General features: G+C 59.6%; 119 protein-coding genes (2 of these 119 only partly in view). 38 read left to right on the top strand and 81 right to left on the bottom strand.

The window, feature by feature from the left end; all coding sequences use genetic code 11:
* The 3 genes from cysK to VIN96_RS01540 form a co-directional block, all read left to right on the top strand.
* Positions 1–583: the 3' portion of a cysteine synthase A gene (gene cysK / locus VIN96_RS01550; protein ID WP_331893655.1), read on the top strand. It extends 389 nt beyond the left edge of the window; 583 of the gene's 972 nt are visible here — the last part of the coding sequence; the start codon falls outside the window, past its left edge; the stop codon is at positions 581–583.
* Between the two features lie 234 nt (positions 584–817).
* Positions 818–1,642, top strand: coding sequence for a molybdopterin-synthase adenylyltransferase MoeB (moeB, locus tag VIN96_RS01545; protein WP_331893723.1), 825 nt, complete (start codon positions 818–820; stop codon positions 1,640–1,642).
* Positions 1,635–2,087, top strand: a complete 453-nt coding sequence (locus VIN96_RS01540) for a DsrE/DsrF/DrsH-like family protein (RefSeq protein ID WP_331893654.1) — start codon at positions 1,635–1,637, stop codon at positions 2,085–2,087. The genes moeB and VIN96_RS01540 overlap by 8 nt, the downstream gene beginning before the upstream one ends.
* A 100-nt stretch (positions 2,088–2,187) precedes the next feature.
* Here VIN96_RS01540 and VIN96_RS01535 read toward each other — a convergent pair whose 3' ends face one another.
* Positions 2,188–3,174 carry a D-glycerate dehydrogenase gene (locus tag VIN96_RS01535; protein WP_331893653.1) on the bottom strand — a complete coding sequence of 329 codons (987 nt, stop codon included), beginning with the start codon at positions 3,172–3,174 and terminating at the stop codon, positions 2,188–2,190.
* Positions 3,175–3,496: 322 nt separating this feature from the next.
* Here VIN96_RS01535 and VIN96_RS01530 point away from each other — a divergent pair, with 322 nt between their 5' ends.
* The 3 genes from VIN96_RS01530 (at position 3,497) to VIN96_RS01520 (ending at position 5,438) form a co-directional block, all read left to right on the top strand.
* The gene (locus VIN96_RS01530) at positions 3,497–4,072 is read left to right on the top strand and encodes a TetR/AcrR family transcriptional regulator (protein WP_331893652.1); all 576 of its coding nucleotides are present in this window, start codon (positions 3,497–3,499) and stop codon (positions 4,070–4,072) included.
* A gap of 91 nt (positions 4,073–4,163) precedes the next feature.
* Positions 4,164–4,787 (top strand): nitroreductase family protein, encoded by a 624-nt coding sequence (locus VIN96_RS01525; RefSeq protein WP_331893651.1) that lies wholly within the window; start codon positions 4,164–4,166, stop codon positions 4,785–4,787.
* A 153-nt stretch (positions 4,788–4,940) separates the two neighbouring features.
* Positions 4,941–5,438: an SH3 domain-containing protein gene (locus VIN96_RS01520; RefSeq protein WP_331893650.1), complete on the top strand. Its 498-nt coding sequence runs from the start codon at positions 4,941–4,943 to the stop codon at positions 5,436–5,438.
* A gap of 485 nt (positions 5,439–5,923) precedes the next feature.
* Here the strand turns inward: VIN96_RS01520 and VIN96_RS01515 are convergent, their stop codons facing one another.
* The 23 genes from VIN96_RS01515 to VIN96_RS01405 all read right to left on the bottom strand — a co-directional run bounded on the left by VIN96_RS01515 (position 5,924) and on the right by VIN96_RS01405 (position 29,841).
* Complete coding sequence (locus VIN96_RS01515) at positions 5,924–6,517, bottom strand: DUF3501 family protein (protein WP_331893649.1); 594 nt, start codon at positions 6,515–6,517, stop codon at positions 5,924–5,926.
* Positions 6,518–6,537: 20 nt separating this feature from the next.
* Complete coding sequence (locus tag VIN96_RS01510; protein WP_331893648.1) at positions 6,538–7,881, bottom strand: (Fe-S)-binding protein; 1,344 nt, start codon at positions 7,879–7,881, stop codon at positions 6,538–6,540.
* Between the two features lie 111 nt (positions 7,882–7,992).
* Complete coding sequence (locus tag VIN96_RS01505) at positions 7,993–8,409, bottom strand: rubrerythrin family protein (protein ID WP_331893647.1); 417 nt, start codon at positions 8,407–8,409, stop codon at positions 7,993–7,995.
* 157 nt (positions 8,410–8,566) lie between these two features.
* A complete protein-coding gene (gene irrA / locus VIN96_RS01500) occupies positions 8,567–8,974 on the bottom strand; it encodes an iron response transcriptional regulator IrrA (protein ID WP_331893646.1) in 408 nt (135 codons plus the stop codon).
* A 209-nt stretch (positions 8,975–9,183) separates the two neighbouring features.
* Complete coding sequence (locus VIN96_RS01495; RefSeq protein WP_414675582.1) at positions 9,184–10,581, bottom strand: NAD(P)H-dependent flavin oxidoreductase; 1,398 nt, start codon at positions 10,579–10,581, stop codon at positions 9,184–9,186.
* A 171-nt stretch (positions 10,582–10,752) separates the two neighbouring features.
* Positions 10,753–12,882: a polyribonucleotide nucleotidyltransferase gene (pnp, locus tag VIN96_RS01490; RefSeq protein ID WP_331893645.1), complete on the bottom strand. Its 2,130-nt coding sequence runs from the start codon at positions 12,880–12,882 to the stop codon at positions 10,753–10,755.
* Positions 12,883–13,060: 178 nt separating this feature from the next.
* A complete protein-coding gene (rpsO, locus tag VIN96_RS01485) occupies positions 13,061–13,330 on the bottom strand; it encodes a 30S ribosomal protein S15 (protein ID WP_331893644.1) in 270 nt (89 codons plus the stop codon).
* 15 nt (positions 13,331–13,345) lie between these two features.
* Entirely contained in the window at positions 13,346–14,284 is a 939-nt protein-coding gene (gene truB / locus VIN96_RS01480) for a tRNA pseudouridine(55) synthase TruB (protein ID WP_331893643.1), read from the bottom strand.
* Entirely contained in the window at positions 14,284–14,739 is a 456-nt protein-coding gene (gene rbfA, locus VIN96_RS01475) for a 30S ribosome-binding factor RbfA (RefSeq protein WP_331893642.1), read from the bottom strand. The genes truB and rbfA overlap by 1 nt, the downstream gene beginning before the upstream one ends.
* A 42-nt stretch (positions 14,740–14,781) precedes the next feature.
* On the bottom strand, positions 14,782–17,394 hold the full coding sequence (gene infB / locus VIN96_RS01470; protein WP_331893641.1) for a translation initiation factor IF-2: 2,613 nt from the start codon (positions 17,392–17,394) through the stop codon (positions 14,782–14,784).
* Between the two features lie 39 nt (positions 17,395–17,433).
* Positions 17,434–18,048: an RNA-binding protein gene (locus VIN96_RS01465; protein ID WP_331893640.1), complete on the bottom strand. Its 615-nt coding sequence runs from the start codon at positions 18,046–18,048 to the stop codon at positions 17,434–17,436.
* Between the two features lie 11 nt (positions 18,049–18,059).
* Positions 18,060–19,631 (bottom strand): transcription termination factor NusA, encoded by a 1,572-nt coding sequence (gene nusA / locus VIN96_RS01460; RefSeq protein WP_331893639.1) that lies wholly within the window; start codon positions 19,629–19,631, stop codon positions 18,060–18,062.
* Positions 19,628–20,155, bottom strand: coding sequence for a ribosome maturation factor RimP (gene rimP / locus VIN96_RS01455; RefSeq protein WP_331893638.1), 528 nt, complete (start codon positions 20,153–20,155; stop codon positions 19,628–19,630). The genes nusA and rimP overlap by 4 nt, the downstream gene beginning before the upstream one ends.
* A 118-nt stretch (positions 20,156–20,273) precedes the next feature.
* On the bottom strand, positions 20,274–20,972 hold the full coding sequence (gene trmB, locus VIN96_RS01450) for a tRNA (guanosine(46)-N7)-methyltransferase TrmB (RefSeq protein WP_331893637.1): 699 nt from the start codon (positions 20,970–20,972) through the stop codon (positions 20,274–20,276).
* Between the two features lie 14 nt (positions 20,973–20,986).
* Entirely contained in the window at positions 20,987–22,180 is a 1,194-nt protein-coding gene (gene metK / locus VIN96_RS01445; protein WP_331893636.1) for a methionine adenosyltransferase, read from the bottom strand.
* A gap of 253 nt (positions 22,181–22,433) precedes the next feature.
* The gene (locus VIN96_RS01440) at positions 22,434–22,901 is read right to left on the bottom strand and encodes a helix-turn-helix transcriptional regulator (protein WP_331893635.1); all 468 of its coding nucleotides are present in this window, start codon (positions 22,899–22,901) and stop codon (positions 22,434–22,436) included.
* Positions 22,902–23,071: 170 nt separating this feature from the next.
* Positions 23,072–24,673, bottom strand: coding sequence for an apolipoprotein N-acyltransferase (lnt, locus tag VIN96_RS01435; protein WP_331893721.1), 1,602 nt, complete (start codon positions 24,671–24,673; stop codon positions 23,072–23,074).
* Between the two features lie 12 nt (positions 24,674–24,685).
* Positions 24,686–25,702 (bottom strand): hemolysin family protein, encoded by a 1,017-nt coding sequence (locus tag VIN96_RS01430; RefSeq protein ID WP_331893634.1) that lies wholly within the window; start codon positions 25,700–25,702, stop codon positions 24,686–24,688.
* 29 nt (positions 25,703–25,731) lie between these two features.
* The gene (gene ybeY, locus VIN96_RS01425; RefSeq protein WP_331893633.1) at positions 25,732–26,244 is read right to left on the bottom strand and encodes an rRNA maturation RNase YbeY; all 513 of its coding nucleotides are present in this window, start codon (positions 26,242–26,244) and stop codon (positions 25,732–25,734) included.
* Between the two features lie 3 nt (positions 26,245–26,247).
* Positions 26,248–27,327: a PhoH family protein gene (locus tag VIN96_RS01420; protein ID WP_331893632.1), complete on the bottom strand. Its 1,080-nt coding sequence runs from the start codon at positions 27,325–27,327 to the stop codon at positions 26,248–26,250.
* Complete coding sequence (miaB, locus tag VIN96_RS01415) at positions 27,324–28,679, bottom strand: tRNA (N6-isopentenyl adenosine(37)-C2)-methylthiotransferase MiaB (protein WP_331893631.1); 1,356 nt, start codon at positions 28,677–28,679, stop codon at positions 27,324–27,326. Before miaB ends, VIN96_RS01420 begins: the two co-directional genes overlap by 4 nt.
* Positions 28,680–28,783: 104 nt before the next feature.
* Positions 28,784–29,257: a Fur family transcriptional regulator gene (locus tag VIN96_RS01410; protein ID WP_331893630.1), complete on the bottom strand. Its 474-nt coding sequence runs from the start codon at positions 29,255–29,257 to the stop codon at positions 28,784–28,786.
* Positions 29,258–29,412: 155 nt separating this feature from the next.
* The gene (locus VIN96_RS01405; protein WP_331893629.1) at positions 29,413–29,841 is read right to left on the bottom strand and encodes a MucR family transcriptional regulator; all 429 of its coding nucleotides are present in this window, start codon (positions 29,839–29,841) and stop codon (positions 29,413–29,415) included.
* Between the two features lie 127 nt (positions 29,842–29,968).
* Between VIN96_RS01405 and VIN96_RS01400 the strand changes: the two genes are divergently transcribed.
* Entirely contained in the window at positions 29,969–30,241 is a 273-nt protein-coding gene (locus tag VIN96_RS01400) for a sulfurtransferase TusA family protein (protein WP_331893628.1), read from the top strand.
* 4 nt (positions 30,242–30,245) lie between these two features.
* Here VIN96_RS01400 and VIN96_RS01395 read toward each other — a convergent pair whose 3' ends face one another.
* Complete coding sequence (locus VIN96_RS01395) at positions 30,246–30,716, bottom strand: GNAT family N-acetyltransferase (RefSeq protein ID WP_331893627.1); 471 nt, start codon at positions 30,714–30,716, stop codon at positions 30,246–30,248.
* A gap of 4 nt (positions 30,717–30,720) precedes the next feature.
* The gene (gene tsaB, locus VIN96_RS01390) at positions 30,721–31,431 is read right to left on the bottom strand and encodes a tRNA (adenosine(37)-N6)-threonylcarbamoyltransferase complex dimerization subunit type 1 TsaB (protein WP_331893626.1); all 711 of its coding nucleotides are present in this window, start codon (positions 31,429–31,431) and stop codon (positions 30,721–30,723) included.
* 76 nt (positions 31,432–31,507) lie between these two features.
* On the opposite strand from tsaB, the gene ddpX reads away from it, so the two are divergent.
* Entirely contained in the window at positions 31,508–32,068 is a 561-nt protein-coding gene (gene ddpX, locus VIN96_RS01385; protein ID WP_331893625.1) for a D-alanyl-D-alanine dipeptidase, read from the top strand.
* Here the strand turns inward: ddpX and VIN96_RS01380 are convergent.
* Complete coding sequence (locus tag VIN96_RS01380) at positions 32,065–32,766, bottom strand: SDR family NAD(P)-dependent oxidoreductase (protein WP_331893624.1); 702 nt, start codon at positions 32,764–32,766, stop codon at positions 32,065–32,067. The genes ddpX and VIN96_RS01380 overlap by 4 nt on opposite strands.
* Positions 32,767–32,872: 106 nt before the next feature.
* Here VIN96_RS01380 and VIN96_RS01375 point away from each other — a divergent pair, with 106 nt between their 5' ends.
* Entirely contained in the window at positions 32,873–33,940 is a 1,068-nt protein-coding gene (locus VIN96_RS01375) for a polysaccharide deacetylase family protein (RefSeq protein ID WP_331893623.1), read from the top strand.
* 84 nt (positions 33,941–34,024) lie between these two features.
* Here VIN96_RS01375 and VIN96_RS01370 read toward each other — a convergent pair whose 3' ends face one another.
* The 4 genes from VIN96_RS01370 to murJ form a co-directional block, all read right to left on the bottom strand.
* On the bottom strand, positions 34,025–35,044 hold the full coding sequence (locus VIN96_RS01370; RefSeq protein ID WP_331893622.1) for a glucosaminidase domain-containing protein: 1,020 nt from the start codon (positions 35,042–35,044) through the stop codon (positions 34,025–34,027).
* Between the two features lie 359 nt (positions 35,045–35,403).
* A complete protein-coding gene (locus VIN96_RS01365) occupies positions 35,404–35,952 on the bottom strand; it encodes a NifU family protein (protein WP_331893621.1) in 549 nt (182 codons plus the stop codon).
* Between the two features lie 108 nt (positions 35,953–36,060).
* Positions 36,061–37,062, bottom strand: coding sequence for a tryptophan--tRNA ligase (gene trpS / locus VIN96_RS01360; protein WP_331893620.1), 1,002 nt, complete (start codon positions 37,060–37,062; stop codon positions 36,061–36,063).
* 97 nt (positions 37,063–37,159) lie between these two features.
* The gene (gene murJ, locus VIN96_RS01355) at positions 37,160–38,776 is read right to left on the bottom strand and encodes a murein biosynthesis integral membrane protein MurJ (protein ID WP_331893619.1); all 1,617 of its coding nucleotides are present in this window, start codon (positions 38,774–38,776) and stop codon (positions 37,160–37,162) included.
* 136 nt (positions 38,777–38,912) lie between these two features.
* Between murJ and VIN96_RS01350 the strand changes: the two genes are divergently transcribed.
* Positions 38,913–40,028 carry an NAD(P)/FAD-dependent oxidoreductase gene (locus VIN96_RS01350; RefSeq protein ID WP_331893618.1) on the top strand — a complete coding sequence of 372 codons (1,116 nt, stop codon included), beginning with the start codon at positions 38,913–38,915 and terminating at the stop codon, positions 40,026–40,028.
* Positions 40,029–40,032: 4 nt separating this feature from the next.
* On the opposite strand, the gene VIN96_RS01345 is transcribed toward VIN96_RS01350, so the two are convergent.
* Positions 40,033–40,422, bottom strand: coding sequence for a response regulator (locus VIN96_RS01345; RefSeq protein ID WP_331893617.1), 390 nt, complete (start codon positions 40,420–40,422; stop codon positions 40,033–40,035).
* Positions 40,423–40,552: 130 nt separating this feature from the next.
* A complete protein-coding gene (locus tag VIN96_RS01340) occupies positions 40,553–43,321 on the bottom strand; it encodes a [protein-PII] uridylyltransferase (RefSeq protein WP_331893616.1) in 2,769 nt (922 codons plus the stop codon).
* Between the two features lie 168 nt (positions 43,322–43,489).
* Between VIN96_RS01340 and VIN96_RS01335 the strand changes: the two genes are divergently transcribed.
* Positions 43,490–45,013 (top strand): hypothetical protein, encoded by a 1,524-nt coding sequence (locus tag VIN96_RS01335; protein ID WP_331893615.1) that lies wholly within the window; start codon positions 43,490–43,492, stop codon positions 45,011–45,013.
* Positions 45,014–45,667: a glutathione S-transferase gene (locus VIN96_RS01330; protein ID WP_331893614.1), complete on the top strand. Its 654-nt coding sequence runs from the start codon at positions 45,014–45,016 to the stop codon at positions 45,665–45,667.
* Here the strand turns inward: VIN96_RS01330 and VIN96_RS01325 are convergent.
* Positions 45,664–46,248: a TetR/AcrR family transcriptional regulator gene (locus VIN96_RS01325; protein WP_331893613.1), complete on the bottom strand. Its 585-nt coding sequence runs from the start codon at positions 46,246–46,248 to the stop codon at positions 45,664–45,666. The two genes, VIN96_RS01330 and VIN96_RS01325, sit on opposite strands and share 4 nt — an antisense overlap.
* A gap of 84 nt (positions 46,249–46,332) precedes the next feature.
* Here VIN96_RS01325 and VIN96_RS01320 point away from each other — a divergent pair, with 84 nt between their 5' ends.
* Positions 46,333–46,644, top strand: a complete 312-nt coding sequence (locus tag VIN96_RS01320) for a DUF2834 domain-containing protein (RefSeq protein ID WP_331893612.1) — start codon at positions 46,333–46,335, stop codon at positions 46,642–46,644.
* Here VIN96_RS01320 and VIN96_RS01315 read toward each other — a convergent pair.
* Both VIN96_RS01315 and mutS read right to left on the bottom strand, forming a co-directional pair.
* Positions 46,641–47,129, bottom strand: a complete 489-nt coding sequence (locus VIN96_RS01315) for an isoprenylcysteine carboxylmethyltransferase family protein (protein ID WP_331893611.1) — start codon at positions 47,127–47,129, stop codon at positions 46,641–46,643. The two genes, VIN96_RS01320 and VIN96_RS01315, sit on opposite strands and share 4 nt — an antisense overlap.
* A gap of 13 nt (positions 47,130–47,142) precedes the next feature.
* Positions 47,143–49,806, bottom strand: coding sequence for a DNA mismatch repair protein MutS (gene mutS, locus VIN96_RS01310; RefSeq protein WP_331893610.1), 2,664 nt, complete (start codon positions 49,804–49,806; stop codon positions 47,143–47,145).
* 183 nt (positions 49,807–49,989) lie between these two features.
* Here mutS and VIN96_RS01305 point away from each other — a divergent pair, with 183 nt between their 5' ends.
* The 5 genes from VIN96_RS01305 (at position 49,990) to VIN96_RS01285 (ending at position 55,936) form a co-directional block, all read left to right on the top strand.
* Positions 49,990–50,481, top strand: coding sequence for a hypothetical protein (locus tag VIN96_RS01305; RefSeq protein WP_331893609.1), 492 nt, complete (start codon positions 49,990–49,992; stop codon positions 50,479–50,481).
* A gap of 42 nt (positions 50,482–50,523) precedes the next feature.
* Positions 50,524–52,791 (top strand): NADP-dependent malic enzyme, encoded by a 2,268-nt coding sequence (locus VIN96_RS01300; RefSeq protein WP_331893608.1) that lies wholly within the window; start codon positions 50,524–50,526, stop codon positions 52,789–52,791.
* Between the two features lie 61 nt (positions 52,792–52,852).
* Complete coding sequence (locus VIN96_RS01295; RefSeq protein WP_331893607.1) at positions 52,853–53,542, top strand: hypothetical protein; 690 nt, start codon at positions 52,853–52,855, stop codon at positions 53,540–53,542.
* A 131-nt stretch (positions 53,543–53,673) separates the two neighbouring features.
* A complete protein-coding gene (locus VIN96_RS01290) occupies positions 53,674–54,219 on the top strand; it encodes a pyridoxamine 5'-phosphate oxidase family protein (RefSeq protein WP_331893606.1) in 546 nt (181 codons plus the stop codon).
* Positions 54,220–54,343: 124 nt separating this feature from the next.
* Positions 54,344–55,936 carry an inorganic phosphate transporter gene (locus VIN96_RS01285; protein ID WP_331893605.1) on the top strand — a complete coding sequence of 531 codons (1,593 nt, stop codon included), beginning with the start codon at positions 54,344–54,346 and terminating at the stop codon, positions 55,934–55,936.
* 28 nt (positions 55,937–55,964) lie between these two features.
* Here VIN96_RS01285 and VIN96_RS01280 read toward each other — a convergent pair whose 3' ends face one another.
* From VIN96_RS01280 to VIN96_RS01225, 12 genes are all read right to left on the bottom strand, one after another.
* The gene (locus VIN96_RS01280) at positions 55,965–56,912 is read right to left on the bottom strand and encodes a hypothetical protein (RefSeq protein WP_331893604.1); all 948 of its coding nucleotides are present in this window, start codon (positions 56,910–56,912) and stop codon (positions 55,965–55,967) included.
* Positions 56,913–56,950: 38 nt separating this feature from the next.
* A complete protein-coding gene (locus VIN96_RS01275; RefSeq protein ID WP_331893603.1) occupies positions 56,951–57,484 on the bottom strand; it encodes an O-acetyl-ADP-ribose deacetylase in 534 nt (177 codons plus the stop codon).
* 74 nt (positions 57,485–57,558) lie between these two features.
* On the bottom strand, positions 57,559–58,089 hold the full coding sequence (gene ppa, locus VIN96_RS01270) for an inorganic diphosphatase (protein ID WP_331893602.1): 531 nt from the start codon (positions 58,087–58,089) through the stop codon (positions 57,559–57,561).
* Between the two features lie 126 nt (positions 58,090–58,215).
* A complete protein-coding gene (locus VIN96_RS01265) occupies positions 58,216–59,571 on the bottom strand; it encodes an AmpG family muropeptide MFS transporter (protein WP_331893601.1) in 1,356 nt (451 codons plus the stop codon).
* 75 nt (positions 59,572–59,646) lie between these two features.
* Entirely contained in the window at positions 59,647–61,167 is a 1,521-nt protein-coding gene (locus tag VIN96_RS01260) for a sensor histidine kinase (RefSeq protein ID WP_331893600.1), read from the bottom strand.
* An 80-nt stretch (positions 61,168–61,247) separates the two neighbouring features.
* Entirely contained in the window at positions 61,248–62,711 is a 1,464-nt protein-coding gene (locus VIN96_RS01255; protein WP_331893599.1) for a hypothetical protein, read from the bottom strand.
* Entirely contained in the window at positions 62,708–63,289 is a 582-nt protein-coding gene (locus VIN96_RS01250) for a hypothetical protein (protein ID WP_331893598.1), read from the bottom strand. The genes VIN96_RS01255 and VIN96_RS01250 overlap by 4 nt, the downstream gene beginning before the upstream one ends.
* 4 nt (positions 63,290–63,293) lie before the next feature.
* Positions 63,294–64,595, bottom strand: coding sequence for a 2Fe-2S iron-sulfur cluster-binding protein (locus tag VIN96_RS01245; RefSeq protein ID WP_331893597.1), 1,302 nt, complete (start codon positions 64,593–64,595; stop codon positions 63,294–63,296).
* Between the two features lie 91 nt (positions 64,596–64,686).
* On the bottom strand, positions 64,687–65,448 hold the full coding sequence (locus VIN96_RS01240; RefSeq protein WP_331893596.1) for an ABC transporter permease: 762 nt from the start codon (positions 65,446–65,448) through the stop codon (positions 64,687–64,689).
* Positions 65,445–66,377, bottom strand: a complete 933-nt coding sequence (locus tag VIN96_RS01235) for an ABC transporter ATP-binding protein (protein WP_331893595.1) — start codon at positions 66,375–66,377, stop codon at positions 65,445–65,447. Before VIN96_RS01235 ends, VIN96_RS01240 begins: the two co-directional genes overlap by 4 nt.
* Before the next feature lie 129 nt (positions 66,378–66,506).
* Positions 66,507–68,327 carry a translational GTPase TypA gene (typA, locus tag VIN96_RS01230; protein ID WP_331893594.1) on the bottom strand — a complete coding sequence of 607 codons (1,821 nt, stop codon included), beginning with the start codon at positions 68,325–68,327 and terminating at the stop codon, positions 66,507–66,509.
* Positions 68,328–68,351: 24 nt separating this feature from the next.
* A complete protein-coding gene (locus VIN96_RS01225) occupies positions 68,352–69,362 on the bottom strand; it encodes an adenosine kinase (RefSeq protein WP_331893593.1) in 1,011 nt (336 codons plus the stop codon).
* 240 nt (positions 69,363–69,602) lie between these two features.
* Between VIN96_RS01225 and VIN96_RS01220 the strand changes: the two genes are divergently transcribed.
* Both VIN96_RS01220 and VIN96_RS01215 read left to right on the top strand, forming a co-directional pair.
* Positions 69,603–70,364 carry an EI24 domain-containing protein gene (locus VIN96_RS01220; RefSeq protein WP_331893592.1) on the top strand — a complete coding sequence of 254 codons (762 nt, stop codon included), beginning with the start codon at positions 69,603–69,605 and terminating at the stop codon, positions 70,362–70,364.
* 10 nt (positions 70,365–70,374) lie between these two features.
* Positions 70,375–70,788: a hypothetical protein gene (locus VIN96_RS01215; protein WP_331893591.1), complete on the top strand. Its 414-nt coding sequence runs from the start codon at positions 70,375–70,377 to the stop codon at positions 70,786–70,788.
* Between the two features lies 1 nt (position 70,789).
* Here the strand turns inward: VIN96_RS01215 and nth are convergent, their stop codons facing one another.
* Positions 70,790–71,422 (bottom strand): endonuclease III, encoded by a 633-nt coding sequence (gene nth, locus VIN96_RS01210; RefSeq protein ID WP_331893590.1) that lies wholly within the window; start codon positions 71,420–71,422, stop codon positions 70,790–70,792.
* A 116-nt stretch (positions 71,423–71,538) separates the two neighbouring features.
* Between nth and VIN96_RS01205 the strand changes: the two genes are divergently transcribed.
* Positions 71,539–72,051: a DUF2244 domain-containing protein gene (locus VIN96_RS01205; protein WP_331893589.1), complete on the top strand. Its 513-nt coding sequence runs from the start codon at positions 71,539–71,541 to the stop codon at positions 72,049–72,051.
* 2 nt (positions 72,052–72,053) lie between these two features.
* Here the strand turns inward: VIN96_RS01205 and dapB are convergent, their stop codons facing one another.
* Positions 72,054–72,851, bottom strand: coding sequence for a 4-hydroxy-tetrahydrodipicolinate reductase (gene dapB, locus VIN96_RS01200; RefSeq protein WP_331893588.1), 798 nt, complete (start codon positions 72,849–72,851; stop codon positions 72,054–72,056).
* 172 nt (positions 72,852–73,023) lie between these two features.
* On the opposite strand from dapB, the gene VIN96_RS01195 reads away from it, so the two are divergent.
* The gene (locus VIN96_RS01195; RefSeq protein ID WP_331893587.1) at positions 73,024–73,659 is read left to right on the top strand and encodes a hypothetical protein; all 636 of its coding nucleotides are present in this window, start codon (positions 73,024–73,026) and stop codon (positions 73,657–73,659) included.
* Between the two features lie 193 nt (positions 73,660–73,852).
* On the opposite strand, the gene dnaJ is transcribed toward VIN96_RS01195, so the two are convergent.
* The 4 genes from dnaJ to hrcA all read right to left on the bottom strand — a co-directional run bounded on the left by dnaJ (position 73,853) and on the right by hrcA (position 79,199).
* On the bottom strand, positions 73,853–75,016 hold the full coding sequence (dnaJ, locus tag VIN96_RS01190) for a molecular chaperone DnaJ (RefSeq protein ID WP_331893586.1): 1,164 nt from the start codon (positions 75,014–75,016) through the stop codon (positions 73,853–73,855).
* A 143-nt stretch (positions 75,017–75,159) separates the two neighbouring features.
* Complete coding sequence (dnaK, locus tag VIN96_RS01185; RefSeq protein WP_331893585.1) at positions 75,160–77,088, bottom strand: molecular chaperone DnaK; 1,929 nt, start codon at positions 77,086–77,088, stop codon at positions 75,160–75,162.
* Positions 77,089–77,297: 209 nt separating this feature from the next.
* The gene (locus tag VIN96_RS01180; RefSeq protein WP_331893584.1) at positions 77,298–78,047 is read right to left on the bottom strand and encodes a nucleotide exchange factor GrpE; all 750 of its coding nucleotides are present in this window, start codon (positions 78,045–78,047) and stop codon (positions 77,298–77,300) included.
* Between the two features lie 105 nt (positions 78,048–78,152).
* Entirely contained in the window at positions 78,153–79,199 is a 1,047-nt protein-coding gene (gene hrcA / locus VIN96_RS01175; protein ID WP_331893583.1) for a heat-inducible transcriptional repressor HrcA, read from the bottom strand.
* A 149-nt stretch (positions 79,200–79,348) separates the two neighbouring features.
* On the opposite strand from hrcA, the gene rph reads away from it, so the two are divergent.
* Both rph and rdgB read left to right on the top strand, forming a co-directional pair.
* On the top strand, positions 79,349–80,068 hold the full coding sequence (rph, locus tag VIN96_RS01170) for a ribonuclease PH (RefSeq protein ID WP_331893582.1): 720 nt from the start codon (positions 79,349–79,351) through the stop codon (positions 80,066–80,068).
* Positions 80,069–80,074: 6 nt separating this feature from the next.
* The gene (gene rdgB / locus VIN96_RS01165) at positions 80,075–80,695 is read left to right on the top strand and encodes an RdgB/HAM1 family non-canonical purine NTP pyrophosphatase (protein WP_331893581.1); all 621 of its coding nucleotides are present in this window, start codon (positions 80,075–80,077) and stop codon (positions 80,693–80,695) included.
* An 11-nt stretch (positions 80,696–80,706) separates the two neighbouring features.
* Here the strand turns inward: rdgB and VIN96_RS01160 are convergent, their stop codons facing one another.
* On the bottom strand, positions 80,707–81,228 hold the full coding sequence (locus VIN96_RS01160; RefSeq protein ID WP_331893580.1) for a hypothetical protein: 522 nt from the start codon (positions 81,226–81,228) through the stop codon (positions 80,707–80,709).
* 100 nt (positions 81,229–81,328) lie between these two features.
* Between VIN96_RS01160 and hemW the strand changes: the two genes are divergently transcribed.
* Positions 81,329–82,552, top strand: a complete 1,224-nt coding sequence (gene hemW, locus VIN96_RS01155) for a radical SAM family heme chaperone HemW (protein ID WP_331893579.1) — start codon at positions 81,329–81,331, stop codon at positions 82,550–82,552.
* Positions 82,553–82,580: 28 nt separating this feature from the next.
* On the opposite strand, the gene VIN96_RS01150 is transcribed toward hemW, so the two are convergent.
* Entirely contained in the window at positions 82,581–84,062 is a 1,482-nt protein-coding gene (locus tag VIN96_RS01150) for a penicillin-binding protein activator (RefSeq protein WP_331893578.1), read from the bottom strand.
* 103 nt (positions 84,063–84,165) lie between these two features.
* Here VIN96_RS01150 and VIN96_RS01145 point away from each other — a divergent pair, with 103 nt between their 5' ends.
* The 4 genes from VIN96_RS01145 (at position 84,166) to gshB (ending at position 87,104) form a co-directional block, all read left to right on the top strand.
* On the top strand, positions 84,166–84,564 hold the full coding sequence (locus VIN96_RS01145; RefSeq protein WP_331893577.1) for a YraN family protein: 399 nt from the start codon (positions 84,166–84,168) through the stop codon (positions 84,562–84,564).
* A gap of 74 nt (positions 84,565–84,638) precedes the next feature.
* Positions 84,639–85,277, top strand: coding sequence for a BON domain-containing protein (locus VIN96_RS01140; protein ID WP_331893576.1), 639 nt, complete (start codon positions 84,639–84,641; stop codon positions 85,275–85,277).
* A 3-nt stretch (positions 85,278–85,280) separates the two neighbouring features.
* A complete protein-coding gene (locus tag VIN96_RS01135; RefSeq protein WP_331893575.1) occupies positions 85,281–86,135 on the top strand; it encodes a tetratricopeptide repeat protein in 855 nt (284 codons plus the stop codon).
* A gap of 24 nt (positions 86,136–86,159) precedes the next feature.
* On the top strand, positions 86,160–87,104 hold the full coding sequence (gene gshB / locus VIN96_RS01130; RefSeq protein WP_331893574.1) for a glutathione synthase: 945 nt from the start codon (positions 86,160–86,162) through the stop codon (positions 87,102–87,104).
* On the opposite strand, the gene VIN96_RS01125 is transcribed toward gshB, so the two are convergent.
* Complete coding sequence (locus VIN96_RS01125; RefSeq protein ID WP_331893573.1) at positions 87,101–87,460, bottom strand: hypothetical protein; 360 nt, start codon at positions 87,458–87,460, stop codon at positions 87,101–87,103. The genes gshB and VIN96_RS01125 overlap by 4 nt on opposite strands.
* 82 nt (positions 87,461–87,542) lie before the next feature.
* On the opposite strand from VIN96_RS01125, the gene VIN96_RS01120 reads away from it, so the two are divergent.
* The 5 genes from VIN96_RS01120 to VIN96_RS01100 all read left to right on the top strand — a co-directional run bounded on the left by VIN96_RS01120 (position 87,543) and on the right by VIN96_RS01100 (position 91,869).
* Positions 87,543–88,154, top strand: coding sequence for a LysE family translocator (locus tag VIN96_RS01120; protein ID WP_331893572.1), 612 nt, complete (start codon positions 87,543–87,545; stop codon positions 88,152–88,154).
* A 167-nt stretch (positions 88,155–88,321) separates the two neighbouring features.
* Positions 88,322–89,584: a SulP family inorganic anion transporter gene (locus VIN96_RS01115; RefSeq protein WP_331893571.1), complete on the top strand. Its 1,263-nt coding sequence runs from the start codon at positions 88,322–88,324 to the stop codon at positions 89,582–89,584.
* Positions 89,585–89,658: 74 nt separating this feature from the next.
* Positions 89,659–91,203, top strand: a complete 1,545-nt coding sequence (locus tag VIN96_RS01110) for a YifB family Mg chelatase-like AAA ATPase (protein WP_331893570.1) — start codon at positions 89,659–89,661, stop codon at positions 91,201–91,203.
* Between the two features lie 161 nt (positions 91,204–91,364).
* Positions 91,365–91,562 carry a hypothetical protein gene (locus tag VIN96_RS01105; RefSeq protein ID WP_331893569.1) on the top strand — a complete coding sequence of 66 codons (198 nt, stop codon included), beginning with the start codon at positions 91,365–91,367 and terminating at the stop codon, positions 91,560–91,562.
* Positions 91,563–91,683: 121 nt separating this feature from the next.
* The gene (locus VIN96_RS01100; protein ID WP_331893568.1) at positions 91,684–91,869 is read left to right on the top strand and encodes a hypothetical protein; all 186 of its coding nucleotides are present in this window, start codon (positions 91,684–91,686) and stop codon (positions 91,867–91,869) included.
* A 7-nt stretch (positions 91,870–91,876) separates the two neighbouring features.
* Here VIN96_RS01100 and VIN96_RS01095 read toward each other — a convergent pair whose 3' ends face one another.
* The 8 genes from VIN96_RS01095 to hisB are packed head-to-tail and all read right to left on the bottom strand — an operon-like array spanning position 91,877 to position 96,032.
* A complete protein-coding gene (locus VIN96_RS01095; RefSeq protein ID WP_331893567.1) occupies positions 91,877–92,119 on the bottom strand; it encodes a GDCCVxC domain-containing (seleno)protein in 243 nt (80 codons plus the stop codon).
* A 3-nt stretch (positions 92,120–92,122) separates the two neighbouring features.
* Complete coding sequence (locus VIN96_RS01090; protein WP_331893566.1) at positions 92,123–92,482, bottom strand: histidine triad nucleotide-binding protein; 360 nt, start codon at positions 92,480–92,482, stop codon at positions 92,123–92,125.
* A gap of 12 nt (positions 92,483–92,494) precedes the next feature.
* On the bottom strand, positions 92,495–92,821 hold the full coding sequence (locus VIN96_RS01085; RefSeq protein ID WP_331893565.1) for a phosphoribosyl-ATP diphosphatase: 327 nt from the start codon (positions 92,819–92,821) through the stop codon (positions 92,495–92,497).
* Positions 92,818–93,603: an imidazole glycerol phosphate synthase subunit HisF gene (hisF, locus tag VIN96_RS01080; RefSeq protein WP_331893564.1), complete on the bottom strand. Its 786-nt coding sequence runs from the start codon at positions 93,601–93,603 to the stop codon at positions 92,818–92,820. The genes VIN96_RS01085 and hisF overlap by 4 nt, the downstream gene beginning before the upstream one ends.
* A gap of 5 nt (positions 93,604–93,608) precedes the next feature.
* Positions 93,609–94,343, bottom strand: a complete 735-nt coding sequence (hisA, locus tag VIN96_RS01075; RefSeq protein ID WP_331893563.1) for a 1-(5-phosphoribosyl)-5-[(5-phosphoribosylamino)methylideneamino]imidazole-4-carboxamide isomerase — start codon at positions 94,341–94,343, stop codon at positions 93,609–93,611.
* 38 nt (positions 94,344–94,381) lie between these two features.
* Positions 94,382–95,023: an imidazole glycerol phosphate synthase subunit HisH gene (gene hisH / locus VIN96_RS01070; protein ID WP_331893562.1), complete on the bottom strand. Its 642-nt coding sequence runs from the start codon at positions 95,021–95,023 to the stop codon at positions 94,382–94,384.
* Positions 95,020–95,412, bottom strand: coding sequence for a DUF2628 domain-containing protein (locus tag VIN96_RS01065; protein WP_331893561.1), 393 nt, complete (start codon positions 95,410–95,412; stop codon positions 95,020–95,022). The genes hisH and VIN96_RS01065 overlap by 4 nt, the downstream gene beginning before the upstream one ends.
* 20 nt (positions 95,413–95,432) lie before the next feature.
* The gene (gene hisB, locus VIN96_RS01060; RefSeq protein ID WP_331893560.1) at positions 95,433–96,032 is read right to left on the bottom strand and encodes an imidazoleglycerol-phosphate dehydratase HisB; all 600 of its coding nucleotides are present in this window, start codon (positions 96,030–96,032) and stop codon (positions 95,433–95,435) included.
* A gap of 184 nt (positions 96,033–96,216) precedes the next feature.
* On the opposite strand from hisB, the gene hslV reads away from it, so the two are divergent.
* Both hslV and hslU read left to right on the top strand, forming a co-directional pair.
* On the top strand, positions 96,217–96,765 hold the full coding sequence (gene hslV / locus VIN96_RS01055; protein WP_331893559.1) for an ATP-dependent protease subunit HslV: 549 nt from the start codon (positions 96,217–96,219) through the stop codon (positions 96,763–96,765).
* A gap of 14 nt (positions 96,766–96,779) precedes the next feature.
* On the top strand, positions 96,780–98,090 hold the full coding sequence (gene hslU, locus VIN96_RS01050; protein WP_331893558.1) for an ATP-dependent protease ATPase subunit HslU: 1,311 nt from the start codon (positions 96,780–96,782) through the stop codon (positions 98,088–98,090).
* A gap of 5 nt (positions 98,091–98,095) precedes the next feature.
* Here the strand turns inward: hslU and VIN96_RS01045 are convergent, their stop codons facing one another.
* The 10 genes from VIN96_RS01045 to VIN96_RS01000 form a co-directional block, all read right to left on the bottom strand.
* Complete coding sequence (locus tag VIN96_RS01045; protein ID WP_331893557.1) at positions 98,096–99,052, bottom strand: class I SAM-dependent methyltransferase; 957 nt, start codon at positions 99,050–99,052, stop codon at positions 98,096–98,098.
* Positions 99,053–99,145: 93 nt separating this feature from the next.
* Positions 99,146–99,583 carry a bacteriohemerythrin gene (locus VIN96_RS01040; RefSeq protein WP_331893556.1) on the bottom strand — a complete coding sequence of 146 codons (438 nt, stop codon included), beginning with the start codon at positions 99,581–99,583 and terminating at the stop codon, positions 99,146–99,148.
* A 79-nt stretch (positions 99,584–99,662) separates the two neighbouring features.
* Positions 99,663–100,046, bottom strand: coding sequence for a helix-turn-helix domain-containing protein (locus VIN96_RS01035; RefSeq protein ID WP_331893555.1), 384 nt, complete (start codon positions 100,044–100,046; stop codon positions 99,663–99,665).
* A 62-nt stretch (positions 100,047–100,108) separates the two neighbouring features.
* Entirely contained in the window at positions 100,109–100,444 is a 336-nt protein-coding gene (locus VIN96_RS01030) for a multidrug efflux SMR transporter (RefSeq protein WP_331893554.1), read from the bottom strand.
* Positions 100,445–100,500: 56 nt separating this feature from the next.
* On the bottom strand, positions 100,501–101,067 hold the full coding sequence (locus VIN96_RS01025; RefSeq protein ID WP_331893553.1) for a Smr/MutS family protein: 567 nt from the start codon (positions 101,065–101,067) through the stop codon (positions 100,501–100,503).
* On the bottom strand, positions 101,051–101,728 hold the full coding sequence (locus VIN96_RS01020; protein ID WP_331893552.1) for a LutC/YkgG family protein: 678 nt from the start codon (positions 101,726–101,728) through the stop codon (positions 101,051–101,053). The genes VIN96_RS01025 and VIN96_RS01020 overlap by 17 nt, the downstream gene beginning before the upstream one ends.
* Positions 101,725–103,161: a lactate utilization protein B gene (locus tag VIN96_RS01015; protein ID WP_331893551.1), complete on the bottom strand. Its 1,437-nt coding sequence runs from the start codon at positions 103,159–103,161 to the stop codon at positions 101,725–101,727. Before VIN96_RS01015 ends, VIN96_RS01020 begins: the two co-directional genes overlap by 4 nt.
* A complete protein-coding gene (locus tag VIN96_RS01010) occupies positions 103,158–103,901 on the bottom strand; it encodes a (Fe-S)-binding protein (protein WP_414675580.1) in 744 nt (247 codons plus the stop codon). Before VIN96_RS01010 ends, VIN96_RS01015 begins: the two co-directional genes overlap by 4 nt.
* Positions 103,902–103,990: 89 nt before the next feature.
* Positions 103,991–105,163, bottom strand: coding sequence for a murein transglycosylase A (locus VIN96_RS01005; protein ID WP_331893549.1), 1,173 nt, complete (start codon positions 105,161–105,163; stop codon positions 103,991–103,993).
* Between the two features lie 74 nt (positions 105,164–105,237).
* Positions 105,238–105,951, bottom strand: a complete 714-nt coding sequence (locus VIN96_RS01000; protein ID WP_331893548.1) for a Tim44/TimA family putative adaptor protein — start codon at positions 105,949–105,951, stop codon at positions 105,238–105,240.
* Positions 105,952–106,126: 175 nt separating this feature from the next.
* Here VIN96_RS01000 and VIN96_RS00995 point away from each other — a divergent pair, with 175 nt between their 5' ends.
* Entirely contained in the window at positions 106,127–106,639 is a 513-nt protein-coding gene (locus tag VIN96_RS00995; RefSeq protein ID WP_331893547.1) for an FxsA family protein, read from the top strand.
* Between the two features lie 141 nt (positions 106,640–106,780).
* Positions 106,781–107,302 (top strand): protein-export chaperone SecB, encoded by a 522-nt coding sequence (secB, locus tag VIN96_RS00990; protein WP_331893546.1) that lies wholly within the window; start codon positions 106,781–106,783, stop codon positions 107,300–107,302.
* A gap of 58 nt (positions 107,303–107,360) precedes the next feature.
* On the opposite strand, the gene dnaQ is transcribed toward secB, so the two are convergent.
* From dnaQ to VIN96_RS00960, 6 genes are all read right to left on the bottom strand, one after another.
* Positions 107,361–108,038, bottom strand: a complete 678-nt coding sequence (gene dnaQ / locus VIN96_RS00985) for a DNA polymerase III subunit epsilon (protein ID WP_331893545.1) — start codon at positions 108,036–108,038, stop codon at positions 107,361–107,363.
* Positions 108,039–108,070: 32 nt separating this feature from the next.
* A complete protein-coding gene (gene coaE, locus VIN96_RS00980) occupies positions 108,071–108,697 on the bottom strand; it encodes a dephospho-CoA kinase (RefSeq protein WP_331893544.1) in 627 nt (208 codons plus the stop codon).
* Positions 108,698–108,700: 3 nt separating this feature from the next.
* Positions 108,701–109,570 carry a shikimate dehydrogenase gene (locus tag VIN96_RS00975; protein WP_331893543.1) on the bottom strand — a complete coding sequence of 290 codons (870 nt, stop codon included), beginning with the start codon at positions 109,568–109,570 and terminating at the stop codon, positions 108,701–108,703.
* 69 nt (positions 109,571–109,639) lie between these two features.
* Positions 109,640–109,999, bottom strand: coding sequence for a CZB domain-containing protein (locus tag VIN96_RS00970; RefSeq protein ID WP_331893542.1), 360 nt, complete (start codon positions 109,997–109,999; stop codon positions 109,640–109,642).
* A 115-nt stretch (positions 110,000–110,114) separates the two neighbouring features.
* Positions 110,115–110,708 carry a nucleoside triphosphate pyrophosphatase gene (locus VIN96_RS00965; protein ID WP_331893720.1) on the bottom strand — a complete coding sequence of 198 codons (594 nt, stop codon included), beginning with the start codon at positions 110,706–110,708 and terminating at the stop codon, positions 110,115–110,117.
* Positions 110,695–110,917, bottom strand: partial view of a pyruvate, water dikinase regulatory protein gene (locus VIN96_RS00960; protein WP_331893541.1) — the end only. Its footprint extends 596 nt past the window's final position; only the last 223 of its 819 coding nucleotides appear in the window; its start codon lies off the right edge, out of view — the gene reads right to left on this strand; it ends in the stop codon at positions 110,695–110,697. Before VIN96_RS00960 ends, VIN96_RS00965 begins: the two co-directional genes overlap by 14 nt.

Here is a 110,917-nt window from a genome sequence, read left to right as displayed (position 1 = left end):
GGCTGCGCAAGGCATGCAAGGCGCCATCGACCGAGCCGAGGAATTGGCGAAAACCAAAGGCTATTTGATGCTCCAGCAGTTCACCAATCCTTCCAATCCGGCCGTCCACCGCGAAACCACGGCCATGGAAATTTGGCAAGATACCGATGGCAAGGTCGATCTCGTGATCAGTGGTGTCGGCACCGGTGGCACGCTCAGTGGTATCGGCGAGGCGTTGAAAAAGCTCAATCCCAAAATCAAAATGATCGCGGTCGAACCCGAAGACAGCGCCGTGCTGTCGGGTGGCGTTCCCGGCCCGCATAAAATTCAAGGCATCGGTGCGGGTTTCGTGCCCAAAGTCTTGGATGTCGACCTCATCGACGAGGTGGTGCAGATCGGCAACGAAACGGCGTTCGCCACCGCACGAAAGGCCGCACGCATCGAAGGTTTGCCTGTCGGGATTTCATCCGGTGCGGCATTGGCGACGGCCATTGAATTGGGGCAACGCCCCGAGATGGAGAATAAGGTTATCGTCGTTATTCTACCTTCGTTTGCGGAACGCTATCTTTCGACGCCCCTTTTTGAAGGATTAGGCCAGGACTGATCGATTTCTTCGGCCTTACCAGATGTGTCGCTCGATCCTTATCCACAAATTATTTTTTCGTTGTTTTTAATAAGCATTTATCAAGGAGCTTAATTAATGCTGCAAAAACAATTGGTTAATTATCATTTGTGATCATCTTGCGCTCGTCAATCCTTTGGCATCCGAGTTGAGATATTATTTTTTCATCTCATATCGTCTCAATTTCTGAACCACATCGGAACGCCGTCAATGGTCTTGGACTTTACCGAACAGCAAATTCAACGATACGCACGCCACATCCTGTTGCCACAGGTTGGCGGCCACGGTCAAAGCACTTTGCTTAATTCCAAAGTTCTCGTTGTTGGTGCGGGTGGCTTGGGATCGCCGATTTTGATGTATCTGGCCGCGGCCGGTGTCGGCACCCTGGGCATCGTTGACGATGATTCGGTCGATCTTTCCAATTTACAACGCCAAATCGTGCACACGACGGAACGCATCGGCGTCGCCAAGGTCGATAGCGCCGCCACGGCGCTGCGCGCCATCAATCCCGACATCAATCTGGTACTGCATAAAGAACGTCTGAGCCTGGACAATGTCGAATCGCTCCTGAACGATTACGACCTCGTGACCGATGGGTCGGATAATTTCGCCACCCGTTTTTTAATCAACGACGCCGCCTACTTCGCCAAAAAACCGTTGGTCAGCGGTGCGATTTTACGGTTCGACGGTCAAGTGGCGACGTTCAAGAATTTCCCCGGCGGGCATGAGGATGGGCCTTGTTATCGCTGCATTTTCCGCGAACCGCCGCCCCCGGGCCAAATCCCCAGTTGTTCCGAAGCGGGAGTTTTGGGCGCGTTGTGCGGCACCATCGGATCCTTGCAAGCGACGGAGGTCCTCAAGGAACTGCTCGGCATCGGCGAAAGCCTATCCGGGTCATTGTTGATCTATGACGCCCTTGCGAGCCAATTTCGCACCATCAAGGTAAAGCGCGATCCCGGCTGTCCCCTGTGCGGCGATCATCCAACCATTACCGACCTCTCCATCCATGCCGCACCACAGGTCGACCCTTGCCATGGCTGAAGTTTTGAACCCCGAACGACCCGAAAAGTTGTCCATTGTGGTATTTTCCGGCGATTTCGACAAGGTCCACTATGCATTGGTGATGGCGTCCGCCGCCGCCGCCATCGACACCCCGGTGACTCTTTTTTTCACTATGGAAGGGGCACGCGCGCTGATGCGCCCGGGCGTCGACAATGTAGCGGCCTGGTCCACCCAACCCACCAGCAGCGGCTTAGAAACCGGTGCCGACATGAACGATACGTTCGTGGAACGCGGCGTTGCCGATTTTGAGACCCTGCTCAGCGCCTGCCGTGAGCTCGGCGTGCGCTTCATGGTGTGTGAAATGGGCCTCAAAGCGCTCGATCTCAAGCGTGGCGAGCTGCGCCCCGACATCACCATCGAGATCGGTGGCGTGGTGACTTTCCTAAACGATGCCCACAAAGACGGTGCAATCATTTTTATTTAGATCTCTTTGATATATCTATTTTATCACTTCTGATCACATATAACTCATTGAAAAACGGCGCATCTTTAAGAGACGCGCCGTTTCGTTTAAATTGTTGCGTTTAAATATCAAACAAAACCCGGTCCGGCGGCGAGTGCCCATCGGCAAAAGTTTTAATGTTGATGAGCACCTTTTCACCCATGTCTATGCGGCCTTCACAGGTCGCCGAACCCATATGCGGCAGCAGGGTAACGTTGTTCAAATCGAGGAACTTGGGATTGATGGCCGGCTCGTTTTCGTAGACATCGAGGCCCGCGCCCGCGATCTCGCCTGCCTTGAGCATGCGGATCAAGGCATTTTCATCGATGATTTCACCGCGTGCGGTGTTGACGATAAAGGCGTGCGATTGCATCAGTTTCAGGCGGCGGGCCGACAACAGGTGATAAGTCGCGGGTGTGTGCGGGCAGTTCACCGAAATGATGTCCATGCGTGCCAGCATTTGGTCGAGGCTTTCCCAGTAGGTCGCCTCCAACTCGCGTTCCACATCTTTGTGCACGCGATTGCGGTTGTGATAGTGGATCGACAAGCCGAATCCCTTGGCGCGTTTGGCCACGGCACGGCCGATACGGCCCATGCCGACGATCCCCAGACGCTTGCCGTGAATGCGATGGCCCAGCATCCAAGTCGGCGACCAGCCGGACCAGCGTCCTTCACGCAAAGCGCGTTCACCTTCGACCAAACGGCGCGGCACGGCCAATAGCAGCGACATGGTCATATCCGCGGTGTCTTCGGTCAAGACATCCGGGGTGTTGGTGACCAAAATCCCGCGCTGACGGGCGGTGGCCAGATCGATGTGATCGACCCCGGTACCGTAGTTGGCGACCAACCGAAATTGTTCGCCCGCCTGGGCCAAAACCCCGGCATCGATATTGTCGGTCACGGTCGGCACCAGTACGTCGCAGTGTTTCACGGCTTCCGCCAACTGCGTTTGCGTCATCGGCACATCGTCCAGATTCAATTGAACGTCGAACAACTCCATCATGCGGGTTTCGACGGGATCGGGAAGTTTGCGCGTGACGACGACTTTGGGCTTATTGGAAGTGTTCATGAAGGCCCGCCCCTATCAGGGTTCTTTCATCTCTACCTGGGGAATGGCGTCTCCTCCCAGAAACGCCGGTCATTATTTGGGTATCAGCAATGTCCATGGCTGTCCAGAACCAACACACCTCGAACTCTATCTTAACCGCCAATTCGATTCAATTCGTACCAGCCGTCGCATACGCACATGAGATTCCCAGACCGCTCATTCACGTCTGTGACGCTTCAAACGTCTATCACCGCTCCGTCACCAATCTGGCGCGCAATGAAGGACTTGACCATAAGCCTACCTTGAGGTAGGTTTGCCTACTTTTAAGTCGACAGGCACAGTCATGACCCAAACGACCGATACCAGAACGCAGATCTTGGATATTGCCGAACGCTTACTGCAACAGCGCGGTTTCAATGCCTTCAGCTACCAAGATATTGCCAATGAATTGGGCATTCGCAAAGCCAGTTTGCATTATCATTTTCCCAGCAAAGCCGATTTAGGCACGGCCCTTGCCGAACGCCATGCCAACCGTGCCCTGGATGCCCTGCAAGGCGTCGATCAGCTCAACCTCAATGCCTGGCAGCAGCTCGATGCTTTCTTTAAGCCCTTTATAGATCTAGCAAAAAGCTGCGATTTGATGTGTGTGGGTGGTGTCATGGCCTCGGAGTATTCGACTTTACCCACCCCCATGCAGCACCGTATGGACGAATTTTTTGCCATTTTACACACGTGGCTGACGCGGGTTTTGCGCCAAGGCCGGGCATCCGGGCAGCTCTATTTCGGCGCCGAGCCATCGGTTAAGGCCGACGCCATCATTGCCACGCTTGAAGGCGCCATATTGATTGCAAAAACCCGCAAAAACGCCGATTTTATCGACCCTCTCATCGACGACATCAAGGCATCCCTGGGCGGCTGATTTCCGTCGCCCAATCATGACGACGGGCTCCGGCCCGTTTTCTTTTCACTAACATACCTACCTACTGATAGGTAATAATTGGAGACCTAACATGAACGCTCTATCCGTTTCGACCGCCATTCACAACCGCACCGCCATTCGCACATTTGACCCGAGCTTCATCATGTCTGGTGACGACAAACGCCGTCTGCTGTCATTGGCCATGCAAGCGCCGAGTGCGTGGAATATCCAACATTGGCGCTTCGTGTTGGTCGAAGACCCTGCCCAACGCGCAGCGCTGCAAGCGGCGGCGGGCAATCAAGCGCAATTTACAGACAGCGCCATGCTGGTGGCCATCGTCGTCGATCTCGAAGCCTGGAAACGCAATCCGGCGCGCTATTTCGATGCCGTGGGCGAAGACATCGCCGAGGTTTTGGCCGCAAAGGTGATCGATTTTTATACCGATCGCGACTGGCTGGCGCGCGACGACGCCATGCGTTCGTGTGGTTTGGCGGCACAAACCTTGATGCTGGCCGCCACCGAAATGGGCCTTGCGACGTGCCCGATGGATTTGTTCGAGCCCGAGACGGTGCAAGACCTGCTCAATTTGCCCTCGGGCCATGTCACGGCCATGTTCGTCGCCATCGGCAAAGCCAAAGCGGACCAAGACGCACCCCGCATGGGACGTTTGCCCTATGATGAAGTCGTGGTGATCGACCGCTTCCCGAACGCCTAAGCTCCGCACATTGCTCCCGCCCATGGCATGTCGAACTTCGTCCGTGATTTATGACTGTACGCTAGGGCATTGACCGCGTGGGCGGGGGCTCTTCTAATAGGGACGATTCGCTTCGATTGATTCGTTCTCGAATATCGCCGGGAGTTCTGCTGGATGATGCGTTATCTGTCGCTTGCCCTCATTATTGCCACCGTATTCGGCGCCAGTGTTGCATTGGCCCAAGTTTCCGGGTCGGGACTGCCCCTGCCGCGGTTCGTATCGTTGCGCGCCGGCGAGGTCAATCTGCGCACCGGTCCCGGTGTGCAATATCCGGTCGAATGGGTGTACCGGAAATCCGGCCTGCCGTTGGAAGTGATTGCCGAATACAAGACGTGGCGCAAAGTCCGCGATTGGGAAGGCAGCCAAGGCTGGGTGCATCAGACCATGCTGTCGTCCAAACGCGGCTTCATCGTCACCGGCGGCACCCGCGACATCCGCGCTAAAGCCGAACCGCAATCGCACACCGTTGCCCGGGTGCAAACCGGCGTTTCGGGGCAACTCATCGCCTGCCCCGGTCAAACCGAGTTCTGTCGGGTCGAAGTCGAGGGTTTTGAGGGCTGGCTGAATCGCGCAGATTTCTGGGGAATTCTTAAGGGAGAGGCGTTTGAATAAAATTTATTTATGATTTTTATTCAGCCATAAATATTGACATTATTTATCTGAAATATAATGCGAAATTGTATTCGTGCAGCCTGACAGCCACTTTTGGGCATATACCCGCACCACGACCTGCGTAACACATCCAAAATTTTTAACCTCAGCACCCATCAATATCTACCTGGATCGCCCATCGGCTACAGGCCGTTGTTAATGTTTACGGCTTTTCGGCCCTGACTATTTCTCAACCGATACGAATTTCTGCATCTGTAGACGAACTCGGGATATCCCCCTCTTTCAATTCATTTCACCCACAATAACAATAGGTTGACGCCTTAACCTTGCTGAGCTGTTGAACTGCATACCCCACGCCCGGCCTGTTTAGCGGCTCATTTCGACGACGAAAGTTAATGCGCCTGGTTCTATGCGTCGCAAACGAAAACCGGGGCCGCACAGCCGCCCCGGTTTCAAAAACGCTTAAAAGGTGCGTTGGGTGCAGATCAGTCCAGATCGGCCGCCAAAGCTGCGCGTACGGCATCGGGAAGTTTCGCCATGTGGCCGTAGGCCGGGTGATCGATAGCGAGCACAACCTCGCAACCCGGCTGCTTCATCAAGTCCGCCTGGGCATCCGTAAAGCTGAAATGCAGGAACTGGATCGAAGACGCCTTGCCGTCGGCGGTGGTGCGATCGATGTCGTCTTCGGGCACCGCCATGATTTTTTGACCGCCCACCGAAAGGCTGACGGTTTCTTCGACGCCACCAAGACCCGCCAGGAACCGCGCGCGGCGATCGGGTTCGTCGATTTCGAACATCAACGTGCAGGTCAATTCCCGGCCTTTGGGAATCAGCGGATTGTAGGCGCTGAGTTCGTCTTCGATTTGCGCGTCGCCGCCTTGCTCGATGTAGAGCATTTCGTGGACTTGGTGCCACATGGTGTCGAAGCTTTCGAAATACGCCGTGGCATCGGGGCCGATGTGAACGCGGCGGTTCTTTTTCAGTTCCGTCATGGCCTTGCGCCGTTCGAGGCGAACCTTGGCGTATTCGGCCATAGGCATGATGTCGGCGCGCGTGATTTCGTGTGTTTCACGAGGCATCGGGGGGTATCTCCTTCGACTTACAATCCGTAGGCGCGGGCAATCAACTGCACCGGGTGGCGCAACGCTTTGCCGGGGCCTTCGACTTTCTTGTCCTTGCGTTCCAGGCCCTGAACGATCTGATCGCGGGCCAAGGGACATTCCGACACCACATAGGCGCTGTCGGCCTTGGCGGCATCGCGAAACACCGGGCCGCCGACCTTCATGCCGACTTCGAAAAATTCCTTGGTCACACCCCACGATCCGCCATGGCCGGAGCAGCGCTCGATAACCGTGGTCTGCGTTTCGGGGATCAATTTCAGCAGCTCTTGCGCCTTGCGGCCCATGTTTTGGGCGCGGGCATGGCAGGCGATATGCGCGGTGATGCCGCCCGAAAGAGGCTTGAGCCCATCGGCCAAGCCTTCTTTTTCGGCAATATCGACAACGTATTGGGTAGCGTCATAGGTCGCGGTACTGAGCGCTTTGACGTTTTCGTCGTCAGGCTCGATCAGCGGCCATTCGAATTTCAGCATCAACGCGCAACTGGCCACCGGAACCACGATGTCAAAACCGTCGTCGACATAGGGCTTGAGCGTTTTGGCGATGGTTTTTGCCTTGTTGGCGACGCTGGCCATGTCGCCTTGTTCCAATTGCGGCATGCCGCAACATTCCGGATAGACGATTTCGGCGGCGATGCCGTTTTTCGCCAGCACCGCGCGGGTGTCCATGACGATGTCGGGGTCGTTGTATTCGCCGAAGCAAGACGCGTAGATCACCGCCTTGCGCTTGCCGTGCGCCGGTGCGCTCGCGTTAACCTCGATCGGTTCCGCCTTGGCGCGATCCGAACACTTTTTCTTAGCGAAGGTCGGCAGTTCGGCATCTTTGTGCACGTCATGGGTCATTTCCATGATCGAGCGCGTCAGCCCGTTTTCACGCCGCGAGGCCCAGTTGGCGAGGCCTGAGAATTTCACACCCAGCGGACCGTTGCTGTCCATTTTGGTCAGCTTGTCTTGCTTTTTGTTGGTTTTGCCCTGCTTGAACTGCAGCGCGCGGGCACGCAGCATCAGATGCGGGAAATCGAGGTCCCATTCATGGGGCGGCACGTATGGGCATTTGGTCATGAAGCACAAATCGCACAGCGTGCAGGCATCGACGACTTTCCAGTAATCAGCCTTGGCGACGCCGTCGACTTCGCCGGTCGGCGATTCGTCGACCAGGTCGAACAAGCGCGGAAAGCTGTCGCACAGATTGAAACAACGACGACAGCCGTGGCACAGGTCAAACACCCGCTCCAATTCAGCGAAGATCTTGTCTTCGTTGTAAAAATCTTCGTCCCGCCATTTGAGCGGATGACGCGTCGGCGCGTCCAAACTGCCTTCACTCATGTCCCCACCTCGCTGCTGTTCAATCGCTAAAACACATATCTAAAAAAACAACGCGGGAGGCTTTATCGACAAAGCCCCCCGCGCCGTTCATGTCATTCAACCGGGAGGAAATTAATCCAGGTTGTCGAGCGCCTTTTGGAAGCGGCCCGCGTGAGACTTTTCGGCTTTCGCCAGGGTTTCGAACCAATCGGCGATTTCGTCGAAGCCTTCTTCGCGTGCGGTCTTGGCCATGCCCGGGTACATGTCGGTGTACTCGTGGGTTTCGCCAGCGACCGAAGCCTTCAGGTTGTCAGCGGTGCCGCCGATGGGCAGACCCGTTGCGGGATCGCCGGTTTCTTCAAGAAATTCCAGGTGGCCGTGGGCGTGACCGGTTTCGCCTTCGGCGGTGGAACGGAACACGGTGGCGACGTCGTTGTAACCTTCGATGTCGGCCTTTTGTGCGAAATACAGGTAACGACGGTTGGCCTGGGATTCACCGGCGAACGCGTCTTTGAGGTTTTGTTCGGTTTTGCTGTCTTTCAAGCCCATAGTGGCCTCCTCTGATCAGATGAATGCAAAAAAAGATAACGACGGACGGCTGAATACTGCGCCGCTCGGTGACAAACTATAGCCCCTTGAAACGCAGGGTCAACCAAAAGATGGAGTTCTTCTAAAAAGAACTCCATCACATTGATTTTATTACTAATTAATTTTCTGTCAGGCGAATGACGACGTCAATTCCGGAAATTTTCGTGCCTTCGGGCGCGTTCGGCATCGCCGCCAGCTGCAATTGGCCGCCGGGAATGTCTTGCAGATGGCCTGTGCCTTCATGGAAGAAGTGGCCATGCTCATGCGTGGTGGTGTCGAAGTATGAGCGAGTCGGGTCGACCACGATTTCGCGCAGCAAACCGGCCTCGGTGAACTGGTGCAAGGTGTTGTAAACCGTCGCCAGCGAGACTTTGATGGTCGCGTCCTGGGCCTCGGCATGGAGCATTTCCGCCGTCACGTGACGCGCGCCGTTTTCAAACAACAACCGCGCCAGTGCCAAACGTTGGCGGGTTGGGCGCAATCCTGCGGTGCGAAGCTGATCAAGAACTTGTGCGTAAGGTCTCATGGTGACTCCCATTACATCTGCCTCATACTGCTCGAACCGATCAGCCCCCGTCCTTGACATGGATCAAGTAGAGCCGAGGTCCACCAACCTCTTATGAGGTTGTTTCAGTTTAGACTTATTGCAGTCAGTTAAGCATAACTTGATTTCACACGCAAAAACAAAAGACAGTAATTTTTGTGTGGTTATTTAGCGCCTGATTAATCCCTCGATCAATCGCCCGTGAGGATACGGTCCACCAGCTGCTTAACGGTCGGAATGAAGCCATTTGCGTAAAACGGGTCTTGCGCAAATTTGTAAGCGTTGTGACCCGCGAACATCAGGCTTTGGTCCAGATCGCCGCCATGCGCCGCGCGCTGCAGCGCCTTTTGAATGCAGAACGAGCGCGGGTCGGCGCGCTTGCCGTTGGTGCCCTCTTCGTTGTCGGCCCAGTTGGAAAACCGGCACTGCGACAGACAGCACATGCATTCGGCCTGACTTTGCAGGATTTGCTTGGATTTTTCCGGGGTGACGAACACCATGGTGTCGTCCGGGGTCTTCATCGCTTCGGATTGACCGGCATCGATCCACGCTTGGGCGCGGGGCAAATCTTCGGCTTTGACGTAGTGAATGCGTCCGCGCGGACCCAACGGAAGCTCGGCCGTGAACGGCGCTTCCGGTTTGGTGCGGTATTCGATTTGGCGTTCGGAACGTCCGACCAGATCGTCGAGGAACGGGTTGCGAATCGCCGACGAATAAAAGCCCGTGGGGCTGAAGCGGTTGAGGTAGACGTCGCCTTCCTTGAGGTTCAGCAACCGGTCTTTCCACGCCTGCATGATGGGGCTTTCCTGAGTCAGCAGCGGACGGGTGCCGAACTGAAATGCCACCGGACCGAGCTCTTCATTGTCGATCCAGTCTTCCCAGTCGCGCAGATACCACACCCCACCGGCCATGACGATCGGCACATGGTTGAGGCCGTAGCCGTTCATCACCTTGCGCAGTTCGAGACAGCGGCCATAGGGATCTTGCGGTTCGTTGGGATCTTCGACGTTGCTCAGCCCGTTATGACCGCCGGCCAACCACGGATCTTCGTAAACCACGCCGCCCAAAAGGTCTGCGTAATTTTTGTAAGAGCGCCTCCAGAGGGCGTTGAACGCACGCGCCGAAGACACGATCGGATAATAATTGATGCCGTACTGAGCGGCGATTTCGGCAACCTTGTAAGGCATACCCGCACCGCAGGTGATGCCGTGCACCAATTCCCCCACTTCGCTGAGGACGCCGTGCAAAATCGGCACCGTGCCGCCCGCTTCCCACAGCACGTTCATGTGGATACGGCCCTCGCCACCGGAAACATCGCGGGCGATTTTCGCCTGTTCGATGCCGCCGCGAATGGCGTAAGCCTTCAATTCTTCAAACCGCTCGGAGCGTGTCTTGCCGTGATAAACCTGCGGAATGTACGTGCCGTCTTCGGCGTAACTGTCCGGGTTCACACACGAAAACGTGCCGATGCCGCCGGCCTTGGCCCATGCGCCTGCAGTGGTTCCGTTGGATACGGCAACGCCTTTGCCGCCTTCCACCAAGGGCAGTACGTCCTTGCCGGACATTTTATAGGAATTGAGCGTTTTCACGGAACCTCCGGATCAATGGCTCCAATCCATATTGGGGCCACAGCATAAGCATACATGAATGTGTCACAAAAATTAGTCACTTGTGAGACATATCATACAACAAACGTAGCGAAAAAGAATCGGGGCGGACACCTCAAAACGATGAGGGCCGCCCCGAATCTTGGAATGGAGTTAGTCGGCCTTCTTTTCCGGCGCGATTTCTTCGCCGGTTTCCTGGTCGACCACCTTCATGGACAGTTTCACTTTGCCGCGATCGTCGATGCCGATCAACTTGACCTTCACGTCCTGGCCTTCCTTGACGATGTCGCCGACTTTTTCGACGCGGTAGTTCGCCAATTCGGAAATATGCACCAGACCGTCGCGCGGACCCATGAAGTTCACGAATGCGCCGAAGTCCATGATCTTGACCACTTTACCGGTGTAGATCATGCCGACTTCCGGCTCGGCAACGATGCCTTTGATCCAATCGATGGCTTGTTGCATGGCACTCGCGTCCACGGCGGCAACCTTGACGGTGCCGTCGTCGTCCAGATCGACCTTGGCGCCGGTGGTTTCGCAGATTTCGCGAATCACCTTGCCGCCCGCGCCGATAACGTCGCGGATTTTGTCTTTGTTGATCTTGAACGTTTCGATGCGCGGTGCCGTCGCAGCGACGGTTTCACGACCGTGATCGATGGTATGACCCATTTCGCCGAGGATGTGCAAACGACCGGCTTTCGCCTGTTCCAGTGCCGTTTCCATGATCTCCGACGTGATCGACGTGATCTTGATGTCCATCTGCAGCGACGTGATGCCCTGATCGGTACCGGCAACCTTGAAGTCCATGTCGCCGAGGTGATCTTCATCACCCAAGATGTCCGACAGAACCGCAACGCCGGCGTCTTCCTTGATCAGACCCATGGCGATACCCGCAACCGGGCGCTTCAGCGGAACGCCCGCGTCCATCAGCGCCAAAGAGGTCGAGCACACCGTGGCCATCGACGAAGAGCCGTTGGATTCGGTGATTTCCGACACCACGCGAATGGTGTAGGGGAAGTCTTCCTTGCTCGGCATCACCGGGTGGATGGCGCGCCAGGCCAACTTGCCGTGACCGATTTCGCGACGGCCCGTGGCGCCGAAGCGACCGGCTTCGCCGACCGAGTACGGCGGGAAGTTGTAGTGCAGCATGAAGTGCGAACGATAAGATCCTTCGAGTGCATCGATGATCTGCTCATCCGAACCGGTGCCCAGCGTGGCAACGCCGATCGACTGGGTTTCGCCGCGGGTGAACAGCGCCGAACCGTGTGCACGCGGCAGAACGCCGACTTCTGTGACGATCGGACGAACGGTCTTGGTGTCGCGACCGTCGATACGCACGCCGGTTTCCAGGATCGACATACGCACGATGTTCTTTTCCAACGATTTGAACGCATCGGCCAGAACCGAGTCCAAAAGATCGGCGTCGAACTCGCCTTTGATCACGGCGGTGGCGGCATCCTTGGCGGCTGCCACGGCGGCTTGACGTTCCAGCTTGTCGGAAATCTTGTACGCATCGCGCAGACCGGCTTCGGCCAATTCCTTGACCTTGGCTTTGACGTCGTCGACGCCGGCAGGCGCCGGGGCCAGAGCCATCGGTTCTTTGGCGCAATGTTCGGCCAGTTCGATGATCGCGTCGATCACCGGCTGGAAAGCCTGGTGGCCGAAGCTCACCGCGCCCAGCATCACTTCTTCGCTGAGTTCGTTGGCTTCCGATTCGACCATCAGCACGCCTTCCTTGGTACCCGCGACCACCAGGTCGAGGTCGGAATTGGGCATCTCGTCGAGGTGCGGGTTGAGCACGAACTCACCGTTGATGCGGCCGACGCGCGCGCCGCCGATCGGACCCATGAAGGGCGCGCCGGAAATGCACAGAGCGGCCGAGGTGCCGACCATGGAGACGATATCGGGATCGTTTTCCATATCGTGCTGAACCACGGTGCAGATGACCTGAACTTCGTTTTTGAAGCCTTTGGCGAACAGCGGGCGGATCGGACGGTCGATCAAACGCGAGGTCAGCGTTTCTTTTTCCGACGGACGGCCTTCACGCTTGAAGAAGCCGCCCGGAATGCGACCGGCGGCATAGGTTTTTTCTTGGTAGTGAACCGAGAGGGGGAAGAAGTCGATACCCGGACGCTCGGAGTCCATGGCCACCACGGTGCACAGCACTTTGGTTTCGCCATAGGTCGCCATCACGGCGCCGGAGGCCTGACGCGCAATCTTACCGGTTTCGAAAACCAGCGTGCGGCCGCCCCATTCGAGTTCTTTCCTAAATTCCTTGAACATACTTAACTTTCCTTCAAATCAATCGGCAGGCCCTAGTTTCTTGCCCGCCAACAGTTCCTGCCTTAACCCCGCCCGGCCATCCGGCACGGGGCTCGTCTTTTTGTCCTGAGGTGGAGATCAATGGACGGACAAAAAGACCAACGGCCAGCCCCCGTTTCGAGGACTGGCCGTATGCACCTTAGCGGCGCAGGCCGAGGCGCTTGATCAGGCTCTCGTAGCGCGCTTGGTCCTTCTTCTTGGTGTAGTCCAGAAGACGGCGGCGCTGACCGACCATGATCAGCAGCCCGCGGCGCGAGTGGTGATCTTTTTTGTGAGTCTTCAGGTGTTCGGTCAAATTGACAATCCGTTCGGTGAGAACGGCGACCTGCACCTCGGGGGAACCGGTATCGTCCGGCTTGGTTGCGTATTCTTTGATGAGCTCTTGTTTGCGCTCTGCAGTAATCGACATCGTGTACTCCTGTGTTTAGAGATTGAGAACACGGATCGGGCGGATATCTCCACCTTCGATCCTGGCCAGAGCAAGCGGCGTATCCCCGTTCATGACAACGACCGTTTCCCCTTGGGACACCTTCACATCGGGTGTGCGATTGAGAACGGTCAGCGCCGGAACGGACATGCCATGCCGCATGTTTCCAGCCTCGGCTTCCGTCAAGGCCAGCGCCGGGATGTCGTCCAGCGCGGTCATAATCGGAAGCACGGCTTCTTCGAGGCGCGCACTATGCCCCAGAGACTCCAACGAATCCAGCGAAATCGCCCTATTTTCGCGAAATGGACCGACGCGCGTCCGGCGCAAATCGGCGACGTAGCCGACGGTCCCCAAACGCACCGCCAAATCGCGTGCTAACGACCTGATATACGTACCTTTTCCGCAATCCACATCGATCACGGCGAGATCCGGTTCAGGCATCTCGACCAGACACACCCGATCGATGTGCACGGTGCGCGGTTTCATCTCGATCTCTTGATCGCCGGGTTCTTGCTGGCGAGCCAGCTTATAGGCGCGCTGACCGTCGATCTTGATCGCGGAATAGACCGGCGGGATTTGTTCGATGTCACCTTCGAATTCGGACAGAACCGCTTCGATTTCGGCGGCCGTGGGCCGTTTGGCGGAGGTTTCGATCACCTCGCCCTCGGCGTCGTCGGTGCTGCGCGCTTCGCCGAAGCGCACCCAGCAGCGATAGGTCTTGGCGCCATCCATGACGAACGACATGGTTTTGGTCGCTTCGCCCACCGCGATCGGCAATATCCCGCTGGCGAGCGGGTCGAGCGTACCGCCATGACCGGCTTTTTGCGCGTTGAGCAGAAACCGCACCTTGCCCACGGCTTGAGACGAGCTGAGACCTTTGGCTTTGTCCAAAACGACCCAACCGTGAACCGGCTGGCCCTTACGTTTACGCGCCATCAGGCGGTCTCGTCGCTTTCGCCGTCGAATTCAATATCGGCGTCGTCATCGCGATGCAGGTCGCGCGCAACCTCGGGACTGTGCAGCAATTGGTCGATGTGACCGGCAAAATCGAACGAGGTGTCGTGTTCGAAATGCAGTTGCGGGGCGAATTTCAAGTTCACCTTGCGCACCACTTCGTGACGCAGGAATTTGCGCGCCCGGCCCAACGCGTCGATGACGGTTTTCACCGCTTCGGCGTCGCCGCCGCCCAAGGGCGTGACGAAACAGGTGGCGTTCTTCAAATCCGGGCTGACGCGCACTTCGGTCACCGTCACCGGCGTGGTCGCCAGCGCCGGATCGCGCAGTTCGCCGCGTTCCAAAATCCACGCCAGCGCATGGCGCAGTTCCTCGCCCACGCGCAATTGGCGTTGGCTCGGCCCTTTTGCCGAATGATGGTGGCCGTGACGAGTCATAGCATATGCCCTAAACAGAATGCGTGCGGCGAGGGTCCAACCCTACTCTTCGAGCTGGCGCGCCACTTCGATCACATCGAAGCACTCGATCACATCGCCTTCCTTGATGTCGTCGTAATTGGCGAACGACATGCCGCATTCGGTGCCTTCCTTGACTTCCTTAACGTCGTCCTTGAAGCGCTTGAGCTGGCTCAGCTCGCCTTCGTGGATGACCACGTCGTCGCGCAGCAGGCGAACCTTGGCGCCGCGCTTGACCATGCCGTCGGTGACCATGCAACCGGCGACCTTGCCGACCTTGGAAACCGAGAACACTTCGCGCACCTGCGCGTAGCCGAGGAATTCTTCTTTCAACGTCGGCGCCAGCATGCCCGACAGCGCGTTGCGCATGTCGTCGATGGCGTCGTAGATGATCGAATAATAGCGGATGTCGACGCCGTCGCGCTTGGCCAGATCGCGGGCCTGAGCGTTGGCGCGGACGTTGAAGCCGATGATGAAGCCGCCCGAAGCGCGGGCCAAGATCACGTCGGATTCGTTGATGCCGCCGACTGCGCCGTGCAGCACCTGCGCCTTGACTTCGTCGGTGCCCATTTTGTTGAGCGCGGCGGAAATCGCTTCCAAAGAACCGTGCACGTCGGCTTTGACCACCACCGGCAGGGTTTGAGCTTCGCCTTCCTTGATCTTCTCGAACATCTGTTCGAGCGTGCCGCGGCTGGCCGCAGCGGACCGCAGATCGCGCTTTTTGCGCTGACGATATTCTGTGACTTCACGCGCGCGCGCTTCGTCGTCGACCACGACGACTTCATCACCCGCGTCGGGCGTGCCGCTGAGGCCGAGAATTTCCACCGGCATGCCGGGGTAGGCTTCTTCGATCTGATTGCCGTGATCGTCGATCAGGGCACGCACGCGGCCCCATTCGGAACCGGCGACGAAGATGTCGCCACGACGCAAGGTGCCACGCTGAACCAGGGCGGTCGCGACCGAGCCGCGGCCCTGTTCCATCTTGGCTTCGACGATGACGCCTTCGGCGGCGCGGTTCGGATTGGCCTTGAGGTCGAGAATTTCGGCCTGCAGCAAGATCGCTTCTTCAAGTTTGTCCAAGCCGGTGCGGGCCTTGGCGGACACGTCCACCGCCAGCACTTCGCCGCCCATTTCTTCGACCACGATTTCGTGCTGCAGCAATTCGGTGCGCACCTTGGTCGGGTTGGCGTCGGGCTTGTCGCATTTGTTGATGGCGACGATGATCGGCACTTCCGCGGCCTTGGCGTGGTGAATGGCTTCGATGGTTTGCGGCATGACGCTGTCGTCGGCGGCCACAACCAACACCACGATGTCGGTAACCTTGGCGCCGCGCGCACGCATGTCGGTGAACGCCGCGTGACCCGGGGTGTCGACGAAGGTGATCTTTGCGCCACTTTCCAGGCTGACCTGATACGCGCCGATGTGCTGGGTGATACCACCCGCTTCGCCGCCCGCCACATCAGTGGTGCGCAGCGCATCGAGCAGCGAGGTCTTGCCGTGATCGACGTGACCCATAACGGTCACCACCGGCGGACGCCGCACCAGGTCGGCCTCGTTATCGTCACCGCCGCTGAGACCGGTTTCCACATCCGCATCGGACACGCGTTGCAGATTGTGGCCGAATTCCGAAACGATCAGTTCCGCGGTATCAGCGTCAATGATCTGGTTGATGGTCGCCATCACGCCCATCTTCATCAATTCGCGGATCACATCCACGCCACGCTCGGCCATACGGTTGGCGAGTTCCTGCACGGAAATGGTTTCCGGCACCACCACGTCACGGACGATTTTCTTGTTCTGCGCGCGCGCCTGCTGTTGTTGCAGACGTTCTTTTTCGCGCTTGCGCTTCACCGACGCGAGCGAACGCTGACGTTCTTCGCTGCCGCCACCGGACAGCGCCGACGAAATGGTCAGCTTGCCGGAACGGCGGCGCTCTTCGCCGCCACGGCCACGGGTCGGCGCGGCAACCTTGCCATCGCCACCGTCGCCCTTGGGCTTTTTGATTTTCTTTTTCTTGACGTCGTCCTTTGCGGCGACCGGCGCTTCGGTCGGATCGATTTGCGGCCGCGATTTCGCCGGTGCGGGCGCAGGCGCAGCAGGCCGAGGTTCGGGCTGCACTTCGAGCGGCGCCTCGGCGGTCTCTTCCGGTCCGCGCGCGGCGGCTTCGGCGGCTTGACGTTCCGCTTCCTCGGCGGCGCGCTTGGCGGCTTCGGCTTCCTCGCGCTTGCGCTTTTCGGCCTCTTCAGCGGCGCGCTTGGCTTCTTCGGCGGCGCGGATTTTCGAACCTTCCAAAGCCTTGACGCGGGCTTGGCGCTCGCTTTCGGTCAGGTTGTCGTCATGAACAACCGGCGCGGCGGGAGCCTGCGGCGCAGTCGGCGCGGCGGGAGCAGCGGGCGTTTCCGCCACTGCCGGGGCAGCCTGTCCTTCACGCACCTGGGCCATCTTGCCGCTGGCGTCTTGAGCATAGGTCCGCTTTCTCTTCACCTCGACCGCAACCATTTTGGAACGGCCGTGCGAGAAGTTCTGCTTCACCGTACCGGCGTCAACAGTCTTCTTCAGCTCCAGCTTGCCGGGACGTTTCAAGGTCAGCGGCTTTTTTCCGGTGTCGTTCGTATCGGCGTCGTTTGAATCGCTCATATCACTCCGTTTTCGAGCTTAGCTCGAATTGGTCGGCTCTCAATCCAGTGTGCCGCCCGGGTTCACGTTACCCGCAAGCGGCTGGTCCAAAACACCCGCCAACCGGCCGGCGTCTCGCAAAAATGCTTCCGCCATCTTGCCCGGCGCGATCAGCGCGTGCACCGCGTTGTCGCGGCCGATGGCGAGGCCGATCTCTTCGGCCGTAAACAGCGCCACCACCGGAACGTCCGGGGCCAGGCGCGTAATCTTTTCCCGGCCATCCTCGCCGCCATCGGCGGCTTCGATGAGAAGGCCCGGTTTGTGCGCCTTTAAACTGGCGCGGACATTGTCAAAGCCTTGCACCAAATCGCCGGAACGACGGGCAAGACCGAGACGACTGAGGCAGCGGCTCTTGAGCAACCGCGTCACGTCGTCGATCAGCGTGTCGGGCACCTTGGCCCTGGCTTTAGCCGCACGCGCAAATGCGCCTTTGGCTGCGGCCGTTTTTAACATATCCAGCCGCGCGGACAACCATAATCCCCGCCCCGGCAGCTTACCGGCGACATCGAACACCACTTCGTCGCCCGGGCCGATGACGAAACGCAGCATTTCCGCGCTGTCTTTCGTCTCGCCCGACACGATGCAGCGGCGCTCGGTCGCGGTGCGCACGCTCATATCCCGCGGCCTTACTCGGCCCCGTCTTCGGCGGCGTCTTCAGCCGCAGCGTCTTCGTCGGCGAACCAATGGGCGCGCGCGGCCATGATGATCTCGTTGGCCTGCTCTTCGCTCATTTTCAACAGCGGCGGCATCATTTCCACCAACTCGTCGCCGGCCAAATCGGCCAGATCGTCGCGGGTTTTTACACCCTTTTCGCCCAACGCCACAGCCATTTCGGCGCTCACGCCTTCGACTTCGAACAGATCGTCGGCAACGCCGAGATCGCGGCGCTTTTCGTTCAGTTCTTCGCCGCGACGTTCCAAATAACCGCGGGCGCGGGCGCGCAGTTCTTCGGCGACGTCTTCGTCGAAGCCTTCGATCGAAGCCAATTCGTCCAACGGCACGAACGCCACTTCCTCGATCGAGGTGAAGCCTTCGGTGACCAACAGGTGGGCGATCACGTCGTCGACATCGAGGGCATCGATGATCAACTGGGTACGCGCTTGGAATTCGCTCTGACGACGCTCGGATTCTTCAGCCTCGGTGAGGATGTCGATGTTCCAGCCCGAAAGCTGCGACGCCAAGCGCACGTTCTGGCCGCGACGGCCGATGGCGAGGCTCAACTGATCGTCGGGCACCACCACTTCGATGGTGTTCTTTTCTTCGTCCAGCACCACCTTGACCACTTCGGCGGGCGCCAATGCGTTGACGATGAAGGTCGCGGGATCGACGGAATATTGGATGATGTCGATCTTTTCGCCTTGCAGTTCGCCGACCACCGCCTGAACGCGCGAACCGCGCATGCCGATACACGGGCCGACCGGGTCGATGGAGCTGTCGTTGCTCATCACCGCGATTTTGGCGCGCGATCCGGGATCGCGGGCGGCGGCCATGATTTCAATCACGCCATCGTAAATTTCCGGCACTTCCTGGGCGAACAGCTTGACCATGAAATCGGGATGGGTGCGCGACAGGAAGATCTGCGGGCCGCGCTGCTCTTCGCGCACGTCCATGATGATCGCGCGCACGCGGTCGCCGTTGTTGAAGTGTTCGCGCGGGATCGTTTCGTCGCGGCGCAGCAGCGCTTCGCCACGGCCCAGATCGACCACCACGTTGCCGAATTCGATACGCTTGACGATGCCGTTGACGACTTCGCCGATGCGGCTTTTGTATTCTTCGTACTGGCGCTTGCGTTCGGCTTCGCGGACCTTTTGCACGATCACCTGTTTGGCGGTTTGCGCGGCAATGCGGCCAAAGTCGATCGGCGGCAGCGGATCGATGATGAACTCACCGACTTCGGCGTCCGGCTTCTTGCGCTTGGCGCGCGAAATCGGCTGCTGGGTGTGTTCGTTTTCGATTTCCGCATCGTCGGCGACCACTTCGAGGTAGCGCGCCAGGGTGATTTCGCCGGTGTTGCGGTCGATGTGGGCGCGGATGTCGTGCTCGTGCCCGTATTTCGAACGGCCCGCGCGCTGGATCGCCTGTTCCATGGCTTCCAGAACCTCGTCGCGGTCGATGCCCTTGTCGCGGGCCACCGTGTCGGCAACGGTCAAAAGTTCAGGGCGCACGTGAACGCCGGTGGTGTGCATCGTAGTGTTCATTTGGTCTGCTCCGTGGTGGCCGCCGCGAGCAATTCGTCGGTCAGCAACAGTTTCGCACGTTGAACATCATCGAAAGGCAAGGAGAATTGTTCGCCTTCTTCGCTTTCGATCTGAATCATTTCATTTTCATCGAGCCCCAACAGGCGGCCCGTATAACGTTTACGGCCTTCGACACCGACCTGCATTTCGATCTTGGCGTCAAACCCGGCCCAGGTTTGAAAGTCTTTCAGCCTGGTGAGCGGTCGGTCGATGCCGGGCGACGACACTTCCAAGGTGAATTCCCCCTTAAACGGGTCCTCCACATCCAGCGTCGCCGAAATGGTGCGGCTGATGGTGGCGCAATCTTCCACATCGATACCGGTGCCGTCCATGCGTTCGGCCATGATCTGCAGGCGCGGGTGTTGTGCCCCCGATACCTGCACGCGCACGATTTCAAAGCCCAACTCCTCGACGGAGGGTGCAATGATCGCTTCGATGCGCTTAGCCAGATCCATGTTTGCGTCGGTCCTATTTTTCGCTGCCATTAGGTAACAAAAAAGGCGGGCTCCCGGAAGGGACCCACCTCATTGTCCATCAAGTGGACAGCGAGACTGTTAACTTGGCGTGGTTTTACACCCGCGCCCGGCGCAATGCAAGCGTTTGTTAAGCCCGCGCCTTACGGCGAAAGCGCAAATAAACCATGATGTCACCCGCCAGCGCTTTTTGCTCATAACGGGTGCGGGTCCAGTCGTCGGGCGGGTCGCGCCAGTCGCTGGGGCCTTCGGCCATCCATTCGAAGTCGGGGTGTTTGAGGGCGAAGCTCAGCACCCACCGCACATATCCCATGTGATCGGAGGCGAAGCGAAATTCACCGCCATCCTTCAACATCCGCGCCAGCTGGTCCAACAGCGGCGTCTGGATCAGGCGACGCTTGTGATGCTTGGCTTTGGGCCATGGGTCGGGGAACAGGACGAACACGCGCTCCAGCGCGCCGTCGGGAATGTCGGGAAAGATATCGCGGGCATCGTCGGCGTAAATGCGCACGTTTTCCAGCTTCTGCTCGTCAACTTGACTCAAAAGCTTGGCAACGCCGTTCAAGAACGGTTCACAGCCGATAATTCCGACGTCCGGGTTGCCCGCAGCCTGCGCGGCCAAGTGTTCGCCGCCGCCAAAGCCGATTTCCATCCACAATGCGCGCAGCCGGGACGGAAATTGATCCGTCACCGGCGTGCCCGGCTTGATGGAGATGCGAGGCAGTAGATCGTCCATCAAACGTTCGCGGCCGGGGCGCAGCTTTTTGCCACGCCGCCGGCCGTAAGAACGTAGATAACCCGATTCGTTGGTATCGCGATCCGCGGTCATGGGAAAAGCGGTGCTTAGAACGCTTTTTTGATCGCGTCGGCGATGTCGGTCTTTTCCCACGAGAACCCGCCGTCGCCATCGGGCAAACGACCGAAGTGGCCATAGGCCGCGGTGCGGGCGTAGATCGGACGGTTGAGTTTCAAATGCGTGCGGATGCCCTTGGGACGCAGGTCCACAAGCTCTTGCAACACGTTGGACAGCTTTTCTTCGTCCACGCGGTCCGCGCCATGGGTATCGACGTAGACCGACAGCGGCTTGGAAATGCCGATGGCGTACGCCAACTGGATGGTGCATTTGTCCGCCACGCCCGACGCCACCACGTTTTTCGCCAGATAGCGCGCGACGTAAGCGGCCGAACGGTCGACTTTGGTCGGATCTTTGCCCGAGAACGCGCCGCCGCCGTGGGGGGCTGCGCCGCCGTAAGTGTCGACGATGATCTTGCGGCCGGTCAGACCGCAGTCGCCGTCCGGGCCGCCGATCACGAACTTGCCGGTGGGGTTGATGTAGATTTCGTCTTCCGGCGGCATCCAACCGTCCGGCAACACATGCTGAATGTGCGGCATGACGATGGCGGCGACGTCGTCGCGGGTCAGATCGGCATTGTGTTGGGTCGAAACCACCACCGAGGTCGCGGTGACAGGCTTGCCGTTTTCGTAACGCAGGGTCACCTGGCTTTTGGAGTCCGGACCCAGGCCGACATCGGCGCCGGAGTGACGGGCATCGGCCATCGAACGCAGAATTTCATGGCTGAAATAGATCGGTGCGGGCATCAAAACATCGGTTTCGCGGCACGCAAAGCCGAACATGATGCCTTGGTCGCCAGCGCCTTCGTCGGTGTCGACGCCCGAACCTTCGTCAACGCCCTGGGCGATGTCGGCGGATTGGGCGTGCAGGTGCACGGCGACGTCGGCGGTTTTCCAATGGAAGCCATCTTGTTCGTAACCGATATCCTTGACGCAATCGCGCGCGATTTCTTCGATGCGCGCCTTGTCGACGCTGCCGTCAGCGTTGACCAGCGGCGCCGGGCCGCGCACTTCGCCGGCCAACACGATGCGGTTGGTGGTGGTGAGCGTTTCGCACGCCACGCGGGCTTGCGGATCGGCGGTCAAGAAAGCATCGACAACGGCGTCGGAGATGCGATCGCAAACCTTGTCGGGATGGCCTTCGGAAACGGATTCAGAGGTAAACAGGTAATTGCTTTTTGCCACGGTATTGTTCCCCGTATCTGGTTTAAGTCCACTGGACCCGGGGCGGGCGGGAAATCAGGCGCAAGCTTTAAATTGCTTCTGTCCTAGGCCGTACCGCACCCACTTAGCCTTTTTTTACGTGGTGGCAAGCGGTCCAAATCCATCCACGGCCCCTGAGGGCTTCCTGCAAATAAAGCACGAGCGCGGAGCTTTCAAGCCCCGCGCTCGTTCTTGTCGCATATTTTATCGCATTTACGCAATTGCTGTTCGCGGATCAGTCTTCGAACCCGGCGGCGTTTGCGATCGATTTGGTCAGTTCGAACACGCGCTTGCGCACTTTCGGATCTTCGATGCGGTAGTACGCGCGCACCAATTCCAAAGTTTCGCGGCGCGCCATGGGGTCGCCGGCTTGCACGGTTTCGATGTCGTCGGCGCGGTTGCTGGCGGCGTAATCGCCACGCGTGCGCTGCACTTCGCCGGGCATTTCTTCGAAGAAATAGCTGACGGAAACATCCAGAACATTACTCAGTTGATACAAGCGGCTGGCGCCAATGCGATTTGCGCCGCGTTCGTACTTCTGAATCTGCTGGAACGTCAAACCAACGGCTTCGCCGAGTTTTTCCTGGCTCATGCCGAGCAGCGTACGACGCTGACGCAGGCGCGCGCCGACGTGAACGTCAACGGGACGCGGCGTGCCGAGCGGCGGGCGATCTTCGGCTTTGAGGGCTGTTGAGGTCGTCATGGAAAGGGGGGTCCTTTTCATCCAAGAGGTCAGGGGCTTTTTACAACGATGCTAAGTTATATTTAGCTTTTGTGACATCTATTACCCCCGTCACGTGTGTCGGTCAAGTGTCCTCATCGCCCATAACTAACATTATATGGTATGCAATCTTTAGTATGGCAAGTGTTATTTCAGTCGGCGCGAAAGTTGCGCTCGCGCCACCCAAAGCCGAGGCCGAAACCCAATGTCAGTACAGACAGGACGACCGGCACCAGATTGCCAAAGCGCGCATATAGCCCGGGAGCATCCACCGCTTGAGGCAAGTCACCGTCAACAAAGCCTTTTTCGCCTAATGAGAGTTCCTTAACGACCCGCCCATAACCGTCAATGATGCCCGATATGCCGGTAAACGCGACCCGCACCGTGGGCAGTCCTTCTTCGACGGCGCGCATCCGGGCGCTCACGAAATGTTGATGAGGCCCGGCAGTTTTTCCGTACCAGGCATCATTGGTGAGGTTGAGTAGCCAGCGTGGTCGATCCGCCGAGTCGGTCACCTGGTGGGGAAAGATGATTTCGTAGCAGATCAATGGGCTGACCGGCGGCAAACCCTTTAATCGCAAGGTCGTGGGCCCGGGTCCGGGCGTAAACGCCCCTTGGCCCTGGGTGATCTTGTCCAACGGCAACCAGTCTGAAAACGGCACATACTCGCCGAACGGTACCAGATGAAATTTGTCGAAAGTCGCATCGATCCGCCCCGATTCGTCGACCGCCAACATTGCATTGGCGACCCGCAGGCTTTGTCCCGGCGCAGCCGGTGGCAACGCACGCGGCGCGCCCAAAATGGTCAGACCGCCCGGCGGCGTCGCGCCGCCCACCAAACGTCGCCAAGCACCGTGATTTTCAAGAAAAAAGGGTGCCGAGGTTTCCGCCCAGATCACATGTGTCGGCTGCGGTTCACCGTCGCGCGGGGCGGCGATGGCCAATTCGATCTGCGCCATCATGTTGACTTCGCGCAGTTCGGGTTTCCATTTGTCGACTTGTGCGATGTTGGGCTGCACCAAGCGCAGGCGCACATCCGGCACGGTGGCATCCGGCGCATCGGCAAGCCGTTGATCGCCCCACCCCCACATTGCAATCAGACCGAGAAACGCGAGGCCGCTCAACCAACGCGGCCCACGACGCAATTGGGGCGCATCGTCCGCCACCGCCCCGACCGAAGCTGCGGCCAAGACCGTCAGCAGACTTAGGCCGAACACGCCTGCCACCGCAGCGCCTTGCAGCGCGGCGTCGGATACCGCCCACACGCTGCCCACCGGATTCCACGGCAGACCTGTGAACAACCACGCGCGGACCCATTCCAACAACGCCCAAGCGCCCGCAAGAACCAGCGCGCGCGCCGTCAATCGACCGGGCGCCATATGAACGACCAACGCGGCCACGGCGCAAAACAACCCGATGCCGAACGCGAACCCGAAAATGGCGAACGGGATCAGCCACGCGAATTTATCCGCCTCGACCAACAGCGCGAACGAAATCCAGTATAGCCCGGCGGCGAAAAATCCCGCGCCGAACCACCACCCCACCATGAAGGCGCGCCAGCGGCTCGGCGCATCGGCGCTCAGCCACAACAGCGCGCTGAACGCGGGGATCAACAGATAGATTTGATACGTCGGCGGCATGGCGAACACCGCCACGGCACCCAGGACAAACGCCAGCAAGCGCGCCTGCCAGACGCTCAACGCACCCATCCAAGCGCGCAGCCAAGCCAGCCTTAACGCGATCGCGGCATGCATTGAGCCCAAAGATCAAGCTCCGCCGAATTTGCTGGGGCGAGGAGATTGAGCGGAACCGTTGTTGGCTGTGTTCGCTTGATCTTGAACAGCCGCCTCATCCATCATCGAATGCGGCACCCGCAGACGCAGACGCTTGATGCGGCGCGGATCGACGTCGACGACCTCGAACTCCAAACCGCTTTGGTGGGTGAGCAATTCACCGCGCGACGGCACCCGCCCGGCGATGGAAAACACCAGCCCGCCCAGGGTGTCGATTTCGTCGCGCTCATCGGCGCTGAACAACGCCATTTGCAACGTCGCTTCGAGGTCTTCCAACGGGGTGCGCGCACCCGCGTCCCAACTGCCGTCGGCGCGTTTTTCCAACACCGGCTTTTCGTCTTCGTCGAACTCGTCTTCGATTTCGCCGACGATTTCCTCAACCAGATCCTCGATGGTCGCGAGCCCATCGATGCCGCCGAACTCGTCCACCACCAAAGCCATGTGAACGCGCTTGGCGCGCATTTCCAAAAGCAGTTCCAAAACCTGCATCGAGGGGGCGACGAACAGCACCGGGCGCACGATGGCGGAGGTGGAAAAATCTTCATCGCGCCCGCGCCACACCAGCACGTCCTTGACGTGGACGATGCCGAACGCGTCGTCCAGGGTTTCGCGGTACACCGGCATGCGCGAGTGGGCTTCTTCGGTGATCAACGCGATCAGGTCGTCAAGCGTGGCATCGGCCTTGGCGGCGATGATGTCGACACGCGGCACCATCACGTCGGCGACGGTCTGGTCCTTGAGTTCGAGAATGTTGAGCAGCAGTTGGCGTTCGTCCGCACCCAGCGAGGCCTCGCCTTCTTCGGCTTCTTCGATCAGGTCTTCAAGCACATCGCGCGCCGTTTCACCGGTGCGTCCGCGCAACCAATCGATCATGGATTTCAGTGGTGATTTGTCTCGCCGACCGTCTTGAGACGCATCCAGGTCTTGAAATTGCTCTGCCTCGGCAGTCTCATTTTGGGCCGGCTTGGGTGGCGATGACTCGTCGTTCATCAGAAACAGGTCGTCCTTTTCCATAACACTCAATTGCGATCCGGGTACGGGCTGTCGATGCCCAAACCCGCAAGAATTTCGATTTCCAACGGTTCCATCTCGTCCGCGTCTGCATCGGTTTCGTGATCGAAACCCAGCAAATGCAGCATACCATGAACCATTAAATGGCAAAAATGATCCTCAAGCGACTTTTCTTGCTCAAGGGCTTCGCGCTGGGTGGTTTCCAGCGCCACCGCGATGTCGCCCAACAAGATCGGCGCACCGTCGGGCAGCTCGTCCGGCGGGGCGGGAAAGGACAGCACATTGGTCGGCTTGTCCTTGCCGCGCCAATCGCGGTTCAAAACCCGGATCGCGTCGTCGTCGGAAAGCAGAACGCTGATTTCCCACTGCGCTTCATCTTCGTCTTCGCACACCGCACCCTTGGCCACGGCGGCCTGGATGGCGCGCTGGCAGATTTGTTCGTAATTCGGTAAAACCTCGGCCCATGCACCGCGGTCCACGTTGATGTCGATCCACAGATCGGGAATGGGGCCGGTGCTCATGGTTCAATCGCGCTCTGCATCATCGTGTTCGTAACGCGCTCCCGCGCGGCGGCGCTTTTCCGCTGCGGCGTAAGCATTGACGATGCGCGTGACGATTTTATGGCGCACCACGTCGGCGGAGGTGAATTCGACGAACGCCACCCCTTCGATATCGGTCAGAATGTCCCATGCGTCACGCAATCCCGAACGGATGCCGCGCGGCAAGTCGACCTGCGACAAATCGCCGGTCACCACCATGCGGGCGTTTTCGCCCAGGCGGGTGAGGAACATCTTCATCTGCACCGCGGTGGTGTTTTGCGCTTCGTCCAAGATGACGAACGCATTGGCCAGGGTGCGCCCGCGCATGAACGCCAGCGGCGCGACTTCGATTTCACCGTTTTCCAAGCGCTTGACCACTTGGTCGGCAGGCAACATGTCATAGAGCGCGTCGTAGAGTGGACGCAGATAGGGATCGACCTTCTCTTGCATGTCGCCAGGCAAAAAGCCCAGCTGCTCACCGGCTTCGACGGCCGGGCGCGACAAGATGATGCGGTCTACGTCGCCACGCACCAACAGCTCCACCGCCTTAGCCACCGCCAGATAGGTTTTGCCGGTGCCCGCCGGGCCCGATCCAAACACCAGTTCGCAGTCGTCGATAGCTTTGAGATACGCCGCCTGGGTGGCGGACCGTGGCGAGATCACCCGGCGCCGGGTGTGCACCTCGACATTGACGTCGGACAGCTTGCCGCCGGGCTGGCGCAGGATACGCAACGCCGCACCGATTTCATCCGCCGTCACGTGTCCGCCTTGGGTAAGCCGGTCGTAAAGACCGATCAACAGACGTTCGGTCATGTCCACCGCGCCGGGACCGCCGGTGATGATCAGGTCCGCGCCGCGTGCGACGATGCTGACGTCAAGTTCCGCTTCGATCTGTACCAAATGAGTGGCATGCGCACCGAACAGGATCTGCGCCAACTTGTTATCGGCGAAGGTCAAATTGGCGGTGCGCGTTTCCACGCCTTGCGCGCCAGCCTCCTTCTTGGTGCCCATTTTCAGTTTGGGCTTCGCCTTGGCTTTTGTGTTCAGTCTGGGTTGTTTGCTCACGCGCAGGCTTTCCGGTTATCAACGTTCAGCGCGCCCATCAAAGAGTTGGGACCTGCCGACGTGATGGTGACATCAACGATGCGGTTGAGCAATTGTTCAGGCGCATCGACGACGACCGCCTGCATGTACGGGCTGCGCCCGACCAACTGTCCGGGCTTTTTGCCTGCGCGATCCAAAAGTACCGCCATGGTCTTGCCGACACATTGCTTATTGAACGCCAAGGTCTGGGCGTTCAGCAGCGCCTGCAGCTCAGCCAGACGTTCGGCCTTCACCGCTTCGTCGACCTGTAAGTCCATCAGTGCGGCGGGCGTGCCGGGGCGGGGCGAATACTTGAACGAATAGGCCTGAATGAAGGTGACGTCTTCGATCAACTTCATGGTGGCGCGGAAATCCGCGTCGGTTTCGCCGGGAAAGCCGACGATGAAATCCGACGACAGCGCCAAATCGGGACGCGCCGCGCGCAACTTGTCGACCAACGCGCGGTATTCGTCGACGCCGTGATTGCGGTTCATCGCCTTGAGCACCCGGTCCGAGCCCGCCTGAACGGGCAGATGCAGATATGGCATCAGTTTGTCCACGTCGCCGTGAGCCTGGATCAAATCGTCGTCGACCTCGGCGGGATAGCTGGTGGTGAAGCGGATCCGCTCCAGCCCTTCGATCTCGGCGGCTGCGCGGATCAGCCGCGCCAGGTTCCATTCGCCGCCGTCGGCCGCCTCGCCGTGGTAGCTGTTGACGTTTTGACCCAAGAAGGTGATTTCCTGCGCCCCTGCGACGACCAATTTGCGCGCCTCGTCGAGAACTTGGGCGGCGGGGCGGGAATATTCCGCGCCGCGGGTATAGGGCACCACGCAGTAGGTGCAGAATTTGTCGCAACCTTCCTGAATGGCGAGGAACGCCGTTGCGCCGTCCACGGTGCGGTTGTCGGGCAGGGCGTCGAATTTACTTTCTTCGGGAAAATCGGTGTCGAGCACTTGGCCGGTGGCGCGGGTCGCTTCGGCGACCATCTGCGGCAGGCGGTGATAGGTTTGTGGACCGAACACCATGTCGACGAACGGCGCGCGCTTGAGGACCTCTTCGCCTTCGGCCTGGGCGACGCATCCGGTCACCGCCAACACCATGCGCTTGCCTTGCGAGGCCAGCGTCTCTTTTTGCACCCGCAACCGGCCCAGTTCGGAATAGACCTTTTCGGCGGCCTTCTCGCGGATGTGACAAGTGTTCAAAATCACCATGTCCGCGCCATCGGCGTCATCGACCGCTTCAAACCCGAGCGGGCTCAAGACCTCGGCGATACGCTCAGAGTCGTAGACGTTCATCTGACAGCCATAGGTCTTAATGTGCAGCTTCTTCGCCACGCGAAACAATCCTTCTCAAAAACGCAAAGAGGGGCCGAAGCCCCCAGATTTCTGCGAAATTAGCACCCCGCACGCGCAAGTCAAGCGTTGCCGGGCATTTGCCGTCAATCGCCGTCGGCATCTTCGGCGGGGTTTTCGTCTTGCTCAACGCCTTCGCCATCTTCCAGCGGCACGCCATAGAGTTCCAACTTATGGCCCACCAGGCGATAACCGTGTTCGGCGGCGATCTTTTCTTGCAGCGCTTCGATCGCCGCATTGTGAAACTCGATCACCCGGCTGGAATTGATATCGATCAGATGATCGTGATGGTCGCCGCCCGCTTCTTCGTAACGCGCTCGGCCATCGCCGAAATCCAGGCGTTCCAAAATGCCGGACTCTTCGAACAGCCGCACGGTGCGATAGACCGTGGCGATGGAAATGTTGGGATCGTCCGCGACCGCGCGGCGATGCAGTTCCTCGACGTCCGGGTGGTCGGTCGCGGCCGAAAGCACGCGCGCGATCACCCGGCGCTGACCGGTCATTTTCATGCCCTGTTCCTGACAGAGCTCTTCGATACGTGACGGCGTTTCAGAACCCATGGCCCGCCTCCCTAACTTTTACTTTTATTGTCTGCGCGACTTTGTCGGTCGCTTAAAGACCGACAAAAGCCGACGGCACCCGGTTTCCGGATGCCGTCGCATATAGTTCCATCCTCATCCACCAAGGTAAAGCCTTAGTGATTAAGTCGGGTAAATTATTTCTTGCGGGCGCGGGTGGCCGGCTTGCGCGGCTTGGTGCCGAGGCCGATTTTTTTCGCCAGCGCGCTGCGGTGCTTGGCGTAGCTCGGCGCGACCATGGGATAGTCCGCGGGCAGGCCCCAGCGTTCGCGATATTCTTCCGGGCTCATGTTGTAGGCGGTCTTGAGATGACGCTTGAGCATTTTCAGCTGCTTGCCGTCTTCGAGACAGATGATGTAATCCGGCATGACCGATTTTTTGACCGGCACCGCAGGTTTGGGGCGTTCCGGTTGAGCGACCTGCGTATCCAGGCCGGTCAAGGCTTTGTAGACTTCGTGAATAACCATCGGCAGCTCGCCAATCGCAACGGTATTGTTGCTCACGTACGAAGCGACGATTTCGGTGGTCAGTTCGAGCGCCTCGGTGGTTTCCAATTTCTCGGTCATAATGATTTCTCTCAACCAATTCTAAAACGTTCGTGTGAGAACGGGAGTGAAGTGTTTATTTTGTAAATGATGATGCTTATATAAATGGGGACTACGTAAACATGCAAGAAAAAGTCACAAAACGATCATGATTAAATCAACACTCAATACTGATGCCGATTACTTTCTCGACATTACGAACGATGTTTGTCCCATGACCTTCGTACGCACGAAATTGTTGATCGAAAACATGCAACCTGGACAAACTGCGCTTGTACGACTGAAGCATGCAGAGCCGCTGACCAACGTCCCGCGCAGCGTGCGCGAAATCGGCCACGAGGTCCTGTCCTTGGAACCCGAAGACATCGATGCAGCTAGCGCCGACGACGTTCATCTGTTGCTGTTGAAAAAATCCGGTTGAGCAATCAATTCGTGCGCGCCATCACCAGCGCATCGACAGGCGGGCCTTCGGCGCGGGCGTAATAGCCTTTGCGTTGCCCGGTCTGCACAAAGCCCAGCGCTTGGTACAAGCGCAACGCCGACGCATTGTCGGCGGCCACTTCCAAAAACATGGTTTCTGCGCCCAGATCTTTGGCCAAGCTCAAACCCTGGGTCATCAACGCGCTCGCAATGCCTTGGCCGCGCGCGAACGGCCGCGTGGCGACGGTGAGCACCTCGGCCTCGCCGCCCCCGGCACGAAACAGGGCAAAGCCCAGCGGTTCGTCGTCGCCATGGCGCACCGCCATGAACCCATAAGCGCCCGGCATGCGTAGCGTGGTATCGAACGAAGCGGCGCTCCAACCGTCGGAAAAGCTTTCCGCATGCAAAACCGCCAGGACCTCCGCATGGGTGAGGCCAAGGGCGACCAAATAAAAAGCGGCAGGCATCTCGATCATGGAGCTAAGCCCTCGCCCGACCGGCGTTTTTCGGCATCTTGGCGTCGGGCGGGCGCAGATAGAGCGGCTCGGGCGGCGGCGCACCGATGGCTTGCGCGAACCGACCGGCGGCGATTTCTGCGACGATGCGGGTGTCGGGCAACGCCGAGGCGGCGCTGAGGCGCACCTCGATGCCTTGGGCCTGCAGCATTTCCTGCGCCCGGCTCGCGCCGTCGCCAACCGCCAAGATGCTGGCATCAGGATCAACCCGGGCCGCCAGCGCCGGGCCATCCACCGCAACGGGTTCGCACAACGGCGCCAACTCGGCGTTGAAAAGTTGAACGTAGATGTCTTCGCGTTTGCTTTCCACCGCGGCCAGGATCGTCACGCCCGCGCCACGCTCACCCAGGCCGACGCCCCCGGCTACGGCTTCCAAGGTCGTCACGCCGATGCACGGCACGCCCAGCGCCAACGCCAGCGCCCGCGCCGCAGCCAAACCGATGCGCATGCCGGTGAACGCACCGGGACCGCGCGTGACCGCCACGGCGCTCAAATCCGCCGGGGTCAGCCCGGCCGTGTGCAACGCCGCCACGGCCATCGGCAACAGCACCTCGGCTTGGCCCCGGGACATGGCGCGCGCGTCATGGGCCAACGCCTCGCCATTCCGCCATACGGTGACGGAACAGCCGGTGGTGGCGGTGTCGAGCGCGAGAACGATAAGCGGTTTGGAATTCACGGTTAGTCCTTTTGAGATCACAGCGCCCGTTATACTCTGCATAGATCCATGATGCCAGTTTAGGAGCCCACGTCCCATGTCCTTGGTCGAAATCACCGCCGCCACGCACCGGGTCGAGATCGATTTGAAATACGCCACCACCGACAATTTCACCGGCCAGCCGATCTATCGTCGCGCCGGATGCTATTTGCACCATGAGGCCGAAAAACTGCTGATCGCGGCCCGCGACCTGGCCGAAATTCAAGGCTATCGGTTGCGCATTTTCGACGCCTTTCGTCCGTCCGAGGCGCAGTGGAAACTGTGGAACCACACCCCCGATCCGGATTTTCTTGCCGATCCCCGGCGCGGTTCGCCCCATTCGCGCGGCGTCGCAGTGGATCTGACGCTGGTCGACGCCGCCACCGGCGCAGCCTTGGACATGGGCACCGGTTTTGACGCCTTCACCCCCAAAAGCCACCACGGCAACACCGAGATCAGCGTGCCTGCGCAAAAAAACCGCCTGCTGTTGATGGGCCTGATGACCACCGCAGGGTGGGATTTTTACCGCAATGAGTGGTGGCACTATCAACTGTTCGACAGCCGTGACTTCGAACTGTTCGGCGACGGCGATCTCAGTGAGCCGATGACCGCGCCCTAGACCTTTCCGTAGACCGGCACCACCGCACCACGCGCCGCGCCGTTGTCGGGCGAGGCCAGATGCACGATGGTCGCGGCCACTTCGTCAGGCTTGGGCCAGACGTCAAAATCGGCGTCCGGCATCGCCGCGCGATTGGCGGCGGTGTCCAAGATCGACGGTGCGACGGCGTTGACCCAGATGCCTTCGCCCGCCAGTTCTTCGCCCATCGCCTGGGTGATCGCCACCACTGCGGCCTTGGACGCGCTATACGCCACCATGCCCGCACCTTGACGCGGCTCCACGCCCGGACGCGCTGCAACGTTGACAATGCGCCCGCCGATGCCCAGGCCACGCATCGCCCGCACCGCTTCACGCGAACACAAAAAACAGGTCTTGGCGTTCATCGCCATTTGTTTGTCAAACGCGGCGGCGCTGGTTTCGGCGATCGGCGACATATCGAAGCCGCCGGCAATGTGGATCGAGGCCCAGACCTCGCCAACTGCGTCATAGAAGCGCTTGACCACCGGCTCGTCGGTGAGGTCGATGTGCGAGACCATCACCACCCGCTCATGCTCGTTGTGGGCGAAGCGCGGTACTTCGTCTTCATTGAACACCGGTATGTGCACCGTGGCCCCTTGATCGAGCAACCGCCCGACCACCGCCGTGCCCAAAGCACCCGTGCCGCCGGTCACGACCACCTGTTTATTTTTGAAACTCATGACAAAAACCCCTCAAGATATAACGGACTGCGTGATGAATATCACTTGAGCTTTGACACTAAATGGAAACAATGGCGCATAAGATCAAGTGTATGGGACGCACAGGATGTACAAACGGTATCGATTTTCGGCCTGGACGGGCGCGTTTTTGTACGCGTGCGGTCTGCTTTCGGCCCCGCTTTCGCCCCCCGCCTGGGCGGAGGAGTACGCGCCTGATGACGGTGCGTCAATCGTCATGTATCACCGCTTCGGCGAAGACGATTACCCCTCCACCAACACGCGGTTAGAGCAGCTCGACGCCCACATCGCCGAACTTGATGGCGGATCGTACACCGTGCTTGCGTTGGGCGAGATCGTCTCGCGGCTTAAAGCCGGCAAACCCTTTCCCGCCAAATCCGTCGGCGTAACCATCGACGACGCTTATCGATCCGTTTACACTGAAGCGTGGCCGCGTTTTAAAAAAGCCGGTATTCCATTCACCCTGTTCGTCGCCACCCAGCCGGTCGATCAAGGCCTGAGCCGCTATATGACATGGGCGCAAATCCGCGAGATGGCCGCCGACCCGCTGGTCACCATCGGCAGCCAGACCGCCAGCCACCTGCACATGATCGACAATACCGATGCCGCCAACATGGCCGATATCGATGCGTCCAATGCGCGTTTTCGCGCCGAGCTGGGTTATGTGCCCGAACTGATCGCCTATCCCTATGGCGAGTATTCCGAGGCCGTGATCGAAACCGTCAAACGCGCCGGATTTGTCGCCGGGTTCGGTCAGCATTCGGGGGCGTTCGGCGCCAGCGATAACCAACGCAATGACGTCTATCGCCTGCCGCGCTTCGCCATGAACGAAACCTACGGCGACCTGCCACGCCTGAAAACCGCCGCCGGCGCCTTGCCGGTACCGGTGCGCGATGTCATCCCCCAAGACACCGTGGTCGACCCCAACGGCAATCCGCCCTACATCGGCTTCACCCTGCCCGAGGATCTACCCCGCGCCGAACAGATGGCGTGTTTTTCCAATCACGAAGGCAAGCTCAAGATCGAACGGCTGGGCCCGCGCATGGAAGTACGCATGTCCCAGAAGCTGCCTCAAGGCCGCACACGGCTGAACTGCACCGTGCCTGCGGGCGAGGGCCGCTGGCGGTGGTTCGGCATGCTTCTATACGTGAAATAAGCTGGCCCTCGTAGACCACGAAGACATCAAAAAGCCCGTCCGGCGATGCGCCAGGACGGGCTTTTTGATGAGCTTGGTGAGCGCTCAGATAACCGGCTCGAAAGCGCCGTTTTCGTTGAGCCGTGCGCCGTCCAGAAGGCTGAGATCATTACCTGCGATGATCGAATGCAGTTCCGAGACATAAGCCGCGCCGCGTTCGGAATAACGGTGTAGCGCACTGGCGAGGCGCATGCCGCTGACCGTTTGGCCCTTGGCGCGCATTTCCGCGCGCAAAGCACGGAACTCTTTGTAGGCGCGGTGCTTGTTCAAGTTGGTGACGTAGGACTGCACCGAATCGTACAGGCTGTCGAACGCGCGCACGCGATGCGATTTGCCCGCCAGCCGTTCGTTCGGCACGATGCCCTTGTGGTCGTCCTCAAACGTCCATTCGCCAAACATGGCGTTGCCTTCGCGCACGAACCGCGACGTGCCCCACGCGCTTTCGGTGGCAGCTTGCGCCAACGCCAACGACGGCGGCACCACGTCATGGTGAGACAGCAGCGCCGCGATGTCGCCACGGCGGGTGCCGTAGCGTTCGGCCATCGCCGCCAGCCACAAACGATCCAGCGCCTTAAGTTTGGAGCCGCTTTGCTTTTGCGCGTGCAGCTCCCAAAGGCGGGCGCGGTCGGCGACGATTTGCTCGTTCACCTGCAACACCAACGGCAGCACGGATTTGAAGAACACCGCTTTACGTTGCTCGGTTTCGCGAATTTGGTCGAGATTTTCCGGCAAGCTGATCAGGCTGAGGCGCGGAACGCCTGCGTAGCCCTGGCTGACCGCGGTGAGGTCGTAGTCGAGACCGCCATCGATCGGGCCCGAGGCCGTTTCCATCGCCGCCAGCTCATCGATATCGGTCAAGTCTTCGCCGATTTGTCCGCCCAGCAGCGCGGCGCGGGCTTGCGCCTCGGCCGCACGGCGTTGGTCTTGGGAAATCTCGTCGGCCAGGGAGAAGCTGGCCTGCGCGACGGAGGTGCCGCTCGGCGCCGGCATCAACCATGCGGTGGCGAACAAAATCGCCACCATAGAGGCCGCCGCGCCCAAAGAGCTCCAATGAAATGTTTTCATGACTGTTAACTATCTCGATCTGCCGCAACAAAGGTCGCCAATTTGGCTCTAGAGAACCCATTCGCCCGACACGTCCTTCACCGTGCCGCCGCGGGGTTCGTCCCCTCCTCGATCCGTCTCTTATGATGAGACGCTTAATCGACCGATCTGTGTTTCGGGCGCCGACTTGACCTTCTCGCCTGTCGGCATTTCCGAAATCTGGCGGCTCTTCTACGTGAATTTTTGAGGCCTTGCCAGCCTCTTTTTTCCACAACTCAGAAGTCTCTGAGAAGCCTTGAAAAAATACCATCGCCCCCGACTCATTCAGTCGAGGGCGATGACAAAAGAAGTTCGGTTTTACCCGATTCGCGTGAAATTCGTCAGTTGACCGCACGGACCTCGGTAACTTCCGGCACGTAATGGCGCAGCATGTTTTCGATGCCGTTTTTCAGCGTCGCGGTGGAGCTGGGGCAGCCGGCGCACGCACCTTGCATGTGCAGATAGACGACGCCTGCCTCGAACGAGCGGAACACGATGTCGCCGCCGTCTTGGGCCACCGCCGGACGTACGCGGGTTTCGATCAATTCCTTGATTTGCTTGACGGTTTCGGAATCGCCTTCGCCGCTTTCACTTTCGCCTTCGGCTTCGTTCATGACCGCCCCGCCTTGGGTGAAGTGATCCATCACCGCCGCGAGAACACGCGGTTTGACCACGTCCCAAGCGGCTTCGTCGGCCTTGGTCACGGTGACGAAGTCGGAGCCGAGAAACACGCCGCTGACGCCGTCGATGTCGAACAAACGCAGCGCCAACGGCGAATTGCCCGCGGAGGCCGCGTCGGTGAAGTTGGCGGTGCCCGATCCCATCACCTGGGTGCCCGGCAGGAACTTGAGGGTCGCGGGATTTGGGGTCGCTTCGGTTTGAATGAACATGTCCGTTCTCTCAGCTATGTAAAAGTCTGTGGGCGTTAAATCTGTTTGGTTGCCGGGAATATGGGGCTTTATGGCCCCCGGATCAACCCGGACGACGGTGTGGGTATCTTATACGTTCAAAAAACCCACTGTTTCCTTGATCTCGGCGATGATCGGCTCGGCCATGGCGCGGGCACGCTCGGCGCCGTCTTTCAGCACCGCGTCGACATGGCCGATGTCCGCCATCAGGCGGCGCATTTCCCCCTGAATCGGGTCGAGCTTGGCGACTGCCAGATCGGCCAGGTGTTGCTTGAAGGTGCCGAAGCCCTCGCCCGCGAACTTGGCGATGGTTTCGTCCAGCGTGGTGTCGCTGAGCGCGGCGTAAATGCCCAACAGGTTGGCGGCCTCGGGACGGCCTTCCAAACCCTTGGCGTTGTCGGGCAGGGGTTCGGGGTCGGTTTTGGCCTTGCGGATTTTCTTGGCGATGGTGTCGGCATCGTCCGTCATGGTGATGCGCGACAAATCCGACGGGTCGGATTTGGACATCTTTTTGGTGCCGTCCTTCAAGCTCATCACGCGGGTCGCGGTGCCGAAGATCATCGGTTCGGGCAACGGGAAGAAGTCTTCGACGCCGTAGTCGTTGTTGAATTTCTGCGCGATGTCGCGGGCCAGTTCCAGATGCTGCTTTTGGTCTTCGCCGACCGGCACGTGGGTGGCTTTGTAAAGCAAGATGTCGGCGGCCATCAGGTTGGGATACGCGTAAAGCCCCACCGATGCGTTTTCGCGGTTCTTGCCCGCCTTGTCCTTGAACTGGGTCATGCGGTTGAGCCAGCCCAGACGCGCCACGCAATTGAAGATCCACGCCAGTTCGGCGTGCGCGGGCACTTGGCTTTGATTAAAGATGATGTGCTTCTTCGCATCGACGCCCGACGCGATCATGGCCGCGGCGACTTCGCGGGTGGAGGCCTTCAACGCTGCCGGGTCTTGCCACACGGTAATGGCGTGCATGTCGACGACGCAAAACAGACACTCGTAATCGTGTTGCAATTGCACCCAGTTGCGCACCGCGCCGAGATAATTGCCAAGATGCAGATTGCCGGTGGATTGAATACCCGAAAAGATGCGTGACATATGGAATGCCCTTCCGTGTGGACCGGATGAGTGATTGCCGGTGTTGAGAAACGGTGTTGATTGACTGTGAGGGTTATGAACCGCCCGCCTTAGCAGGTCAAGATTGCTTGGGGCTCTGCTTGGGGCCTTGCTTAGGCTGGCGGCGCATCCAGCCCTTGACGTCGCCCAGCGACGCCGCGCCCAGCACGTGGGCCGCGATCACGTAGACCGCCATGCCGCCGAACACGATCGCAGCGAGGCTCAAGGCCTTTTCCGTGCCGCCGCCGCCCAACCAGCCCGCCAGTTCAACCACCAACAGCCAATCGAGCGCCATCACCACGGCGGCCATGATCGCGACCGCACTGACCATGCGCCACAGCCGACACATCAACCGGCCGTCGAAGTGAAACTCGTCGCGACGCACCAGGAAAAACGCCAGCAATCCGGCATTGAGCCATTGGCTGATCACCGTCGCCGCCGCCAAGCCAACGTGTTGCAGCGGACCCATCAGGCTCAACGCCACGACCACGTTGACGCCCACGCACAACGCCCCGATCTTGATCGGGGTGGACATGTCTTCGCGCGCGAAATAGCCCGGCGCCAAGGCCTTGACTAACACATAAGCGGGCAGGCCGCAGGCGAACACCATCAACGCCAGGGCGGTCTTGGTGGTGGCCTCGGCGGAAAATTCGCCACGTTCGAACAACGCAGAAACGATGGTGTCGGGGATCACGAACAACGCCGCCGCCGCGGGCAACGTTAGAAGTAGCGCGAATTCCACCGCGCGGTTTTGACTGTCGAGCGCCGCCGTCTCGTCGCCGGCCTTGATTTGACGGCTGAGCAACGGCAGCAGCGCGGTGCCCACCGCAACGCCGACCACGCCCAGCGGCAGCTGTACCAAGCGATCGGCATAAAACAGATACGAGATCGACCCCGACACCAGCAGCGATGCGATCACCGTGTCGATCAACAAGCTGATTTGATAGATGCCCGCGCCCACCGCCACCGGGGCAATGCGCTTGAGCAGGCGTTTGACGTCGTCGGACATATGCGGGCGCACCAGCTTGGGCATCCAGCCTGCATGCCGAACGTGCCACATCATCCACGCCAACTGCACCACACCGGCAATGGCAACGCCCCAACTGAGTGCGTGGGCCGGTGTCTCCATCAACGGCGTCAGACCGAACACCGCCGTGATCAAGGTGATGTTGAGCAAAATCGGCGTCGCCGCGGCGGCCCAGAATTTTCCTAGTGAATTGAGAATACCGCCCAACAACGACACCATCGAGATGAAGATCAGATAGGGAAAAGTGATGCGCACCAGATCGATGGCGAGACCGTATTTTTCCGGCTCGTCGACGAAGCCCGGCGCGATCAAGGCCACCACCCACGGCATCGCCAATTCGATGGCGATGGTGAACAACAACAACACTGCAAGTAAGCCGCTTTGCGCTTGGGCGGCGAAGGTACGCGCGCCGTGGGGACCGTTTTCATCGGCTTCGGTTTCCAGCTTACCGGCAAAAATCGGCACGAACGCGAGGTTGAACGCCCCTTCGGCGAACAGACGGCGAAACAGGTTGGGCAGCTTGAAGGCGACGAAGAACACATCCGCCATCCACCCCGCGCCCAAAGCCCACGCCACGGCGACATCGCGCACAAAGCCGAGCAAACGAGAGATCAGGGTCATGGACCCCACGGTAGCGATGGCGCGTATCAACAAAACGGTCTTCCCCATTCAACAGCCACATACCATACCCGTCAGGGCTTAACGGATGCTGAACTTTACCCCCGATTTAGGCGTGTGTAGGCACTTGCCATGTCGAAAAAAAGGCGCAAACTGCGCCGCATATCTGAATGGAGTGAAACGAGCAATGACGGAAAAATTGGATTGCGTGGTGATCGGCGCGGGCGTGGTTGGTTTGGCGATCGCTCGAACCCTGGCGATGAGCGGCCGCGAGGTGATCGTGATCGAATCCGAAAGCGCCATCGGCACCGGTACCAGCTCGCGCAATTCCGAAGTCATCCACGCGGGTATTTATTACCCCCAAGGCAGCCTCAAGGGTACGTTGTGCGTGCGCGGCAAAGGCTTGCTCTATGACTACCTGGAACGCCACGGCGTCGACCACCAGCGCTGCGGAAAACTCGTGGTCGCCACCACCGAAGATGAAATCGGCGTTTTGCGCGGCGTGGTCGATAAGGCCGCCGCCAACGGTTGCACCGAGCTGGATTGGTTGGACGGCAAGGACGCCATGACGTTGGAGCCGGAGCTGAGCTGCCTGGCCGCGCTGTCGTCGCCGACCACCGGCATTTTGGACAGCCACGGCTACATGCTCAGCCTGCAAGGCGAGATTGAGGCCGCGGGCGGATGGATCGCGTTGGAAAGTCCGCTGATCGACGGTGAAATCCACGCCAGCGGCATCGTCCTGCGCATCGGCGGACTCGAGCCCATGGAAGTGCTCTGCAACACCGTCATCAATTCCGCCGGCCTGAACGCCCAAGGCGTCGCACATCACTTGAACGGTTTCGCCAAGGCTCACATCCCTCCGCGATATTTGTGCAAAGGCAATTACTTTTCCCTAACCGGCAAGGCGCCGTTCACGCAACTGGTCTACCCGGTGCCCGGCACTGCGTCGCTGGGCTGTCATTACACCCGCGACCTGGGCGGGCAAGGGCGCTTCGGCCCCGATGCGGAGTGGGTCGAGAGCATCGACTACGATGTCGATCCCAGTCGCGGCGATTCGTTTTACGCGCAAATCCGGCGCTATTGGCCCGGTCTCAAGGACGGTGCGCTGAGCCCGTCTTATTGTGGCATCCGACCTAAACTACAAGCTCCCGGCACCCCGGCGGAGGATTTCCGCATCGACGGTCCCGCAGTCCATGGGATCAAGGGATTGGTCAACCTGTTCGGCATCGAATCGCCGGGTCTGACCGCATCTCTGGCAATTGGCGCATATGTCGTCGACATGCTGGATGCGCAAGGCCGCTGAGCATTCAACCGTCGGAATTCACGGTGGGACTTAGGACCTCGCGAATGCGTGCATGCAGCCTGTGGGGGTCGATGGGTTTGAGGATGTAGGTGGTGCTGCCGAGCTCGGTGGTTTTTTCGATTGTCTTCAGGCTTTTTTGCGCGGTGAGAAAGATCACCTTGGACTTTAGGCGCGGATGCGCTTGGCGGATGCGTTCAAGCAAGTCCACACCGGACATGCCCTCCATCTGAACATCCAATATCAGCAAATCCGGTTCCAGGTTTTGCATTACTGTCAAGCAGGCCTCGCCATCTTCCGCCCCGATAAAGCGTGCGCCGAGGTCTTCAACCACCACCCGAACCAAACCCAGGAGCAGTTTATCGTCATCAACACAAAGTATTGTTTTGCTTTTCACGAGCTTTCCCCACTTGAGGAGCGCACCGCCCGAAAAGGGTGCACACTGGACCAAGCGCCATCACAACGAGGCCCTGCAAGCAATGTAAGCCATACGCCTGTAGGTTTAAAGAGAGAGCCACGCCATTGGTTCAGCCCCCCACGTCGTCTTCCTGAATCGGGTCGCCCCGCGACGTGCCGATGGCTTTCAGCAATACTTTTCGCAGGCCCTTGATCTTGGTTTCGGAATCGATCTTCAGTCCAAACACGTCGCGGACGTAAAACACGTCGACCACGCGTTCGCCGTAGGTCGAAATATGCGCGGAAGTGATCTGCAATCCAAAATCCGTGAGCGCGCGGGTGACGTCGTGCAAGAAGCCCTGACGGTTGCGACCGTTGACTTCGATCACCGTCGCCGATGTTGAGGCCTCGTTGTTGACCAGCACCCGTGGCGGCACTTCGAACACCCGGGTGCGTGACGGCAATTGGCGGCTGCGTTCCGCCGCCAGTTCCCGTTCGGGCCGCAAACGGCCGGTCAGCGCGTCTTCGATGCGCTGTTTCAGGCGCTTGAGCTTATCTGCACCGGTGAACGCGTGACCCTCGACGTTTTGCACCCAGAACGTATCCAGCGCCATGCCGTTGCCGAAGGTGGTGATTTTCGCATCGACGATGTTCGCGCCCGACAACGACATCGCCCCGGCGATGGAGGCGAACAGCCCCGGATGATCGAGCGTATGGATCAGCACTTCGGTCACGTCGATGCGTTCCACTGCACGGGTTTCCAGATACAGCTTGGTTTCCGAATTGTGCGCATTGCGCACGATCTCGGCATGGTGCGCCAAATCGTCTGCACCATAAGACAGAAAATAGTTGGCGTGACCTTGGGCAAGATACCAATCCACGTCTTCGGACGGCCAATGTGCCAGCTTGTCGATAAGTTTTTTGCGCACCCGGTCGGCGCGCGCCTCGCGGCGTTGGGTCGGCAAGCCACCGGTCATCAGTTCCTGGGCGCTGTAATAGAGCTCGCGCAGCAAAGAGGCCTTCCAGCCGTTCCACACATTGGGGCCGACCGCGCGGGTATCGGCAACGGTCAAGATCAACAACAGGCGCAGGCGTTCCGGTGATTGCACCAGCTCGACAAAATCCTTGATGGTTTTGGGGTCGTCGAGGTCGCGTTTGTAGGCGTTGCGGTTCATATCCAGATGGTGCAGCACCAGCCACGCCACCGTTTCCGTTTCCCAATCGTTGAGACCGAATTGCGGACAGAGTTTCTTGGCGACTTCCGCACCGATCACCGAATGGTCGCCGCCCCGGCCTTTGGCGATGTCGTGCAACAGAACCGCCACGTACAGCACCCGGCGCGACTGCACGTCCTTGATCACTTCGCTGCTCAACGGATGGTCCTCGGCCAGCAAGCCGCGCTCAATCTCGCTGAGAATGTCGATGGCACGGATGGTGTGCTCGTCGACCGTGTAGACGTGATACATGTCGTATTGCATCTGCGCCACCACGCGGCCGAAATCGGGCATGAAGCGCCCGAATACCCCCGATTCGTTGAGCCGCACCAATGCCCGCTTGGGTCCCTTGGGCGACGTCAACATGTCGAGAAACAGCTCGTTGGCCTGTGGGTCTTTGCGCACCTTCGCGTTGATGCATTTGAGGTCGCGCTGCACCAGTCGCAGGGCTTGGGGGTGGATATCCAGGTCGTATTTTTCGGCTTCCGCGAAAAGCCGCAGCAAATTCACCGGGTCTTGCTTGAAGACCTTGTCGTGCTCGACCGTCAAGCGCCCGCCGTCGACCTTGAAGCCGGGCATTTTACGTTTGCGGAAATTGAACGACGGCAACGAGATCAGCGACCGTTTGGTGTGTTGATGTTCCAGCACCGCGCAGATCACGCGGGTCAAATCGCCGACGTCCTTGGCGACGAGGAAATAATGCTTCATGAACCTTTCGACCGCGCTGACGCCGGCGCGGGCGGTATAACCCATGCGCTTGGCGAGGTCGTTTTGCACATTGAAGCTGATGGTTTCGTCGGGTCGATCGGCGAGATAATGCAGATGGCAGCGCACCGTCCACAGAAACTTTTGCGCGGTGTTGAAGCGCCGCGCGTCGGCTTTGTTCAGTACGCCTTTTTCCACCAGTCCGGTGATGTCGTCGACCCGATAGAGAAACTTGGCAATCCAAAACAACGTCTGTAAATCGCGCAGCCCGCCTTTGCCGTCCTTGATGTTGGGTTCCAACACATAGCGCGAATCGCCCATGCGTTCGTGACGTTCGTCACGTTCTTCCAGCTTGGCTTTGACGAATTCCGCCTCGCTGCCCTGGATGACGTCTTTTTCGAACCGTGCTTCAAACAACGTGAACAGCTCGTGATCGCCGCTGATCCAACGCGCTTCCAGCAAGCTGGTGGAAATGGTGATGTCGGTTTTAGCCAGACGCACAGCTTCCTCCACGGTGCGGGTGGCATGGCCGACCTTAAGGCCCAAGTCCCACAACATGTAGAGCATCCATTCCACCGCGTCAGTGGTGGATGGATGGGCTTTTTTGGGCAGCAAGAACATCAGGTCCAAATCGGAATGCGGCGAAATTTCCGCCCGCCCGTAGCCGCCGGTGGCGATCAGGGACATGTCTTCGTCCCTCATGGCATAGACGTGCGTGATGGTGAATTCGTGCAGAGTGCGGATCAATTGATCGAGCAAGAACGCCCCTTCGCGCAGGGTCCGCGCGCCGGTGGCCCCACCGCTCTCGAAGCGCCGCCGAATTTCCGTGCGGCCACTTTCCAATGCGTCCTTGAACAGTTTGAGAACCGCGCTGCGGGTTTTGGGCTTTTTGACGTCGCCGCCGTGGGCGACGCTACAGAGCTCCGCCATGAAGGTTTTTCGGCAGATCACGCCGCGCGGATTTTTGATCTTCAAACGCATATTGCTTCCAACTGCCGTTGTGGTTCCCCAACCTGCCCGGCTTGACCCACGATGTATATAAGATTTGCCGCGCGCAAACGAGCGTGAAATCTTGCCTTTCTTGTATCGCGGTTTGGTTTTCGCTCTAATGGCGACTGGTGATTCTTTTCGAAAGTATTTCGATTTTCCATGCACGCTTCTCCTTGCACAGCGGAATGCCAACACCTCATCGCCATCGCCCAGCGCATGGCGACGGCGCTTAGCGGCCCATCCGCCAAGCCCCCTGTGTCCTTGGTCGACTGGTTGGCGCGCGCCGAAACGCTTGTGACCAACCCGAAGCTTGAATCCCTCGACGGCGAGCAGATGCTGGAAAACCTATCTTTGGACCTTCGCCGTCGATGGTTGAATGAAGTTCACGCGGGCGCGCCAGCGGGTTCCGATCGCTACATGATGTCGCCGCCCCACGCACAGGCCAAATATCTGGCGGACGGCACCCGCGTGCATTACCCCTATGATCGCTGGCTCAAACCCAGGGAACTCGAACGCCGCCTCGCCGCGCTGCATCCGCCGCCGTCGGGCTGGGCCGGTCGTTCGATGCTGTTCGCCAACGGCATGTCCGCCATCACCACGATCTTGCAAGTGTTGCGCGTCCAATCGCCCAAGATGTGGCCGCGCGCGCCGAAGCTTCCCTATTCGCTGCATTGGTTTGGTGGATATTTCGAAATTGCCCGTGCGCTTGAATTGTTGTGCAACGACAGCTTTCACGGCCGCAAGCACGCGCGACAACCCGCGCTTTGCACGGCCGTGATGCGCGGGGCGGTGGATGTGGTGCTGATCGAGCCCGTCGCCGCCGACACTGGGTTGGAGGTTTTCGATCTCGACGCTTTTATCGCCACGTGGAAGCAGCGCCGTGCCAAGCGTCCATGCGCCATCGTCATCGACAGCTCATTATCCGCCGACGTGTTTCCCGTCGAACGGCTGTGTGTGGAACTCGCCAACGATCCGCCGGTGTTGATTGCATCGATCCGTTCGGGCCTGAAGCTCGATCAAGAAGGCTTGGAGTTTTCCAACGTCGGACTTGTGGATGTGTGGATGGTCGACACGCCCGCCACCATCGAACGCCTGGATACGTTCGCCAGCGCCTTGACGACGGCACGCACCACGTTTGGCGCGAGCCTGTCACAAGACGAATACGCGGCGTTGAGTGCGCCGCCGTTCCTCGATGCCACGTCGCTGCACGACCATGCCCGCGCGGTATTCGCCAACAACCGTCTGTTCGCCGAAACCTTGGCGGCGCGGATCAAACCCGACAGCAGCGTGCTCGGGCGCGTCAGCCATCCGTGTCTCGGCGCGGCCAAGGACCGAGCGTGGGCCGAAGCGCCGTTCGTCGTTTTACGCTACCACCCCGACGGTGCCAGCGCGCGGGCGTTCTTGCGCACGGTCCTCGAACACGAAGCCAAGCAGCGCAAGCTGACGTTGCGATCGGGTAGCAGCTTCGGCTTTCGCGGCCATCGTTTCGAAATGGGGTTCGTGCGCGGGGTCAAGTTCAACACCTTGCGCGTCGCCATGGGGGCGCGGCGCGGGCCATCGTTGCACGGCGCGATCCAATTGTTCAGCGATCTTGCCGCCTACCCCGACTTCGCCGCCCTGCGCAAAGCCTATCCCCAGATCGAGGCCCAGCACCCCAAGGACCGGGTACGGGACGAAACCTGAATGAGCACCGCGTCTTTACCCATCCTCTATAGTTTTCGCCGTTGCCCTTACGCTATGCGGGCGCGCATGGCGCTGTTCGCAAGCGGCCAGGCGTACGTTTTGCGCGAAGTGGTTCTGCGCGATAAACCGCCGCAGATGCTCGCGCTTTCCGCCAAGGGCACCGTGCCGGTGCTGGTGTTGAGCGACGGCCGGGTGATCGACGAAAGCCTCGATGTCATGCGGTGGGCGCTGGCGCGCAACGACCCTCACGGCTGGCTGGATGCGCCTGCAGATCAAACGAACGCGCTGATCGCGCGGTGCGACACGGACTTCAAAACCCATCTGGATCGTTACAAATACGCCAGCCGCTATGACGGGGGCGATCCGCTCGCCCACCGAACGGCGGGAATCCAATTCATTCAGCAGTTGGAAGACAGATTGAGCGCAACAGCGTATCTGTTCGGCGCCCGTCGGTCTCTTGCCGACATCGCCATCGCGCCGTTTGTGCGTCAATTCGCCCTGGCCGATTGGGATTGGTTTTTCGCCGCGCCGTATCCGCACGTACACCGTTGGCTCAACAATTTCATAGCAAGCGATTTATTTGTCGGCGTGATGGCCAAATTCGATCCTTGGCGGCCCGGCGACACCGAAATCATCATCACCCCCGGCACTTAAGCCTGCGTCCAATCGTCGAGCACGCCCATCAGCAATTCGAACGCCGCGTCGGCGGGCAGACCTTGGTCCGTGACCCGGTGCAGCAACAAGCCTTCGATCGCCGCGACAGCCAGCATCGCGCGGGCCACGGCTTGCTCTCGGCTGAGGCCACGGGCCTCGAAATGCGGCGTGAAGGCGTCGATCCACCCTTTCGACAGCGTGTGCAAAAACGGCGCAAAAAGCGGGTCGCGCGACGCCAAGCCGCTGGCCCACAACTGGATCGTCACCACATGCAGGTTTTGCGCCGCGTCGGTGGTCAGTTTTTGCGTCCACAGGCGGCGCAGCTGTTCGACCAGCGCCGTGCTTTCCAGGACCCGCACCTCGCTCATCCACATCGCCGCGATGCCTTGCAGCACCGCCGTCAGCAGCCCGTTTTTCGAACCGAAGTGATAGACCAGCATACGCGCCGAGGTGTTTAAATCCTTGGCCACGTTGCGCAACGAAAAGTCATCCGCGCCGTTGCGCATCAACCACGCTGTCGCGCCCTGCAGCAAGCGGTCCTTGGTGGTCAAACGCTTGGCCTGGGGTATCGTTTTCACCATCGGATTCCCTCATGCGATACACGTTGATAGATATCGTAACATATGTTACATGTAGCATGTGTTACATTATTTGAGGAGGCCGCCATGCGCGTATGGCTGCTCGTCTTGTTCGGTGTCGGCGTGATCGTCCCTTACGCCGCCTTTGCGCCTTGGTTCTTGGATCATGGTGCGAACGCCTTGTTGTTCGTGCACGAGATGTTCGCCAACCGCATCGCCGCGTTTTTCGCCCTGGACGTAATCGTCGCCGCCATCGCGCTGATCAGCGCCGCCGTCTTCGCCCACCGTCACGGCGGGCGCGGGCTGGGCGCGGTCGTTGCGGCGACGTTGTTGATCGGGGTGTCGGCGGGCCTGCCGTTGTATCTGTATTACCGCTGGCGCGAGACGCCGTCGCGTTAAGCCCGCGAAGCGCGCCATTTGGGCACGAACCGCCCGGTGCGCGCGGCGTAAACGACATACGCTTTGCCGAACGTTTCGTGCATCAGGCGTTCTTCGCCCGCCACGTTGGCGTGCCACAGCGGAAATTGCGCCAGCGCCCACAGCATGTAGATCCAGTGATCGAGATACAGCGCCAGGCCGAAATCGAAGCTCAGCAAAAACGATGCATACAGCGGATGGCGCACATGGCGGAACGCACCGCTGGTGATCAGCTCGCGCCCGCGGCTACTGAGCGGCAACGACTTCAAACTCCACGCCACCCCCGCAGCGGTCACGGCGATGGAAACCAACAGCGCACCCAGGCCGAAGCCGTCGTAGCCGTGGATCGGGGCGGCATTGATGAAATGCGTCACCGCCCAAGTCGCCGCCAACGTCGCGAGGCTCAGCGCCAGTCCACGCGGCCCGGTGCCGAAAATACGTTGGTAGGCTCCCAGTCGATCCGTCACCGTGCGATTATCCTTATCCGCCGGTATCCATAGCTTTCAATCTATATAAGAAATCGAGCGCCTCGCGCGGGGTCATCTCGTCAGGCAGCACGGCCTTCACCGCCTCTTCGACCTCCGACGATTTGCGCGGCCCGGCAGCCGGACTTGGGTTGGCGGGCGCATGGGAAAACAACGGCAAGTCATCGGCAAGCTTGGTCACCGTGGACGATTGCTCGCCTTCTTCCAGGGACTTCAAGATCTGTTCGGCGCGCTTGATCACGGCAGGCGGCAGGCCTGCCAGTTGGCCGACGTGAATACCGTAAGAGCGATCCGCCGCGCCGGGTCCGACCTCGTGCAAAAACACCACGTCGCCTTGCCATTCCTTGACCTTCATGGCGTGACAGCTGAGCCCCGCAAGCTTGGCCTGCAGCGCGGTGAGCTCATGGTAGTGGGTGGCGAACAAGGACCTGCACTTGTTGACCTCGTGCAGGTGTTCGATCACCGCCCAGGCGATCGACAAGCCGTCGAAGGTCGAGGTGCCGCGCCCGATTTCGTCCAAGATCACCAATGCGCGTTCGCCCGCTTGGTTGAGGATCGCCGCCGTTTCGACCATTTCGACCATGAACGTCGAACGCCCGCGCGCCAAATCGTCGGCCGCGCCGACGCGTGAAAACAGCCGGTCCACCACACCGATGCGCGCGCGCGCTGCCGGTACGAACGACCCCATCTGCGCCAACACCGCGATCAGCGCGTTTTGCCGCAAGAACGTCGATTTACCGGCCATGTTGGGACCGGTCAGCAGCCACAGGCGGCCCGAGGCATCGTCTTGGGCGCAATCGTTGGCGACGAACTTGTCCCCACCGCCCGCTTCCAAGGCGGCTTCGACCACCGGGTGGCGGCCTTGAACAATCTCGAAATCGACACTGTCGTCCACCTGCGGGCGGGTCAGGCGGCGTTCCACCGCCAATTCCGCCAAGCCGGTCGCCACGTCCAGTTCCGCCAGCGCGCACGCGCACAGCGCGATGGCTTCCCCATGCGCACGGATCCGCGCCGCAAGTTGCTCGAAGACTTCCAGCTCCAACGCCACCGCGCCGTCGGCGGCGCGCGCGATCTTGCTTTCCAGTTCGTTCAGCTCGACGGTGGAAAAGCGCACCGCGTTGGCCATGGTCTGGCGATGGATGTACGGCCCGTCCGCACCCATCAGCTTGTCGCCTTGTTTGGCCGGAACCTCGATGAAATAACCCAGCACGTTGTTGTGCTTGACCTTCAAGGTGGCGATGCCGGTATCGGACTGATAGTTGCCTTGCAGACCGGCGATCAGGCGGCGGCTTTCGTCGCGCATCATGCGCAGCTCGTCCAGGTCGGGGCGATAGCCAGGGCGCACAAAACCGCCGTCGCGCGCCAGCAACGGCAGATCGTCGCCCAACGCCGCGCCCAGTTCGCCCACCAGTTCGCCATGCGCGCCGAGATTCTCTAAGCTCTGCTCCAAACCCTTGGAAATCGGCTTGCCCGCAAACGCGTCGCGCACGTCGGCGGAAAGCGCCAAACCGCCCTGCACCGAAGCCAAATCGCGTGGGCCCCCGCGGCCCAACGTGATGCGCGTCAGGGCGCGTTCCAAATCGGGACACCGCGTCAGTAAAGCGCGCACGTCTTCGCGCACGCGGCTTTCATCGACGCAAAACTGCACATCGCAAAAGCGCCCTTCGATCGCCGCGACATCGGTCAACGGCGCGGCCAATCGTCCGGCCAGCAGGCGTGCGCCGGCGCCCGTGACGGTGCGATCGATCACCGCCAGCAGCGAGCCCTTGCGCGTACCGGTGAGGGTTTCGGACAGTTCCAAATTTCGCCGGGTGGCGGCGTCGATTTCCATCACCCCGCCCGACGCGATGCGCACCGGCGGCGACAGCCGTGGCAGTTTGCCCTTTTGCGTCAATTCGATGTAATCGAGCAACGCGCCCGCCGCCGCCACTTCGGCGCGGCTGAACCCGCCAAACGATTCCAAGGTCTTGACCCCGAACAATGTTTCGAGGCGTTTCGCGCCGTTGGTGCTGTCGAACCGCGCGGCCGGTTGCGGGGTCAACGCATCGCGCCAATCGTCCAACACGAAACGATAGGCGTCGCGGTTCATCAAGCTGTCGGGGTGCAGCAATTCGCCGGGTTTGAGACGGGCGAGCTGCGCGCCCAATTGTTCGGGCGCCGAGGCTTGGGCGAAAAACTGCCCGGTCGAAACGTCGATCCACGCCAGCCCCAACGCGCCCTGGGCTTCGGCGATGCACGCCAGATAATTGTTGGCGCGCGCGTCGAGCAGGGAATCTTCGGTGATGGTGCCGGGGGTGACGACCCGCACCACGTCGCGGCGCACCACCGATTTCGCGCCGCGCTTCTTGGCTTCGGCCGGGTCTTCGGTCTGCTCGCACACCGCGACGCGAAAGCCCTTGCGGATCAGGCGCGACAGATATTGCTCGTGGCTGTGCACCGGCACGCCGCACATGGGGATGTCGTCGCCGTTGTGCTTGCCGCGCTTGGTCAGGGTGATGTCGAGCGCGCGCGACGCCTTTTCGGCGTCGTCGAAGAACAGCTCGTAAAAATCGCCCATGCGATAAAACAGCAAGGCGTCGGGATGATCCGCCTTGATGGCCAGAAATTGCGCCATCATGGGGGTGACTTGTTGCATCTCGGCGGCGGGTTCAGGGCTCATCTTGGCTTTTTGACAAATCGGCGTTAAAGGGGTCCTCACCATAAACAGCCCGGGGCCGCGAAATCAACATGCGATCCTGCTTTGAATACAATGGAATTTCGTCCAAAGCCGCTTGGCCTGATGCGCGAAGCGGCCTAACATAGACATTGATAATCCATAAAGAACTCTACTTGGAGACCGTACGTGAGCAACTCAGCCACCACCGTTCGCGAAGCCGTCGGCATCTTTAAAGATCGCGCCAGTTTCGAAGCCGCCGTCCATCACCTTTTGGAGGCCGGATTCGAACGTCCCGACCTGTCTGTTTTGGACGGCCATGAATCTCTCGACGTCGTGGGCGAACCCGGCAAGCCGTGGAAAGACGTGCTCACCGCCCTGGTCGGTGAAATCAAATACGAAGGCCCCTTGGTAGCCGCCGGTGCGATCTTGCTGGCGGGCGGTCCGACGGCGGCGTTGATCGCGTCGATCATCGGTGCGGCCACGGCGGGCGTGGCGGCGAAAGAAGTCCTCGACGAAGTGACCTCGTCGCCCGACAGCGAAGATTTCACCAACGCGCTTGCGGCCGGCGGGCTGATCTTGTGGGTCAGCTGCGCGACCCCTGAAAAAGAGCAGCAGGCCCTGGAACTGCTCCAGAAATTCGATGGCGCCAACGTGCACATGCACGAACGCAGCGCTTAATTCCTCTCACCGACAAATGCACCACATTTGAAAGACCTCCCCATGCACGACGATGACAAAATGAGCGCCATCGACCAAGAATCCTTGGTCATGCACGCCCGCGGACGCCCCGGCAAAATCGAAATTCACCCGACCAAGCCGCTGACCACCCAGCACGACCTATCGCTGGCCTACAGCCCCGGCGTCGCCGCGCCGTGTAAAGAAATCGAACGCGATCCGCAATTGGCCTACGACTACACCGCCAAGGGCAACTTGGTGGCGATCATTTCCAACGGCACCGCGGTGCTGGGGCTGGGCGACTTGGGCGCGCAGGCATCGAAACCGGTGATGGAAGGCAAGGCCGTGCTGTTCAAGCGCTTCGCCGACATCGACGGCATCGATCTGGAAGTCGATACCCGCGACGTCGACGAGTTCGTCAACTGCGTCAAGTTGCTGGGGCCGACCTTCGGCGGTATCAACCTGGAAGACATCGCCGCACCCGATTGCTTCATCATCGAACAGCAACTGCGCGAACTGATGGACATTCCGGTGTTTCACGACGATCAGCACGGCACCGCGATCATCACCGCGGCGGGCCTGATCAACGCCTGCGACCTGACCGGACGCGACATCAGCGATCTCAAAATCGTCGTCAACGGCGCAGGCGCTGCGGCGATCGCATGCATCGAACTGGTGCAGTGTTTGGGCGTGCGTGCCGACAACACCATCATGTGCGACAGCAAGGGCGTGATTTTCCAAGGCCGCGAAGTGGGCATGAACCAATGGAAGGCCGCCCACGCCGCCAACACCGACGCGCGCACCTTGAAGGAAGCGCTGGTCGGCGCGGACGTGTTCTTAGGCCTTTCGGTCAAAGGCGCGTTGACCCCGGACATGGTCGAAGCCATGGCCGACAAACCGATCATCTTCGCCATGGCCAATCCGGACCCGGAAATCACTCCCGAAGAAGCCAAGGCCGTGCGCCCCGACGCCATCATCGCCACCGGGCGGTCCGACTATCCCAACCAGATCAACAACGTTTTGGGCTTTCCCTACATCTTCCGCGGCGCCCTGGATGTCCGCGCCACCACCATCAACGAAGACATGAAAGCTGCCGCCGCCCACGCCATCGCCTCGCTGGCCCGCGAAGACGTGCCCGACGAAGTCGATATGGCCTATTCCGGCCAGCATCTCAAATACGGGGCCGAGTACATCATCCCCGCGCCGTTCGATCCGCGCCTGATCACCACCGTGCCGCCCGCCGTGGCCCACGCGGCGATGGAATCGGGCGTCGCCCAGCGCCCGATCATCGACATGGATGCGTATCGCAACGAATTGACCGCGCGCCTCGATCCCACCGCGCCCAGCCTGCAGGCGATCTTCGAAGACGTTCATCTGCACCCACGCCGGGTGGTGTTCGCCGAGGGCGAAGAGGAAAAGTCCATCCGCGCCGCCGTGGCATTTTACAATGCCGGCTATGGGTTCCCCATTTTGGTCGGCCGCGAAGAACAGGTTTTGGACAAGCTGCGCGAACTGGGTCTGCCCAAATTGGACGGCGTTGAGATCACCAACGCCAAACTGTCCGACGCCACCGAGCGTTATATCGACGAAGTTTACGAACGCTTGCAGCGCGAAGGTAAGCTGTTTCGCGATTGCCAACGCATGGTCAACCAAAACCGCAACATCTTCGCCGCATGCATGGTCGCCCAAGGCGACGCCGACGCCATGGTCACGGGGCTGACGCGCAACTACCACGTGGCGCTGAACGACATCACCCGCGTCATCGACCCCAGCCCCGACCAATCTGTGGTTGGCTTGACGCTGATGGTCGCGCAAGGGCGCACGGTGTTCTTGTCCGACACCGCCGTCAACGTCATGCCCGACGCCCAGCAGTTGGCCGACACCGCCATCCAGGCGGCCGCCAAGGTGCGTCAACTGGGCCAGGAACCGCGCGTGGCGCTGCTGTCGTTCGCCAATTTCGGCAATCCCATGCCCAACCGCACCCAGGTGGTGCGCGAGGCGGTGAAAATCCTCGACAATTCTCACGTCAGCTTCGAATACGAAGGCGAGATGAGCGCCGAGGTCGCGCTGGATTATGACCTGCAGCACCGTGTCTTCCCGTTCACCCGCCTGTCGGCGGCGGCCAACGTGTTGGTTTTGCCGGGGCTCAATTCGGCGAGCATTTCGTCCGGCTTGGTGCAGCAGTTGGGCGGCGGTACGGTGATCGGGCCGTTGTTGCTGGGCATTTCCAAACCGGCGCAGATCGTGCCGATGGGCGCGACGGTGTCCGATCTGGTCAACTTGGCGGCGCTCGCCGCGCATGATGCTATTTGATTAAGAGGCTGACAAGAGTCGTGCCCGCTAGTTCAATTTTGCGAGCTAAGGATGAATAAGAATGAACTATCGTAGATTACGAGATTTATTCAATGAATTCGCCGCGAAACTAGAAGAACAGCACACCTACTACTTGGACAGCATAATAGGTTTTTCTGTTTTGCATGATCGCATGGTGGCAAAGCAGTTGGACGTCATGAAATTCTTGGGAGAGCATGAGTACGCAAGTGAAGAGTTTCTGGATACATGCACAACTTTGTATAAAGAATTATCTGGAAAGGATTTAGTGCCTATGACTCTTTCCCCCGTGATGCAGCAAGGGCGGGTAAAAGCCAGAAACAGAGAAAACGGTGAGAATACTCTTATTCTTGGAGCAAACTGCATCGTGGCCCTATACAGCTATTGGGAAGAATATCTAAGGATTGAGATAGGCATCGCTAAAGGCGTTCTTGGCATTGGTGCCCGCAATGACGAACAAACACGACAAGTACTCAATCAACATGTTGCTTACGACATATGGGGAGACATAAGGCATCTTCGAAATTCCATTGTCCACAACAATGGTCTTGCGTACTCCAAGATTACTGGATGCAATATTATTAAATGTTTCAAGCCAGGTGACAAAGTGGAACTGGATTTTGAAAAAATGAGAGCTGTCTTTTTATTGCTAGCGGATTTTAGAAACGAGTTAAGTTCCTTATCTATACCACCTCGAAAAGGTATACGACTGCCGGGGCGCTCCAATATCTGACACAAATTTTGACCCATAAATTACCACTCTGGGTCATAAACGAATCTAGTCAGCACCCTCAACAAATTGCCGTTTCGCATCACTTTACTGATACGATTTTCCCACTAAAAGGTTCAAGGCTCTGAAGATTCATGGCGACATTTTACGATGCGATCACCGATAAGCAGCGCGACCTGATCGGGCGGCAACATCTGTTTTTCGTCGCCACGGCCCCCGATCAGGGCCGCGTCAATCTATCGCCCAAGGGCATGGATAGTTTCCGCATCCTCGGCCCCAACCAGGTCGCGTATCTGGACCTGACCGGCAGCGGCAACGAGACTTCGGCCCATCTGCGGCAAAACGGCCGCATCACAGTGATGTTTTGCGCTTTCCAAGGGACGCCGCGCATCGTGCGGTTGTTTGGCCGTGGACGTGTCGTGACGCAAACCGACGCCGCGTGGGCGGAGTTGTCGGCACTGTTCCCCAAGCACCCCGGCAGCCGTCAAATCATGATCATCGACGTTGAACAAACCCAGGATTCCTGTGGTACGGGCGTGCCGCTGTATGACTATAAAGGTGATCGCGACGCCCTTGTGAACGAATGGGCCAAGCGCGGCCCGGACGGCGTGCGCACATACTGGCAAGAACGCAATCACACCAGCATCGACGGCTTAAAACCCTATCCGTTGGACGACTGATCGGCGATTTGCCCAGGGTGAATTCCGACCTGTCTTCATTGTCATAAATCTGATACATAGCTTTCACATTAAAAAGACGCGCCTATCCGCCTATGAGGCAGCCTCATGAGGGAAGCTTGAGACCATGATCGACACACCCACCCCCCATAAATCCAAAACCACGCTCGACAAGGATCTGAAAAAGATCACCAAGGTCGAAGCCGCCGCCCAGGTTCAGGGGCAGGCCATGGCGCGGGTCGGGTTGGGGTTCTTGTTTTTGGTCGCGGTGTGGCTGTTCACCTCGAACCACGGCATGGCGTTCAGCCCGTTTGTGGTCGCAGCGGCGGTGATCGGCGGTTATATGGCGATCAATATCGGTGCCAATGACGTCGCCAACAACGTCGGACCAGCGGTGGGCTCGAAAGCCCTGACGCTGACCGGTGCCATCTTGATCGCAGCGGTGTTCGAAGCCGGCGGCGCGCTGTTGGCGGGCGGCGACGTGGTGTCGACCATCAAAAGCGGCATTATCGATCCGAGCCTGATGCCCGATGCGGCGACCTTCATGACCGCGATGCTGGCGGCGCTGTTGGCTGCCGCGCTGTGGCTCAACCTCGCGACCTATCTGGGCGCGCCGGTGTCCACCACCCATTCCATCGTCGGCGGGGTCATGGGCGCGGGCATCGCCGCCACCGGCTTTGGCGCGGTCAACTGGGCCACGGTCAGCAAGATCGCCGCCAGCTGGGTGATCTCCCCGGTGATGGGCGGCGTCATCGCGGCGGGGTTTTTGTTCTTCCTCAAGCTCAAGGTGCTCAATAAGGCCAACAAGATCGAAGCCGCGCAAAAATGGGTCCCCGTGGTGGTCGCGATCATGGCCGGCGCGTTCACCATGTATTTGATGAACAAAGGCATCAAGAAAATCTACAAGTCGAGCTGGACCGAAATCATCGTCGCCGGTCTCGCGGTCTATGCCTTGGCCTGGTACGCCACCCGCGCGAGGGTCAAGTTCGTATCTCAAAACATGGAAAACCGCCGCAAGTCGGTGAACGCGCTGTTCGTTTTGCCGCTGATCATTTCCGCTGCGCTGCTGTCGTTCGCCCACGGCGCCAACGACGTCGCCAACGCGGTCGGGCCCTTGGCGGCGATCGTGTCGGCATCGGCCAGCGGCGAAATCGTCATCAAGGCGGGCATTCCGCTGTGGGTGATGCTGGTCGGCGCGGTGGGCATCTCCATCGGCTTGATGCTGTTCGGCCCGCGCCTGATCAAAACCGTCGGCCAGGAAATCACCAAGCTCAACCCGGTGCGCGCGTTCTGCGTGGCGCTGTCGGCGGCGATCACCGTGATCATCGCCTCGGCCCTGGGGTTACCGGTGAGCTCAACCCACATCGCCGTGGGTGGGGTGTTCGGGGTCGGTTTCTTGCGCGAATATCTCAACCGCCGCGCAACCGAACGACGACGCCTGTCGCCGTTGGCCGCTGCCGAAGTCAGTGCGATCGAGGCCATGCACGAGGTTGAAGACACCGCACCCGAACTGCAGCACGTGCCGGGCCTCGCCCACGCCACGGATACGCCGAATACCCCCACCAAGCCCAACGCGGAACAAAAAGCCATTCAACGCAAATTGGTGCGCCGCCAACACGCCTGGACCATCGCCGCGGCGTGGGTCATCACCGTGCCGTTGGCCGCGCTGCTGGCGGCAGGCCTCTATTTTGCGATGATCGCGGTGGGTGTGAAACCGTAGCGTTTGCTGCAGTTCCCGAGCCAATCGTTTATTTGACGCCCAGGACCTCGACCGATTTGACGATCACGTCGGCGCCGGCGTTGATGATCGCCACCGCGTCGAAGGGATCGCGAAAGCTGGCGTCGCGCGCATTGAGGATTGCTTTGCCGTCCAGGCTGACGATCATCTGGCCGTCCGTGGCGCGGGTCCATTCCAGGCTATGGTTTTTCTGATCTTCCAGCGTGTTGATCGAAGCGCTGTCGATGGTGCCTTCGCCGCGCGACGTTACCCGCACCAGTTCAAGAGACGCCCCGCGGGCGGTTTGCTTGGGATTGTAGACCAGGCGATAGCCTGCGCTGCCGGTACCTTGGGTGACGGCGTAGGCGAAATTGCCCTCGCCCTTCCACGATGAAAAGCTGCTGCTCAGCGCGAAACTGTTGGAAATGCGCGCCCGGGTGCTGAGCACCGCGGGCTTGGCTTCGACCGCAGGGGCCGCCGCCGGGGCGGTGTTGGTGGTGTTTTTGTTGGTCCCCTGCAAGACCGCGCCGAGGATCGAGATCGCGAGTTGTTCCTTGCTGATCTTACCGCCGTTGGCTTCCCCAGACGCGGGCGCGCCGGCCACCGATTTGGAGCGCAGGCCGTAGCCTTGTTCGACCCAGAATTCGCCGCTGACCGTGGTCCAGGTCGGATTGCGGGTCACGTCGCCGTCGATGAAGTCGTCGAACACCAGGCGCTGGGTCCAAGGGCGCTGATAGCGCGCCATCAAATCGCGCAGGTCGCGCAGGAACATGCGGTCGGCAGCGCGGGCTTTTTCGGCGTCGTCGACGAGGACTTTCAAATCTTTGAGCAGGTTTTCGGTGCTGGCCGGCGTGGTTTGCGTCGATGTCGTGCCCGGCGGCGACCACGATTCATAGCGCGTGCCCTGCGCACCCGCACTCAGCGGCGCGGCGACGAAAATGGTGGCAAGCAACACCCGGCGACAGTGAGCGAACGGCATAAACGAAACCTCCCCAATTATGATCTACGCCCAGCTTATCAAGCCTGACGCGCGGCTTCCAGGCTTTGCATGTGCAAAGCGGTGCTTTCAGGGCCGAAGCAGCAAAACGTCACCGTCGCCGGGTGGTCGTGTGCGGCGAGAAAGTCCGCCACCACGGCGATCGCGATTTGCGCAGCGCGGTCCGCCGGAAAGCCGTAAATCCCGGTGGAAATGGCCGGAAAGGCGATGGATTGTAAACCGTGATCCGCCGCGATCTGCAGGCTGCGGCGATAGCACGACGCCAGCGCCGCATCCTCACCCTTTGCGCCACCATGCCAAATCGGCCCGACGGTGTGGATCACATGACGCGCGGGCAAGTCGAAACCGGGCGTCAATTTGGCGTCGCCGGTGGCGCACCCGCCCAAGGTGCGGCAGGCCGCCAACAAACTTGGCCCGGCCGCGCGATGGATCGCGCCGTCCACCCCGCCGCCGCCGAGCAGCGAGCTGTTGGCGGCGTTGACGATGGCGTCGACATCCAAGGTGGTGATGTCGGCCTGGATCACCTGCATGCGCTCGAAAACGATGCTCATCATAGTCGCACTATAGCACGAAAAAGGGCGGCCCTTGCGCGGACCGCCCTTTCGAATTTCAAAACGCTGCGCGGCGATTATTTTTTCGCGTTGCGGGCAATGCCTTCACGGATCAATTCCTTGGCGCGTTCGGGGCCTTCCCAGCCCATCACCTTGACCCACTTGCCGTCCTCGAGATCTTTGTAGTGGGTGAAGAAATGCGCGATCTGTTCGACCAGGATGGGACGCACGTCGGTATAGGATTCGACGTTTTCGTAGTACGGGTGCAGGCGGTGAACCGGCACGCACAGGATCTTTTCGTCGACGCCGCTTTCGTCTTCCATCATCAGCACGCCGATGGGTCGCGACGGAATCACCACGCCGGGGGCCACCACGTGCTGGCCCAGCACGGCGGCATCGACCGGGTCGCCGTCGTCGGACAGGGTGTGGGGAATGAAGCCGTAGTTACACGGATAGTGCATCGCGGTGTGCAGGAAGCGATCGACGAACATCGCGCCGGATTCTTTGTCGAGCTCGTACTTCACCGGATTGCCACCCATGGGCACTTCGATGACGACGTTGAATTCTTCGGGGGCGTTATCGCCGATGGGGAGTTTGGTGATATCCATAGTGAAAGCCGCTCTGGTTTGGGAAAATCAAGAAAGGGCAACCTGCATGTTGCGCCGCACAATAAAAGTGTCTGCGGGCGTGTATGCCATGGATTGCGCGGGTCGTCCACCTCTTTCAAAACCGTTTTAAGCGGACGCCCGTGGTTCAGCCGGTGGATTCTGCTCTTCCGGGGGAAAGCGTTTGATCATCCACACCAACAGTATCAGGCCCGGCAACGCGGCGACGGTGGTGAGGATGAAAAACGTCACCCAATCCACCCGATCCGCCAGCCAACCGCTGCCCGACGACATGATGGTGCGCGAAAACGCCATGAACGAGGTCAGCAACGCATACTGGGTGGCGGTGTAAGCGACGTGGCAAAGGCTTGATAAATAAGCCACGAACGCGGTGGTTCCCATGCCGGTGGTGATGTTTTCGACCGCGATGGTCACCGCCAACATGCGCACATCCGGTCCGGCCCAAGCCTGAGCCACAAACACCAGGTTGGAGGCCGCCATCAGCACGCCGCAGACCAACAACCCGCGCAGAATGCCGAACCGCGCCAACACCACACCACCCAGGATGCCGCCCGCGATAATGGCGTTGAAGCCGAACACCTTGGCCACGGCCGCGATTTCGGTCTTGGTGAACCCGATCTCCAAGAAAAACGGCGTTTTCATCACGCCCAAGATCGCGTCGCCATATTTGTAGAGCAAGATGAACAGCACGATGCTGACCCAGCCGCGCCGGGTCATGAAATCGGCGAACGGGCACACCACCGCGCCGTAAAGCCACGCCATCGCTTCGGCCAGACGCGGCGGTAAATGCTGTTTGCGTTCCAGAAACTCCTCGACCGCCTGCTCGCGCTGCTCGGCTTCGGGCGTCATCGCCACGTCGGGTTCGGGGTTGATCAAGATCGCCACGATGCCGACCCCGACCAGCGCCGCCATGGCGATAAAGACGCTTTGCCACGGGAACATATCGGCGAAAATCAAACCTGCCGCCGCCGTACCCACCTGACCCAATCGCCACCCGAATACCGCCGTCGCCGCACCGGCGGCCAATTTGTCTTCGCTGAGGATCTCGATGCGATAGGCATCCACCACGATGTCTTGGGACGCGGACGAAAACGCCACCGCCAGGGCGAACACCGCCGTCCACCACGGATCGATTCCGGGCTGGGTCAAGCCCATGGCGAAGATCGAGGCGAGCAAAAACAACTGCGTGAACAGCACCCAGCCGCGCCGACGCCCAAACAGCGGCGTGAACAGCGGCAACGCCAGCTTGTCCATCAACGGCGACCACAAAAACTTGATCGCATACGGCAAACTGACCAGCGCGAACAAGCCGATGGTGGTTTTCGACACGCCCTCGTCCACCAGCCACGCGCTTAAGGGGTCGGCCAACACGCCGAACGGCAGACCGCTGGAAAAGCCTAAAAACAACAGCGACAAGACCCGGCGGTCGCGATAAACCTGGGCCGATTGCAGCCAAGAGCGCATGAAAGTCTCCGCAAAAATTCGAACGCTCAGTGTCGGACCGGGGTCTTGAGATCGCGTTAATGGCGAGCGGGGAATTTAGGCTTCGTCGCCCGCGGTCGGCAACTCGAACCAGAAGCTAGAACCCTCGCCTTCGATGGAAGAAAAACCGATCCGGCCGTCCATGTGTTCGATCAGTTCCTTGACGATGGTGAGACCGATGCCGGTGCCTTCGGTTTTGTCTTGTTCTTCCGACAGGCGGTGAAATGGCTGGAAGATCTCGTCTTGACGTGCGGCTGGAATGCCGTGACCGGTATCGGCCACCACGAACCGCCACCGTCCATCCGTAGCGGCTTCGCACGACACATCGATTTCGCCGCCGTCGCGATTGTACTTGATGGCATTGGAAACCAAGTTGATGAACACCTGTGTCAGGCGGTTTTCGTCCGCCAAAACCTTTGGCGCGCCCTGTGTGGCGCAGCGATTATGCAGCTGCACGCTTTTCTTTTCCATCATCGGGGTGTTGGCGGTGATGCTTTGACGCAGGGCATGGTTGGGGTCGACCGGCACAATGTTGAGGCGGATTTCCCCGCTTTCGATTTTCGCCAGTTCGAGAATTTCGTTGATCAGCCCGTGCAGGTGGGTGCCGGAAAAGTGGATGTCGTCGATGTAGCTTTTCTGCGTTTCGTTCAGATTGCCGTCGATGTTGAGCTTCATGAAATCGCTGAACCCGATGATGGCGTTGAGCGGTGTGCGCAGCTCATGGCTCATCGAAGCGAGAAACTTGGATTTGGCCTCGTTGGCGGCTTCGGCCTCTTTTTTCGCCGCTTCCAATTCGGCCGTGCGTTCTTTCACCAAATCTTCCAGCTTGGTGCGCGCGGTTTCGCGTTCGCGCACCGTTTTAATGCCGCGAACGTGCCACGCCGTCAGACCGAAGAGGCCCAGCATCCAGGTCAAACCGTGCGATATCGCGTTGCCTTTCAAAAACTCGGCCAGCTGAACACGATACGGTTTCATGGGCACCATGGTGCCGACCCCGCCCAAAACGTCACCGACCTCATACCCCTGCAGGCCATGACATTTCAGACAGACCTTGGTGGCGACCATGGGGCGGATCATGCGAAAGAATTCTTCACCGTTGATGGTGGTAATTTCGCGCACCTCTTCTGCGCCGCGCTGAAACGCCTCGATGGCGGCGGTTTCCCACGGATCGGCGAGATGGTCGGGCTGAAACGGATTGAGGCTCACCAAACGGCCCTGCACGCCGTACAGCTGCGCGTACTCGTCCATGATCTGACGCACCATCGTGGCGGGATTGACCAGCGTCAGCATACGTCCCGATGGGGTCATGATGTCGCGTTCTTCGATGTGTTCCATGAACGGGCTGGGCTTTACACCGCGGGTGGCCTCCATATAGACGCCGCCGTGCCCTGCCGCCCATCGGCGCAGGGCTTGGTCCTTGTTGAACGCGCTGATCGCATCCTCATGGGCCATGTCACGGGTATGCGTGTGGGCCAACCGGTTGTTCCAGATAAACAACCCGCCCACCGATATCGTCCAGATCAACGCCAGCATCAACGTGCCGTACGCTCTTTGACGCAATTGCCGATCTATCGCCACCGCGTCCCCCCGACGCAATTGCCCTGTGCGAACAGATTACACGGATCTGATTATTATGACAAATCTTGGAATTTCAAAGCTTAATCGTCGTCACCGCCACCGTTGAACCACCAGCCGTTACCTAACGATGTGCCCGACGGCGTGACATTGCGTTTTTTCACCGGTTTCCATTTGTCCGTGTAATGACAGTTGCCGCAGCGTTTGGACGCATTGCGGTGACGGTCGTCGTTGGGCGCCTTGGCGGCGTGACAGTTGACGCATTGGCGCAGTTCCGCCTTGGGCAGTAGGTCGTGTTTGAAGCCGGCCGGTTTCCACTTTTCGGTCTTGTGGCAGATGCCGCACTTGATGCGCATCTCCGCCGTCAGGCGGTCGTGGGTCTTGTCCTTCGGCGTCGCCGCCTTGTGACACGTTGCGCATTGTTCCAGCTCCGCCTTGGGCAGCAGATCGTGCTTGAAGCTTGCCGGCTTCCACTTTTCGGTCTTGTGGCAGATGCCGCATTTGATGCGCATTTCCTCCGTCAGGCGGTCGTGGGTCTTATCTTTCGGCGTCGCAGCCTTGTGACAAGTGGCGCATTGTTGCAACTCCGCCTTGGGCAGCAGGTCGTGTTTGAAGGTCGCAGGCTTCCACTTGTCGGTCTTGTGGCACAGACCGCACTGGTCGCGAACCTCGGTGCTCAAGCCGTCATGGGTCTTGTCCTTCGGCGTCGCAGCCTTGTGACAGCTGGCGCATTGCTGCAGTTCCGCCTTCGGCAGCAAGTCGTGCTTGAAGGTCGCCGGTTTCCATTTGTCGGTGACATGGCACAGGCCGCACTTGTTCGAGACGTTTTGGTGCAGCTTGTCTTTGGGCGTGTGCGCCGTATGGCACGCCGCGCAGTCTTCCAGGTCCGCCTTGGCCAAATTCGCATGCTTGAATTCGACCGGTTTCCACTTGTCGGTAACGTGGCACAGGCCGCACTTTTCGGTGCTGGTTTGATGCAGCTTGTCCTTGGGCGTCGCGGCCTTGTGGCAGCTTACGCACTGGGCCAGCTCGGCCTTGGGCAGCAGCTCGTGCTTGAAGGTCGCGGGCTTCCATTTTTCGATGGTGTGGCACTGGCTGCATTCGCTCGAGGCGCTTTTGTGGATGTTATCAACCGGTTTGGCATGGCACGCCACACAGTCCTTTTGCGTCTGTTGGTCCAACAGGTTGTGCGAGAACTTGAACTGGGCGCGATACATGGCGATGCCGACGTGATCGGAATGGCACGCGACGCATTCCTGACCGACCAGCTTTTGATGGAACGCCACCGGGGTCTTGCCCTGGGCCTTGGGCGGCACCACCATGCCCTTGGTGGTGCGCAGTCCGATGTCTTTGACCTTGTGACACTCGACGCACTTGTCGTCCGCCGCGCCCAGGAACAAGGTGTGGCAGGCGAAGCAATCGCCCTCGATATCCTTGTGGCCGTCAATCAGATGGCCGGGGCTGATCATCAGGTTGGCGTACAGGAACGCCAGCACCGTGAGCACGCCCATGTTCAGCCACAAGACGATTTTCACCAGACGGCTCATTTCCACCCCCAAAACATGAAGATGGACACGATGTGGCCGAGCGTCACCACGCCGAACACGAACGAGATGGGAAAGTGCACAATGCGCCATTTGGCCATCAGGTCATAGGTGACCGAATCCCAAAACACCTCGCGCTCGACCTCTTCCTTGCTCATTCCGTGGGATCGGTAGCGCTCTTCCTTTTCCTTCAGGTGCTGGCGCGAACGGTGCAGCAAACGTTGGCCGACCATGCCGCTGAGCACGTTGATGATCATGAAGATCATCGCCAGCCACGGCAGCACCGCGTTGAAGTGGATGCCCGCGTGCACCAACACCATCAGCGATCCCGCCCAGGTCAGGGTTTCGTGCAGCCACAACAGCGCCTTGGGACTGCCCACCGTGATCATCTTGCGCTTGCGCAGCGAATAGAGGAACGACAGCACGATCAAGAGCGTGCCGGGAATGCCCAGATAACGCCCCACCCACACCAGATCGAGGGCGTGCAGCACTTGATCGGACACGATCGCCGCCGCCACCAGCATGGCGAACTGGGCGAAGAACGGCGCGACTTCCTGACGCAGCAGCGATTTCACTTCCATGCGCTCACGCCTCCACCGTCAGATCGCGTTTGGGGCGCGACACGCACATCAGGCAGGTGCCCGGCTCGGGATCGAAATCGGGGCTGTGGGTGTAGCTGACTTCGCCGCTTTGGATGACGGTCTGGCAACTGCCGCAGCCGCCCGCGCGACAGCCCGACGCGATGTCGATGTTGTGTTGTTCGGCGAACTCCAACAAACTTTCGCAGGCCGGATCCCATGGCACGGTTTTGCCCGACGTCGCGAAGGTGACGCTGACGGGACCTGGCGCTTCGTCCTGCGTCTCCGCCGATTCGGCTTGCTGGCGCTTGGGCCGCGGGATCGAGGCCGGGCCGAACGCTTCGTAATGAATGTGCTGGTCGGGCACGCCCCAGTCGTCGAGCGCCGGAACCAGGCTTTCCATCATCGCCCTCGGGCCGCAGATGTAAAAATCGTAGACCTGGAACTTCAACGTTCGGCGCAGCAGATCGACGTCGACGCGGCCCTCGTGTTGATAGTCGCGGCCCAATTGATCGCCTGGCAGCGGACGACTGTAGCAAACGTGCAGATGAAAATTCGGATAGCGCCCGTCGAGACGCTGCAGATGCTCTTGCATAGCTTGCTCTGCGGAATTGCGCACACCGTAAAACAGCCACACTTCGCGATCCGGGTTGTGGGTCAGCGCGTCGTTGAGCATAGAGATCATCGGCGTGATGCCGATGCCGCCCGCGATCAACACGATCGGGCTGGTGCCGCGCTCCAGATAAAAATGGCCGCTGGGTGTTTTGACCTTGAGCACGTCGCCCTCGTCGACGTGGTCGTGAAAGTAACTCGACGACAGGCCCGGCGGCGCGTCGGGTTTGTCGAACGGCGCCTCCACCCGCTTGATCGACACCCGGTAGCGCCCACCACCCGGCGCATCGGACAGCGAATAGCACCGCGTCACCGCCTTGGGCGGGCCGCTTACGGCCTCATCGGCGATGTCGAGCTGAAAGGTGAGAAACTGACCGGGCTTGAAATCGGCCAGTGGCCCGCCGTCTTCGGGTTCCAGGTAAAACGAGCAGATCTTGCCGTCGGGTGATTCGATTTCGCGCTTGGCGACGCGAAAGGGCCGTTCACCCTTCCACGGCCCGCCCTTGCGGCCGGGCTGGAACGCGGCTTTCAGATCGTCGAGGATCGGTTCGCCGGGGGTCGGAACCTCAAGACCACTGAGGCGCTTTTCCATGAACCGCAAATCGCGCCAGCGCTTGACCAGTACCACGAAAGCGGCGATCGCGACCTGCACCAAGGCCCCCAGCATGATGTATAAAAACAGCTCTAAAGCAGTCATAAAGTCGCGGTCATTCAGACATCTAGGTTAAGCCCTTCCCCTCGGGCCCAATGACCATACTGTGTGTAGGGGCGGTTGTTAAGAGCGCCAATCACTTTTTCACGTGATAGCCGGTTTTGAAGATCCACCACACGATGCCCATGCACGCGAACAGGAACGCGGCGATCATCGCGAGACTGAGTTCGATGCCGACGTCGGCGATTTCGTAGAAGCTCCAGCGGAAGCCGCTGACCAGATAAAGCACCGGGTTGAACAGCGTCACCTTTTGCCAAAATTCCGGCAGCATGTGGATCGAATAAAAGCTGCCGCCCAAAAACACCAAGGGCGTGACGACCAGCAACGGCACGATCTGCAGCTTTTCGAAGTTGTCCGCCCACACCCCGATGATGAAGCCGAACAGGCTGAAGCTCACCGCCGTGAGCACCAAAAACGCCACCATCCACACCGGGTGCGCCACCTGGATCGGCACGAACAGGCCCGCCGTGGCCAAGATGATCAGGCCCAAAATCATCGACTTGGTGGCCGCCGCGCCGACGTAGCCCAAGATGATTTCGAACGACGAAATGGGCGCGGACAACAGTTCGTAGATGGTGCCGGTGAACTTGGGGAAATAGATGCCGAACGACGCGTTGGACACGCTTTGCGTCAACAAAGACAGCATGATCAGCCCCGGCACCAAAAACGAACCGTAGCCGACCCCGTCGATTTCGGAAATCCGCGAACCGATGGCCGAGCCAAACACGACGAAATACAGCGACGTGGAAATGACCGGCGAGACCACGCTTTGAAACAGGGTCCGCCACATGCGCGCCATTTCGAACAGATAGATGGCCTTGACCGCATAAAAATTCATGACGCGTCCCTCACCAAATTGACGAAGATGTCTTCCAGCGAACTTTGCGTGGTGTTGAGGTCCTTGAACTTGACCCCGGCGTCGTGCAGCGCGCCCAGCAGTGCGGTGATGCCGGTGTGCTTGGCCTGGGTGTCGTAGGTGTAGATCAGGTGCGCGCCGTCGCCGCTGAGTTCCAGATCGAAGTCGGCCAAGGTGCCCGGCACCGCATCGAGAGTTTGATGCAGTTCCAGCACCAGCTGCTTCTTGCCCAGCTTGCGCATCAGATCGGCTTTATCCTCGACCACCACGATTTCGCCCTTGTTGATCACGCCGACGCGGTCGGCGATTTCCTCGGCTTCCTCGATGTAATGGGTGGTCAAAATGATGGTCGTGCCCGCCGCGCGCAAATCGCGCACCAGCCGCCACATGTCTTGACGCAGCTCCACATCGACGCCGGCGGTGGGTTCGTCCAAGAACAGGATTTCCGGCTGGTGCGACAGCGCCTTGGCGATCAGCACCCGGCGCTTCATACCGCCCGACAGCTCCATGATGCGGTTGTCTTTCTTGTCCCACAACGACAGGTCCTTGAGGATTTTTTCGATGTAGGCGGGATCGGCCTTTTTGCCGAACAGGCCGCGGCTGAAATTCACCGTCGCCCACACGCTTTCGAACGCATCGGTGGTCAGCTCTTGCGGCACCAGTCCGATCAGCGCGCGGGTTTGGCGGTAGTCGGCCTCGATATCGAAACCCGCCACCGTCACCCGCCCCGCACTGGCGGTGACGATGCCGCAAACGATGCTGATCAGCGTGGTCTTGCCCGCGCCGTTGGGTCCCAAAAGCGCGAGGATTTCACCCCGGCGAATGTCGAGGCTGACGCCCTTCAACGCCGCGAAGCCGGTGGCGTAGGTCTTCGATAGGTTTTCGATGGATATCAACGTGTCCGTTTGCATCAAGGCCTGGCCTTCCACTTTCGAGGGGCCGCCATAGCACAACCATAAGCACCGTTCGTCAAGCGTGTGCGACACAAAAAAAGCCCGGCGTATCGAACGCCGGGCTTTTTGTTTGTCGGAACGAGGGGCTTAGCCCTCGGCCTCGGCCTTGCGCGATTCGCGCTTGCGCACGTTGGGGTCGAGGTGACGCTTGCGCATACGCACGTTTTTCGGCGTGACTTCCACCTGCTCGTCGTCTTGGATGTAGGAGATCATCTGTTCCAGGCTCATGCGCCGCGGCGGGGTCAGGCGCACCGCTTCGTCGGTGCCGGACGCACGCACGTTGGTCAGCTGCTTGCCCTTGAGCGGGTTCACTTCCAGATCGCCCGGACGCGAATGCTCGCCGATGATCATGCCTTCGTAGACCTTCACCTGGGCGCCGACGAACAACGGCCCGCGGCCTTCCAGGTTGAACAACGCATAAGGCACCGTCGCGCCGGCGCAGTTGGAGATCAACACTCCGTTGCGGCGACCCGGCAGCGGCCCGGCGTAGGGAACGTAGGAATGGAAGGTCCGCGCCATGATGCCGGTACCGCGCGTTTCGGTGAGGAATTCACCCAAGTACCCGATCATGCCGCGCGCCGGCACGTGGAACACCATGCGGGTCTTGCCCGCACCGGCCTGGCGCATTTCCTTCATCTGGCCTTTGCGCAACGAGATCGCCTCGACCACGATGCCGGCGTATTCTTCGTCGACGTCGACGGTGACTTCTTCCAACGGCTCATGACGCTTGCCGTCGATTTCCTGCATCACCACGCGCGGACGCGACACGGTGAGCTCGAATCCTTCGCGACGCATCTGTTCGATCAACACGCCCAATTGCAGTTCACCGCGACCGGCGACATCGAAGGCTTCGTTGTTTTCGGACTCGGTGATGCGCAGCGCGACGTTGCCTTCGGCCTCGGCGAACAGGCGGTCGCGGATCATGCGCGAGGTCACCTTGGTGCCTTCGGTACCGGCCAGCGGGCTGTCGTTGACGGCGAACATCATCGACAAGGTCGGCGGATCGACCGGCTGGGACGAGATCGGATCGGCCACTTGCGGATCGCACAGGGTGTCGGCCACGGTGGCCTTGACCAGGCCGGCGACGGCAACCAGTTCACCGGAACCGGCTTCGTTGACCGGCACGCGGTCCAGGCCGCGGAAACCCAGCAGCTTGGAAATGCGGCCGGTTTCGATGACCTCGCCTTCGCGGTTCAGGGCCTTGATGGTCATGTTGGGCTTGGCGACGCCGGTTTCGATGCGCCCGGTGAGAATGCGGCCCAAGAATGGATCGCTTTCCAAGGTGGTGACGAGCATCGAGAACGGCGCCTCGAGGTTCACCTTCGGCGCGGGCACGTGGTCCAAAATGGCGTCGAAGATGACGTCCATGTTGTCTTGTGGGCCGTCCGGCTCCAACGCCGCCCAGCCGTTTTTGGCCGAGGCGAAGATGGTCGGAAAGTCGAGCTGTTCTTCGGTCGCGTCCATGGCCGAAAACAGATCGAAGATTTCGTCCTGGACTTCGAAAGCGCGCTGTTCGGGTTTGTCGACCTTGTTGACCACCACGATGGGCTTCAAGCCCAGCTTCAGCGCCTTGCCGGTGACGAACTTGGTTTGCGGCATGGCGCCTTCGGCGGCGTCGACCAACAGCAACACGCCGTCGACCATCGACAAGATACGTTCCACTTCGCCGCCGAAGTCGGCGTGACCCGGGGTATCGACGATGTTGATGCGCGTGCCTTTCCATTCGACCGAGGTCGGCTTGGCGGTGATGGTGATGCCGCGTTCGCGTTCCAACTCGCCGCTGTCCATGGCGCGTTCGGAGACTTTTTCGTTTTCGCGGAACGTGCCGGATTGTTTCAACAGCACGTCGACCAGGGTGGTTTTGCCATGGTCAACGTGAGCGATGATCGCGATATTGCGAAGGTTCATCGGGGGATGCCTTTTTAAATTGCGTCAGCCGAGCTTGGCGGCGACGACTTCGTTAAGGGGGGTTTCGGGACGCGCGCCGAAGTGGCTGATGATCTCGGCCGCGGCGATGCCGCCGAGCCGCGCGCAATGCGCCAGATCATCTGCGTGTCCGTTGGTGTAACCGAACAAGAAGCCCGCGGCGTAGGCATCGCCCGCGCCGGTGGTGTCCACGACGTGCTTGACCAGCTCGCCATCGACGATGTGCACCTCGTCGCCGTTGATCACGACAGAGCCTTTGGCGCTGCGGGTCAGCGCCGCGATTTTGCAATGCCCGCGCACGTGTTGCAGGGCGTCGTCGAAACTGTCGACTTGATAGAGCGCTTTGATTTCGTCTTCGTTGGCGAACAGGATGTCGACGTGGTTTTCGACCAAATCGAGAAAACTGTCGCGGTGGCGATCGACGCAAAACGGATCGGACAGGCTCAGCGACACCTCGCGGTTCGCTTCATGGGCCAGCACGGCGGCTTTGACGAACGCCGCCTTGGCGTCTTCCTTGTCCCACAAATAGCCTTCCAGGTACGTCACCTTGGAGGTGCGGATCACGCTCGGATCGACGTCGTGGGGACCCAACTCGACGCATGCACCGAGATAGGTGTTCATGGTGCGCTCCGCATCCGGCGTGACGTGGATCAGGCAGCGTGCGGTGGGTGCGCCGTCGGTCGCGGCATCGGTCGCGAAATGCACGCCGATGGCCGAGATGTCGTGACGGAAGACCTTGCCCAGCGTGTCGTCCTTGACCTTTCCGATGAACGCGCCCTTGCCGCCCAACGACGCCAGACCGGCGATGGTGTTGGCGGCGGACCCGCCCGAACACTCGATGCCCGCGCCCATGTCGGCGTACAGCTTGTCGGCGGCGGCCGTGTCGATCAGCGCCATGGTGCCTTTGGTCATGCCGTGGCGGGTCAAAAAGTCTTCGGTCTCGTGGCTCAAAACGTCCACGATCGCATTGCCGATCCCCACCACGTCAAACCGTGCGTTTTCGCCCGCACCCGACATATCGCTCACTCCTCAAAACAGAAAGAAGCCCCCGAAGCCGGGAGCCCACAATTTCCGCGCAGTATAGCGACGAAAGCCGGTGGGGCAAGGGTTGAAAAAAGACGCTGAAATTCACGCCGTTTTCATTCGCAATCCGCCGCGTAACGCCGTTGTGGGGGCACCACCCTTGCGTCTGCCCGCGTTCATGTCTATTTCTGACACAACGCGTCACACGACTTTGATTTTCGGAGACCGAACCGCATGGGCCGCATTCTTACCGCATATTTTAAGGCGTTCGAACAATTGTCCGACCCCAAGACCCGTGCGGTGATTTGGGCGTCGATCGGTTGGTCGGTGGCGATTTTCGTCGGCTTGTTCATCGCGTTGGTCGTTTTGCTCAAAGCGACCACGTTCATCGCCATCGGTCCGTTGGAGATGCTGTTCGATTTCGTCACCTTGCTCGGTGCACCGGTTTTGACGTGGCTGCTGTTTCCCGCCGTGGTCACCGCCATCGGCGCATTGATGCTGGACAAGGTCGTCGATGCGGTGGAGCAGCGCCACTATCCGCACCTTGCCATGGCCCCGGGCGCCAGCCTGGCCGAAAGCATCGGTCCGGCGATCAAGTTCTTGGGCGTGACGGTTGGGCTCAACTTGCTGATCGTGCCGCTGTTCGTGGTGGTGCCGCTGTGGCCGTTTATTCCGTTCATCTATCTGGCGCTCAACGGATACCTGCTGAGCCGCGAATATTTCGAGCTGGTGGCGCTGCGCCGTTTGAGCGTCGCGGACGCCAACCTGATGCGCCTGCGCTGGCGCACGCCGCTGTTTTTCGCCGGGGCCGGGTTTGCGTTCATGCTGACCGTGCCGATCTTAAACCTGATCGCACCGATCCTCGCCACCGCGGCGACGGTGCATCTGTTCGAAGCGTGGCGTGCCAAAGACAATCTTTCCGACAAGCCTTCGCCGTCACGCGGTTCGGGCGACGTCGTCGTGCCCCCCGTCAACACCCCGCCAACCCAGACGTAACGGAAGTTTGATGCAAAAGCTCATCGCCTGCGCTGCGATCCTGACCCTCGCCGCTTGTGCCGCGCCGAACACCCCGGGCGCGCCGGCCGTGACCCCGGAAACGGTCAACAGCGAACCCGCCGCGCCGCTCGCCGCACCGACCGAAAAGGTGGTCACCATCACCTCGGCAAAACCCAAAATCACCAGCGCGCAGCTGCTGGGCCGTGACGGCGATTGGTTGAAGTCCAGGCTTGGCGAGCCGGCGTTCGTGCGCAGCGAAAAGACTGCCAACATCTGGCAGTACAAAAATCACGTTTGCGTGCTCAACGTCTTTTTATATGTCGAAGGCGATGACGCCGTGCCGCACGTACTGCATTTCGACGCGCGCAACATCAAAGGCGACAACACCGACCGCGACCGTTGCCTTGCCATGCTGCAGAATTGATCTATAGCGTCTTGCCCTTGAACGCGCACAAATCGTGCACCGCACACACCGCGCAGTCGGGCTTTCGCGCCTTGCACACATAGCGTCCGTGCAAGATCAGCCAATGATGGGCGTGGACCATGAATTCGGCGGGCACCACCTTGAGCAGCTTTTTTTCCACCGCCAAGACGGTCTTGCCCGGGGCCAACCCGGTGCGGTTGGAAACGCGAAAGATGTGCGTGTCCACCGCCATGGTCGGTTCGCCCCAGCACACGTTGAGCACCACGTTGGCGGTCTTGCGCCCGACCCCGGGCAGCTTTTCCAAATCCGTTCGGTCGCGCGGCACCTCGCCGCCAAAATCGTTAATGAGCATCTGGCTCATGGCGATGACGTTCTTGGCCTTGTTGTTGTATAGGCCAATGGTCTTGATGTGGTCCTTCAGTCCGCCCAGTCCCAGCTTGAGCATTTTTTGCGGCGTGTCGGCGATCTTGAACAGCTTTTCGGTGGCCTTGTTGACGCCCACGTCGGTGGCTTGCGCGGACAGAGAAACCGCTACCACCAAGGTGTAGGGATTGGTCCAATTCAGCTCCGACTTCGGTTCCGGATCGGCGGCGCGCAGGCGTGTGAAGAATTCTTGAACATCGGCTTTTTTCATGGGCGTCAGCCTAAAGCAAATCGCGCATGGTTTCCAAGCCCCAGACGTGGACTTTACCCCTCCCGCAGATTCATTTTTTTGTGGAAAAATTTTTCAAACTTCTCCACATATTTTTTATGCAAACCATCGATATTGCCGAACGCATGGAAACAAACGGTGGGCTGAAAGCGTTTATCATGACGTTGCGGCCCCGGCGTAGCGCCGACCCGCGCGTGGCCTATGGCTTTTGCGCCGTGTTGGGAGTGTTCTGGTTCATCGCCGGGCTGTTTTTCACCATCTCCATGGGCGGCTGGCCGCTGCTTGGTTTTTTCGGCGCGGAGTTCATATTCATCGCCGGTATGGTGCACATCTTCATCCGCCGCACCGAAGTGGTCGAAACCATCGAGATCACCGCCGACGCCGTGCATATCACCCGCCGCGATTTGAGCGGTCAGCAAACGAAGGATTTTCCCGCCTATTGGGCGCAGGTGTCGTTCAGCGGATCACCGACCGAAAACGCTGCCCTGGAAATTCGCAGTCATGGCGATGCTGTTGAAATCGGCCGGTTTTTATCCGCATCGGAAAAAAACCGCACCGCCGATCAAATTCAGGATGTGTTGCGGCGCCTGAAGTCTGCGCCAACCCCCTAAGCTCAAAAACCCAGCACGTCTTTCATCGAATACACGCCCGGCTGTTGCGAACTTGCCCATTGGGCTGCGCGTACCGCGCCGCCTGCGAAGACTTCGCGCGATGAGGCCTTGTGGGTGATTTCCACCCGCTCGCCGGGACCTGCAAACATCACCGTGTGATCGCCGACCACATCGCCGCCACGCAGGGTGGCAAAGCCGATCTCGCCGCGCGGGCGCGCCCCGACGATACCGTCGCGCGCTTTGCAGGCCACCTCGTCCAACACCACACCGCGACCCGCTGCCGCCGCATGGCCCAAGGCCAGCGCGGTGCCAGAAGGGGCGTCGACTTTGTGGTGGTGGTGCATTTCCAACACTTCGATGTCGTAGGCATCAGGCAGGATTTGCGCGGCTTTTTCCACCAAACCCAGCAACACGTTGACGCCGACCGAATAATTGGCTGCTTGCACGATTACGGTTTTTTCACCCGCCGCGTCGACAGCGGCCTGTTGGGCGGCGTCCAGTCCGGTGGTGCCGATGATCAAGGCCGTGCCGCTTTCGGCGGCCAGCATCGCGTGTGCGGCGGTGGCAGTGGGCACGGTGAAATCGATCACCGCGTCGGCGGCCTCGAACAGGGCCCGCGGATCCGACGTCAAGGTCACGCCGACAGCGTCCGCGCCGATCAACTCGCCCAGGTCACGGCCCATGTCCGGGTGGCCTGCGGCTTCGCTACCGCCCGCCAGATCAGCGCCATCGGCCGCAAGAACAGCGGCAATCAACATGCGACCCATGCGCCCGGCGGCGCCGACAATTGCGATCTTCATAACTCAAACCCGTCTTTAGTGTTGCGTGCGACAGCTTTATCACCATCACAAATCAAACACCACACCCTTGCCCCAACCCAGCCGCACAACCGCCGCAGGAGAGTCTACATCTCATGATGTATGTGGTTTATACCGCAACATTTTAGCATGTATCCAGAACGGAGACTTCCATATGAAACGTGTTACCAAGCAAGACCTTATTCGCGCCGCTTTCAACGGCATGCAGGCGGCGGAACGTAAATTCAGCGCGTTGACCTCCAACAGCGTCTATCTCAATCGCGCACCGGAATACCTTTTGACCGTCAATGTCGCGGAAAAACTAGGCAAAAGCGCGCCCAACCATCTGACTTGGTTGGAATTCCAACTCAGCCAAGCCCGGTCTGAACGGCGCAGTCATCACCTCAGTTCAACACACACGCACGGTCGCGGCGACGGCCGGTGCGACATTTTGATGTGCTGGGCGGCCAGCAAAGAGCCGCGCGCCGCGTTCGAAATCAAACGCGACGTCCAATCCCTGAATAAAATCAAAACCGATGTGGAAAGAATTTTGTATTTGATGGGCGATGGTGTTGACGGCAACACCTTGCAATTCGGCGCGGTGATGTTCAACACCATGGCCGAGAGCATGCACGGCCAGCAGGTCATTAAATCCCGCGTGAGCCAGTTCCGCGAACAGCTCGAAGACTGGCGCGTCACGCTGGGTGGCAAGCACCGCCGTCTCAACATCATCGCTGGTCGCGTCAAAAAACGCCGCGCGGGCGATTACTGGGCGCCACTGGCGCTGGTCGCGGAACGCACCCAAGCATGAACACGGTCTAAACCATCTCAACATCGTGCTGATTTCAATGGGCCATCCCGCCCACATAATGCCGGGCCGGTCGGTCCACACGCATAAGACGAACAGAAAAATAAACTACAAGTTGATATTATCAGACAAATACACGCTTTGGTGACGCCGCAACGCTGCAGCATCACCGCGATGAACCCTAAGCCGCGCTGGCTTAGTCCTTCAAATCTTCCCAGATTTCCTTGACCTTGGAGAAGAAGCCGCCGCTTTGCGGGCTGTGCTTATTCTCGTCTCCACCTTCGGCGCGGAACTGTTCCATCAGTTCTTTTTGCTTCTTGGTCAGATTGACCGGCGTTTCCACCGAAAGTTCGACGAACATATCGCCCCGCGAGCTGGATCGCAGCACGCTCATGCCCTTGCCGCGCAGACGGAACTGCTGGCCCGACTGAGTGCCGGCGGGAATGTTGATGCGTGCGCGCGAACCATCGACGGACGGCACTTCGACCGAACCGCCGAGCGACGCCGTGGTCATCGGCACCGGAACGCGCACATAGATGTTCGCGCCTTCGCGTTGGAAAATGCGATGCGACTTGATCGACAAAAAGATATACAGATCGCCCGCCGGCGCGCCGCGCAAACCGGCTTCGCCTTCGCCGGACAGGCGGATGCGGGTACCGTCCTCGACGCCTGCGGGAATGTTGACGCTGAGGGTTTTTTCCTTGTGCACCCGGCCGGTGCCCGAACAGTTGCGACACGGGTCCTTGATAACCTTGCCTTGACCGTGACATGACGGGCAGGTGCGTTCGACGGTGAAAAAGCCCTGTTGGCTGCGCACCCGGCCATGGCCGCCGCAGGTCGAGCAGTTGACCGGTTCGGACCCCGGCGTCGCGCCGGTACCGTGACAGGTCCCGCATGCCACCGAACCGGGCACGCGAATTTCCGTGGATTTGCCTTTGTAGGCGTCTTCCAGGCTGATTTCCATGTTGAAACGGAGATCGGAGCCGCGCCCCGATTGTTCCTGGCCGCGTCCGCGTCCACCACCGAAACCGCCGCCGCCGCCACCGAACATTTCTTCGAAAATGTCGGCGAAACCGCCGCCGAAACCCTCGAACCCGCCCGCACCGAAGCCGCCCGGCCCGCCCGGGCCGCCTTGTTCGAACGCGGCGTGACCGAAGCGATCGTAAGCCGCGCGTTTTTCCGCGTCCTTGAGCACCTCGTAGGCTTCGTTGAGATCTTTGAATTTCTGCTCGGCAGCTTTATCGTCCGGATTGCGGTCCGGATGATATTTCATGGCAAGTTTGCGATACGCCTTTTTGATCTCGTCGCCGTCGGCGCTTTTCGAGACCCCAAGCAGCTCGTAATAGTCCTGCTTCGCCATTGCTTTATCCACTCATCCCCTAGAGCCGACCCGAGAGCGGGGGGCTAATCCGATCACGGGTTTGCCCCGCCCGGAACGCATCCGGCGGGCCACAGCCCGCCGGACACTTGAGCCCGCCAAATACCTGAGGGGCTTTCCCCGGCTTATTTCTTGTCCTGATCCGGATCGACTTCTTCGAAGTCGGCGTCGACCACGTTCTCTTCGGGAGCCCCGTCACCCGCACCGGCGTCGCCTTCCGGCGCTGCGCCCGCGGCTTCGGCTTGGCTGTCCTTGTACATGGCTTCGCCCAACTTCATCGCCGCCTGCATCAAAGCATCGGTCTTGGCCTTAATGGCATCGGCGTCGGCGTTTTCATCTTCCAACACGCTCTTGGTGTCTTGGATGGCGGTTTCGATCGCGGTCTTGTCGTCGGCCGAAACCTTGTCGCCGTATTCCTTGACGTTCTTTTCGGTGTCGTGAACCAAGCTTTCGGCGTGGTTCTTGGCGTCCACCAGCGCGCGACGCTTCTTGTCTTCTTCGGCGTGCGCTTCGGCGTCCTTAACCATTTTTTCGATGTCCGCGTCGTCGAGGCCGCCGGACGCCTGGATGGAAACCTGCTGTTCCTTGCCGGTCGCCTTGTCCTTGGCCGACACGTTGACGATACCGTTGGCGTCGATGTCGAAGGTCACTTCGATTTGCGGCATGCCGCGCGGCGCCGGCGGAATGCCCACGAGGTCGAACTGGCCAAGCAACTTGTTGTCGGCGGCCATTTCGCGTTCGCCCTGGAACACCCGGATGGTGACGGCGTTTTGGTTATCCTCGGCGGTCGAGAACACCTGGGATTTGCGCGTCGGGATGGTGGTGTTGCGATCGATCAAGCGGGTGAACACGCCGCCCAGCGTTTCGATACCCAAAGACAGCGGGGTAACGTCGAGCAACAGCACGTCCTTGACTTCGCCCTTGAGCACGCCGCCTTGGATGGCCGCGCCGATGGCGACGACTTCGTCGGGGTTGACGCCCTTGTGCGGTTCGCGGCCAAAGATTTCCTTCACCACTTCCTGCACCTTGGGCATGCGGGTCATACCGCCGACCAAGATCACTTCGTCGATTTCCGATGCTTTCAAACCGGCGTCCTTGAGCGCGGCGTTGCACGGACCGACGGTGCGTTTGATCAGGTCGCCGACCAGGCTTTCCAGCTTGGCGCGGGTCATCTTGACGTTGAGGTGCTTGGGACCCGTCGCATCGGCGGTGATGAACGGCAGGTTGACGTCGGTCTGGGTCGAGCTGGACAGTTCGATCTTGGCTTTTTCCGCAGCTTCTTTGAGGCGCTGCAAGGCCAGACGGTCCTGACGCAGGTCGATGCCGTTTTCCTTTTTGAATTCGTCGGCGAGGTACTCAACGATGGTGTGGTCGAAATCTTCGCCACCCAGGAAGGTGTCGCCGTTGGTCGATTTCACTTCGAACACGCCGTCGCCGATTTCGAGGATGGAGATATCGAACGTACCGCCGCCCAAGTCATACACCGCGACCACGCCGCCTTCTTTTTTCTCGAGCCCGTAGGCGAGCGCGGCGGCGGTCGGTTCGTTGATGATGCGCAGCACTTCAAGGCCGGCGATCTTGCCGGCGTCCTTGGTGGCTTGGCGTTGGCTGTCGTTGAAGTAGGCCGGAACGGTGATGACCGCCTGGGTCACTTCGGTGCCGAGATAGCTTTCAGCGGTTTCTTTCATTTTTTGCAAAATGAAGGCGGAGACCTGAGAGGGACTGTACTTTTTGCCATGCGCCTCGACCCAAGCGTCGCCGTTGTCGCCTTCGACGATCTGGTAAGGAACAAGGTCTTTGTCTTTTTTGGTCATCGGATCGCTGTAACGACGGCCGATCAAGCGCTTGATGGCGAACAGCGTGTTTTCCGGGTTGGTGACCGCTTGGCGTTTAGCAGCCTGACCCACCAGACGTTCGCCGCTTTCGGTGAACGCAACCATCGACGGCGTGGTGCGCGCGCCTTCGGCGTTTTCGATAACCTTGGGGTCGGAACCATCCATCAAAGACAGGCACGAGTTCGTGGTGCCCAAATCAATGCCGATAACCTTGCTCATGTCTTTCATCTCCGTCTTAGGCGGACATCTGCGGCCTTGGCTTTCAAGCTCCGCGCATGTCCCCTCGGGTTTAACGAGGCTGGCGCCTCAAGTTGCGTTCATTAAATCTTGCAGTGCTCATTAAATTCGGCACCGGGTGGTATATAAGCCGGAGTTTTTCGCCGTGCAACGCTTGTCACACGGAAAAAATCGCTCCGAACCGTGGTGTCTTAAGTTTCTTGGTCGAGGTTCGTCCCGGGCTCGGCAGCGCTGGGCTCGTAGGCTTGCTGAGCGCCTTCCGCGGGTGCCGGAGCGTTTTCGTCGCCACCGTTGGCGACCTCGGCCGCGCTTGGACCGCCGGTTGAAACGATCACCTGCGCCGGACGCAGCAAGCGGTCTTGCAAGGTGAAGCCACCGCGCAGCACTTGCATCACGGTGCCTTTGGGGACCTCGGTGTTTTCCACTTGCTGAACCGCTTCGTGAACGTTGTGGTCGAACGGCTGACCTTCGGCCGCCACCGGCTTGATGCCGTAGCTTTCGAAAATGTTCAGCAGCTCCTTCATGGTCATGTCGATGCCGACGCACAGATTGTCGAGGTTTTTGTCCGCCTGACGGGCTTCGTCGGTCACCATCATCATGGCCATGCCCAGATTATCGGCGACGCGCACGATGTCGCGGGCGAAATTGGTCACGGCGTACTTGCTGGCGTCGGCCTTTTCCCGCGCGGCGATGCGGCGGGTGTTTTCCATCTCGGCCATGGTGCGCAGCAATTTGTCTTTCAGCTCCGCCACCTCGGCTGCGAGATCGGGAGTCTCCGGTTCCGGCGCGGGCGCGCCAGCCAGTTCGGCTTCGGCCTCGGCTTCCAGGGCCTCCGCTTCGGCTTCGCGAGCGGCATCGGCCATGGCGTCCTGTTCTGCCTGTGCGGCAGCCTCGGACGTTTCGGGTTGATCGTCAGCCTGGATTTCGTTCTCAGTGTTCATTGCGCACCTAAAGTCATGGTCTGGGGCCAATTGGCATCTGTGTTGGGGTGGTATTTAGCGTATTTGACGAATCAATCAACCCACCGCAGTGTGCGCCGGGCGCATTTATCCGATCAGACGGCCCACCAGCTTTGCGGTGTAGTCGACCATGGGGATGATGCGGGCGTAATTCATCCGCGTCGGGCCGATCACCCCGATGGTGCCGATGATGCGTTCTTTGGTGTCGCGGTAAGGGCCGACGATCAGCGAACAGCCGGACATGCCGAACAGGTTGTTTTCCGCGCCGATGAAGATTTGCACACCGTCGGCGGTGTCGGCGCGTTCGAGCAACCGGGCCATGGTTTCCTTGGTTTCCAGGGCCTCGAACAGCGCACGAATGTTTTCCAGATCCTTCATGGCGTCCATGTCTTCGAGCAGATTGGCCTGACCGCGCACGATCAGCGAGCCCCCGCGCGAACCTTGGCCTTCGTTGCCGGACCACACCGCCAAGCCTTCCTCCACCACCTTGGCGGTCAGCGCGTCGAGTTGCGCTTGGTGACTGTTCAGTTCGGTCTTGATCGCATCCAGCGCGTCTTCGAGGGTGCGCCCGACCAAGCGCGCCGACAAATAGTTGGTTGCTTCGACCAAAGCACTGGGTAGCACGGTCGGTGGAATTTCGATGATGCGGTTTTCCACCACGCCGTTTTCCGTCACCAACACCACCAGCGCCCGGCCGGGGCTGAGCGCGACGAATTCGATGTGTTTAAGCGGCGCTTGGCTTTTCGGTGCGACCACCAGACCGGTCAGGTGCGATAGCCCCGACAGGGCCTGGGTGGCGTTTTCCAGCAGGCCTTCGACCGAACGGCCCGAGGCCTTGCACTCGCCTTCGATGGATTGGCGTTCGGCCTTGGTCAGATTGCCGACTTCCAAAATGCCGTCGACGAACAGCTTCAAGCCCAGTTCGGTTGGCAACCGCCCGGCCGAGGTGTGGGGTGAAAACAGCAAACCCGCGTCTTCCAGGTCCGCCATGACGTTGCGGATGGTGGCGGGTGAAATGTCCAGGCCCGGCTGACGCGACAAGGTGCGCGAGCCCACCGGATCGCCGGTGGTCAAATAGGCGTCGACGATGCGACGAAAAATTTCCCGCGAACGCTCGTTCAGCTCGGTAATCATGTGCCGAAGGGCCCTTGTTGTTGTCCGTGACGAAGGTAGTCGCGCCCGCCATGTCCGTCAATTGCGCCCATGATGTGCGTTGGGCGCTTTACCTGACGCGCGCGGGCGGGTAGCTTGGCGCAACTTTTTAAAAAATTGAGGATAAACAGATGAGACCCAGTGGCCGCGCCCTTGACGTCATGCGCACCGTAAGCTTGGAAACCGGCTTTTCCAAACACGCCGAAGGATCGTGCCTGATCAAATTCGGCGACACCCACGTGTTGTGCGCCGCCACGCTGGAAGAGCGCGTGCCGCCGTGGATGCGCGGCCAGGGCAAGGGCTGGGTCACGGCCGAATACGGCATGCTGCCGCGCGCCACCAATTCACGCATGCAGCGCGAAGCCGCGCGCGGCAAGCAATCGGGCCGCACCCAGGAAATCCAGCGCCTGATCGGACGCTCGCTGCGCGCCGTCACCGACCTGGAAGCCATGGGCGAAATGCAGATCACGGTCGACTGCGACGTCATCCAGGCCGACGGCGGCACCCGCACGGCGTCGATCACCGGCGCGTATGTGGCGCTTTATCTGGCCTTTCGCGGCGCGGTCGAACGCGGCGTTTTGCCGTCCGTGCCGCTGATCGATCAGGTCGCGGCGATCAGCTGCGGTTTGTATAAAGAAAACGCGGTGCTCGACCTCGACTATCTGGAAGACAGCGCGGCGGAAGCCGACACCAACTTCGTGCTCACCGGCGCGGGCGGAATCGTCGAAATCCAAGGCACCGCCGAAGACTATCCGTTTTCCGAAGATCAATTCATGGAACTGATGCGTCTGGCCAAAAAGGGCGTCGGCGAGCTGGTGCAGCTGCAACGCCAAGCCCTCGATCTGGAGTAACGGCTCATGGCGCAGACGGCACCTCGTAAATTTGCAGGCGGCAAGCTGGTCATCGCCAGCCACAACCCCGGCAAGGTGCGCGAAATCGGCGAATTGCTGGCGCCGTTCGGCGCGGAGGTGGTTTCCGTGGGCGACCTGGGCCTCGATGAGCCGGTCGAGGACGGCACAACCTTCATCGCCAACGCCGAAATCAAGGCGCTGGCGGCGGCGAAAGCGTCCGGACACGTCGCGTTGGCCGATGATTCGGGGCTTTGCGTGCATGCGCTCGGGGGCGAACCCGGCGTCTATTCGGCGCGCTGGGCCGGACCGGACAAGGATTTTTCCGTCGCCATGCAAAAGGTCGAAGAGGCCCTGGTCGCCGCCGACACGGACGACCGCAGCGCATACTTCGCCTGCGCCTTAACCTTGGCGTGGCCAGATGGGCATGTGGAAAGCTTCGAGGGTCAGGTTCACGGAACCATGACGTGGCCGATGCGCGGCGAAAAAGGCTTCGGTTACGACCCAACCTTCGTGCCTGATGGCTATGAGACCACTTTCGCCGAGATGGAGCCGCAACAAAAACACGCCATGAGCCACCGCGCCAATGCGTTCAAAAAGCTCGTCGCGGCGTGCTTCGCGGCCGATTGATCCGCTGCATTTTATTGCGATTGCTGGATTTCCTGCACAGCCTGCACCACGCATTCGTCGATGTTGAAGGCGCGCGCGGGCCCCGGCAGGTAGGCTTTGTAGTTCCCGCCCAGTTGTGAAATGTCCTCTTCGATGGCCCTCAGGTCATCGGCGTCCATTTGCCGGTTTTTGACCATTTGCTTGGCGGCGTAACAGTCGGCTTGCTGCTCGCGGTCGGGGCCGTAGTTGCCCAGGGTGTGGCCCAACTGCTGATGGGCACATTCGTGCGCCAGCCAAAACCACCGCGTTGCAGGTTGAAACAGCTCCATCAACGTCGGATTGATCACGATGGTCCGCCGACCCGCGGAATCACGCCGTGCCACGGCGACGTTGGGCAACGTCTTATTGGCCAGGATCTGTACGTTCTCACCATTGGGCAGAATGCATGCATATGACGCGTCTTGCGCCCAGGCGCGCGTCACGCTCCCCACCATGGTCGTCACGGCCAGGGCCAAGACCGCCAAAAGCACCGAAATTCCTTTGATCATCATCATCCTTTCACTAAATCGCCTTAAGGGATTGACCGTTGAGGACCAATACATGAACGTAAGACGCTCCAACCCCGCACTTTGTGCCAAACAGCGGACTCTATGAATGGCCACAGACCGCCCGCACCGCCCCGACGTGAACGCGCCGCTTGCCTTGTATGTGCATTGGCCATGGTGTTTGTCGAAATGTCCGTATTGCGATTTCAATTCACGCCCGCTGGTCCCGGGTGAGCGCGATCAAATCGACTATCGCGGCGCAATTTTGCGGGAACTGGAACATTACGCACAGCAAACGAATTCGCGCCCACTGAGCAGTATCTTTTTCGGCGGCGGCACGCCGAGCCTCATCGCACCCGCTACCATCCATGCCATCATTGACGCCGCTCAACGCCATTGGAGCCTTCAATCTGATTGCGAAATAACCCTGGAAGCCAACCCCACCTCGATCGAGGCGGCGAAGTTCCGCGCCTTTCAAGATGCCGGTGTGAATCGCGTTTCAATCGGTGTCCAGGCTTTGAATGATGAAGATTTACAAGCCCTTGGCCGTGAGCATTCGGTCGATGAAGCGTTGCGCGCCTTGGACATCGCCAGCGCCATCTTCAATCGTTACACATTCGATCTTATTTACGCCCGTCCCGGTCAGGGCCAAGGCGATTGGGCCGATGAATTGGAACAAGCCCTCAGCCTCGCCAACGGACACGTTTCGCTTTACCAACTGACCATCGAGCCGGGCACCGCATTTTTCCGCCAAAACCGGGTGGAAGCCGAAGAAGACCTCGCCGCCGACCTTTACCAAATGACCCAAGAAATGTGCGAGGACGCCGGACTGCCGGCCTACGAAGTGTCCAACCACGCCAAACCCGGCCTTGAGAGCCGCCACAACCTCACCTACTGGACCGGCGGCGATTACATCGGTGTCGGTCCCGGCGCGCACGGCCGCCTGACGGCGCAACCCGACGGTGCGACGGGCATGACCGTAACCCGCGCCACACATCAAATCGCCGATCCGGCCCGGTGGCTGGAGTCGGTGAGCAAAAAAGGCCACGCCACCGCAAAAGTCCGCGAACTCAGTCGTCATGAGCGCCTGGAAGAGCTGGTGTTGTCGGGATTGCGGTTGCGCGACGGCCTCGACGCGGCGCGCTTTGTGGCGCAGTGCGGCCAAGATCTGGCGACGGCACTCAATGCCGAGGCGCTGTCGGATCTGCAGCAGGCCGAACTGATCGAAGTCGATACGCGCGGCGTGCGAACCACCGCGCAAGGAAGGCTGATACTCAACGCCATCATCGCGCGGCTGTTGGACGAGCCGCCGCTGGTCACCGCACCCGCTTAAGTCCTCAATTCTCGTCTAAGTTCGGCAATCAGGGAAAGGCCTTGGGCGCCGGATCGACAATGCTGGCGTCCTTGCGCTCCACCTGCATCACCGCAAGCCCGCGTTCCGCCGCGCCCGCGGGCGTAAATCGGAAGATCCCGTCACGCCCTGCGAAACCGCCTGCCTGGGCCAGAACCTCGACGCCATAAGGCTGCGCCACCTGTTGCGCGCCCAGCACGACAGCCAGCGCGGTGGCGTCATAGGCCAGCGTCGCTAGGCGATGCGGGCGGTTGCCATAGGCCGTCAGGTATTTGTCGGAAAACGCCCGCCGAGCGCTGGGATCCGGGGCCGCGAACCAACCGCCGACCAGCGCCGGTTCCGCGCCGAGACCGGCCTCGTCCCACTGTCCGGTGCCGAGAATTTTGACCTTTTTCGGATCAACGTCGTAAAACGGCAGCAACGCCGCCACCGCAATCAGGCGCTTGCCGCCATCGGCCAGTAACAGCGCGTCGAACGGCACTTCGCCCAGGGTCTGCAAATTTTCCAGCCGCTTCAACGCCAGCAACGACACCTCGTCGCCGCGCTCCTCAAGGATGCGCCGCTGATCGAGCAGCGCTGCACGGCGTTCGTCGAAGTGGGCGATGCGTTTGACCGGTTCGGAAAAGTCGCTGACTTGGGGCGGGTAAAATTCGCTTTGCACCACGAAGCCGCCCGCCTGCCACACCGCGGCGTTGTACGCCGCCGACACCGCATCGCCGTAAGCGCCCTCGGGCGCCAACAAAGCGAAGCGCTGCGCGCCTTTGCTGGCGGCGAAATCGACCACCCGCTTGACCTCGTCGCCGGGAAAAAAGCCCATGGTGTACACGCCTTCGCCCGCAACGGTGCGGTCGGACGAAAACGCCACCACCGGCACGCTGGCGGCGCGGGCCTGATCGGCCACCGCGCGCACCGAGGTCGACAGCAACGGCCCGATGATCAGTTGCGCGCCATCGCCGATCGCCAGGCGGGCGGCTTCCGCCGCACCTTCGGGGGTGCCTTGGGTGTCGTGCACCAAAAGTTCGAAATCGTTTCCGGAAAATTCGAACAGCGCCATTTGCGCCGCGTTCAGCATCGCCGAGCCGACCCGCTGATTGGCCCCCGACAATGGCAGCAAGATCGCCACGCGCAGACCGCGCGCACCGGGCAGCGATGGCGGTTCGGCCATTTCACCGCCCACGCCGCCTTGGGTCGTGGCTTGGGGAATGCGCCCGATCAAATCGTCCAGGGATGGCAGCAACGGCGGGCGCGGCAGCGGCGCATCGGCCGGACGGTTGACCACTTGCGGACCGACGCCGGCCGACGCCGCATGCGACGTGTGGTCCGGTTGTTGCCCAGGTGTCTTGGCTGTTTGCTGGGTTTGCGGCGGTACGGCCAGCTTCGGCTTGGTTCCAAAGCCCGCCTGTTCGCAACCCGCCAGCGCCACGCTTACACAAGCGATGACGATGCCCGCGCGAAAGCGCCGCCAGTTGGATTTATAGGTCACGTTGCGCATGTGCGGCCTGGAGCCTCCCGGAAAAACTGCTACTCTTTCATCCGGTGTCATCGTGACCCGTGAAAGCGGCTAAATTTTGGTGAAGGGTAGCGGGCAGAGCTCAATGAGTAAACCGTCTGATCACACAAAATCATCCCCTTCCCAATCGGCCAAGGTGCGCGCGCAAAAACGTGGCCGGTGGGCGGAAGCCTTGACCGCGCTGGTCCTGCGTCTCAGCGGACATCGCATACTGGCGCGCAACTTCAAGACCCAGGTCGGCGAGATCGATGTGATCGCCAAACGCGGATCGGTGCTTTGCTTCATCGAGGTCAAGGCGCGCGCCGATGCCGCCCAAGCCGCCGCCGCGATCGGTGCGCGCCAACGCCAACGCATTCAACGGGCTGCGGAGCTGTATCTGTGCCAAAATCCGGCGTTTCAGACCTGCGATGTGCGTTTCGATGTGGCGTTGGTAACGGGCCCGTTGCACCTGACCCTGGTGCGCGATGCCTGGCGGCCCGGTTGATCCGCAAACCACGCTTTGTTAACCATCGCCTTGTAGACTGAGCGCCCGTTTTAGGACTTGAGTGAGTACATACGATGACCCTTCCCTCGAACCCCCGCACAGCTTTGAGCGCACTCGCGATCGGTTGTGCGCTGCTCGTCACCGCCTGCACCCCCGTCGGCGCAGTGTTGGGTGTCGGCGCGGGCACCGGCATCGCTGCGTATCAAGAACGTGGCGTCGACGGCGTCGCCCGCGACATCGGTCTGTCCAGCCGCATCCTCGACCAGTATGCGCGCAACGACCACACCCTGCTCGCCCACGTCGGGGTCGAGGTCTACGAAAGCCGTGCGCTTTTGACCGGTCAGGTAAAAACCGAGGACGAGCGGGCCAAAGCGGTGCGCCTGGCGTGGAAGGTCGATGGCATCACCGACGTGATCAACGAAATTCACGTCACCACCGACGGCGGCATCATCGACACCGCCCGCGACAGTTGGATTTCCGCCCAATTGGAAGCCAAGCTGACGTTCGATGAAAAAATTCTCGCCATCAATTACGCCATCGAAACCGTCGGCGGCACGGTATATCTGATCGGCATCGCGCAAAGCGCGGACGAGTTGGAGCGGGTTAAAAATCACGCCCGCGCGATCGAATACGTGCGCCACATCGTCAGCCACGTGCGCATCAAGGCACCGGATCCGGCCGCCAACCCACCGGCCACTACGCAAGGAAGCTAACCCATGAGCGCGGAGGTTCAGGCCAACGCCGAAGACGCTCTGCGCACCATCGGCGTGCTTGACGCCGACGCCATCGATCCCATCGACGGCGCGCTGTGGCTGGCCAAATGGGCCGAGCCATCGCTGAACCTCGACCCCTATCGCCGTCATATCGACACCCTGGTCAGCGATGCGCGCGCCTATCTCGCCGACGACCGGCGCGACGATGCGCTGGCGCTGGAAGCCGCGCGGCAAATTCTCGACCGCCGCTATGGCTACCGTGGTGCGCAAAGCTCAAGTCAGCGCAACGATGAAGCCAACATCACCCGCACCATCGATCGCCGCCGCGGCAACGCGACGGTTTTGGCGTTGATGTATCGCCACGTGCTGCGTGCCTTAGAGCGCGAGGTCGTGATGATCGATTTTGCGCCGCGTACCCTTGTCGGCGTTTTCACGGGCGGCACACGCACCTTGATCGATCCCTTCGACGGCGGGCGCATCGTTCATGCCCGCGAATTGCGGCGATTGTTGAAAGCGCACCAAGGCGAAAGCGGCGAATTGACGCCCCGACACCTGGTGCCGATGACCCCGCGCCAAGCCCTGCTCAGCTTACAAACCGACATCAAGGTGCATCATCTGCTGCACGCCGCGCCCGAAGCGGCGCTGATGGCGGTACAGGCGGCGGTGCTGATCGCACCGGACGAGGCTTATCTATGGCGCGAACTGGCGTTGCTGCACGAACGGCTCGACCAACTGCTCGACGCCACCCGCGCGTTGGAGCGCTTTTTACAATTGCCGGGAGGCGCCGCGCACCGCTATACAGCTTCTCAGATGTTGCAGACTTTGCGCCGCCGCATCGAAAGCAACCGCACCCCATAGCGTCCCTGCCGAGGAACCTTACCGATGACCCTCAAAGTCGCCCTGCAAATGGACCCGATCACCGGTGTCGATATCGACGCCGACAGCACCTTCGTCATCGGTTTGGAAGCGCAAAACCGCGGCCATGAGCTGTTTTATTATCATCCCGACGACCTGCTTTATGAAGACGGCCGCGTGATGGCTCACGCCCAGCGGCTGGAGTTGCGCCGCGAGCTGGGCAACCACTGCACGCTCGGCACGCCCGAACTGGTCGATCTTTCAACCATGGACGTGGTGTGGTTGCGCCAAGACCCGCCGTTCGACATGGCCTATCTGACCACCACCTATCTGTTGGACATGCTGCCCGACAGCACCTTGGTGGTGAACAACCCTACCCAAGTGCGCGCCAATCCCGAAAAGCTCTACATCGCCCGCTTTCCCGATCTGGTGCCGCCCACCTTGGTGACGCGCAACGTCGCCCATATCAAGGCGTTTCGCGAAAAGCACAGCGACATCATCGTCAAACCGCTGTACGGCAACGGCGGCGCAGGGGTGTTTCACGTCAAACCCGACGACGAAAACCTCGGCTCGTTGCTGGAAATGTTTTTGAACGGCTCGCGCGAGCCCATCGTGGTGCAGGCGTATCTCAAAGACGTGCGCCAAGGTGACAAGCGCATCATCTTGATCGACGGCGAACCGGTCGGTGCGATCAACCGCATTCCCCCCGAAGGTGAGGCGCGTTCCAACATGCACGCCGGGGGCACGCCGGAACCGTGCAAACTGAACGAACGCGATTTGGAAATTTGCGCCGCCATTGGCGGCGATCTGAAAGCCCGTGGCTTGATATTCGCCGGCATCGATGTGATCGGCAATTATCTTACCGAAATCAACGTCACCTCGCCCACCGGCTTGCAGGAAATCCGCCGTTTCGACGGGGTCGCACTGGAACAAAAGATCTGGGATGCGATCGAAGCGAAGCTCGCCGTTTAGAGCAAGTTCGCAAGACTGACTTTCCAAGTTCCCTCGCCGCCGATCAGCACATACAGAAAATCGAAAGCGGCGAAAGGTTGATCGGTGGCGCCGTACAGATCCCAATGCACCGACACCACCCGATGATCCGTGCCGTGGTGCTGATCATTGAGGATGGTGGGCACGGCGCGGGTCAAACCGTTTTCCTGCAGCATGGCGAGAAAGCCCGTGACGTGCTGGCGTAAATCGTCGGCATCGCAAATGAGATCCGTGCCGCTTTCATTGCTCAGCATGCAAGGATAGGCGAAATGCCTTTCGATCAGCGCGAAATTTTGGTCGATATAACCACGCGCATAGGTGTTGAAGAACTCCAGCATGCCTACATTTTAGCGATTGTGCGATCGCTTGCCCATGGCAAATTTGTCGGGCACACTGATAAAATAGGCGCGAAGGTATACCATGAGCACCGAGTTTTTCTTGACCTCTCTGATCGTCGTTTTGATGCCCGGCACCGGGGTCATTTACACCCTGTCCCATGGTCTGGGCGGTGGCGCCCGTGCAGCATTGGCCGCGACGGTGGGCTGCACCCTTGGCATCGTTCCGCATATGGCGGCCAGCATCTTCGGCCTCGCCGCCGTGCTGCATGCCAGCGCGATGGCGTTTCAAGCGATCAAATTCGCCGGTGTGGCCTATCTGATCTATCTGGCTTGGACGACACTTAAAGACGATGGCACACTTTCCGTCACGGAAAATCGTCGTCATCTCAGCACACGGAAAATCGCTCTGCATGGTTTTCTTATCAACATCCTGAACCCCAAGCTGTCGATCTTCTTCCTGGCGTTTTTGCCTCAATTCGTGCCTGCGGATAACCCTGCGCCGTTGATTCACATGATGGTGTTGAGCGCCATGTTCATGGCGTTGACGGCGGTGGTGTTTGCCGGGTACGGCTTTGGGGCGGCGTTCATGCGCGATGCGGTGATTTCGCGCCCCCGGGTGATGGCCTGGTTTCGTCGACTTTTCGCCGGGACGTTTGCGCTGTTGGGACTGAGACTGGCGTTCGCGGAACGCTGACGTCTGGCGTTGTCCGTACGGCAACGGTTTTAAAGACATCTGACTTAATCGATGATGCATTGCGCATGTGGAGCGATTATCATTCATTCGTGCTCGGCTGAGGCTTTGCGATGATCATCAGTCTCACGCCCTCACACCTTGATCCTTGACCGTTTGATTTTCAGATCATGCACCCAAAAATTATCACCACGCTGGCGACCTATTCGCGGTCGCTCTTTTTAGCGGATCTCATCGCGGGCGTGACCGTCGCCATGGTGGCGTTGCCGCTTAGCCTTGCTATTGCCATTGCATCGGGTGCCGAACCGATCAAGGGTTTGGTGACCGCCATCGTCGCCGGTTTTTTGATTTCGCTGTTGGGCGGCAGCCGCGTGCAAATCGGTGGGCCGACCGGCGCTTTTATCGTCGTGGTGTTCGCCGTCATCGCAGAACACGGTTATGACGGATTGGTCCTGGCGACGTTTATGGCTGGTATTATACTCGTCATCGCCGGTCTTTTGCGCGTCGGCAATCTGGTCAGTTACGTACCCGAAGCGGTGGTCAACGGGTTTACCATCGGTATCGGCATTATCATCGCGACCAGCCAGCTCAAGGATTTGTTTGGCCTTTCGGTGGATACAGTTCCCGCCGATTTCGTCGAGAAACTTCCGGTGCTTTGGCAGGCGCGCGACACCTTTAACCTGTCGGCGTTGGGCGTTGGCGTTTTGACCATGGGCCTGATCGTGGTGTTGCGCCGCGTGGCACCGCGCTTGCCGGGATTGATTGTCGCGATGGCGTGCACGGCGGCCCTGGTCGCCTACGGGTCACTTCCGGTCGACACCATCGCTTCACGTTTCGGCGCGCTGCCGGATCATTTGCCGATGCCTGAACTGCCCGCTTTTTCGCTAGACCGCATTGTCGAACTGTTGCCGTCGGCGCTGATCATCGCGTTTCTGGCCGGGGTTGAATCGTTGCTGTCGGCGATGGTCGCCGATCGCATGGTGAACGGCCGCCATCGTTCCAACGCCGAGGTTTTGGCACAGGGCTGGGCCAACATCGGATCGGCCCTGTTCGGCGGTATGCCCGCGACCGGCGCCATCGCGCGCACCGCGACCAACGTGCGCGCGGGCGGTAAAACCCCGGTGGCAGGCCTCGTTCATGCGGTGATGATTTTGGCGGTGATGATGAGCTTTGCCGAAGCGGCCGGGTATCTGCCCATGCCCGCCCTGGCCGGGTTGTTGATGCTGACCGCCTGGAACATGAGCGAGCCGCACAAATGGCGCAGCTATATGTCGAGCCCCCTATCGGACAGGATTTTGATGCTGCTGACCTTGTTTTTGACCGTTTTGACCGACCTGACCCTGGCCATCGGCGTCGGTGTGGCCATCGGTTTGGCGCTACGCCTGCGCCGTCGCCACGTGCCGCCGGCCGAATGGGAAACGCCCGAGCGCTAATCCTCACAAAACCCTTGCATGGCCATCGCGGCGATCTACACTCAAACGAAGCATCGGAGTGGAGATAGCCGCGTATGGTTGCACGCATCAATACCGTCGCCTTTCAGGGCATCGAGGTTTTGCCGGTCGACGTTCAAGTGCACATTGCGCAAGGTCTACCGTCGTTTACCGTCGTCGGCCTGCCCAACAAGGCGGTCAGCGAGGCACGCGAACGGGTGCGCGCCGCCCTGTCGGCGTTGGGGTTGGCGTTGCCGCCCAAACGCATCACCGTCAACCTGTCACCCGCTGATGCCCTAAAGGAAGGGTCGCATTTCGACCTGCCGATCGCGCTAGGTCTGCTCACCGCGATGGACGTTTTGCCTGCGGATCAAATGGACGGGTTTGTCGCCCTAGGCGAACTGGCGCTCGACGGTACGCTCACGCGGGTTTCCGGCGTGTTGCCCAGCGCTATTTTTGCAAACGCCCAAGGTCTTGGACTGATTTGCCCGCCTGCGCAAGGTGGTGAAGCCGTTTGGGCGGGCGATCTGGACGTGCTCGCGCCCCGGTCGCTCATTGATTTGGTCAATCATTTCAAAGGATCACAAGTCTTAAGTCGTCCGAATGCGCTTATTTCCACTACCCATTTGGAAGCCCTACCAGTCCTAGACCTAGTAGATATAAAAGGCCAGGAATCAGCCAAGCGGGCGCTGGAAATCGCCGCGGCAGGCGGCCACAACCTGCTCATGAGCGGGCCGCCCGGCGCCGGCAAATCCTTGCTCGCCAGACGCCTTCCGGGGCTGTTACCCGACCTGTCCCCTGAGGAAGCACTGGATGTATCGATGATTCATTCGCTAGCCGGAACATTGCCCGAAGGCGGCCTGATGCGCACCCGGCCGTTTCGCGACCCGCATCATTCGGCATCACAGGCCGCATTGGTCGGTGGTGGCATACAGGTGCGTCCCGGTGAAATTTCGTTGGCTCATTTGGGTGTGTTGTTTTTGGATGAATTGCCTGAATTTCAACGCCCTGCGCTGGAAGCCCTGCGCCAACCGATCGAATCCGGCGTGGCCGTAATCGCCCGTGCCAGCGCTCATGTTTCGTATCCGGCACGATTTCAACTGGTCGCCGCCATGAACCCATGCCGGTGCGGTTACCTCGACGATCCCGGGCAGGCTTGCTCGCGCGCGCCCAAATGCGCGGAAGATTACCAAAACCGCTTGTCCGGGCCGCTTTTGGATCGCATCGACCTGCATGTCGAGGTGCCGATGGTTGCGGCGGTCGATTTGGCTTTGCCGCCGCCGTGTGAAACGTCCAAGCAGGTGCGTCAACGTGTCGCCGAAGCCCGCAGGCGTCAAATCGAGCGTTTCGATGCCTTGGGCGCCGAAGCACGCACCAACGCCGAAGCGGAAGGCCAAGTGCTCGAAAGCATTGCGCAACTGGACGGTGCGGCTAAGGACCTGCTGACGGACGCGGCCGGACGCATGCGCCTCAGTGCACGCGGTTATCACCGCATCATAAAAGTCGCACGCACGATTGCCGATTTGGACGCCAAGCCGATGGTTTTAAAACTGCACCTCGCCGAAGCGCTGTCCTATCGTCGGCGCATTCCGGGCCATTCGAACATCACAGGCGGGGCATAATGAACCATCCAACGGGTTGTGCAGCGCCCATGATCCATTGAATCTGGAATCATTATACAATTATTAAGACTAGTCTAATCTTGCTATTTCCGAAGAAATAGTGTACATATTTCATTGCCGTTTTGAACGATTTACGTTCGATGTGACTTAGGTCAGCACCCATGACCAAACAGGATCCTGATTACAACGCGATGCGTTTACGTATGCTTTCGGAAATGGATGAAGCCTGCGGCAAATGCGGTGACCGCTATTTTGATGCCCACGGTGTGATGAAATGCCGCCGACCGGATTGCCCTGGTCACCGGGTCCGCGCCACGGCGATGTCCATCTCCGAAGAGAAGATTGACCGTATAAGCTGATCCTTTTCCATTCCCCAGATGCGTACGGTGCCGAAATGCTTTCGCGCCAAGATTGTTCGTCATGGTAGCCATGCCTCTTTTGCATGAGCAAATCAGCGGTTGTTGCGTTTATAATTTTCCGATGACGATACCTGATTATCCCGCGTTGAGCGCCAAGCTCACACAACAAAGCAACGCGATGTGCAGCACCTGCGGCTTGACGGTTTTGCGCAAGGACGGCCGAAATAAACCGTGCATGGAGGATTGTCCGGCGCGCATTCTGTTGCGCAACGCCGAGGTCATTTTGCGCGACTACACATCGAGCTGAGCGGCGCTCAATCGGGCGAGCAGCAGCTTTTCCCACCCAACTGCGTCGGCGGACACGGTACGTCGCCATACGCACAAAACACGCAGCAAGCCGCGCCGGTGGCCTGCAATCGCGCCCCACAGCCCGAACAGGTGTGAAACTGCTGCGATGAATACGGCGGCATTTCCAATTCTTCCCGATGCCCGCAATGCGGACAGGTCAGGGTGCACATGATGATTGTGCCGTCGGGTCCGACGCCGTCGATAGCCATGGTTTAGCGCGCCAACATCGGGCCGAGGGGACGGCCGGCCAGAATATGCACGTGCAGGTGCGGCACTTCCTGATGACTATCGCGCCCGGTGTTGTTGATGGTTCTGTAGCCCGCCTCGACCAGGCCGAGATCGCGGGCGATCTGGCCGACCGCGCGGTACAGGCCGACGATTTCCGCATCCGACGCGTTGGCGGTGAAATCGTCCATCGACGCGTATGCGCCCTTGGGAATCACCAACACGTGAACCGGCGCTTGCGGCGCGATGTCGTTGAACGCCAACACCCATTCGTCTTCGTAGACTTTGTCGCACGGAATTTCGCCGCGCAAAATTTTGGCAAAGATGTTGTCAGTATCGTACGTCATGGCACCCCCCCCTTACAGCTCGCCTCGGGCACGCTTTTCTTCGATCCCGGACACGCCCTCGCGCTTTTGCAATTCACTCCACACTTGATCGGGGGTGATGTCGGCATCGGCCCACAACACCATCAGGTGATAAATCAAATCCGCGCTTTCCGCCGCCAGCGCGTCCGGGCCTTCGGCCAACGCGGCGATGTTGACCTCGACCGCCTCTTCGCCGACCTTTTGTGCGATCGCCGTGCGGCCCTTGTGAAACAGCTTGGCGGTATACGAAGAGTCCGGATCACCGCCCTTGCGGCTGGAAATGGTCTCAAACAATCGGGTCAAAACGGTAACGTCGCTCATGATGCGGTTTCCTCTGTGAGACCGTCCAGGCGTACATCCACGCCGTGCGCGGCCATGTAACGCTTGGCTTCGCCTATGGTATAGGTGCCGAAGTGAAAGATCGACGCCGCCAGCACAGCCGACGCGTGACCGTCGCGCACGCCCTCGACCAAATGATCCAGCGTGCCGACGCCACCCGATGCAATCACCGGAACGTCGACGGCATCGGCGATGGCGCGGGTCAGTTCAATGTTGAAGCCTTGCTTGGTGCCGTCACGATCCATCGACGTCAGCAGGATTTCCCCCGCTCCATAGCTTGCCATGCGTTTTGCCCATTCGACGGCATCGATGCCGGTGGGCTTGCGGCCGCCGTGGGTGAAGATCTCGAACTTGCCGGGCGCCACGGTTTTCGCGTCGATGGCGACGACGATGCACTGGCTGCCGAACTTTTCCGCCGCTTCTTTGACGAATTCGGGATTGTGCACGGCGGCGGTGTTGATCGAGGCCTTGTCCGCGCCCGCCAACAGCAGCTTGCGAATGTCTTCGGTGGTGCGCACCCCGCCGCCGACGGTCAACGGCATGAAACATTGTTCGGCGGTGCGGTTGACGACATCGAAAATGGTGTCGCGGTTTTCGTGACTTGCGGTGATGTCGAGAAACGTCAGCTCATCCGCCCCGGCGGCGTCGTAGACGCGGGCCTGTTCGACAGGGTCGCCCGCGTCGATCAGGTCGACGAAGTTGACGCCTTTGACCACACGCCCGCCTTCGACGTCGAGACACGGAATGATGCGTGCTTTGAGCATCGCGTTTAAGCCCTTTTCGCCTTCAAGAGATCGACCGCTTCGCGGACCTCGATTTGACCGTCGTAAACGGCGCGGCCGCTGATCACGCCTTCGAGAATATCGCCGCCGCGGGCTTGCAGGGCGCGCAAATCGTCCATCGACGAAACCCCGCCCGATGCGATCACCGGGGTCGAAATCGCGCGTGCCAGTTCCAGGGTTGAATCGATGTTCGGGCCCTGCATCAAGCCATCGCGACCGATGTCGGTGAAGATGATCGCGGCGACACCGGCGTCTTCGAATTTTTTCGCCAGCTCGATGGCGGAGATGTCGGACACCTCTGCCCAACCTTCGACCGCGACCAGGCCGTCCTTGGCATCGACGCCGACGACGATACGTCCGGGATAGGCCTTACAGGCCTTGATCACCAGTTCGGGATCGCGCAGCGCCACGGTGCCCAAAATCACCCGGCGCACGCCCTTGTCGAGCCAAAAGCGGATCGTTTCCATGTTGCGGATACCACCGCCCAGTTCGATCGGCACGCTGACGTCGTCCAAGATTGCGTCCACCGCGTCGGCATTGACCGGGCGGCCTTCAAACGCGCCGTTGAGGTCGACCACGTGAATCCACTGACAGCCTTGCTTCACGAACGCGCGGGCCTGCGCGCCGGGATCGTCGTTGAACACCGTGGCCTGGTCCATTTCGCCGCGCAACAATCGCACGCACTTGCCATCCTTCAGATCGATGGCGGGAAAGAAAATCATGATCTATCTCTTTATTAAGTCTTGTCACTGGGGGCGCGTTAAGGCGCCCATTTCAAAAAATTGGCGATGAAGTGCAGGCCCAGGGCCTGACTTTTTTCCGGGTGGAATTGGGTGCCGATCATGTTGTCGCGCCCGACCGCAGCCGTCACCGGCCCACCGTACTCGACCTGCGCCAGCACATGCGCCGGGTCTTTGGTCTTAAATTGAAAGCTGTGCACGAAGTAGGCGTGCTCGCCGTTCGCGATGCCGTCGAACACCGGGTGTGGGGTGAGGATACGCAAGTCGTTCCAACCCATGTGGGGAATTTTCAGCATCGCATCGGTGGGGGTGAGCGCCGTCACGTCGCCCGCAATCCAGCCCAGGCCGGGGGTGTCGCCGAATTCGTGACCGACGTCGCTCATCAATTGCATGCCGACGCAGATGCCGAGAAACGGCCGACCTTTTTCGATCACCGCCTCGTTCAATGCGTCATGCAAACCGTCGACGGCCTCCAACCCGGCCTTGCAGTCCGCAAATGCGCCGACGCCGGGCAACACGATGCGGTCCGCACCGCGCAGATCGTCAGGGTTTCCGGTGACCACGATATCGGCGTTCAGCGCTTGCTCGCCCGCCGCGCGTTCGAACGATTTGGCCGCTGAACGCAGATTGCCGGAACCGTAATCGATGATGGCGACCTTCATATGTCCCTCAAAAGCTTCGATGTCATGTAGGGGTTGGCGTCGAGATAACGACGCTCCGCCTCCTCTTTGTCGTGGGCCGTGACCACTGCGTCTTCAAACATGCCGCGGCGATCCAGCGACCAGCGGCGCAGTTCGTTGGCGATCAGACCGATCACCACCGACACGCCGACCTGCACCACCGATTGCGCGGTGGGGTCAAGGATCAACAGCGGCGCCAGGATGCCCGCCGCCAATTGGATGGCGAACAGCACCAGCGCAACATCCCACGCGCCGATAACCAGCGCCCAGATAAAGCCGAAGACCGCCGCCGGCCAAGAAAATCCGTCCTTGACCAAAGCCAGGTTCGGCTTCAGGCCTGTGTCACGCACGTGAACGGAATAGACGGTCATAAGGTCCTCAAAAGCGTGCGTTACAGCGATCCGCCCAAAACGCCCTTTGTCGACGGAACCTGATCGGCTTTGCGCGGATCGATTTCCACCGCTTGGCGCAGAGCGCGGGCGAGGCCCTTATAACAACTTTCGACGATGTGGTGGTTGTTTTCGCCGTAAAACGTTTCGACGTGCAGCGTCAAACCGGCCGCTTGAGCGAAACCGGCGAACCATTCCTTGAACAATTCGGTGTCCATGTCGCCGAGTTTGTCGCGCACGAACTCGACCTTCCACACCAAGTACGGACGGTTGGATGCATCCAGCGCCACGCGCGACAGCGTTTCGTCCATCGGCGACAGCGCGGAACCGTAGCGCGTGATGCCTTTGCGGTCGCCCAGCGCTTGGGTGAAAGCCTCGCCGATGGCGATGCCGACGTCTTCGGTGGTGTGGTGAAAGTCGATGTGCAGGTCGCCCTTGGCCTCGACCTTGAGATCGATCAGGGAGTGGCGCGACAACTGTTCCAGCATGTGATCGAGAAACCCGATCCCGGTGGAAACGTCGTAGGAACCCGTGCCGTCGAGATTCAATTCGACGAGGATCTGGGTCTCGTGGGTCTTGCGCTCAACGCGGCCTGTGCGCACTGGACGTCCTCCAAAAAAGATAAAGCGGTGTTGACGTGTCCGTTTTAACAGGATCGTTCTGTAAGTACCAGCATCAAAGGGGGCAAAAGAGCGCCCGAGAACCTGCCCGCAACCCTTGACCCATCCGCCAGAGCGGCTTACATCCGGGAGGCTTGCTCATGCACTGAAAACGGATCCGAAAACCATGACCGACACCCGCCAACCCACCTGGCACGGCACCACCATCCTCAGCGTGCGCACCAAAGACGACGTGGTGATGATCGGCGACGGTCAGGTGAGCCTCGGCAACACCGTGATCAAGGGCACGGCGCGCAAGGTCCGTCGTCTCGGCGGCGGTAACGTGATTGCCGGTTTTGCGGGCGCCACGGCGGATGCCTTCACCCTGTTCGAACGCCTGGAAGCCAAGTTGGAGCAATACCCCAACCAGCTGACCCGCGCGTGCGTGGAACTGGCCAAGGATTGGCGCACGGATCGCTATCTGCGCAAGCTCGAAGCCATGATGCTGGTCGCCGACAAGGACGTGTCGTTGGTGCTGACCGGTACCGGCGATGTGCTGGAACCCGACGACGGCGTGATCGCCATCGGCTCGGGCGGCAATTATGCGCTGGCCGCGGCGCGCGCGCTGGCGGGCCAGGACGGCCTGGGCGCCGAAGAAATCGCGCGGCGCGCCATGGAAATCGCCGCCGATATCTGCGTCTTCACCAATTCCAATTTCACCATCGAGAAACTCTGAAAGTTACCTTCTTCATGAGCAGCTTCACGCCTCGCGAAATCGTCTCCGAACTGGATCGCTTCATCATCGGCCAAAACGACGCCAAGCGCGCGGTCGCGGTCGCTCTGCGCAACCGCTGGCGGCGTCAGCAAATTTCTGACGACATGCGCGACGAAATCGTGCCGAAAAACATCATGATGATCGGGCCCACCGGGGTCGGCAAAACCGAAATCGCACGGCGTTTGGCCAAGTTGGCCGACGCGCCGTTCATCAAGGTCGAAGCCACCAAGTTCACCGAAGTCGGTTACGTTGGGCGCGACGTCGAGCAAATCGTGCGCGATCTGGTGGAAAGCGCCGTGCACATGGTTCGCGAAAAACACAAAAACCAAGTCCGTGCCAGGGCCGAATTGGCCGCCGAAGATCGCGTGCTCGATGCCCTGGTTGGCGATCACGCGTCTGAAGCCACCCGGCAGAAGTTTCGCAAAATGCTGCGCGAAGGTGATCTCGACGACAAGGAAATCGAAATTCAGGTGCGCGACGCGGGTGGAAACGGCGCGCCGGCGTTCGACATTCCCGGCATGCCCGGCGCGCAAATCGGCATGATCAATCTCACCGACATGTTCGGCGGCGCGTTTGGCGCGCAGCTGAAACCGAAAAAGATGTCCGTGGCGGCCAGCTACGACATCTTGGTCGCGGAAGAGGCCGATAAGCTGGTCGATGAAGAGGCTCTTTCCAAGGAGGCCATCACCAAGGTGGAAATGGGCGGCATCGTGTTTCTCGACGAAATCGACAAAATCGCGGTGCGCGCCGAACGTTCCGGCGGTGATGTATCGCGCGAAGGCGTTCAGCGTGATTTGTTGCCGTTGATCGAAGGCACCACCGTTTCGACCAAGCGCGGTCCGGTGAAGACCGACCACATTCTGTTCATCGCATCGGGCGCGTTCCACGTCGCCAAGCCGAGCGACCTGCTGCCCGAATTGCAAGGCCGCCTGCCGATCCGCGTCGAACTGCAGGCGTTGACCCGTGATGATCTGGTGCGCATCCTCAAAGAGCCTGAATCCAGCCTGATTCGCCAATACACGGCGTTGATGGCCGTCGAGGGTGTGACGCTGGACATCACCGACGACGCCATCGAGGAACTCGCCACACTGGCTGCGGAAATCAACGCATCGATGGAAAACATCGGCGCACGCCGCCTGCACACGGTGATGGAAAAGCTGCTCGAAGAGATCAGTTTCGAAGCGTCCGAACGCAACGGCGAAACCGTGGTCATCGACGCGAGCAACGTGCGCGATACGGTATCGAACTTGGCGCAAAACGCCGATTTGCGGAAATTCATTCTTTAAGCCGGTTAGGCTTTGGCCATCAATTCGTGCACCGATTTACGCTGATCGGGCAATTTGATGCAATGATATTTCATCACCTTGAGGTCGCCGCAATCGATCGCCGTGATGAGGTCGGCCCAACGTTCGCATTCCCCGACCAGATCGGCGGCGATGTTCAACAGTTCGTCCTTTTTCATCGTCGATAAAAAGTCCATCCACGCCTTCAACACTCGGACGCGAAAGTCGTGGGTGATGTCATCGGGCGGGCGCACATCTAGATTGCAGCCCTGCAACATCGCCACCATCGCCTCTTGCGGCCACAGATGCGGCATTAGGCTCTGATGGCGCGCCCAGATTTGCACCTTTTCGCTGGGCGGATTGGTGTTGGGCAAAACGTAGCTAATGAACAGCATCTCGCCGTCAAGGCGCAGCGCCTCGCTGACCGCGGTGAACAAAGCTTTTTTATCTTTGACCGTGTGGATGGCATCGAACGCCATCATCGCGTCGAAGGACTTGGGCTTGAGCTTGAGGTCTTCCATGTGATCGAAACGGATCGGCGCTTTGCGCTGCAGACCTGCGCGCTTCATGCTTTCCTGACCCATTTTGGCAAGTTCTTTATCGGGCTCGTAACCGGTGATCCAAACGCCGGTTTCTTCGGCAATGGTTTCGCATATTCCGCCCAATCCCGCGCCCAGCAGAAGCAAGCTTTTCTTTTCATCCAGCCCCAACAGCGGCAACAGCAACTTGACGAAGTCGGCGCCACCCGGCGTGGTGTAACCCAGACCCCATAACTTTTCGACGACATTGAGACGGTTGGCGGGCCAATGAACCGGTGCGGCGGGACGACTTTTTTTGGCGTCAGAAAACGGTGATGCCGCTTTCGGCGCGGCGCTTTTGGCAGTGGGTTGATTTTTTTTCAATCCCAGCACGCCGGTAATTTTACCGATCAGGCCTTCCGGTTTTTTCTTCGGCTCTGCCGCCATGCTGTCTCATCCACCGTTTCGGCTTTTGGTGATCTTACGCCCATTTCATATAATATGGTAAAAACGAGGGGTTAAATCTTCATAAAATCGTATTCACGCAAATCCGCGGCGCTGGCCCAGGGTCGATGATTTTTCGGACTTGATCACATATGACGCATAACTTTTGTCCAGCTTGCCGATGTGCTTGATCAACCATTCCTTCATAAAGCCGAGCAACTTGTTCATATCCACGGCATTGGGGTCGGCTTCGAAAGCGGTTAAAAATCCGTGGACCAATTTTTCGATATCGCGGTGATTTTGTTTATGCTTTTCAACATGGGGATAGCGGGTTTTGGAAAAAAGCTCTTCTTCGCGGGCGAAATGCGTTTCGATGTATTGCACCAGGCGCTGCAGGGACTGCGCGATCATCTGATCGCCAAGATTGGCATGAACCGCATGGTGTAGATCGTTGGCGATGTTCACCAGCATCTGGTGATCGTAGTCGATAATCGGATGGCCTATCTCAAGCGCCTTGGACCACTGCATAAGCATGTCCAGTTCTCCTCCTCGGCACCCACGTCAATTGTATGAGAACTTTAGCCTTTCGGCAAACCCGGCATTGAAGGACGGTTCAATAGGCCGGTCCGGAGCTTTTGGCGAGCTTCTGGGCGCGGATTTCGTCAAGGATCCATTGCAGCGTCGGCTCGTCCAGATCGCCGATGGATTCCGCCAGCTCGTTGGCCAGTTCGGTGGCCTTGGCGCTCATCCCGGCGGTGTCCACCGTGACGCGCGGATGAGACAGGCGCGCCAAACGTTTCAGCTCTTCGCTGTCGTCCCAGATCAGGCCGAAATAATCACAGATTTGCATGATCAGACCGGAACCGGGACGGCCACGATTGCCGTGTTCCAGCGCCGACAAATAAGCCCCGGACACACCCAGTGCCGTGGCCATCTGTTTTTGCGATACCCCCTTGGCATCGCGCAAGGTTCGCATTTTTTCCCCAAACGGCGTCATCGCAGCTCCTCGATCCGTGGGGCTGAGGTTAGCGATAAGTGGTTAAATTCCCGTCAAATGGATCAGTGCGCGGCTGAGCCGGTACCCGACATCTGCAACACCACGATCCCGGCAATGATCAAGCCCATGCCAAGCATCGAGCCCAGGGTGAGCGTTTCACCGAACATAAACTGGCCGATCAGGGCGATGGCGGCGATGCCCACACCGCTCCAAATCGCATAAACCAAGCCCACCGGCATGCTCAGCAACGTCAACGATAGCAGCCAAAACGACAGTCCGTAGCCCACAACGACCAGCACCACGGGACCCAGCTTGGACATGCCTTCGGACACCTTCAACGCCGACGTACCGACCACTTCGGCGAATATCGCAAGGCCCAACAGAGCGTAGGGGTGCATTAGACAAACTCCTGAAATGTCGAAATACTCAAAGTATCAAGGGGATAAGGTAACTGTTAGCGCTTTTTCAGGCGCACGTACAGCGCCCCTACGCCACCATCTTTGGGCGAGGCATAACTGAATGCAACCACCTTGGCGCGGTTGGGGTACGAGCTCAGCCAGCGCGGCACCTGTTCGCGCAAAACACCGATCGAGCCATCCGCCCGCGTGCCCTTGCCGGTGATCACCAACACCTCGCGCTTGCCCACCATGTAGGCCGCGTCCAAAAAAGCATCCAATGCGCGGTGCGCCTCGGCCTGGGTTTGGCCGTGCAGATCCAAGCGCCCCTCAAGCCGCACCTGTCCGCGGCGCATACGTTTTGCGGTGGCTTTGTCCAAACCCGGCTGATCTTCGTGGGTCAGCTCGGGCAGTGGCCTGAGCATCGGCGGCGGTGTTTCAGGGCGGACGACGGGCAGGGACGGGCGGCATTTCGCCGGTGGCTTGGCGCCGAAATCTTCCGGCGGAACGTCACGGCCTTTCAAGGGTTCGACCGTTTGCGCCACGGCGCGCCACAGATTCAGGTCATCCTCGGGCGTTTCTGCCTTTTTCTTTTTTGGTGGACGGGGTTTACGAGATTTCGGCATCGATCAGCAAAATTATCAACTTGCGCGGACCGTGCGCACCCAACAACAAGGTTTGTTCAATATCCGCGGTGCGCGACGGGCCGGTGATCCAGTTGACCGTGCGCGGCAGGCGCGGGGTGTCGGGTTTGGCGTCCTGACGCAGGAGATTCCACACCTCTTCATAATTGGCCGCGATCGTTTCTTCGCGGACCACAACAATATGCACGTCGGGCAGGAAGTTCAACGTCGTCGGCGACTGGGCGCTCGAGGTCATCACCAAGGTACCTGTCTCAGAAACCCCGCCATACGCGAACGATAAACCGGCATGGTCCGACCCTACGCCGCGACCAAAGGCGACCTCGATACCCGACCAGTCCATTGCTTGCAATCTATCGTCGGGTGCGATCTTAACCGCGCCGATTTTAGCCTCGTTCAAGATCCCTTTCACCACGTCCGGCACATCGTCGAGACGCGCCAAGCGGCGTACGTCGGCCGCCGCATATTCGGCTTCGGATACGAACAGCGCGGTCCGTGCAGCACCGTCGGCGCGGCCGCGTTCGGGGATCAGGTGCGATCCGCCCTTTTGGATATACCGATCGGCGCGCGAATAGCGCACCGTCGGATTGTGCACCCGATCCAGCGTCGTCTTCAGGCGGGCGAAGATGTCTTTGCGCGCGCTCATCGTTCCCCCTTGCGGTATCTGGATTGAAACGTGCCGCCTTGGGGCGCGGGAAGATCGCGCGCTTTGGTCCAACCGCCTGCGCCGATCAAACGGCGAAACGCACCTCTGCCGCCCGCCAGCTTATGCAAGAGCCCCACACCGAGACTCATCGCCGGACGGTACAGCCACGGCCGCCGTGCCAACATCGCCCAACCTCCAAGCGCTATACGTTGCACAACGCCGGACGCGCCGCCGGGCAATTTGCGCTCAAACGCACGCACCCGCCAACTGCGCAACAGTTGGGGCAGGGGGATGCGCACCGGACAGACCTCTTCGCAGCGCCCGCAAAACGTCGAAGCGCCTGGTAACGGGTGGGCCTCTTCGATACCGACGAAATACGGCGTCAGCACCGAACCCATCGGACCGGGATAGACCCAGCCGTAGGCATGGCCGCTGGTTACGCCATACACCGGGCAATGATTGATGCACGCACCGCAACGGATGCAGCGCAAGATGTCGCGAAACTCCGAACCCAGCAGCTCTGAACGGCCGTTGTCCAACAACACCACATGGAACTGTTCTGGCCCGTCTATGTCGCTCGGGCGCTTGGCGCCGGTGAAGAACGTGTTGTAGACGCTTTGTTCCTGGCCCGTCGCGGTGCGCGCCAACAGGCGCAAAATCAGGGTCGCGTCCTCCAACGTCGGCACCACCTTTTCGATCGAGGTCAAAGCGATGTGCACCGGCGGTAGATTTTGCGTTAGATCGCCATTGCCTTCGTTGGTGACGATCATCGCGGTTCCGGTTTCGGCGACCAAAATGTTCGCCCCGGTGATGCCGACGTCGGCGCGCAGAAATTTTTCGCGCAACTCACCGCGGGCTTCGCTCAACAGCGCAGTTGGTTCCGAGAGATCGCGCGCAGGGTCGAGGTGCGGATGGCTTTCCAAAAACGTTTCCGCGACCTGTTCCTTCGAAATATGAAACGCGGGTGCGATGATGTGACTAGGCGGCTCATTGCGCAGCTGAATGATGTACTCGCCCAAGTCCGTTTCCACCGGGGTGATGGCGTTGGCGATCAGGTGGTCGTTGAGGCCGATCTCTTCGGCGATCATCGACTTGCCTTTGCTGACCGTCTTGGCGCCGGCCTTGCGGCAAATCTCGACGATAATCTCGCGCGCTTCGGCCGCGTCGCTGGCCCAATGCACATGGCCGCCGGCCTTCATGACCTCGGTTTCGAAACGGGCCAGATACATATCCAGGTGATCGAGCACATGGTTTTTCAGATCGCGCGCCTGATCGCGCAGCCGGTCGTATTCCGGCAATCGCGCCATGCCCTGAAGACGTTTTTTTTGAAATCCGTTTTCGAGCGTACGCCCGAGCAGGGTCTGCAAGCGTTCGTCGTCCAGTGCCTTCTTCGCGCCTTTTTGAAAATCGTGACAGTGCGGATCTTGGCTCATGCGTCCACATCCTCACCGATGGCGGGGCCATCGGTCATATTGGCGAGCACCTCAGCGACGTGAAAGACCCGCACCCCCGAACCCCGCCGCCTGAGCTTACCGGACATGTTCATCAAACAACCGAGGTCGCCGCCGAGCAGCAAATCGGCCTCAGCCTTTTCGACGCGATCGGCTTTTTTGTCGACGATAGCCCCCGACACGTCGGGATACTTGATCGAAAACAAACCGCCGAAACCACAACATGCTTCAGACTCTTCCAGTTCGTTCAATATCAGTCCATCGACGGTGGCCAATAGGTGGCGAGGCTGTTTCTTGATCCCAAGCTCCCGCAGGCCCGCGCAGCTGTCGTGATAGGTGGCGCTGCCGTGAAACACCGCGCCACTATCATTTAGGTCGAGATGTTCGACCAAATAGGCGGTCAGTTCGAACGTGCGCGTGGCCAGGTCTTCGGCTTTGCTGCGCCAGTCAGGGTCGTCGGCAAACAGTTTTGGATAGTGATGCACGATCTGGCCGGCGCACGATCCCGATGGCGCGACCACGTGATCGAAATCGGCAAAGGCCTCGATCACGTTTTGAGCCAGCTTGCGCGCGTTTTTCATATCGCCGGAATTATATGCCGGTTGGCCGCAGCAGGTTTGCCCGTCCGGCACCACCACCTCGGCGCCCGCGCGCGCCAGCAGCCGCAATGCGGCGAACCCGACCGACGGACGCATCAAATCGACCAGGCAGGTGACAAACAATCCGACGCGTGGCTTAGAAAAACGGGGCTGGGGAGGTAAAGTATCATTCATAGCGCTACTGTGTGCCCGGCACAGTCCCAATTCAAGCGTTATCGGTTATCGGCCAGGGTCGGCACCACCGACAGCGGCAGCAGGATGAAGTATCGTCCGGGCCGTTTCATATTGCCCGCACGCTTACCGGCGTCCGCGCCGTGACCGAAAAAGATATCGCCGCGCACCACGCCGCGAATGGCCCCGCCGGTGTCTTGCGCGATCATCAGACGTTGAAACGGCCTGTTTGCGTCTAATGGATCGTGGGTCATCAACCATAACGGCGCGCCCAACGGCAGATAGCGCCGATCCACTGCCAGCGAGCGTCCCGACGTCAGCGATACGCCTTGTGCGCCCAATGGACCGTCGCCGTCGCCGATGCCGTCCAACAGACGAAAAAACACGTAGCTGGGATTTTTGCGCAGCAGCTCCGGCCCTGCAACCGGACGGGCATGCACCCAATCGCGAATGGCGTCCATGGTCAGGCGGTCGGCGGGGATTTCGCCGCTGTCGATCAGCACCCGGCCGATGGATTTATAGGTGCGGCCGTTTTTGCCGGCAAAGCCGACCCGCACAAAGGATCCGTCCGACAGCTTCACCAGCCCCGAACCTTGGACATGAAGAAAAAACGCATCGACAGGATCGTCGACCCACAGCAATGGGCGCAATCCCTTGACCTCACCCGCTTCGATGCGGGCGCGGTCGGCGTAGGGCACCAGCTTGCCATCACTTACCTGACCCCAAATGGTGTTGCCGCCCAGTTCGTCGTCAAACGCACCCAGGCTGACGCTGACCAAATCGTCGGGACGGGCGTAAAGCGCGGTTTGATAAGGTCCGCCGCGGTTCCAAGCGCCGTTGAGCTCAGGCTCGTAATAGCCGGTAAACAGACCTTCGGGATCGCCGACGTCGGCGACCTCGTAGGGTACAAACCACGTTTCGAAGAACCGCTTGGCTTGGGCGTGATCGCCAACCGAAACCGTTTTGGCCGCGCCGCATGGACCTTGCCAATTTTGCACCATGCCGCCCGGCGCGGCATCGTTGGCAGCTACGTTGCGATTGTGCGGCAACGTCATCATACGTGCGCACGATTTTTGAAACGCGGCCAATGCTTCGCCGTGTTTATCCGAAGACCAGCCGGGCAAGGCCGAAAAGGTCCAACTGCGCAGTTCGACCTTGGGTTCGGGCCCGGTTTCCGCCTGGGGCGAGGCGGGCAGGGTGGGCGAGGCAGGCATCGGCGCGCACCCGGCGGTCAACGCGAGGAGCGCGAACGCGGATAAAAGGGCCGATGTCCTCATGAAGGCAGGCCCTATTCCAGGCTGCCGGTGCCGACCAGCAACCAGTTGGGGTTACGCGATTTCGCCGGACGCGAGAAAGTCCAAAAATCCGTCGCCTCTACGACCTTGGTGGGATCCCCGTCGATGACCGATCCGTCGCTGTCCAACAGCGCGCTAATTTGTTCCGACACGAATTTCACCGTTACGACAGCATCGCGTCCGTCCATATAAGCTTCCACGACCTCGGCCTTGGAAATACCAACCAGGGTTTCCTGCAACGTTTGGCCTTCGGCGTTGCGTTCGGATATGGCCTGTTCGAACCCTGCGAACACATCGCTGCTGAGCAAGTTTTTCAACGTCTTGGTGTCGCCGTCGGCGTAGGCGTTCAAAATCATTTCGAACGCCATGCTGGCGCCGCCGATAAAGTCCTTGGTGGTAAAGCTTGGGTCGTTCTCGCGGATGGCGCGGATGCCGTCGCCAAGCGGACCTTCGGGCAGGTCCTCTTGTGGCTGGGCTTTCTCGACGGGTTTTTCGTCACCGAAGAGATCGCTGTCGGCTGTGCGCGCGCCGGGCAGCTCGATCACATTTCCATTGTCGTCGCGAGGCTCAGCCTTGGCATCCTGGTCGCGTTTGAACACATCGCCGTACCCGCCTTCATGGCCATCGCGATTGCCCAACACGCTGCGTAACCTCAAAACCAAGAAGATGGCAATCAGGGCAAAAAGAATAATGTCGAAAAACTGCATGCCGCTATCCGTCGCTTATGTCCATGGGCCGGGCTGGGTTGCGTGGCCCCGAACTGGACCCCACATCTGCCCTAGATTAAAAAGGCTATCGTACGATGACTATACGCAGATCATCACCTCACGATAACCGTTAGATAGGCCGATGCCAATGGAAGGGCAAGGCATAAGGAATAATATGGCTTTGCTTTTATTGGCCGGGTTTATTGGCGTACCGCTGATCGAAATCGCGCTGTTCATACAAGTTGGCGGGGCGATCGGGTTGTGGCCGACCATTGCGGTGGTGGTTTTGACGGCCATCGCGGGCACCGCGCTGTTGCGTCACCAGGGTCTGAGCGCCTTGACGAGATTGCAAGACAGCCTCGATCGCGGCGAGCCACCGATAGATCCCGTGTTCGACGGGTTTTGTTTGTTGGCGGCCGGGATTTTGTTGCTGACGCCTGGTTTTTTTACCGATGCAATCGGCTTTTTGCTGTTCACCCCGCCGCTGCGCGCCGCGCTTAAGCGCCTGATCGTCAGCCGCATGCAGGCCGCCCGCCACAGCGGACAACAATATTTTTATTGGCACAGCACCCAGAACCGATCACCCGACAGTGACGCAAGCGACGATGTCATTGAAGTCGACTATCAAGATGTCACCATCACCAAAAACCCACCAAGTGCGGACAGCGAACCCAAAGATCGCCCCTAAAACGGCTGCAGCCTTGTTCACGTCAGCAATCCGTGTTAGCGAAAGATCCAGGTTTTGCGCCGACAATCGGCGAGTTTTATCGAACACATGCGGTCTTTCCGCTGTTCTTTATCAATATTCAGGTATCAGAGGACATATCCCATGAGCGACACTCCCGAAACCGGCGGCGCCAACGCCCAACAGCAGGTCCTGGCGGTCAACGGCCAGTACATCAAGGACTTGTCTTTTGAATCACCCAACGCGCCGGGTATTTTGGCCGAACTGCAAAACAAGCAGCCAGACGTCAATGTCAACGTGGACGTTCAGGCCGCTCGTATCGAAGGTCAAGCCGCCAACAACATGTTCGAAGTGGTTTTGGACATGCGCTCGGAACTGAAGCTCGAAGGCAAGGTCGGCTTCATCGTCGAACTGAAATACGGTGGTGTATTCACCATTAACGTACCCGAGGAACACTTGGGGCCGATGCTGCTGATCGAATGCCCGCGCATCCTGTTCCCGTTTGCCCGCAACATCATGGCCGACGCCACTCGCGACGGCGGCTTTGTACCGCTGCTTTTGCAGCCGATCGATTTCGCCGCGATGTATCAGGCGAATTTGGCGCAACAAGTTCAGGACGCACAGAAAACCGTCGATGATTTGTCCACGACCCAAGGAAACGCTTAAAGCCGGCAGTCGCAGCTACCACTAAAAAGAAACGCCCCCAATCGGGGGCGTTTTTTGTTTAGAGCTTCCAGATCGGGTCTTTCAGCGTTCCTATGAACGCTTCGTGCGCGGCAATCTCTTCGGGTGTGGGCGCAAATACGCGCGCATCGCGCTGTTGGCGTTTTTCAACGCGAATTTCCGTTTCGCTTTCGACCGTCTCTTCGACCCCGAGACCAAGGCCGGTTTGGCGGCCGCCTTTCAATTCCAGATAGACGTCGGCCAACAGCCGCGCATCCAGCAGCGCGCCGTGCAGTTGTCGGTCTGAATTGTCGATCCCAAAGCGGCGACACAGCGCATCCAGGTTTGCTTGTGCGCCGGGAAATTTTTTGCGCGCCATTTGCACCGTGTCGATGGCGCGGGCCATATCCAAGGTTGGCTTACCGAGATTTTCCAGTTCCCAGTTCAAAAACCCCATGTCGAACGCGGCGTTGTGAATCACCAACGGAGCATCGCCGATGAAGTCTAAAAATGCGTCCGCGACCTCGGCAAACACTGGATGGTCTTTCAGAAATTCCTCGGACAGGCCGTGAACGTTAAAAGCCTCTTCGGGCATGTCGCGCTGGGGATTGATGTAGGCGTGATAAACCTCACCGGTGGCGACGTGGTTGATCATCTCCACGCAGCCGATTTCGACGACTCGATGTCCCGATTTGGGATTGAGGCCGGTGGTTTCGGTATCGAGGGCGATTTCGCGCATGCATTTTTCCTGTTCGGATGGGACGGTTTTGATTATCGAACCCAGTTCGGGCCCCATGTTTGACCCCTCAGCGACCTGCACACTTTGACGATGTTCGCGATTTGGCGCAAGGATTGCCCACGTGTCGAGCCCGTCGTAACGACGAATTCGGCCAGTCGACGCTTAACCTCATCAGGGGTTTGGCGCGCGATGATGGCTTGGAATTTTTGCTCGTTCATCCCCGCACGACGCAACGCCCGTTGGTGCTGAATGAACGGGGGCGCGGACATCACCACCACTGCATCAAGCCGCGCGCGCGCGCCGGTTTCATATAAAAGCGGAATATCCAACACCGCCAATTTTTCACCCCTGGCCTGACACTGGCGCAAAAACCGCCGTTGATCCAGACGCACCAATGGATGAAGCATAGCTTCCAATCTATTCAACGCGCCGTCGTTACCGAGTACTCGCTGTGCGAGCTTCTGGCGATCGATGCCGCCTTTTGAATCAAGCACATCGGAAAATGCAGCCGCAACCCGTGGGGTTGCCGCACCACCCGGGCCCATTAATTGATGTACACATGCATCGGCGTCGTGCACCGGCACGCCTTGAAGTCGAAAACACCTGGCTCCCCAGGTTTTTCCCATGGCGATGGAACCGGTCAGACCCAGAATAAACATCGCCTACACACCGGCCAAAACGTGCTGGCGAAGGGCCTCGGTGACCTCCGGCATACGACCAAACCAAGCCTCGAAGCCAGGGCGGGCTTGATGCAACAACATACCAAGGCCATCGACCGTCGGGTTGGACCGCGCCCGCGCCCGCGCCAGTAAATCCGTTTCCAGCGGTGCATAAACGATGTCATTGACCAGCGCTGTTTGCGGCAATGCAGACAAATCGATGTCGAGCGGCATTTGGCCCTTCATACCCAGGGTGGTGGTGTTTGCGAGCAGGCTTGCGCCGTCCAGATAGTCGGCGCGCTTATTCCAATCGCCGACCAGCACAACACCGGATCCGATCCCGCTTAACTGATCGGCCAACTGTTCGGCGCGTTCTTTGGTTCTGTTGAGCAAACGAATTTCCGGCGCTCCGGCATCCAACAAGGCGACGATGACCGCGCGGGCGGCACCGCCGGCACCTAAGATGACGGCGGGTCCAGCAGACGCAGAGAAGTCGGCGAAGCCGGCTTTCAAATTTTCCAGAAAACCGAAACCATCGGTATTGAACCCATAAAGCGAGCCGTCTTCACGCACCACCACGGTGTTAACGGCACCGATGCGTTGGGCCAGTGGGTGAACTTCATCAACGCCCGCCAGTGCGGCTTCTTTATGCGGCACGGTGACGTTTGCACCGACAAAACCGTCAATGCGCAAGTTTTTCAACTGTCGAGCAAAATCTTCTGGCGGGACGGGAATGCGAACATACTCGCCATCAATCCCATATTGACGAAGCCAAAAGCCATGTACCCGCGGCGATAAAGAATGGTCAACGGGCCAACCAATGACGCCGGCTCGGCGAAAGGACGATTGGGTGGTGTGGGGTGTTTCAGTCATAAGCGCAGTATAAGGATATCCGTGCCCAGTCGGCATACGGAAAATGAATTCATAAACGAACTTTTGTGATCAATCGAGCGCGCCGATTTGCAAATTCAACTCGCTCCACGACATAAATAATGCGTGGCCAGCCTCCTTTATCTCATTCAGGCATTCTTGAATGTCATCGAGGTTGCCCTGGACTTTTCGCATCCAGGCCTTGGCGGCGATGGCATGAAGTTCCTTGTGCAGTTCTTTTACTTTTTTGAATTCCGCCAGACCTTCAAACGCCAATCCGTCACCATACAGCCATTGGCCAATGACACATGCGTCATCGTGAACGATTTCGCGTTCATGAAAATCGTCTAGAGAGTCCTGAAGCGCGGCAGTTAACCGATCCAACCATTTATGATGCTGTTCGACGGCTTCGTGAAAATGCAAGATCGCCAAAACGGTGCCCCCCCACCATTAATACACATACGTACTGTGCTTTCGGCACCCTAAAGGTTCCATTTGCGGGAAGGTCAAACGAAATAATAGCGCTTCATAAAAAATATTCTACCTATTAGAGAGTCAGGGCACCCTTGTGGCGTAGAAAGTTCAACAATGCGATCAACGGCATTCCCAACACGGTAAAAAAGTCGCCTTCGATACTTTGAAAAAGTTGCGCACCAAGCCCTTCCAAATGATACGCGCCAACGCTTGAAGTTACGTCCGCACCGACATGGTCCAGATAGTCATGTAAAAAAACATCTGAAAAATCACGCATGCTCAAATCGGCATGGTCGCTGTAGGTCCACAACTCTTGATCGTCGCAAACCACGCTTACGGCTGAAATCAAACGGTGCGTGTGTCCCCGCAACTGCCTGAGCTGCTCGGCGGCAGCTTCGACGCTGCCCGGTTTGTCCAAAATTTCGTCATCCAGCGCCAAAATTTGATCCGAACCGATCACCAAAGCCCCACGATGGCGTAAACTCACGACACGGGCTTTTTCAAAAGCCAACTTTTGCGCCAGACCTTGCGGGGAACCTAGCCAATTTTGCTTGATCGAAGTTTCATCGATATCGGCTGGATCGCAGCAGTGGCGTACACCTGCGTTTGTTAACATGCGTGTTCGTGCGGTACTGGCTGACGCCAATACGATCTCAGGAGGCCGCATCGAGGCGTTCGTTGTACAGATGCAAAATGGTCGCCGCGGTTTCTTCAACCGATTTGCGGCTGACGTCTATCACCGGCCAATTGTGTTCGGCGTACAGGCGCTTGGCCTCACGCATTTCCTGGGCCACCGCATCGGGATCGATATAATCGGTTTCTTCGGTGTGACCCTGCATTTTCAAGCGCTGGCGGCGGATTTGCACCAACCGGCGC

Origin of the sequence: Magnetovibrio sp. (genome assembly GCF_036568125.1) — a bacterium.
Taxonomy (GTDB): Bacteria; Pseudomonadota; Alphaproteobacteria; order Rhodospirillales; family Magnetovibrionaceae; genus Magnetovibrio.
The sequence above is the reverse complement of the archived record's forward strand: the minus strand, read 5'-3'. Positions and strand labels throughout refer to the sequence as shown.

What these genes read in the sequence shown, in the direction of transcription:
- VIN96_RS01330 (WP_331893614.1), top strand. Translation starts at nt 45,014, where the DNA reads ATGAGCACCGCGTCTTTACCCATCCTCTATAGTTTTCGCCGTTGCCCT.
- VIN96_RS01410 (WP_331893630.1), bottom strand. Translation starts at nt 29,257, where the DNA reads ATGGGTTCTGAAACGCCGTCACGTATCGAAGAGCTCTGTCAGGAACAG.
- VIN96_RS01265 (WP_331893601.1), bottom strand. Translation starts at nt 59,571, where the DNA reads ATGCGCTCTTGGCTGCAATCGGCCCAGGTTTATCGCGACCGCCGGGTC.
- VIN96_RS01095 (WP_331893567.1), bottom strand. Translation starts at nt 92,119, where the DNA reads ATGGCTATCGACGGCGTCGGACCCGACGGCACAATCATCATGTGCACC.
- VIN96_RS01065 (WP_331893561.1), bottom strand. Translation starts at nt 95,412, where the DNA reads ATGACCGTCTATTCCGTTCACGTGCGTGACACAGGCCTGAAGCCGAAC.
- VIN96_RS01380 (WP_331893624.1), bottom strand. Translation starts at nt 32,766, where the DNA reads ATGAGTTTCAAAAATAAACAGGTGGTCGTGACCGGCGGCACGGGTGCT.
- VIN96_RS01350 (WP_331893618.1), top strand. Translation starts at nt 38,913, where the DNA reads ATGACGGAAAAATTGGATTGCGTGGTGATCGGCGCGGGCGTGGTTGGT.
- coaE (WP_331893544.1), bottom strand. Translation starts at nt 108,697, where the DNA reads ATGTTTATTCTGGGTCTGACCGGTTCCATCGCCATGGGAAAAACCTGG.
- hisA (WP_331893563.1), bottom strand. Translation starts at nt 94,343, where the DNA reads ATGATTTTCTTTCCCGCCATCGATCTGAAGGATGGCAAGTGCGTGCGA.
- rimP (WP_331893638.1), bottom strand. Translation starts at nt 20,155, where the DNA reads ATGGCAGCGAAAAATAGGACCGACGCAAACATGGATCTGGCTAAGCGC.
- VIN96_RS01245 (WP_331893597.1), bottom strand. Translation starts at nt 64,595, where the DNA reads ATGACTGCTTTAGAGCTGTTTTTATACATCATGCTGGGGGCCTTGGTG.
- VIN96_RS01530 (WP_331893652.1), top strand. Translation starts at nt 3,497, where the DNA reads ATGACCCAAACGACCGATACCAGAACGCAGATCTTGGATATTGCCGAA.
- pnp (WP_331893645.1), bottom strand. Translation starts at nt 12,882, where the DNA reads ATGTTCAAGGAATTTAGGAAAGAACTCGAATGGGGCGGCCGCACGCTG.
- VIN96_RS01395 (WP_331893627.1), bottom strand. Translation starts at nt 30,716, where the DNA reads ATGATCGAGATGCCTGCCGCTTTTTATTTGGTCGCCCTTGGCCTCACC.
- VIN96_RS01040 (WP_331893556.1), bottom strand. Translation starts at nt 99,583, where the DNA reads ATGCTTATGCAGTGGTCCAAGGCGCTTGAGATAGGCCATCCGATTATC.
- VIN96_RS01125 (WP_331893573.1), bottom strand. Translation starts at nt 87,460, where the DNA reads ATGCTGGAGTTCTTCAACACCTATGCGCGTGGTTATATCGACCAAAAT.
- nusA (WP_331893639.1), bottom strand. Translation starts at nt 19,631, where the DNA reads ATGAACACTACGATGCACACCACCGGCGTTCACGTGCGCCCTGAACTT.
- VIN96_RS01145 (WP_331893577.1), top strand. Translation starts at nt 84,166, where the DNA reads ATGAGTAAACCGTCTGATCACACAAAATCATCCCCTTCCCAATCGGCC.
- gshB (WP_331893574.1), top strand. Translation starts at nt 86,160, where the DNA reads ATGACCCTCAAAGTCGCCCTGCAAATGGACCCGATCACCGGTGTCGAT.
- VIN96_RS01150 (WP_331893578.1), bottom strand. Translation starts at nt 84,062, where the DNA reads ATGCGCAACGTGACCTATAAATCCAACTGGCGGCGCTTTCGCGCGGGC.
- dapB (WP_331893588.1), bottom strand. Translation starts at nt 72,851, where the DNA reads ATGAAGATCGCAATTGTCGGCGCCGCCGGGCGCATGGGTCGCATGTTG.
- VIN96_RS01240 (WP_331893596.1), bottom strand. Translation starts at nt 65,448, where the DNA reads ATGAATTTTTATGCGGTCAAGGCCATCTATCTGTTCGAAATGGCGCGC.
- VIN96_RS01030 (WP_331893554.1), bottom strand. Translation starts at nt 100,444, where the DNA reads ATGCACCCCTACGCTCTGTTGGGCCTTGCGATATTCGCCGAAGTGGTC.
- VIN96_RS01405 (WP_331893629.1), bottom strand. Translation starts at nt 29,841, where the DNA reads ATGACCGAGAAATTGGAAACCACCGAGGCGCTCGAACTGACCACCGAA.
- VIN96_RS00995 (WP_331893547.1), top strand. Translation starts at nt 106,127, where the DNA reads ATGGCTTTGCTTTTATTGGCCGGGTTTATTGGCGTACCGCTGATCGAA.
- VIN96_RS01140 (WP_331893576.1), top strand. Translation starts at nt 84,639, where the DNA reads ATGACCCTTCCCTCGAACCCCCGCACAGCTTTGAGCGCACTCGCGATC.
- VIN96_RS01020 (WP_331893552.1), bottom strand. Translation starts at nt 101,728, where the DNA reads ATGAGCGCGCGCAAAGACATCTTCGCCCGCCTGAAGACGACGCTGGAT.
- VIN96_RS01000 (WP_331893548.1), bottom strand. Translation starts at nt 105,951, where the DNA reads ATGCAGTTTTTCGACATTATTCTTTTTGCCCTGATTGCCATCTTCTTG.
- rbfA (WP_331893642.1), bottom strand. Translation starts at nt 14,739, where the DNA reads ATGACTCGTCACGGCCACCATCATTCGGCAAAAGGGCCGAGCCAACGC.
- VIN96_RS01340 (WP_331893616.1), bottom strand. Translation starts at nt 43,321, where the DNA reads ATGCGTTTGAAGATCAAAAATCCGCGCGGCGTGATCTGCCGAAAAACC.
- rdgB (WP_331893581.1), top strand. Translation starts at nt 80,075, where the DNA reads ATGGCGCAGACGGCACCTCGTAAATTTGCAGGCGGCAAGCTGGTCATC.
- VIN96_RS01205 (WP_331893589.1), top strand. Translation starts at nt 71,539, where the DNA reads ATGCAAACCATCGATATTGCCGAACGCATGGAAACAAACGGTGGGCTG.
- hslV (WP_331893559.1), top strand. Translation starts at nt 96,217, where the DNA reads ATGACCGACACCCGCCAACCCACCTGGCACGGCACCACCATCCTCAGC.
- VIN96_RS01300 (WP_331893608.1), top strand. Translation starts at nt 50,524, where the DNA reads ATGCACGACGATGACAAAATGAGCGCCATCGACCAAGAATCCTTGGTC.
- VIN96_RS01325 (WP_331893613.1), bottom strand. Translation starts at nt 46,248, where the DNA reads ATGGTGAAAACGATACCCCAGGCCAAGCGTTTGACCACCAAGGACCGC.
- VIN96_RS01180 (WP_331893584.1), bottom strand. Translation starts at nt 78,047, where the DNA reads ATGAACACTGAGAACGAAATCCAGGCTGACGATCAACCCGAAACGTCC.
- rph (WP_331893582.1), top strand. Translation starts at nt 79,349, where the DNA reads ATGAGACCCAGTGGCCGCGCCCTTGACGTCATGCGCACCGTAAGCTTG.
- nth (WP_331893590.1), bottom strand. Translation starts at nt 71,422, where the DNA reads ATGAAAAAAGCCGATGTTCAAGAATTCTTCACACGCCTGCGCGCCGCC.
- VIN96_RS01115 (WP_331893571.1), top strand. Translation starts at nt 88,322, where the DNA reads ATGCACCCAAAAATTATCACCACGCTGGCGACCTATTCGCGGTCGCTC.
- truB (WP_331893643.1), bottom strand. Translation starts at nt 14,284, where the DNA reads ATGGCGCGTAAACGTAAGGGCCAGCCGGTTCACGGTTGGGTCGTTTTG.
- VIN96_RS01295 (WP_331893607.1), top strand. Translation starts at nt 52,853, where the DNA reads ATGAACTATCGTAGATTACGAGATTTATTCAATGAATTCGCCGCGAAA.
- VIN96_RS01085 (WP_331893565.1), bottom strand. Translation starts at nt 92,821, where the DNA reads ATGAGCGACGTTACCGTTTTGACCCGATTGTTTGAGACCATTTCCAGC.
- VIN96_RS01430 (WP_331893634.1), bottom strand. Translation starts at nt 25,702, where the DNA reads ATGAACGACGAGTCATCGCCACCCAAGCCGGCCCAAAATGAGACTGCC.
- VIN96_RS01135 (WP_331893575.1), top strand. Translation starts at nt 85,281, where the DNA reads ATGAGCGCGGAGGTTCAGGCCAACGCCGAAGACGCTCTGCGCACCATC.
- hemW (WP_331893579.1), top strand. Translation starts at nt 81,329, where the DNA reads ATGGCCACAGACCGCCCGCACCGCCCCGACGTGAACGCGCCGCTTGCC.
- VIN96_RS01285 (WP_331893605.1), top strand. Translation starts at nt 54,344, where the DNA reads ATGATCGACACACCCACCCCCCATAAATCCAAAACCACGCTCGACAAG.
- VIN96_RS00965 (WP_331893720.1), bottom strand. Translation starts at nt 110,708, where the DNA reads ATGCGGCCTCCTGAGATCGTATTGGCGTCAGCCAGTACCGCACGAACA.
- VIN96_RS01370 (WP_331893622.1), bottom strand. Translation starts at nt 35,044, where the DNA reads ATGAAAACATTTCATTGGAGCTCTTTGGGCGCGGCGGCCTCTATGGTG.
- VIN96_RS01440 (WP_331893635.1), bottom strand. Translation starts at nt 22,901, where the DNA reads ATGACGACCTCAACAGCCCTCAAAGCCGAAGATCGCCCGCCGCTCGGC.
- VIN96_RS01045 (WP_331893557.1), bottom strand. Translation starts at nt 99,052, where the DNA reads ATGGCGGCAGAGCCGAAGAAAAAACCGGAAGGCCTGATCGGTAAAATT.
- VIN96_RS01035 (WP_331893555.1), bottom strand. Translation starts at nt 100,046, where the DNA reads ATGACGCCGTTTGGGGAAAAAATGCGAACCTTGCGCGATGCCAAGGGG.
- VIN96_RS01535 (WP_331893653.1), bottom strand. Translation starts at nt 3,174, where the DNA reads ATGAACACTTCCAATAAGCCCAAAGTCGTCGTCACGCGCAAACTTCCC.
- VIN96_RS01320 (WP_331893612.1), top strand. Translation starts at nt 46,333, where the DNA reads ATGCGCGTATGGCTGCTCGTCTTGTTCGGTGTCGGCGTGATCGTCCCT.
- VIN96_RS01025 (WP_331893553.1), bottom strand. Translation starts at nt 101,067, where the DNA reads ATGCCGAAATCTCGTAAACCCCGTCCACCAAAAAAGAAAAAGGCAGAA.
- ddpX (WP_331893625.1), top strand. Translation starts at nt 31,508, where the DNA reads ATGTCCTTGGTCGAAATCACCGCCGCCACGCACCGGGTCGAGATCGAT.
- VIN96_RS01280 (WP_331893604.1), bottom strand. Translation starts at nt 56,912, where the DNA reads ATGCCGTTCGCTCACTGTCGCCGGGTGTTGCTTGCCACCATTTTCGTC.
- murJ (WP_331893619.1), bottom strand. Translation starts at nt 38,776, where the DNA reads ATGGGGAAGACCGTTTTGTTGATACGCGCCATCGCTACCGTGGGGTCC.
- VIN96_RS01365 (WP_331893621.1), bottom strand. Translation starts at nt 35,952, where the DNA reads ATGTTCATTCAAACCGAAGCGACCCCAAATCCCGCGACCCTCAAGTTC.
- VIN96_RS01105 (WP_331893569.1), top strand. Translation starts at nt 91,365, where the DNA reads ATGACCAAACAGGATCCTGATTACAACGCGATGCGTTTACGTATGCTT.
- VIN96_RS01090 (WP_331893566.1), bottom strand. Translation starts at nt 92,482, where the DNA reads ATGACGTACGATACTGACAACATCTTTGCCAAAATTTTGCGCGGCGAA.
- VIN96_RS01110 (WP_331893570.1), top strand. Translation starts at nt 89,659, where the DNA reads ATGGTTGCACGCATCAATACCGTCGCCTTTCAGGGCATCGAGGTTTTG.
- VIN96_RS01335 (WP_331893615.1), top strand. Translation starts at nt 43,490, where the DNA reads ATGCACGCTTCTCCTTGCACAGCGGAATGCCAACACCTCATCGCCATC.
- VIN96_RS01225 (WP_331893593.1), bottom strand. Translation starts at nt 69,362, where the DNA reads ATGTCGGGTGCGGGCGAAAACGCACGGTTTGACGTGGTGGGGATCGGC.
- infB (WP_331893641.1), bottom strand. Translation starts at nt 17,394, where the DNA reads ATGAGCGATTCAAACGACGCCGATACGAACGACACCGGAAAAAAGCCG.
- VIN96_RS01510 (WP_331893648.1), bottom strand. Translation starts at nt 7,881, where the DNA reads ATGAGTGAAGGCAGTTTGGACGCGCCGACGCGTCATCCGCTCAAATGG.
- lnt (WP_331893721.1), bottom strand. Translation starts at nt 24,673, where the DNA reads ATGCATGCCGCGATCGCGTTAAGGCTGGCTTGGCTGCGCGCTTGGATG.
- rpsO (WP_331893644.1), bottom strand. Translation starts at nt 13,330, where the DNA reads ATGTCGATTACTGCAGAGCGCAAACAAGAGCTCATCAAAGAATACGCA.
- dnaQ (WP_331893545.1), bottom strand. Translation starts at nt 108,038, where the DNA reads ATGCGCGAAATCGCCCTCGATACCGAAACCACCGGCCTCAATCCCAAA.
- VIN96_RS01255 (WP_331893599.1), bottom strand. Translation starts at nt 62,711, where the DNA reads ATGAGCCGTCTGGTGAAAATCGTCTTGTGGCTGAACATGGGCGTGCTC.
- VIN96_RS01215 (WP_331893591.1), top strand. Translation starts at nt 70,375, where the DNA reads ATGCAAAAGCTCATCGCCTGCGCTGCGATCCTGACCCTCGCCGCTTGT.
- secB (WP_331893546.1), top strand. Translation starts at nt 106,781, where the DNA reads ATGAGCGACACTCCCGAAACCGGCGGCGCCAACGCCCAACAGCAGGTC.
- VIN96_RS01015 (WP_331893551.1), bottom strand. Translation starts at nt 103,161, where the DNA reads ATGAGCCAAGATCCGCACTGTCACGATTTTCAAAAAGGCGCGAAGAAG.
- VIN96_RS01540 (WP_331893654.1), top strand. Translation starts at nt 1,635, where the DNA reads ATGGCTGAAGTTTTGAACCCCGAACGACCCGAAAAGTTGTCCATTGTG.
- ybeY (WP_331893633.1), bottom strand. Translation starts at nt 26,244, where the DNA reads ATGAGCACCGGCCCCATTCCCGATCTGTGGATCGACATCAACGTGGAC.
- dnaJ (WP_331893586.1), bottom strand. Translation starts at nt 75,016, where the DNA reads ATGGCGAAGCAGGACTATTACGAGCTGCTTGGGGTCTCGAAAAGCGCC.
- hisF (WP_331893564.1), bottom strand. Translation starts at nt 93,603, where the DNA reads ATGCTCAAAGCACGCATCATTCCGTGTCTCGACGTCGAAGGCGGGCGT.
- VIN96_RS01375 (WP_331893623.1), top strand. Translation starts at nt 32,873, where the DNA reads ATGTACAAACGGTATCGATTTTCGGCCTGGACGGGCGCGTTTTTGTAC.
- dnaK (WP_331893585.1), bottom strand. Translation starts at nt 77,088, where the DNA reads ATGAGCAAGGTTATCGGCATTGATTTGGGCACCACGAACTCGTGCCTG.
- VIN96_RS01100 (WP_331893568.1), top strand. Translation starts at nt 91,684, where the DNA reads ATGACGATACCTGATTATCCCGCGTTGAGCGCCAAGCTCACACAACAA.
- VIN96_RS00975 (WP_331893543.1), bottom strand. Translation starts at nt 109,570, where the DNA reads ATGACTGAAACACCCCACACCACCCAATCGTCCTTTCGCCGAGCCGGC.
- trmB (WP_331893637.1), bottom strand. Translation starts at nt 20,972, where the DNA reads ATGACCGCGGATCGCGATACCAACGAATCGGGTTATCTACGTTCTTAC.
- VIN96_RS01250 (WP_331893598.1), bottom strand. Translation starts at nt 63,289, where the DNA reads ATGGAAGTGAAATCGCTGCTGCGTCAGGAAGTCGCGCCGTTCTTCGCC.
- VIN96_RS01520 (WP_331893650.1), top strand. Translation starts at nt 4,941, where the DNA reads ATGATGCGTTATCTGTCGCTTGCCCTCATTATTGCCACCGTATTCGGC.
- hrcA (WP_331893583.1), bottom strand. Translation starts at nt 79,199, where the DNA reads ATGATTACCGAGCTGAACGAGCGTTCGCGGGAAATTTTTCGTCGCATC.
- VIN96_RS01005 (WP_331893549.1), bottom strand. Translation starts at nt 105,163, where the DNA reads ATGCCTGCCTCGCCCACCCTGCCCGCCTCGCCCCAGGCGGAAACCGGG.
- VIN96_RS01525 (WP_331893651.1), top strand. Translation starts at nt 4,164, where the DNA reads ATGAACGCTCTATCCGTTTCGACCGCCATTCACAACCGCACCGCCATT.
- mutS (WP_331893610.1), bottom strand. Translation starts at nt 49,806, where the DNA reads ATGAGCCCTGAACCCGCCGCCGAGATGCAACAAGTCACCCCCATGATG.
- irrA (WP_331893646.1), bottom strand. Translation starts at nt 8,974, where the DNA reads ATGAGACCTTACGCACAAGTTCTTGATCAGCTTCGCACCGCAGGATTG.
- VIN96_RS01235 (WP_331893595.1), bottom strand. Translation starts at nt 66,377, where the DNA reads ATGCAAACGGACACGTTGATATCCATCGAAAACCTATCGAAGACCTAC.
- VIN96_RS01505 (WP_331893647.1), bottom strand. Translation starts at nt 8,409, where the DNA reads ATGGGCTTGAAAGACAGCAAAACCGAACAAAACCTCAAAGACGCGTTC.
- VIN96_RS01400 (WP_331893628.1), top strand. Translation starts at nt 29,969, where the DNA reads ATGATTAAATCAACACTCAATACTGATGCCGATTACTTTCTCGACATT.
- VIN96_RS01275 (WP_331893603.1), bottom strand. Translation starts at nt 57,484, where the DNA reads ATGATGAGCATCGTTTTCGAGCGCATGCAGGTGATCCAGGCCGACATC.
- VIN96_RS01465 (WP_331893640.1), bottom strand. Translation starts at nt 18,048, where the DNA reads ATGAGCGTGCGCACCGCGACCGAGCGCCGCTGCATCGTGTCGGGCGAG.
- hslU (WP_331893558.1), top strand. Translation starts at nt 96,780, where the DNA reads ATGAGCAGCTTCACGCCTCGCGAAATCGTCTCCGAACTGGATCGCTTC.
- typA (WP_331893594.1), bottom strand. Translation starts at nt 68,327, where the DNA reads ATGAACCTTCGCAATATCGCGATCATCGCTCACGTTGACCATGGCAAA.
- VIN96_RS01290 (WP_331893606.1), top strand. Translation starts at nt 53,674, where the DNA reads ATGGCGACATTTTACGATGCGATCACCGATAAGCAGCGCGACCTGATC.
- VIN96_RS01195 (WP_331893587.1), top strand. Translation starts at nt 73,024, where the DNA reads ATGAAACGTGTTACCAAGCAAGACCTTATTCGCGCCGCTTTCAACGGC.
- VIN96_RS01120 (WP_331893572.1), top strand. Translation starts at nt 87,543, where the DNA reads ATGAGCACCGAGTTTTTCTTGACCTCTCTGATCGTCGTTTTGATGCCC.
- VIN96_RS01515 (WP_331893649.1), bottom strand. Translation starts at nt 6,517, where the DNA reads ATGCCTCGTGAAACACACGAAATCACGCGCGCCGACATCATGCCTATG.
- VIN96_RS01160 (WP_331893580.1), bottom strand. Translation starts at nt 81,228, where the DNA reads ATGATGATGATCAAAGGAATTTCGGTGCTTTTGGCGGTCTTGGCCCTG.
- hisH (WP_331893562.1), bottom strand. Translation starts at nt 95,023, where the DNA reads ATGAAGGTCGCCATCATCGATTACGGTTCCGGCAATCTGCGTTCAGCG.
- trpS (WP_331893620.1), bottom strand. Translation starts at nt 37,062, where the DNA reads ATGTCACGCATCTTTTCGGGTATTCAATCCACCGGCAATCTGCATCTT.
- ppa (WP_331893602.1), bottom strand. Translation starts at nt 58,089, where the DNA reads ATGGATATCACCAAACTCCCCATCGGCGATAACGCCCCCGAAGAATTC.
- VIN96_RS01220 (WP_331893592.1), top strand. Translation starts at nt 69,603, where the DNA reads ATGGGCCGCATTCTTACCGCATATTTTAAGGCGTTCGAACAATTGTCC.